The 107,503-nt window shown below is 69.5% G+C and carries 116 protein-coding genes and 1 tRNA gene (1 of these 117 cut by a window edge); 57 read left to right on the forward strand and 60 right to left on the reverse strand.

Annotated features, from left to right (window positions below):
* The 4 genes from ACLQ7T_RS07635 to ACLQ7T_RS07650 form a co-directional block, all read right to left on the reverse strand.
* Nucleotides 1–653 (reverse strand): MotE family protein (locus ACLQ7T_RS07635; protein ID WP_420478875.1); only part of this gene is annotated, 653 nt, incomplete at its 3' end.
* A 29-nt stretch (nt 654–682) separates the two neighbouring features.
* Nucleotides 683–1,249 (reverse strand): DUF6468 domain-containing protein, encoded by a 567-nt coding sequence (locus ACLQ7T_RS07640; RefSeq protein WP_420478876.1) that lies wholly within the window; start codon nt 1,247–1,249, stop codon nt 683–685.
* A complete protein-coding gene (fliM, locus tag ACLQ7T_RS07645; protein WP_420478877.1) occupies nt 1,246–2,307 on the reverse strand; it encodes a flagellar motor switch protein FliM in 1,062 nt (353 codons plus the stop codon). Before fliM ends, ACLQ7T_RS07640 begins: the two co-directional genes overlap by 4 nt.
* 3 nt (nt 2,308–2,310) lie before the next feature.
* Nucleotides 2,311–2,958 carry a flagellar basal body-associated FliL family protein gene (locus ACLQ7T_RS07650; protein WP_420478878.1) on the reverse strand — a complete coding sequence of 216 codons (648 nt, stop codon included), beginning with the start codon at nt 2,956–2,958 and terminating at the stop codon, nt 2,311–2,313.
* 179 nt (nt 2,959–3,137) lie between these two features.
* Between ACLQ7T_RS07650 and flgF the strand changes: the two genes are divergently transcribed.
* From flgF to ACLQ7T_RS07690, 8 genes are all read left to right on the forward strand, one after another.
* Nucleotides 3,138–3,875 carry a flagellar basal-body rod protein FlgF gene (gene flgF / locus ACLQ7T_RS07655; protein WP_420478879.1) on the forward strand — a complete coding sequence of 246 codons (738 nt, stop codon included), beginning with the start codon at nt 3,138–3,140 and terminating at the stop codon, nt 3,873–3,875.
* 14 nt (nt 3,876–3,889) lie between these two features.
* On the forward strand, nt 3,890–4,678 hold the full coding sequence (gene flgG, locus ACLQ7T_RS07660; RefSeq protein ID WP_420478880.1) for a flagellar basal-body rod protein FlgG: 789 nt from the start codon (nt 3,890–3,892) through the stop codon (nt 4,676–4,678).
* Entirely contained in the window at nt 4,675–5,283 is a 609-nt protein-coding gene (locus tag ACLQ7T_RS07665; RefSeq protein ID WP_420478881.1) for a flagella basal body P-ring formation protein FlgA, read from the forward strand. The genes flgG and ACLQ7T_RS07665 overlap by 4 nt, the downstream gene beginning before the upstream one ends.
* Before the next feature lie 11 nt (nt 5,284–5,294).
* Nucleotides 5,295–6,038: a flagellar basal body L-ring protein FlgH gene (gene flgH, locus ACLQ7T_RS07670; RefSeq protein WP_420478882.1), complete on the forward strand. Its 744-nt coding sequence runs from the start codon at nt 5,295–5,297 to the stop codon at nt 6,036–6,038.
* Between the two features lie 291 nt (nt 6,039–6,329).
* Entirely contained in the window at nt 6,330–6,794 is a 465-nt protein-coding gene (locus ACLQ7T_RS07675; protein ID WP_420478883.1) for a hypothetical protein, read from the forward strand.
* 42 nt (nt 6,795–6,836) lie between these two features.
* Nucleotides 6,837–7,280, forward strand: a complete 444-nt coding sequence (locus ACLQ7T_RS07680; RefSeq protein WP_420478884.1) for a hypothetical protein — start codon at nt 6,837–6,839, stop codon at nt 7,278–7,280.
* Between the two features lie 13 nt (nt 7,281–7,293).
* Nucleotides 7,294–7,791: a hypothetical protein gene (locus ACLQ7T_RS07685; protein ID WP_420478885.1), complete on the forward strand. Its 498-nt coding sequence runs from the start codon at nt 7,294–7,296 to the stop codon at nt 7,789–7,791.
* Nucleotides 7,792–7,843: 52 nt separating this feature from the next.
* Nucleotides 7,844–9,643, forward strand: coding sequence for a DUF885 domain-containing protein (locus ACLQ7T_RS07690; RefSeq protein WP_420478886.1), 1,800 nt, complete (start codon nt 7,844–7,846; stop codon nt 9,641–9,643).
* Between the two features lie 158 nt (nt 9,644–9,801).
* Here ACLQ7T_RS07690 and ACLQ7T_RS07695 read toward each other — a convergent pair whose 3' ends face one another.
* From ACLQ7T_RS07695 to msrA, 3 genes are all read right to left on the reverse strand, one after another.
* Entirely contained in the window at nt 9,802–10,320 is a 519-nt protein-coding gene (locus ACLQ7T_RS07695) for a cytochrome C (protein WP_420478887.1), read from the reverse strand.
* 80 nt (nt 10,321–10,400) lie between these two features.
* Nucleotides 10,401–10,745 (reverse strand): MmcQ/YjbR family DNA-binding protein, encoded by a 345-nt coding sequence (locus ACLQ7T_RS07700; RefSeq protein ID WP_420478888.1) that lies wholly within the window; start codon nt 10,743–10,745, stop codon nt 10,401–10,403.
* 15 nt (nt 10,746–10,760) lie between these two features.
* The gene (msrA, locus tag ACLQ7T_RS07705; RefSeq protein WP_420478889.1) at nt 10,761–11,408 is read right to left on the reverse strand and encodes a peptide-methionine (S)-S-oxide reductase MsrA; all 648 of its coding nucleotides are present in this window, start codon (nt 11,406–11,408) and stop codon (nt 10,761–10,763) included.
* Nucleotides 11,409–11,553: 145 nt separating this feature from the next.
* Between msrA and ACLQ7T_RS07710 the strand changes: the two genes are divergently transcribed.
* A tRNA-Ser gene (locus ACLQ7T_RS07710) sits at nt 11,554–11,643 on the forward strand.
* Between the two features lie 32 nt (nt 11,644–11,675).
* On the opposite strand, the gene ACLQ7T_RS07715 is transcribed toward ACLQ7T_RS07710, so the two are convergent.
* The 4 genes from ACLQ7T_RS07715 to ACLQ7T_RS07730 are packed head-to-tail and all read right to left on the reverse strand — an operon-like array spanning nt 11,676 to nt 13,735.
* Entirely contained in the window at nt 11,676–12,467 is a 792-nt protein-coding gene (locus tag ACLQ7T_RS07715; RefSeq protein WP_420478890.1) for a JAB domain-containing protein, read from the reverse strand.
* Entirely contained in the window at nt 12,464–12,889 is a 426-nt protein-coding gene (locus tag ACLQ7T_RS07720) for a hypothetical protein (RefSeq protein WP_420478891.1), read from the reverse strand. Before ACLQ7T_RS07720 ends, ACLQ7T_RS07715 begins: the two co-directional genes overlap by 4 nt.
* A 16-nt stretch (nt 12,890–12,905) precedes the next feature.
* Nucleotides 12,906–13,238, reverse strand: coding sequence for a hypothetical protein (locus ACLQ7T_RS07725; protein ID WP_420478892.1), 333 nt, complete (start codon nt 13,236–13,238; stop codon nt 12,906–12,908).
* Nucleotides 13,235–13,735, reverse strand: a complete 501-nt coding sequence (locus tag ACLQ7T_RS07730; protein ID WP_420478893.1) for a helix-turn-helix domain-containing protein — start codon at nt 13,733–13,735, stop codon at nt 13,235–13,237. Before ACLQ7T_RS07730 ends, ACLQ7T_RS07725 begins: the two co-directional genes overlap by 4 nt.
* A gap of 287 nt (nt 13,736–14,022) precedes the next feature.
* Here ACLQ7T_RS07730 and ACLQ7T_RS07735 point away from each other — a divergent pair, with 287 nt between their 5' ends.
* From ACLQ7T_RS07735 to ACLQ7T_RS07750, 4 genes are all read left to right on the forward strand, one after another.
* Nucleotides 14,023–16,515, forward strand: a complete 2,493-nt coding sequence (locus tag ACLQ7T_RS07735; protein WP_420478894.1) for a CHASE3 domain-containing protein — start codon at nt 14,023–14,025, stop codon at nt 16,513–16,515.
* Nucleotides 16,515–16,901, forward strand: coding sequence for a response regulator (locus tag ACLQ7T_RS07740; protein ID WP_420478895.1), 387 nt, complete (start codon nt 16,515–16,517; stop codon nt 16,899–16,901). Before ACLQ7T_RS07735 ends, ACLQ7T_RS07740 begins: the two co-directional genes overlap by 1 nt.
* A complete protein-coding gene (locus ACLQ7T_RS07745; RefSeq protein ID WP_420478896.1) occupies nt 16,898–17,167 on the forward strand; it encodes an Hpt domain-containing protein in 270 nt (89 codons plus the stop codon). The genes ACLQ7T_RS07740 and ACLQ7T_RS07745 overlap by 4 nt, the downstream gene beginning before the upstream one ends.
* Before the next feature lie 114 nt (nt 17,168–17,281).
* Nucleotides 17,282–17,923: a LuxR C-terminal-related transcriptional regulator gene (locus tag ACLQ7T_RS07750; protein WP_420478897.1), complete on the forward strand. Its 642-nt coding sequence runs from the start codon at nt 17,282–17,284 to the stop codon at nt 17,921–17,923.
* Here ACLQ7T_RS07750 and plsX read toward each other — a convergent pair.
* Nucleotides 17,908–18,969 (reverse strand): phosphate acyltransferase PlsX, encoded by a 1,062-nt coding sequence (gene plsX, locus ACLQ7T_RS07755; RefSeq protein ID WP_420478898.1) that lies wholly within the window; start codon nt 18,967–18,969, stop codon nt 17,908–17,910. The two genes, ACLQ7T_RS07750 and plsX, sit on opposite strands and share 16 nt — an antisense overlap.
* Nucleotides 18,970–19,049: 80 nt before the next feature.
* Nucleotides 19,050–19,514, reverse strand: coding sequence for an ApeP family dehydratase (locus ACLQ7T_RS07760; protein ID WP_420478899.1), 465 nt, complete (start codon nt 19,512–19,514; stop codon nt 19,050–19,052).
* A 75-nt stretch (nt 19,515–19,589) separates the two neighbouring features.
* Here ACLQ7T_RS07760 and ACLQ7T_RS07765 point away from each other — a divergent pair, with 75 nt between their 5' ends.
* From ACLQ7T_RS07765 to darH, 5 genes are all read left to right on the forward strand, one after another.
* Nucleotides 19,590–19,877 (forward strand): 3-hydroxyacyl-ACP dehydratase FabZ family protein, encoded by a 288-nt coding sequence (locus tag ACLQ7T_RS07765; RefSeq protein WP_420478900.1) that lies wholly within the window; start codon nt 19,590–19,592, stop codon nt 19,875–19,877.
* 93 nt (nt 19,878–19,970) lie between these two features.
* Entirely contained in the window at nt 19,971–20,921 is a 951-nt protein-coding gene (locus ACLQ7T_RS07770; protein WP_420478901.1) for a dialkylrecorsinol condensing enzyme, read from the forward strand.
* Nucleotides 20,918–22,063 carry a beta-ketoacyl-ACP synthase III gene (locus tag ACLQ7T_RS07775; protein WP_420478902.1) on the forward strand — a complete coding sequence of 382 codons (1,146 nt, stop codon included), beginning with the start codon at nt 20,918–20,920 and terminating at the stop codon, nt 22,061–22,063. Before ACLQ7T_RS07770 ends, ACLQ7T_RS07775 begins: the two co-directional genes overlap by 4 nt.
* A gap of 4 nt (nt 22,064–22,067) precedes the next feature.
* On the forward strand, nt 22,068–22,478 hold the full coding sequence (locus ACLQ7T_RS07780) for a DarG family dialkylresorcinol biosynthesis protein (RefSeq protein ID WP_420471491.1): 411 nt from the start codon (nt 22,068–22,070) through the stop codon (nt 22,476–22,478).
* Nucleotides 22,479–22,482: 4 nt separating this feature from the next.
* Nucleotides 22,483–23,469: a BtrH-related acyltransferase DarH gene (gene darH / locus ACLQ7T_RS07785; protein WP_420478903.1), complete on the forward strand. Its 987-nt coding sequence runs from the start codon at nt 22,483–22,485 to the stop codon at nt 23,467–23,469.
* Here the strand turns inward: darH and ACLQ7T_RS07790 are convergent.
* Genes ACLQ7T_RS07790 through ACLQ7T_RS07810 form a run of 5 tightly spaced genes read right to left on the reverse strand, consistent with a single transcriptional unit; the run spans nt 23,466 to nt 27,921 of the window.
* Entirely contained in the window at nt 23,466–24,350 is an 885-nt protein-coding gene (locus ACLQ7T_RS07790) for a beta-ketoacyl synthase N-terminal-like domain-containing protein (protein WP_420478904.1), read from the reverse strand. The genes darH and ACLQ7T_RS07790 overlap by 4 nt on opposite strands.
* Nucleotides 24,343–25,521 carry a beta-ketoacyl synthase N-terminal-like domain-containing protein gene (locus ACLQ7T_RS07795; RefSeq protein WP_420478905.1) on the reverse strand — a complete coding sequence of 393 codons (1,179 nt, stop codon included), beginning with the start codon at nt 25,519–25,521 and terminating at the stop codon, nt 24,343–24,345. Before ACLQ7T_RS07795 ends, ACLQ7T_RS07790 begins: the two co-directional genes overlap by 8 nt.
* The gene (locus ACLQ7T_RS07800) at nt 25,518–25,799 is read right to left on the reverse strand and encodes a phosphopantetheine-binding protein (RefSeq protein ID WP_420471495.1); all 282 of its coding nucleotides are present in this window, start codon (nt 25,797–25,799) and stop codon (nt 25,518–25,520) included. Before ACLQ7T_RS07800 ends, ACLQ7T_RS07795 begins: the two co-directional genes overlap by 4 nt.
* Nucleotides 25,800–25,804: 5 nt before the next feature.
* Nucleotides 25,805–27,004 carry an ABC transporter permease gene (locus ACLQ7T_RS07805; RefSeq protein WP_420478906.1) on the reverse strand — a complete coding sequence of 400 codons (1,200 nt, stop codon included), beginning with the start codon at nt 27,002–27,004 and terminating at the stop codon, nt 25,805–25,807.
* Nucleotides 27,001–27,921, reverse strand: a complete 921-nt coding sequence (locus ACLQ7T_RS07810; protein ID WP_420478907.1) for an ABC transporter ATP-binding protein — start codon at nt 27,919–27,921, stop codon at nt 27,001–27,003. The genes ACLQ7T_RS07805 and ACLQ7T_RS07810 overlap by 4 nt, the downstream gene beginning before the upstream one ends.
* A 231-nt stretch (nt 27,922–28,152) precedes the next feature.
* Here ACLQ7T_RS07810 and ACLQ7T_RS07815 point away from each other — a divergent pair, with 231 nt between their 5' ends.
* The 11 genes from ACLQ7T_RS07815 (at nt 28,153) to ACLQ7T_RS07865 (ending at nt 39,189) form a co-directional block, all read left to right on the forward strand.
* Nucleotides 28,153–29,112, forward strand: a complete 960-nt coding sequence (locus ACLQ7T_RS07815) for a lysophospholipid acyltransferase family protein (protein ID WP_420478908.1) — start codon at nt 28,153–28,155, stop codon at nt 29,110–29,112.
* A gap of 33 nt (nt 29,113–29,145) precedes the next feature.
* The gene (locus ACLQ7T_RS07820; RefSeq protein ID WP_420478909.1) at nt 29,146–30,657 is read left to right on the forward strand and encodes an HAL/PAL/TAL family ammonia-lyase; all 1,512 of its coding nucleotides are present in this window, start codon (nt 29,146–29,148) and stop codon (nt 30,655–30,657) included.
* Entirely contained in the window at nt 30,654–31,082 is a 429-nt protein-coding gene (locus tag ACLQ7T_RS07825) for an acyl-CoA thioesterase (protein ID WP_420471500.1), read from the forward strand. The genes ACLQ7T_RS07820 and ACLQ7T_RS07825 overlap by 4 nt, the downstream gene beginning before the upstream one ends.
* 71 nt (nt 31,083–31,153) lie before the next feature.
* Nucleotides 31,154–31,594 carry an outer membrane lipoprotein carrier protein LolA gene (locus tag ACLQ7T_RS07830; RefSeq protein ID WP_420478910.1) on the forward strand — a complete coding sequence of 147 codons (441 nt, stop codon included), beginning with the start codon at nt 31,154–31,156 and terminating at the stop codon, nt 31,592–31,594.
* A gap of 3 nt (nt 31,595–31,597) precedes the next feature.
* Nucleotides 31,598–33,808, forward strand: a complete 2,211-nt coding sequence (locus tag ACLQ7T_RS07835) for an MMPL family transporter (protein ID WP_420478911.1) — start codon at nt 31,598–31,600, stop codon at nt 33,806–33,808.
* 4 nt (nt 33,809–33,812) lie between these two features.
* Nucleotides 33,813–35,021, forward strand: a complete 1,209-nt coding sequence (locus ACLQ7T_RS07840) for an NAD(P)/FAD-dependent oxidoreductase (protein ID WP_420478912.1) — start codon at nt 33,813–33,815, stop codon at nt 35,019–35,021.
* Nucleotides 35,009–35,611, forward strand: a complete 603-nt coding sequence (locus ACLQ7T_RS07845; protein ID WP_420478913.1) for a DUF3261 domain-containing protein — start codon at nt 35,009–35,011, stop codon at nt 35,609–35,611. The genes ACLQ7T_RS07840 and ACLQ7T_RS07845 overlap by 13 nt, the downstream gene beginning before the upstream one ends.
* On the forward strand, nt 35,611–36,777 hold the full coding sequence (locus ACLQ7T_RS07850) for a beta-ketoacyl-ACP synthase (protein ID WP_420478914.1): 1,167 nt from the start codon (nt 35,611–35,613) through the stop codon (nt 36,775–36,777). The genes ACLQ7T_RS07845 and ACLQ7T_RS07850 overlap by 1 nt, the downstream gene beginning before the upstream one ends.
* Entirely contained in the window at nt 36,774–37,229 is a 456-nt protein-coding gene (locus ACLQ7T_RS07855) for a hotdog family protein (protein WP_420478915.1), read from the forward strand. Before ACLQ7T_RS07850 ends, ACLQ7T_RS07855 begins: the two co-directional genes overlap by 4 nt.
* Nucleotides 37,226–37,963, forward strand: coding sequence for a 3-ketoacyl-ACP reductase FabG2 (locus ACLQ7T_RS07860; protein ID WP_420478916.1), 738 nt, complete (start codon nt 37,226–37,228; stop codon nt 37,961–37,963). Before ACLQ7T_RS07855 ends, ACLQ7T_RS07860 begins: the two co-directional genes overlap by 4 nt.
* Nucleotides 37,960–39,189, forward strand: coding sequence for a beta-ketoacyl-ACP synthase (locus tag ACLQ7T_RS07865; RefSeq protein ID WP_420478917.1), 1,230 nt, complete (start codon nt 37,960–37,962; stop codon nt 39,187–39,189). Before ACLQ7T_RS07860 ends, ACLQ7T_RS07865 begins: the two co-directional genes overlap by 4 nt.
* A 36-nt stretch (nt 39,190–39,225) precedes the next feature.
* Here the strand turns inward: ACLQ7T_RS07865 and ACLQ7T_RS07870 are convergent, their stop codons facing one another.
* Genes ACLQ7T_RS07870 through ACLQ7T_RS07900 form a run of 7 tightly spaced genes read right to left on the reverse strand, consistent with a single transcriptional unit; the run spans nt 39,226 to nt 43,388 of the window.
* A complete protein-coding gene (locus ACLQ7T_RS07870; RefSeq protein WP_420478918.1) occupies nt 39,226–39,591 on the reverse strand; it encodes an ApeI family dehydratase in 366 nt (121 codons plus the stop codon).
* The gene (locus ACLQ7T_RS07875) at nt 39,588–40,904 is read right to left on the reverse strand and encodes a class I adenylate-forming enzyme family protein (RefSeq protein ID WP_420478919.1); all 1,317 of its coding nucleotides are present in this window, start codon (nt 40,902–40,904) and stop codon (nt 39,588–39,590) included. Before ACLQ7T_RS07875 ends, ACLQ7T_RS07870 begins: the two co-directional genes overlap by 4 nt.
* Nucleotides 40,901–41,470 (reverse strand): COG4648 family protein, encoded by a 570-nt coding sequence (locus ACLQ7T_RS07880; protein ID WP_420478920.1) that lies wholly within the window; start codon nt 41,468–41,470, stop codon nt 40,901–40,903. Before ACLQ7T_RS07880 ends, ACLQ7T_RS07875 begins: the two co-directional genes overlap by 4 nt.
* Nucleotides 41,457–41,717 carry an acyl carrier protein gene (locus ACLQ7T_RS07885; RefSeq protein WP_420478921.1) on the reverse strand — a complete coding sequence of 87 codons (261 nt, stop codon included), beginning with the start codon at nt 41,715–41,717 and terminating at the stop codon, nt 41,457–41,459. The genes ACLQ7T_RS07880 and ACLQ7T_RS07885 overlap by 14 nt, the downstream gene beginning before the upstream one ends.
* Nucleotides 41,714–41,986, reverse strand: a complete 273-nt coding sequence (locus ACLQ7T_RS07890; protein WP_420478922.1) for a phosphopantetheine-binding protein — start codon at nt 41,984–41,986, stop codon at nt 41,714–41,716. The genes ACLQ7T_RS07885 and ACLQ7T_RS07890 overlap by 4 nt, the downstream gene beginning before the upstream one ends.
* On the reverse strand, nt 41,983–42,744 hold the full coding sequence (locus ACLQ7T_RS07895; protein WP_420478923.1) for a lysophospholipid acyltransferase family protein: 762 nt from the start codon (nt 42,742–42,744) through the stop codon (nt 41,983–41,985). The genes ACLQ7T_RS07890 and ACLQ7T_RS07895 overlap by 4 nt, the downstream gene beginning before the upstream one ends.
* On the reverse strand, nt 42,741–43,388 hold the full coding sequence (locus ACLQ7T_RS07900; protein ID WP_420478924.1) for a beta-ketoacyl synthase chain length factor: 648 nt from the start codon (nt 43,386–43,388) through the stop codon (nt 42,741–42,743). Before ACLQ7T_RS07900 ends, ACLQ7T_RS07895 begins: the two co-directional genes overlap by 4 nt.
* 72 nt (nt 43,389–43,460) lie before the next feature.
* On the opposite strand from ACLQ7T_RS07900, the gene ACLQ7T_RS07905 reads away from it, so the two are divergent.
* Nucleotides 43,461–43,979, forward strand: a complete 519-nt coding sequence (locus ACLQ7T_RS07905; RefSeq protein ID WP_420478925.1) for a holo-ACP synthase — start codon at nt 43,461–43,463, stop codon at nt 43,977–43,979.
* Here ACLQ7T_RS07905 and ACLQ7T_RS07910 read toward each other — a convergent pair.
* On the reverse strand, nt 43,965–44,699 hold the full coding sequence (locus ACLQ7T_RS07910) for a glycosyltransferase family 2 protein (RefSeq protein WP_420478926.1): 735 nt from the start codon (nt 44,697–44,699) through the stop codon (nt 43,965–43,967). The two genes, ACLQ7T_RS07905 and ACLQ7T_RS07910, sit on opposite strands and share 15 nt — an antisense overlap.
* Nucleotides 44,700–44,721: 22 nt before the next feature.
* Nucleotides 44,722–45,177, reverse strand: a complete 456-nt coding sequence (locus ACLQ7T_RS07915; RefSeq protein ID WP_420478927.1) for a hypothetical protein — start codon at nt 45,175–45,177, stop codon at nt 44,722–44,724.
* A 248-nt stretch (nt 45,178–45,425) separates the two neighbouring features.
* On the opposite strand from ACLQ7T_RS07915, the gene ACLQ7T_RS07920 reads away from it, so the two are divergent.
* Nucleotides 45,426–46,004 carry an acyloxyacyl hydrolase gene (locus ACLQ7T_RS07920; protein ID WP_420478928.1) on the forward strand — a complete coding sequence of 193 codons (579 nt, stop codon included), beginning with the start codon at nt 45,426–45,428 and terminating at the stop codon, nt 46,002–46,004.
* 52 nt (nt 46,005–46,056) lie between these two features.
* Here ACLQ7T_RS07920 and ACLQ7T_RS07925 read toward each other — a convergent pair whose 3' ends face one another.
* The 5 genes from ACLQ7T_RS07925 to ACLQ7T_RS07945 all read right to left on the reverse strand — a co-directional run bounded on the left by ACLQ7T_RS07925 (nt 46,057) and on the right by ACLQ7T_RS07945 (nt 51,128).
* Complete coding sequence (locus tag ACLQ7T_RS07925) at nt 46,057–46,722, reverse strand: OmpW/AlkL family protein (RefSeq protein WP_420478929.1); 666 nt, start codon at nt 46,720–46,722, stop codon at nt 46,057–46,059.
* Between the two features lie 119 nt (nt 46,723–46,841).
* Nucleotides 46,842–48,218, reverse strand: a complete 1,377-nt coding sequence (hemN, locus tag ACLQ7T_RS07930) for an oxygen-independent coproporphyrinogen III oxidase (protein ID WP_420478930.1) — start codon at nt 48,216–48,218, stop codon at nt 46,842–46,844.
* A complete protein-coding gene (cydX, locus tag ACLQ7T_RS07935) occupies nt 48,205–48,354 on the reverse strand; it encodes a cytochrome bd-I oxidase subunit CydX (RefSeq protein ID WP_420471521.1) in 150 nt (49 codons plus the stop codon). The genes hemN and cydX overlap by 14 nt, the downstream gene beginning before the upstream one ends.
* A 20-nt stretch (nt 48,355–48,374) precedes the next feature.
* The gene (gene cydB, locus ACLQ7T_RS07940; protein WP_420478931.1) at nt 48,375–49,523 is read right to left on the reverse strand and encodes a cytochrome d ubiquinol oxidase subunit II; all 1,149 of its coding nucleotides are present in this window, start codon (nt 49,521–49,523) and stop codon (nt 48,375–48,377) included.
* Nucleotides 49,524–49,547: 24 nt separating this feature from the next.
* Nucleotides 49,548–51,128: a cytochrome ubiquinol oxidase subunit I gene (locus ACLQ7T_RS07945; RefSeq protein ID WP_420471583.1), complete on the reverse strand. Its 1,581-nt coding sequence runs from the start codon at nt 51,126–51,128 to the stop codon at nt 49,548–49,550.
* Nucleotides 51,129–51,324: 196 nt separating this feature from the next.
* Between ACLQ7T_RS07945 and cydD the strand changes: the two genes are divergently transcribed.
* Entirely contained in the window at nt 51,325–52,932 is a 1,608-nt protein-coding gene (gene cydD / locus ACLQ7T_RS07950) for a thiol reductant ABC exporter subunit CydD (protein WP_420478932.1), read from the forward strand.
* Complete coding sequence (locus ACLQ7T_RS07955; protein ID WP_420478933.1) at nt 52,929–54,575, forward strand: amino acid ABC transporter ATP-binding/permease protein; 1,647 nt, start codon at nt 52,929–52,931, stop codon at nt 54,573–54,575. The genes cydD and ACLQ7T_RS07955 overlap by 4 nt, the downstream gene beginning before the upstream one ends.
* On the opposite strand, the gene ACLQ7T_RS07960 is transcribed toward ACLQ7T_RS07955, so the two are convergent.
* A complete protein-coding gene (locus tag ACLQ7T_RS07960) occupies nt 54,572–55,309 on the reverse strand; it encodes a Crp/Fnr family transcriptional regulator (RefSeq protein WP_420471525.1) in 738 nt (245 codons plus the stop codon). The genes ACLQ7T_RS07955 and ACLQ7T_RS07960 overlap by 4 nt on opposite strands.
* A gap of 96 nt (nt 55,310–55,405) precedes the next feature.
* Between ACLQ7T_RS07960 and ACLQ7T_RS07965 the strand changes: the two genes are divergently transcribed.
* A complete protein-coding gene (locus ACLQ7T_RS07965) occupies nt 55,406–55,807 on the forward strand; it encodes a hypothetical protein (RefSeq protein ID WP_420478934.1) in 402 nt (133 codons plus the stop codon).
* An 8-nt stretch (nt 55,808–55,815) separates the two neighbouring features.
* Here ACLQ7T_RS07965 and ACLQ7T_RS07970 read toward each other — a convergent pair whose 3' ends face one another.
* A complete protein-coding gene (locus ACLQ7T_RS07970) occupies nt 55,816–57,132 on the reverse strand; it encodes a DUF6880 family protein (RefSeq protein ID WP_420478935.1) in 1,317 nt (438 codons plus the stop codon).
* 84 nt (nt 57,133–57,216) lie between these two features.
* Nucleotides 57,217–59,709 carry a glycoside hydrolase family 3 protein gene (locus ACLQ7T_RS07975; protein WP_420478936.1) on the reverse strand — a complete coding sequence of 831 codons (2,493 nt, stop codon included), beginning with the start codon at nt 59,707–59,709 and terminating at the stop codon, nt 57,217–57,219.
* Nucleotides 59,710–59,895: 186 nt separating this feature from the next.
* Here ACLQ7T_RS07975 and ACLQ7T_RS07980 point away from each other — a divergent pair, with 186 nt between their 5' ends.
* The 9 genes from ACLQ7T_RS07980 to ACLQ7T_RS08020 are packed head-to-tail and all read left to right on the forward strand — an operon-like array spanning nt 59,896 to nt 67,508.
* Nucleotides 59,896–60,180, forward strand: a complete 285-nt coding sequence (locus ACLQ7T_RS07980; RefSeq protein WP_420478937.1) for a YerC/YecD family TrpR-related protein — start codon at nt 59,896–59,898, stop codon at nt 60,178–60,180.
* 9 nt (nt 60,181–60,189) lie between these two features.
* On the forward strand, nt 60,190–61,071 hold the full coding sequence (gene hisG / locus ACLQ7T_RS07985; RefSeq protein WP_420478938.1) for an ATP phosphoribosyltransferase: 882 nt from the start codon (nt 60,190–60,192) through the stop codon (nt 61,069–61,071).
* Nucleotides 61,071–62,393, forward strand: a complete 1,323-nt coding sequence (gene hisD, locus ACLQ7T_RS07990) for a histidinol dehydrogenase (protein WP_420478939.1) — start codon at nt 61,071–61,073, stop codon at nt 62,391–62,393. The genes hisG and hisD overlap by 1 nt, the downstream gene beginning before the upstream one ends.
* The gene (hisB, locus tag ACLQ7T_RS07995; protein ID WP_420478940.1) at nt 62,390–63,820 is read left to right on the forward strand and encodes an imidazoleglycerol-phosphate dehydratase HisB; all 1,431 of its coding nucleotides are present in this window, start codon (nt 62,390–62,392) and stop codon (nt 63,818–63,820) included. Before hisD ends, hisB begins: the two co-directional genes overlap by 4 nt.
* Nucleotides 63,817–64,419, forward strand: coding sequence for an imidazole glycerol phosphate synthase subunit HisH (gene hisH, locus ACLQ7T_RS08000; protein WP_420478941.1), 603 nt, complete (start codon nt 63,817–63,819; stop codon nt 64,417–64,419). Before hisB ends, hisH begins: the two co-directional genes overlap by 4 nt.
* Complete coding sequence (gene hisA / locus ACLQ7T_RS08005; protein ID WP_420478942.1) at nt 64,416–65,150, forward strand: 1-(5-phosphoribosyl)-5-[(5-phosphoribosylamino)methylideneamino]imidazole-4-carboxamide isomerase; 735 nt, start codon at nt 64,416–64,418, stop codon at nt 65,148–65,150. Before hisH ends, hisA begins: the two co-directional genes overlap by 4 nt.
* Nucleotides 65,147–65,914 carry an imidazole glycerol phosphate synthase subunit HisF gene (hisF, locus tag ACLQ7T_RS08010; protein WP_420478943.1) on the forward strand — a complete coding sequence of 256 codons (768 nt, stop codon included), beginning with the start codon at nt 65,147–65,149 and terminating at the stop codon, nt 65,912–65,914. Before hisA ends, hisF begins: the two co-directional genes overlap by 4 nt.
* Entirely contained in the window at nt 65,911–66,522 is a 612-nt protein-coding gene (hisIE, locus tag ACLQ7T_RS08015; protein WP_420478944.1) for a bifunctional phosphoribosyl-AMP cyclohydrolase/phosphoribosyl-ATP diphosphatase HisIE, read from the forward strand. The genes hisF and hisIE overlap by 4 nt, the downstream gene beginning before the upstream one ends.
* Nucleotides 66,519–67,508, forward strand: a complete 990-nt coding sequence (locus ACLQ7T_RS08020) for an NAD-dependent epimerase/dehydratase family protein (RefSeq protein WP_420478945.1) — start codon at nt 66,519–66,521, stop codon at nt 67,506–67,508. Before hisIE ends, ACLQ7T_RS08020 begins: the two co-directional genes overlap by 4 nt.
* Here ACLQ7T_RS08020 and ACLQ7T_RS08025 read toward each other — a convergent pair.
* From ACLQ7T_RS08025 to ACLQ7T_RS08035, 3 genes are all read right to left on the reverse strand, one after another.
* Entirely contained in the window at nt 67,505–68,125 is a 621-nt protein-coding gene (locus ACLQ7T_RS08025; protein WP_420478946.1) for a glutathione S-transferase family protein, read from the reverse strand. The genes ACLQ7T_RS08020 and ACLQ7T_RS08025 overlap by 4 nt on opposite strands.
* Nucleotides 68,126–68,139: 14 nt before the next feature.
* A complete protein-coding gene (locus tag ACLQ7T_RS08030; RefSeq protein ID WP_420478947.1) occupies nt 68,140–69,405 on the reverse strand; it encodes a NupC/NupG family nucleoside CNT transporter in 1,266 nt (421 codons plus the stop codon).
* A 93-nt stretch (nt 69,406–69,498) separates the two neighbouring features.
* Nucleotides 69,499–70,377, reverse strand: coding sequence for a branched-chain amino acid aminotransferase (locus tag ACLQ7T_RS08035; RefSeq protein WP_420478948.1), 879 nt, complete (start codon nt 70,375–70,377; stop codon nt 69,499–69,501).
* Between the two features lie 88 nt (nt 70,378–70,465).
* On the opposite strand from ACLQ7T_RS08035, the gene ACLQ7T_RS08040 reads away from it, so the two are divergent.
* The 3 genes from ACLQ7T_RS08040 to ACLQ7T_RS08050 all read left to right on the forward strand — a co-directional run bounded on the left by ACLQ7T_RS08040 (nt 70,466) and on the right by ACLQ7T_RS08050 (nt 73,225).
* Nucleotides 70,466–71,197, forward strand: coding sequence for a response regulator (locus ACLQ7T_RS08040; protein WP_420478949.1), 732 nt, complete (start codon nt 70,466–70,468; stop codon nt 71,195–71,197).
* A gap of 130 nt (nt 71,198–71,327) precedes the next feature.
* The gene (locus ACLQ7T_RS08045) at nt 71,328–72,671 is read left to right on the forward strand and encodes an ATP-binding protein (protein WP_420478950.1); all 1,344 of its coding nucleotides are present in this window, start codon (nt 71,328–71,330) and stop codon (nt 72,669–72,671) included.
* A gap of 65 nt (nt 72,672–72,736) precedes the next feature.
* On the forward strand, nt 72,737–73,225 hold the full coding sequence (locus ACLQ7T_RS08050; RefSeq protein ID WP_420478951.1) for a hypothetical protein: 489 nt from the start codon (nt 72,737–72,739) through the stop codon (nt 73,223–73,225).
* Here the strand turns inward: ACLQ7T_RS08050 and ACLQ7T_RS08055 are convergent.
* The 3 genes from ACLQ7T_RS08055 to ACLQ7T_RS08065 all read right to left on the reverse strand — a co-directional run bounded on the left by ACLQ7T_RS08055 (nt 73,222) and on the right by ACLQ7T_RS08065 (nt 74,870).
* Nucleotides 73,222–74,022: a pyrroline-5-carboxylate reductase family protein gene (locus ACLQ7T_RS08055; RefSeq protein ID WP_420478952.1), complete on the reverse strand. Its 801-nt coding sequence runs from the start codon at nt 74,020–74,022 to the stop codon at nt 73,222–73,224. The two genes, ACLQ7T_RS08050 and ACLQ7T_RS08055, sit on opposite strands and share 4 nt — an antisense overlap.
* A gap of 4 nt (nt 74,023–74,026) precedes the next feature.
* The gene (locus ACLQ7T_RS08060; RefSeq protein WP_376862342.1) at nt 74,027–74,530 is read right to left on the reverse strand and encodes a type III secretion system chaperone family protein; all 504 of its coding nucleotides are present in this window, start codon (nt 74,528–74,530) and stop codon (nt 74,027–74,029) included.
* 64 nt (nt 74,531–74,594) lie between these two features.
* On the reverse strand, nt 74,595–74,870 hold the full coding sequence (locus ACLQ7T_RS08065; RefSeq protein WP_420471546.1) for an accessory factor UbiK family protein: 276 nt from the start codon (nt 74,868–74,870) through the stop codon (nt 74,595–74,597).
* Nucleotides 74,871–75,050: 180 nt separating this feature from the next.
* Here ACLQ7T_RS08065 and lgt point away from each other — a divergent pair, with 180 nt between their 5' ends.
* Genes lgt through pgeF form a run of 3 tightly spaced genes read left to right on the forward strand, consistent with a single transcriptional unit; the run spans nt 75,051 to nt 77,805 of the window.
* Nucleotides 75,051–75,962: a prolipoprotein diacylglyceryl transferase gene (lgt, locus tag ACLQ7T_RS08070; RefSeq protein WP_420478953.1), complete on the forward strand. Its 912-nt coding sequence runs from the start codon at nt 75,051–75,053 to the stop codon at nt 75,960–75,962.
* A complete protein-coding gene (locus ACLQ7T_RS08075) occupies nt 75,959–77,032 on the forward strand; it encodes a class I SAM-dependent methyltransferase (protein ID WP_420478954.1) in 1,074 nt (357 codons plus the stop codon). The genes lgt and ACLQ7T_RS08075 overlap by 4 nt, the downstream gene beginning before the upstream one ends.
* A 2-nt stretch (nt 77,033–77,034) precedes the next feature.
* Nucleotides 77,035–77,805 (forward strand): peptidoglycan editing factor PgeF, encoded by a 771-nt coding sequence (pgeF, locus tag ACLQ7T_RS08080; protein ID WP_420478955.1) that lies wholly within the window; start codon nt 77,035–77,037, stop codon nt 77,803–77,805.
* Nucleotides 77,806–77,818: 13 nt separating this feature from the next.
* Here the strand turns inward: pgeF and lpxC are convergent, their stop codons facing one another.
* The 14 genes from lpxC to ACLQ7T_RS08150 form a co-directional block, all read right to left on the reverse strand.
* Nucleotides 77,819–78,718, reverse strand: coding sequence for a UDP-3-O-acyl-N-acetylglucosamine deacetylase (lpxC, locus tag ACLQ7T_RS08085; RefSeq protein ID WP_420478956.1), 900 nt, complete (start codon nt 78,716–78,718; stop codon nt 77,819–77,821).
* 243 nt (nt 78,719–78,961) lie between these two features.
* Nucleotides 78,962–80,548, reverse strand: a complete 1,587-nt coding sequence (ftsZ, locus tag ACLQ7T_RS08090) for a cell division protein FtsZ (RefSeq protein WP_420471552.1) — start codon at nt 80,546–80,548, stop codon at nt 78,962–78,964.
* Nucleotides 80,549–80,738: 190 nt separating this feature from the next.
* Nucleotides 80,739–81,869 carry a cupin domain-containing protein gene (locus ACLQ7T_RS08095; RefSeq protein ID WP_420478957.1) on the reverse strand — a complete coding sequence of 377 codons (1,131 nt, stop codon included), beginning with the start codon at nt 81,867–81,869 and terminating at the stop codon, nt 80,739–80,741.
* A 104-nt stretch (nt 81,870–81,973) separates the two neighbouring features.
* Nucleotides 81,974–85,348 (reverse strand): TonB-dependent receptor domain-containing protein, encoded by a 3,375-nt coding sequence (locus tag ACLQ7T_RS08100; protein ID WP_420478958.1) that lies wholly within the window; start codon nt 85,346–85,348, stop codon nt 81,974–81,976.
* A 257-nt stretch (nt 85,349–85,605) separates the two neighbouring features.
* Nucleotides 85,606–86,931: a cell division protein FtsA gene (ftsA, locus tag ACLQ7T_RS08105; RefSeq protein WP_420478959.1), complete on the reverse strand. Its 1,326-nt coding sequence runs from the start codon at nt 86,929–86,931 to the stop codon at nt 85,606–85,608.
* An 11-nt stretch (nt 86,932–86,942) separates the two neighbouring features.
* Nucleotides 86,943–87,836, reverse strand: coding sequence for a cell division protein FtsQ/DivIB (locus ACLQ7T_RS08110; protein WP_420471556.1), 894 nt, complete (start codon nt 87,834–87,836; stop codon nt 86,943–86,945).
* Nucleotides 87,824–88,759 carry a D-alanine--D-alanine ligase gene (locus ACLQ7T_RS08115; protein WP_420478960.1) on the reverse strand — a complete coding sequence of 312 codons (936 nt, stop codon included), beginning with the start codon at nt 88,757–88,759 and terminating at the stop codon, nt 87,824–87,826. Before ACLQ7T_RS08115 ends, ACLQ7T_RS08110 begins: the two co-directional genes overlap by 13 nt.
* A gap of 107 nt (nt 88,760–88,866) precedes the next feature.
* Nucleotides 88,867–89,772: a UDP-N-acetylmuramate dehydrogenase gene (gene murB / locus ACLQ7T_RS08120; RefSeq protein ID WP_420478961.1), complete on the reverse strand. Its 906-nt coding sequence runs from the start codon at nt 89,770–89,772 to the stop codon at nt 88,867–88,869.
* Complete coding sequence (murC, locus tag ACLQ7T_RS08125) at nt 89,769–91,199, reverse strand: UDP-N-acetylmuramate--L-alanine ligase (protein ID WP_420478962.1); 1,431 nt, start codon at nt 91,197–91,199, stop codon at nt 89,769–89,771. Before murC ends, murB begins: the two co-directional genes overlap by 4 nt.
* A gap of 209 nt (nt 91,200–91,408) precedes the next feature.
* A complete protein-coding gene (gene scpB, locus ACLQ7T_RS08130; protein ID WP_420478963.1) occupies nt 91,409–92,074 on the reverse strand; it encodes an SMC-Scp complex subunit ScpB in 666 nt (221 codons plus the stop codon).
* Between the two features lie 4 nt (nt 92,075–92,078).
* On the reverse strand, nt 92,079–92,906 hold the full coding sequence (locus tag ACLQ7T_RS08135; RefSeq protein ID WP_420471561.1) for a segregation and condensation protein A: 828 nt from the start codon (nt 92,904–92,906) through the stop codon (nt 92,079–92,081).
* Between the two features lie 38 nt (nt 92,907–92,944).
* Entirely contained in the window at nt 92,945–93,991 is a 1,047-nt protein-coding gene (gene nagZ, locus ACLQ7T_RS08140) for a beta-N-acetylhexosaminidase (RefSeq protein WP_420478964.1), read from the reverse strand.
* Between the two features lie 7 nt (nt 93,992–93,998).
* Nucleotides 93,999–94,736 (reverse strand): SPOR domain-containing protein, encoded by a 738-nt coding sequence (locus tag ACLQ7T_RS08145; protein WP_420478965.1) that lies wholly within the window; start codon nt 94,734–94,736, stop codon nt 93,999–94,001.
* 75 nt (nt 94,737–94,811) lie between these two features.
* Nucleotides 94,812–95,987, reverse strand: coding sequence for a deoxyguanosinetriphosphate triphosphohydrolase (locus tag ACLQ7T_RS08150; protein WP_420478966.1), 1,176 nt, complete (start codon nt 95,985–95,987; stop codon nt 94,812–94,814).
* A 65-nt stretch (nt 95,988–96,052) separates the two neighbouring features.
* On the opposite strand from ACLQ7T_RS08150, the gene erpA reads away from it, so the two are divergent.
* Together erpA and ACLQ7T_RS08160 are read left to right on the forward strand one after the other, a co-directional pair.
* Nucleotides 96,053–96,430: an iron-sulfur cluster insertion protein ErpA gene (gene erpA / locus ACLQ7T_RS08155; RefSeq protein ID WP_420478967.1), complete on the forward strand. Its 378-nt coding sequence runs from the start codon at nt 96,053–96,055 to the stop codon at nt 96,428–96,430.
* A 115-nt stretch (nt 96,431–96,545) separates the two neighbouring features.
* The gene (locus tag ACLQ7T_RS08160; protein ID WP_420478968.1) at nt 96,546–98,369 is read left to right on the forward strand and encodes a methyl-accepting chemotaxis protein; all 1,824 of its coding nucleotides are present in this window, start codon (nt 96,546–96,548) and stop codon (nt 98,367–98,369) included.
* 93 nt (nt 98,370–98,462) lie between these two features.
* Here the strand turns inward: ACLQ7T_RS08160 and ACLQ7T_RS08165 are convergent, their stop codons facing one another.
* The 3 genes from ACLQ7T_RS08165 to ACLQ7T_RS08175 are packed head-to-tail and all read right to left on the reverse strand — an operon-like array spanning nt 98,463 to nt 101,556.
* Nucleotides 98,463–99,221: a 3-oxoacyl-ACP reductase gene (locus ACLQ7T_RS08165; RefSeq protein ID WP_420478969.1), complete on the reverse strand. Its 759-nt coding sequence runs from the start codon at nt 99,219–99,221 to the stop codon at nt 98,463–98,465.
* Entirely contained in the window at nt 99,221–100,546 is a 1,326-nt protein-coding gene (locus tag ACLQ7T_RS08170; RefSeq protein WP_420478970.1) for a dihydroorotase, read from the reverse strand. Before ACLQ7T_RS08170 ends, ACLQ7T_RS08165 begins: the two co-directional genes overlap by 1 nt.
* A 56-nt stretch (nt 100,547–100,602) precedes the next feature.
* The gene (locus ACLQ7T_RS08175; RefSeq protein WP_420478971.1) at nt 100,603–101,556 is read right to left on the reverse strand and encodes a glycosyltransferase family 9 protein; all 954 of its coding nucleotides are present in this window, start codon (nt 101,554–101,556) and stop codon (nt 100,603–100,605) included.
* Nucleotides 101,557–101,655: 99 nt separating this feature from the next.
* Here ACLQ7T_RS08175 and ACLQ7T_RS08180 point away from each other — a divergent pair, with 99 nt between their 5' ends.
* The 4 genes from ACLQ7T_RS08180 (at nt 101,656) to ACLQ7T_RS08195 (ending at nt 105,503) form a co-directional block, all read left to right on the forward strand.
* A complete protein-coding gene (locus ACLQ7T_RS08180; RefSeq protein WP_420478972.1) occupies nt 101,656–102,207 on the forward strand; it encodes a hypothetical protein in 552 nt (183 codons plus the stop codon).
* A gap of 22 nt (nt 102,208–102,229) precedes the next feature.
* Nucleotides 102,230–103,054, forward strand: a complete 825-nt coding sequence (ygfZ, locus tag ACLQ7T_RS08185) for a CAF17-like 4Fe-4S cluster assembly/insertion protein YgfZ (protein ID WP_420478973.1) — start codon at nt 102,230–102,232, stop codon at nt 103,052–103,054.
* 74 nt (nt 103,055–103,128) lie between these two features.
* On the forward strand, nt 103,129–104,319 hold the full coding sequence (locus tag ACLQ7T_RS08190) for a thiolase family protein (protein WP_420478974.1): 1,191 nt from the start codon (nt 103,129–103,131) through the stop codon (nt 104,317–104,319).
* A gap of 206 nt (nt 104,320–104,525) precedes the next feature.
* Entirely contained in the window at nt 104,526–105,503 is a 978-nt protein-coding gene (locus ACLQ7T_RS08195) for an alpha/beta hydrolase (RefSeq protein ID WP_420478975.1), read from the forward strand.
* 4 nt (nt 105,504–105,507) lie between these two features.
* Here the strand turns inward: ACLQ7T_RS08195 and ACLQ7T_RS08200 are convergent, their stop codons facing one another.
* Both ACLQ7T_RS08200 and ACLQ7T_RS08205 read right to left on the reverse strand, forming a co-directional pair.
* Nucleotides 105,508–105,744: a helix-turn-helix domain-containing protein gene (locus ACLQ7T_RS08200; protein WP_420478976.1), complete on the reverse strand. Its 237-nt coding sequence runs from the start codon at nt 105,742–105,744 to the stop codon at nt 105,508–105,510.
* A complete protein-coding gene (locus tag ACLQ7T_RS08205) occupies nt 105,744–106,244 on the reverse strand; it encodes a DUF2975 domain-containing protein (RefSeq protein ID WP_420478977.1) in 501 nt (166 codons plus the stop codon). The genes ACLQ7T_RS08200 and ACLQ7T_RS08205 overlap by 1 nt, the downstream gene beginning before the upstream one ends.
* Before the next feature lie 105 nt (nt 106,245–106,349).
* Between ACLQ7T_RS08205 and ACLQ7T_RS08210 the strand changes: the two genes are divergently transcribed.
* Both ACLQ7T_RS08210 and ACLQ7T_RS08215 read left to right on the forward strand, forming a co-directional pair.
* Complete coding sequence (locus tag ACLQ7T_RS08210; protein WP_420478978.1) at nt 106,350–107,282, forward strand: ABC transporter ATP-binding protein; 933 nt, start codon at nt 106,350–106,352, stop codon at nt 107,280–107,282.
* A protein-coding gene (locus tag ACLQ7T_RS08215) for an ABC transporter permease (RefSeq protein WP_420478979.1) crosses the window boundary here: on the forward strand, nt 107,282–107,503 show its 5' portion. 504 nt of this gene lie beyond the right edge of the window; 222 of the gene's 726 nt are visible here — the first part of the coding sequence; it begins with the start codon at nt 107,282–107,284; its stop codon lies beyond the right edge, outside the window. The genes ACLQ7T_RS08210 and ACLQ7T_RS08215 overlap by 1 nt, the downstream gene beginning before the upstream one ends.

The raw sequence follows: 107,503 nt of genomic DNA on the forward strand, positions 1-107,503 counted from the left end.
GGCGCTTCAGGCGCGGCGGCGCGGGCCGCGCGGGCGGCCAGCTCCTGCTGGGCGGCGAAACGGCGAGCCAGTTTCTCGGTCAGCTCGCGCGCGGCGGCCGGCTCCATCTGGGCCATGACGGCGGCCAGGGTGCGCGGACGCATCGCCGCGGCGACAGGCAGGCGGACATCATCGTCGAGGGTGGTGAAGACCCGGGCGGCCTCGCGCGGGCGCATCGCCGAATAGACGGCGACGAGACGGTCGGTCTCTTCCTTCTGCTTCTCGTCCACCTGCCCCAGCATGGCGGCGACCTCGGCCTTGACCGCTTCCAGCGCCTGGACGCGGGCGTCCAGCTTCTGCTCGGCGGCGGCCAGCAGGGGCAGCATGGAGGCCATGTCGGTGTCGCGGGCGTCCAGTTCGGCCCGACGGGCCGACAGGGACTGGATGATGCGCAGCTCGGCCGGGGAGATGCCCGCCTGCTGGGCCAGCTGTTCGGGCGTCAGGGCGCAGACGGCGGCGGCCGGGTGGCTGGGCGCGGCGGCGGTGGGAACGGCCTCCTCGGCCCAGGCCCTGGCGCCCTCGAACAGGCCGGGAGCGACGCCGACGGCGCGCACCAGCACCACGCCGCCGATGGCGACGGCGATCAGGGGCAGAAGGCGGGGAATCCTGGCCATGAGGGCTTACTCGGGTGCTTGGGAAGGGGTCAGGCGGCGAACAGGTCGTCGTCCAGATTGCGACGGGCCTGGTTGAGGCTTTGCTTCGCAGACTGGTTAGCGGCCCCGTGCTTGGTCAGGGCGCCGAGGATGGCGTGGACGTTGCCGGAGGCCGCCGAGGGGCGGGCCGGGGCGGCCAGACCCTGAATACGCTCGGCCAGGGCCTGCATGCGGGCGGCGCGGGCTTCGTCCTCATCCACGGCGGCGGCCGGGACCGCGACGGGCTTCGGCGCCGGCGCGGCGGCCCGGGCGACCGGTTCCGGCGCGCGAGCCGGCTTCAGCTCGCCGCCCCGGGCGATCAGGGTCTCCAGCTGGGCCTTGACCTCCCGCGCCTTGATGATGCGGTCGTGGAGCAGGTCCGTCTCCTGCCCGGAGGCGCGCAGGGAGGCCAGGGCGACCTCGGCGCGTCCGGCGGCCGTGTTCAGTTCGTTGACCGCCGAGGCGAAGGCCAGCTGGCCCGCGCGCAGGGCCGACAGCTTGCGCTCCAGCCGCACCCCGTAGCCGAGGGCCGCGACCAGCAGCAGCATCAGAACGCCGTCCAGAATCATGCCGGTCATCGACGTCTTCCCTTCACGAGGCTGGAGGCGGCTTCAACATTCACCGGGGCCTCGACCCGCACGGCGATGTGCTGGCCCTTGCGGCCCATGCGGCCGACGGTCAGCGGGATCGACCCGGCGCGCACGGACACCGGCGAGTCCGGATTTACGTTCAGCATCAGGGTGTCGCCGACCTTGAAGTCGAGCACCTTGGAGAGCGGCAGCTGCTGCTCGTCCAGCACGGCGCGGACCTCGGTCTCGGTGGTCCAGAGCTCGGTGGCCAGGTGGCCTTCCCAGATGTTGTCGCGCCCGAATTTCTCACCCATGAACTGCTGCAGCAGCATCTTCCGGATGGGCTCGAGGGTGGCGTAGGGCAGCAGCAGCTCGATGCGGCCGCCGCGGTCTTCCATGTCGATGCGCAGCTTGACCAAGATGGCGGCGTTGGCCGGACGGGCGATGGCGGCGAAGCGCGGGTTGGTCTCGAGCCGGTCGAGATTGAAGTGGACCGGGGTCAGCGGCTCGAAGGCGGCGCGGGCGTCGGCCAGCACGACCTCGACCATCCGCTGGACCAGCACCCGCTCGATGGTGGTGTAGGGCCGGCCCTCGATGCGCAGGGCGGCCGTGCCCCGGCGCCCGCCGAGCAGCACGTCGACGATCGAATAGATCAGGTTCGAGTCGACCGTCAGCATCCCGTAGTTGTCGAGCTCCTCGGCGCGGAAGACCGCGAGGATGGCCGGCAGGGGGATGGAGTTCAGATAGTCGCCGAAGCGGATCGAGGAGATGTTGTCGAGACTGACCTCGACGTTGTCCGAGGTGAAGTTGCGCAGCGAGGTGGTCATCAGCCGCACGAGGCGGTCGAAGACGATCTCGAGCATCGGCAGGCGCTCGTAGGAGACGAGGGCCGAGTTGATGATGGCGCGGATGCCGGAGCGCTCGTTGCCGTCGTCATCGCCGAGATCGAAGCCGAGCAGGCTGTCGATCTCATCCTGGTTCAGGACGCGTTCGGTCGCGATCGGACGGTCGTCGGCCAGCGGCTCGGCGAACGGATCGGCGTTGTCGGCGAAGGCGGCGTCCGACATGGGCTACTGCACCAGCATTTCTTCGATCAGCACGGCGTCGACCTTGCCGGGCGCGGCGATCAGGTTCACGCGGCGCAGGATTTCCGCGCGCAGCTGGAAGGTGCCCGACGAACCGGCCAGGTCTTCCGGACGCAGTTCGCGCAGGAAGCTCTGGAACATGTCGTTCAGGCGCGGCGTCTCCTCCTGCAGCTTGTAGGCCACCTCCGCGTCGTGCATCTCCAGGGTCAGTTTGAGCTTCATGTTCGCCGGCCGGCCGTTCTCGGCCTGGATGTTCACCAGCAGGTCCGGCAGGGTGTAGAAGGTGACGCCGTCGGGTCCCTCGGTGATGACGCCCAGCGCGGGGTTCGCCTCGCCTTCCGCGCCGCCGCCGTGGCCGCCGCCCTTCTTCTCGGCCTTCTTGCCGTGACCGCCCTCGGCCTTCTTCTCGGCCCCGTGGTCGCCGCCGCCGTCCTCGGCGGGCGCGGACTTGGGCTGCATCATCACGAAGGCGGCCGCGCCGCCGCCGCCCAGGACCAGCAGGGCCACGGGGATGATGATGAAGAGCAGCGGAATCTTCTTCTTGGCCGGCGCGCCGTCGCCCTCCCCGCCCTCACCGTCGGTGACGGCCGGCAGATTGGCGTCCGCGTCCTTCTTCTTGCCCAGTTTCAGCATGCGCCCCGCGCCCCGAGAATCTCAGGGGTCCAATTCAGCCGGGTTTGGTTAACGAGCCGTTTACGATCGGCAAATCCTGCCGGGCGCCGGATCAGGCTTTGCAGCTGAAACGCCCGCCACGACTGGATTCACCCTGTTGGCACGACCGTTGCGACGGTGGAGGGCGAAAGGAGCCGCCCGTGGAAAACGCCGCCTACGTTGGACTGTCACGCCAGATGACGCTGCGCCGCGAGCTGGATGTCGTGGCGAACAACATCGCCAATGCCGACACCAACGGCTTCAAGGTCGAGCAGCTGCTGGTCGGCGCCGAGGTGGGCGAACGCGCCCGCAACGCCTTCGTCCGCCCGGGCGTCAGCTTTGTTCTGGACAACGGCGTGGGTCGCGACTTCAGCCAGGGCGCCCTGTCCCAGACGGGCCGTCCGCTGGACTTCGCCATCGAGGGCGAAGGCGCCTTCTTCACCGTGCAGGACGGCGCCGGTCAGGCCTACACCCGGGACGGGGGCTTCACCCTTGACCCGACCGGCCGCCTGACGACCAAGCAGGGCGCGGCGGTCCTGGGCGACGGCGGCGAGATCATCCTGGACCCGACGCGAGGCGAAATCTCGGTCGGCGCCGACGGCACCATCACCCAGGACGAGGAAGTCGTCGGCCGCCTGTCGGTGGTCCGCTTCGACTCGCTGGGCGCCCTCGAGAAGGGCGGCGACGGCCTGTACCGCAACGCCTCCAACGCCGTCAGCACCGAGGCCACCGACGCCAGCGTCCGTCAGGGCATGCTGGAAGGCTCCAACGTCAATCCGATCCTCGAGATCACCAATCTGATCGAGATCCAGCGCGCCTACGAGAGCGTGTCCCGGATGATCGAGAACACCAACGACCTGTCCCGCCGCTCCGTCGAGCGCCTGGGCCGGGTGTCGTAAGGGAGGACTGAGACATGCGCGCGCTCAGAACCGCAGCCTCGGGCATGGCCGCCCAACAGCTGAACGTGGAGGTCATCTCCAACAACATCGCGAACATGAACACCGTCGGCTACAAGCGCCAACGGGCCGAGTTCCAGGACCTGCTGTACCAGAACGTCGAGCGGATGGGCGCGCAGTCGTCCACCCAGGGCACGGTGGTGCCGACCGGCATCCAGATCGGCGCGGGCGTGAAGGCCGGCGCGGTCTATCGCGTGACCGACCAGGGCACCCCCACCAACACCGGCGGCATGTACGACATGGCCATCGACGGACGCGGCTACTTCCAGGTGCTGATGCCCTCGGGCGAGACGGCCTACACCCGCGCCGGCAATTTCTCGATCAACGGCGAGGGCCAGCTGGTCACCGACGACGGCTATGCGGTGCAGCCGAACATCAACATCCCGCAGGACGCGGTCGATGTGCAGATCTCGAAGTCCGGCCAGGTGCAGGTCTTCACCGACGGCAACACCACCCCGCAGGTGGTCGGACAGATCGAACTGGCGTCGTTCTTCAACGAGGCCGGTCTGGAAGCCATCGGCGACAACCTGCTGCTGGAGACGGCGGCGTCGGGGCCGGCCAACGTCGGGGCCCCCGGCGAGATCGGCTACGGCGACATCCTGCACAAGTTCACCGAATCCTCGAACGTCGACGCGGTGTCGGAAATCTCGGCCCTGATCATCGCCCAGCGGGCCTATGAGATGAACTCCAAGGTCATCACCACCGCCGACCAGATGCTGTCGGTCAGCGCGCAGGTGAAATCGTGAAGTCCCTGATCCTCGCCGCCGTCGGCGCCCTGAGCCTCGCCCTCGCCGGCCCCGCCCTGGCCGGTCCGGTCAGCCTGAAAGCCAATCCGGTGGATCACGACGGCCAGGTCACCCTGGGCGACATCTTCGACGGCGCGGACGGCGCCGCCGGCGTGGTCGTCGGTCGCCGGGTCGGCCCCTCGATCGTCTTCGAAGCCTCGCAACTGCAGGCCATGGCCCGTCAGGCCGGGCTGGACTGGGCAAATCCGACCGGGTTGCGCCGGGTCGTGGTCCGCGACGCCGGCATGGCGCCGGGCGGAACGTCCGCCGCCCCGGCCGCCGGCGCCGAAGCCCCCTTCGCCGCCGCCGCGCCCGCGGCCGTGCGCGCCGCCCCGGGCCAGCGCGTGATCAGCCGCAACGACATGGTCCAGGTGATGTACGAGGCGGGCGGCGTCCGCCTGACCATCACCGGCCGCGCCGAAGGCAACGCCGCCGAGGGCCAGCCGCTGGCCGTCCGAAACCTGCAATCCAACCGCGTCATCGACACCGTGGCCGTCGGCCCCGGCCAGGCCATCGCCGGCCCGGCCGCCCAGTCCGTCCGCGCCCAACAGTTCGCCGCCCGATAGAGGGAAGTCCCATGCGTAACGCCATGCTCCTGACCGTCGCCGCCACCGCCGCCCTGTCCCTGGGCGCCTGCTCCACCGCCGTCGAGGCGGTGATGGGCCCCGAACTGGCGCCCATCGGCTATCCGGCCGCCCTGGTGCCGACCACCCAGGCCTATCTCCCCAGCCCCGAGGAGCAGGCCGCCCGGCGCTCGGCCAGCGCCAACAGCCTGTGGCGCACCGGCGCCCGGACCTTCTTCGGCGACCAGCGCGCCCGCCACGTCGGCGACATCCTGACGGTCAACATCGACATCGACGACCGCGCCCAGACCAACAACTCGACCCAGCGGGCCCGCAGCAATGACGCCTCCGCCGGACTGAGCAATTTCTTCGGCATGGAAAGCAGCCTGGGCCGACTGTTCCCCGGCGGCTTCGACGCCGCCAACATGGTCGGGCTGGAAGGCGAGTCGAACTCGGCCGGTTCGGGCTCGGTCAACCGCGCGGAGAAGGTCAGCCTGACCATCGCGGCGGTGGTCACCGGCGTGATGGCCAACGGCAATCTGATCATCCAGGGCCGTCAGGAAGTCCGCACCAACCGCGAGGTGCGCGAGCTGACCGTCGCCGGGATCGTGCGCCCGGAAGACGTCTCGGCCGCCAACACCATCAACCACACCCAGATCGCCGAAGCCCGGATCAGCTACGGCGGCCGCGGCGACATCAGCCGGGTCCAGAGCGCCCCGGCGGCCCAGTCGCTGGTGGAGCGGTTCTCGCCGTTCTGATCGCGGGGTCGGAGGGTGGCGGCCAACCGGCCCTGACGGCGGCCGGGTCGTGATGGGTGAGTGGTGGGCGCCGGCCGAACCGCCGGCTCACGTCCTGCCCCGGCCCGGGGCCGCATCGAACCACCAATCACCTTCCGGACTCCGCCCCACCCGCCCGGGCTTCGGCGCCGGATCAGCCTCCGGCCATCGCGGCATTTCCATCGCGCGGTGAATTTCGTCAGCCAGGGTTCAGCTTGGCCGTGAACTCTTAACGGACATCAACGTTTGCCCATCAGAGGTGAGTGTCTGTCCATGCTGAAGTTCGTTGTCCCCGCTGTCGCCGCCCTGGGCCTGATCGCGTTCGCCGCGCAGTCGCGCGCGACGGATGTGGAGACGGGCGTGCCGGGCATGGGCTGGCATCTGAGCCAGGAAGGCGCGTTGGCCAAGCTGGCGTATGGCGTCGAGAACTCCGACCAGCTGGCCCTGATGATGACCTGCGAGCCGGGACAGCGTCAGCTGGCCCTTTACGGCGACGTCCTGCCGGCCTCTCCCCGGCTGATCCAGGCGTCCAGCCGTGAGAGCGCGATCGATCCACTGAGCGGCGACCTGTCGGATGAGGCCGCGGTGTCGTTGCGCGATCCGACCCTGCGCGAAATGGCCCGGACGGGCCGCCTGACCGTCGAGGGCGAGGCGGGCCAATTCCAGCTGACCGCCAATGCGCAGGAGCGAGCCCTGATCGAGCGCTTCTTCGCCTATTGCGCAACCGAGCAGGTCTGACCAATTCTCCGGGTCGGAACTCTCAGCGGGGGCTGAACAGCCATGATCGCGATTCTGGCCGCCGTGGCGGTCCTGGCTCCCGGGCCGCAAAACGCCCCGGCGCCGTCCGAGGCCGCCTGGACCTGGACCCTCTACGGCGACGACACCCCCGTGGTGCTGGCCAATGAGGTGCCGGACACCGCCAGTCTTCGCACGACCCTGGAATGCGAGCCCGGCAGCAGCGTGGCGCGCCTGACCCTGTACGGGGGCGAGGGCGCGACCGGAATGGCGCGGGTGACCGCGGGCGAGGCCTCGGCGGTGTCGGAGGCCCGGACCGGACGGGGCGGCGTCCTGAAGCTGGCCCTGCGCACCGATCACCCGGTCTTCGCGGCCTTTGGCGTCAGCGGCCGGCTGGGCGTCACCGTCGGCGAGCAGCGCCGCGCGGTCGAGGTGCCCACGGCCCATCTTGCCAAGCTGCGCCGCTTCGCGGAACTTTGCTCCGGTTGATCCGGAGTCTGCCATGCGCCCCCCCGCCCTGCTGGTCCTGTCCGGCCTGACCCTGACCCTGGCGGCGTGCGGTACGACGCGGATGGACTTCGCCCCGGCTGTTTCCGGCGCGCCGGCCCCGATCGACCACTATGACTGGTTCCTGCATCAGGACGATGAGGAGGCGCGGCTCGCCTACGGCCTGGAGGAAAGCGATGACCTCCGCATCGGGCTGGACTGCCGGAAAAACTCGGGCCGTCTGGCGCTGAGCGCCCTGGCCCCGGAAGGCGCGCGGCCCGAGATCCATCTGGAGTCCGGCGGCGACACCGAGCGCTACCCCGCGGCGGCCGAGCGGTCCGAGCTCAACGACGGCCTGTTCCTGACCGCCGACGCGAAGGCGAGCGATCCGGTGTTCCAGCGCTTCCGCCGGGTGGGTTGGCTGGCGGTCTGGCAGGGCGACGAGCGGCAGGCCTACGCTCCGCATCCGGGCTCGGCGGACCGGGTCGAACGGTTCTTCGCCTTCTGCGGTTGACGGCGGAGGCCCGCTCCGCTGCAGTCCCGCCCGGATCCGGGAGGGAGCCCCAATGAAACAGATCGTCCTGACCGCCTCGCTGGCGGCCCTGCTGGCCGTCTGCGCCACGCCCGCCGTCGCCCGGACCCCGCCCGCCCCCGCCCAGACGGTGCGGCAGGCCGAGAACCCGGCGCTGGCGGCGATCCTGTCCGACTATGAGGCCTATCTGCGGTCCATCGACCCCATCACGGCGGGGATGGAGGGCGACCGGGCGGCGCAGGGCAGGCTGCCCGACGCCTCGCGCGCCTTCGAGGTGGCGCAGGAGCCGGTGCTGAAGGGATTCGCCGACCGGCTGGCGGCGCTGGACCCGGCGATGCTGACGCCGGACGACCGGCTCAACCACGCCTTCCTGTCCTGGGTGATCCGGCGCGCCCGGGAGCGGATTCCGCTGGATACCGGCCGGATCGACGCCTTCAATTCGGAGGGCGGACCGGGACAGACCGCGGGCTATCTGGCGGCGGTGACGCGGATCACCAACACGCAGGACGCCGAACTGTATATCGCCCGTCTGGAGGCCCTGCCCCGCTATTACAGCGATCAGCGGGCGGCGGCGCGGCGGGGGCTCGAGACCGGTCTGGTTCAGCCCCGCTCCATCGTCGAGAACGCCCTGGGCCTGATGGAGCCGGAGGCGGCGCTGACGCCCGAGACCGATCCGCTGCTCAAGCCCTTCGCCGCCCTGCCCGCCTCGATCCCCGCGGCGCAGCAGGCGGCCCTGACCGCCCGCGCCCGGGCCGTGGTGGCCGACCGCATCATGCCCGAGCGGCGCGAGTGGGTGCGGTTCCTGCGGCAGGACTATCTGCCCCGCGCGCCCGAGACGCTGGGGCTGGCGCACCGGCCCGGCGGACGCGCGCTCTACGCCTATCTGGTGCGCGGCTACACGACCACCGACATGACCCCGGATCAGGTGCACCAGCTGGGTCTGCGGGAAGTGGCGCGCACCCGGGCGCGGATGGAGACGGAGATGCGGGCCGCGGGCTGGGCCGGCGATTTCGCCGGCTTCCTGACCTTCCTGCGCACCGATCCGCAGTTCTACGCCACCAGCCGCGAGCAGTTGCTGGAGAAGGCGTCGGAGATGGCCAAGCGGTCGGACGACGGCCTGCCCGCCCTGTTCGGCACCCTGCCTCGCACCCCGTACGGCGTGCGTCCGGTGCCGGCCGAGATCGAGGCCAACTACACCACCGGCCGGTACTTCCCCGGTTCGATGGAGAACGGCATCGCCGGGGGTTACATGGTCAACACCAGCCGGCTGGACCAGCGCCCGCTGTACGAACTGCCGGCCCTGACCCTGCATGAGGCGGTCCCCGGCCACCACCTGCAGATCGCCCTGCAGCAGGAGGCGGAAGACGGCCCCTATTTCCGGCGCGGGGTGGATGTGACCGCCTTCGTCGAGGGCTGGGGCCTGTATTCCGAGTTCCTGGGCGAGGAGATGGGCTTCTACCGGACGCCCTATGAGCGGTTCGGGCGGCTGAGCTACGAGATGTGGCGCGCCTGCCGGCTGGTGGCGGACACCGGCATCCACTGGCTGGGCTGGGACATCGAACAGGCCCGCGCCTGCTTCCGCGACAACTCGGCCCTGGCCCCGCACAACATCGAGACCGAGCTGCAGCGCTACATCGGCTGGCCGGGACAGGCGACGGCCTACAAGGTCGGGGAAATCCGCCTGCGCGCGATCCGCACGCGAGCCGAGAGCGAACTGGGCGACCGGTTCGACGTGCGCCGCTTCCACGACGCGCTTCTGGTGGACGGCCCCCTGCCGATGGACCTGCTGGACCAGCGGATGGATCGGTGGATCGCGGAGGAACGGGCGCGCTGACCGTTCAACAAAACCGCTCATCCCGGCGAAAGCCGGGATCCAGTCCTGTCCAGCCTGACGACAGTTTCTCAGGATCAGCGAGCGAGCCGGACCGGTTTCGATCCATCACCCAAAGCGTTGGGTCCCGGCTTTCGCCGGGATGAGCGGACTGTGTGGCCCTACGCCCCCGCCCCGTGCGGCATCATGTTCTCATAGGGCGTGGTCGGGACCTGTCCGGGCGGAAGCGCCGCGGGAGCCGGGTCGCCGTCAAGCGGCAAGGACTTGATGTAGCGATAGACCGCCCGCTTGTCGGCCTCGGCCATGGCGCGGACGCTGGGCCAGGGCATGGGCGGCAGGGCCTCGCGGGTGTTCAGCATCTCGACCCAGTCATCCTCGCTCATCCCGGCCACGGTCCGGCGCAGGTTCTGCGGATAGCTGGTGCCCCACGGGCCGTAGAAGCCGGTTCCCGATCCCTTGAGCCAGTCGCTTTCGGGGATACGGCCGCCGCGTTGCGGATACCCCGGGGTGTGGCAGTCGTTGCAGCCGCCGGTCAGCACCAGATAGCGCCCGGCTTCGATGTCGCTGGCGGCGGCGACGTGGGGCTGATCGGTCGCCGCGCTGATCTTGACCTCGGGTTGCCGGCAGGCCCCGAGCGCGACCGCGCAGGCGCCGAGCAGGATCAGATGTCTGGCGATCATGATGGACCTCCCCCCAAGGGCATCAGGAGACCATCGGTTTTCGATTCAGACAAATTCCAAAAACCGGTGTTTTTGGAAAGTCAGGCCAGCCCCAGTTCGGCCCTCAGCTTGCGGGTCAGTTTGGCCGCGATGAGCGAATGGGCGATGGCGAAATGCGCGGCCAGTTCGTCAGCGGGCCAGGCGGACGGGTCGGGCAGGTTCACCCATTTCGCGCGGGCGAGGTAGGGGGCCGGACGCGCCCGGCCCTCTTCGGTCAGCACCTCCCAGGCGATGTCGGAGACCTTGAAGGAGACCCCGCCCTCGCCGCCGACGATGACGAACATCTTGCCGCCGACCCTGTAGGCGTCGTGGTCGTCGCCGAACGGGTGGTCCAGCGTGGCCCCGGGCAGGGCCAGACAGACCTTGCCGATCCCGGCCCTATCCACGGCGCCGGTCCATGATCAGGCCGACACGCCGATGCCGATCGGGCAGACCACGCCGGTGCCGCCGATGCCGCAGTAGCCGGCCGGGTTCTTGGCCAGATAGCCCTGGTGATAGTCCTCGGCGAAATAGTAGGGCCCGGCCTCGGTGATCTCGGTGGTGATCCGGCCCTGCCCCGCCTTGTCCAGCGCCGCCTGATAGGGGTCACGCGAGGCCTCGGCCTCGGCCTTCTGCGCCTCATTCAGATAATAGATGGCCGAGCGGTAGGTGGTGCCGATGTCATTGCCCTGACGCATGCCCTGGGTCGGATCGTGATTCTCCCAGAAGACCTTCAGCAGCTCGGCGTAGCTGATTTCCTTCGGGTTGAAGACGACCTTGACCACCTCGGCGTGGCCGGTGCGGCCGGTGCAGGTCTCTTCATAGGTCGGGTTCGGCGTGTAGCCGCCGGTGTAGCCGACCGAGGTCACCCAGACGCCCGGCAGCGACCAGAAGACGCGCTCGACGCCCCAGAAGCAGCCCATGCCGAAAATGGCGGTCTCGAACCCGTCCGGGTACGGGCCTTTCAGCGGGCGGCCGGTGACGAAATGGACCTCGTCGGTGTGCAGCGGCGCATCGCGGCCCGGCAGGGCGGCGTCGGGCGTCGGCATCGTGGTTTTCTGCTCGAGCATGGGAGAACTCCGGACAAATCGTTCCCCGCCCATATGGGGCCTAAAGAGGCGCTTGCCGAGGGGGGCCGACTGTTCTAATCAGCGCCCCTCGCCGGATCGACCGTCCGGCGGCTGCACGAAGGCCTTCGGGCGACGTCGTGGAAACGGACAGGTGGCGGAGTGGTCGATCGCGCACGCTTGGAAAGCGTGTGTACGTGAAAGCGTACCGAGGGTTCGAATCCCTCTCTGTCCGCCACCCCGCCGGGCCCCGGCCCTTTCCGGTTTCAATCAGTCACTGTGCACCGACGCCGAAGGCGACGGCGTATCCGCCGAAAGCGTCTTTCCGGCGGTCCGCCGGGGCCGGGGCGGCGCGGCCCTGTCGCGGGACGGGCGGGTCCCGGGCGCCGCGGCCAGCAGGCCGGCGTCGTGGAAGCTGAACACCCGCTTCCGTCCGACGACCAGATGATCGTGCACGGCGATTCCGAACACGGCGGCGCCCGCCATGATCTGGTCGGTGGTGTTCAGATCCTGGGCCGAGGGGGTCGGATCGCCGGACGGATGATTGTGCACCAGGATCAGGGCGCTGGCCGAGAGCTCCAGCGCCCGGCGGATGATCTCCCTCGGATAGACCGGCGCGTGGTCGCGGGTGCCCTCGCCGGCGATCTCCTCGCGGATGAGGCCATTGCGGCTGTCCAGATAGAGGACGCGAAACTGCTCCCTCGGCTCGGCGGACAGGGCGGTCGAGAGATAGCGTCTCAGGGCCGTGCGGCTGCCGAGGAGCGGGCGGGACAGGGCCTTGCGCCGGACCACGGTCAGGACAAGGGCGTGCAGGTCCGCCAGATGGGCGGCGCAGGCCTCGCCCCCGGCGCCGAGGGCGCGCGAGACCTCGTCCTTCGGTGCGACGATGCTGGCGCCGACGCCGCCGAAATGATCGATCAGGCCCCGGGCGAACCGGTTCGCGCTCGCCTCCCCGAAGGCGGACCCCAGAAGCCGGGCGAGGAGCGCCGCCTCGGCCTCCTGCCCCGTCTGCCGGACCGTACGCGGCTCGCCGGGGGCCAGGGCCGGAAACGTCATCGTCATGGCCGCACCGCCGGCCGGGCGTAGGGGGCGTGCCGCGCCTCGAACAGACCGAACAGGGCCAGGGCCATCAACTCCATCCAGACGATGATCCGGAAGGTGACCGCCGCCCAGATCTGGGCGTCCGGGTTCAGGAACTGATAGGCCCAGGAGGCCAGGGAGATGAGCTGGAATCCGGCCGCCGCCAGCAGCCACCAGCGCCGTCCGTACAGGGCGAGCGCGGTCAGGGCGGCGGCGAGCGCCAGGCTGACCGCCGCCACGCCGACCCGGACCCCGCCGAGCTGGAGATGGGCGACGAGGGGCGTCGCGGTCTGGGCGACGATCAGGGCCAGCCCCGCCAGACGCTCCGGCGTCCGCCCCTTCCAGAGCAGGACGACCAGGGTCGCATAGGTGACGAGGGTCAGCCCCCACTGAAGGATCGACATGGCGACGCGTGGCGGGTCAGGCGGCCACGACCGAGAGGCGGCCGATCGGCGGCTCGATCTTCGGCTCCATGGTGCCGTCCATCCGGTAGGGAATGCCGGCGGCGTCGGCGACGTCCTTGAGCGCGGCATGCCCCGCGATCACATCCCCGCGGACCTGGTTCAGCCGGACCAGTCCGTCCACGACGTGGGTGAGGGCCAGCTGGCCCGTCTGGGCCGCGACGCCGGCCTCGATACGGCCTTCCACCATGGTCTGGATCATGGCGCTCACGGCGATGATGGCGTGGTCGATGGCGTGTTCGCTCTCCTTGAGCTTGCGCGCAATGCGAACGCCGGTTCGGATATGGGTCATGGTCGGGTCCCCGCTGGGTTGTCTGAATCCAGCGCCCGGGCGGCGTCCGGCGGGGCGACCCGCGACAGAAGGGACATCCCCCCCGCCGCCAGTTGCACCAGACCGGCCGTGAGCACTCCTCCGATGGCGGCGAACGCGAGGATGATCGCCAGAAGCTGAAGCGGCCGGCGCGGCGGCGCGGGCAGGATCCAGTTCGAGGCGGTCCCCGGTTCGCGGCCGGCGGCGGAGAGCTCGCCGAGCGCCCCCTCAACGACCCCGGGGGACGGGGGCGGCGCCATGGGGGTAGGGGCGAAATGGGAGATATCCGGGTAGTCGCGAACGGCGATGGCCGCGGCGACCCGTCGATCGGAGGTCCCGAGCTTGGCGTAGGCGTTGGTCAGATGGTTCTCGACCGTGCTCGGCGCGATGCCGAGACGGGCCGCGATGTCCTTGTTGCCGAGCTCCTGCGCGGCCAGGCGCAGGCACTGAAGTTCGCGTCGACTCAGTCGGTTGGACATCGTGGTTAACCCCTCTGATCAGAGGTACAGCACGCGGCGACGGGTGCAAGACGCGTCTGCCGCAATGGTCGCCTTCCGCGCCGCCTCCCCCTCCGCCCCACGGGACAAATCGCCAATTTGACACGCAAGGCCCGGAGGGCGGTGATGAAGTCCAGCCCCTCTACGCCCCCTGCCCGCCCTGTGAGGCCGATGCAGTCTGCGAAATCCTCACGCGGGGGTTGAAGTGGTGGAAAAGGTCAGCACTCTCGGACTCGGCGCGACATCGCCGAACGTCGGAACAGGGATCGATGCCGGAACCGCTTCTCCTTTCCCGCCGCACCGCCACGTTGCTGGGCGTGGGGGTCGGACTGATCGTCCTGGCCGTCCTGGTCGGCATCGGCGCGTCCCTGACCAACGAGTTCCAGCGCGGAAACGCGGTCCGGGCCGAGGTCGAACGCTCCCACGAAACCCGCGCCCAGATCCTGAGCGTCTTCTCCCTGTTGCAGGACGCCGAGACCGGGCAGCGCGGCTATATCATCACCGGCGACCGGCGGTTCCTGGAGCCCTACGACGAGGCCGAGGAACGGCTGTCGGCGCAGATGCAGCGACTGGAGCGACTGTACGCCGGCGAGCCCGGTCATGCCGCGGAGATCAGCGCGCTCAAGGATCTGGTCGGCCGGAAGCAGTCGACCCTTTCCGAGGGCATCCGCCTTCGCCAGCAGCGCGGTCGGGACCCCGCGCTCGCCTATGTCGCGGAGGGCGCGGGCAAGGCGGCGATGGATGACATTCGCGCCGTCATCGACCGGATGGTCGATGCAGAAGCCGGCCGGCTGGACGCTCTGATCGGCCGGGCCACGGCGCGGGGCGTCGCGACCGAGCGACTGGTCGCCGGCCTGTTCGCCCTGTTTCTGGCCCTGGTCGCGGGCACGGTCTTCCTGGTCTGGCGCTACATCCGCACCCGCCGGGCTCTGCTGGCCGAGGTCCGGACCGTGGCCACCCGCCAGGCCGCCATCTTCGACAGCGCCATCGACGCCATTCTGACCCTTAACCCCAGCGGCAGCATCGAGACGATGAACGCCGCCGCCAGCCGGATGTTCGGGTGGTCCGGCCCGGAGCTGGTTCGACGGGACATCTCCGTCCTGCTGGACCTGGAGAACAAGGACGAGGTCGGCCGGAGCTTCCTGGCCCGCCTCGGCTTCCGCGACGGCGAGGTCGCCGGCGGGCTGGTGCGGGAACTCAACGCCCGGCGTCGGGATGGCGGGCTCTTCCCCGTCGACGTCGCGCTGAGCCCGATGCCCCTGCCGTCCGGCCTACACATGGTGGCGGTGGTGCGGGACATCTCGGAACGGAGGCGGGTCGAGGAGATGAAGCAGCAGTTCGTGTCGACGGTCAGTCACGAACTGCGCACCCCTCTGACCTCGATCGCCGGCTCGCTGGGCCTGCTGGCCGGCGGCGCGGCGGGCGCCATTCCCGACAAGGCCGGCCGCCTGATCAGCATCGCCCACTCCAACAGCCAGCGCCTGGTGCGGCTGATCAACGACATCCTCGACATCGAGAAGCTGGAGTCCGGCCAGATGACGGTGGACATGGCGTCGCTGGACCTGCGCGACATCGCCCTGCGGTCGATCGACAACGTCCAGGGTCTGGCGGACGATATGAGCGTCGCGGTGGATCTGGACGACGGCGCCGCCGCGCCGGTTCGCGGCGACGCCGACCGGCTCATCCAGGTCGTGGTCAACCTGCTGTCCAACGCCGTGAAATTCTCGCCGGCGGGCAGCGCGGTGCGGGTCTCGGTCCAGCCGGAAACGCGGATCGCCCGGCTCAGCGTCTCGGATGACGGCCCCGGCATTCCGGACGAGTTCCGCGCCCGCATCTTCTCCAAATTCGCCCAGGCCGATTCCTCGGACACCCGGGCCAAGGGCGGCACCGGCCTGGGCCTGGCCATCGCCCGGGAGATCGCGGAACGGCACGGCGGGCGTCTGTGGTTCGAGTCCGCGCCCGGGGAAGGGGCCACCTTCCATCTGGACCTGCCGCTTGAGCTGGCTCAACCGGAGGCGGGCGGCGGCGCGGGACCACATCTGCTGATCGTGGAGGACGATCTGGACGCGGCCGAGGTGCTGCGCACCATGCTGGCCCAGGACGGTTTCAGCGCCGACGTCGTCTCCACCGCGCGCGAAGCGCTGGGCGCGGTGCGGGGCGGCGGCCATGCGGCGGTTCTGGTCGACCTGCACCTGCCGGACGCCGACGGCGTGGGCCTGATCCGCGCCCTGCGGTCCGATCCCCGAACCCGCGACCTTCCGGTCGTGGTCGTCTCGGCCGATGTGGCCCGCGGCCGCGCCCGGGGACGATCGCTCGAGGTCATCGACTGGCTCGAGAAGCCGTTCGACCAGGCCCGCCTGCGCGGCGCCGTCGCGGGAATTCTGGAGCGGCTGGAGACGCGGCGCCCGACGGTCCTGCATGTCGATGACGATCCCGACATCCTGGCGGTCACCGCCTCGGCCCTGACCGGCGTCGCCGAGGTGACGCCCGTCCCGACCCTGTCCCGCGCCCGGGAGGCGCTGAAGGCCCGGACACCGGACCTGGTCATTCTCGACCTGGGCCTGCCCGATGGTTCGGGGCTGGACCTGCTGGCGGACCTCGACGACGGCGACGGCAACACCGTGCCGGTGATCGTCTACTCGGCGCAGGAAATGGACGCCGCCCTCGGCCATCGGGTCGAGGCGGTGCTGGTCAAGTCCCGCACCTCGCTGGCGGGGCTGGTCCGGACGGTGCGACGTCTGACAGGCAAGGGAGGCCACTGATGGGCACGCTCGCGATCCTTCACGTGGACGACGAACCGGACATCCGCGAAGTCGCGGCCTTCTCGCTGGAGCTGGACCCCGGCGTCACCCTGACGACGGCGGACTCCGGCGAGGCGGCGCTGGGACTGCTTGAGGCGGGGTTGAGGCCGGATGTCATCCTGCTGGACGTGATGATGCCCCGGCTCGACGGCCCCGGAACCCTCGCGCGCCTGCGCCGGTTGTCGGGACTGGAACAGACGCCGGTAATTTTCATGACCGCCCGGGTGCAGGCCAGTGAACGTGAGCGCTATCTGGAGCTGGGCGCCGTCGGCGTCATCACCAAGCCCTTCGATCCGATGACGCTGGCCGGGCAGGTGCGCGACATCCTTCTGGGCCGCCCCGCGTGAGCGACGACACGCTGGCGGCCATCCGGGCCCGCTTCCGCCTGCGCGCCCTGGCGGACGCGGACGCCCTCGCCGCAGCGCTGGATGCCGGCGATCCCGGGCAGATCGAAGCGCTCGTCCATGGCCTGGCCGGCGCCGCCGGCATCTTCGGTTTCACGGAAATCAGCGAACAGGCCAAGGCGGCGGACGGGGCGTTCGCCGGAGGCCGCGCCCCGACCCGGGCGGAGATCGAGACGCTGATCGCGCTGATCCTGCGGGAGATGGCCTGACCCCGGACCGGGCAACCGCGGGTTTCCCGACGCCTCGAGGGCCTGCTATACCGGAGGCGCAATCTTGCCGTGCAGTCAGGTCGGCAAGCGGACGCGGAGGTCCCGGGGTCTCAGGTGCGCTGGATCGTTCTGATCGTCGATGACCACCCGCTGGTGGGACAGGCCTTCGAGCTCTCCATCAAGGCCGCCTACCCGCATCTCGACGTCGGCCGGGTGACCAGCGCCGCCGAGGCCGACGCCTACGTCCGCCAGCACGGGGATCGGGTGAAGCTGGTGATGCTGGACCTGATGCTGCCGGACGCCGAGGGGTTCAGCGCCCTGCTGCGGCTGCAAAAGATCCTGCCGGACGGCCGGATCGCGATCGTCTCGGCCCGCACGGACAACCAGACGCTCACGCTCGCGAAGGCCCTGGGCGCCGTCGCCTATCTGTCCAAGTCCGAGGCGGTCGAGGTTCTGGTGGAGGCGGTCGGGGCCATCCTGCAGGGCGCGATCCTGTTTCCGGAACAGGGCGACCCGGACCCGCAGGTCCTTGACGCCCATCGCCGCATTTCGACCCTGTCCGCCGGCCAGCTGCGCATCATGCGGGCCCTCGTCGACGGCAAGCTGAACAAGCAGATCGCCGGCGACATGAACCTGACCGAGGGCACGGTGAAGCAGCATGTCTCGGCGATCCTGAAGAAGCTTCAGGTCAACAACCGCAGCCAGGCGATCCTGATCGCCGCGCCGGTTCTGCGGAACGATCAGGCGTCGTCCTGAGCCTCATCCCCGGCGGGCAGCAGGTCGCCCAGCCGGTCCAGGCCCGAAGCCACCTTGGCCAGATAGTCGCTGCGGGCCAGGTCGACCGCCACCCGGATCGCCGAGGCGAATCCGCGGGCGTTGGTTCCGCCATGGCTCTTCACCACGAGGCCGTTGAGGCCCAGCAGAGGCGCGCCGTTGTAACGGGCCGGATCTATACGCTGCGTCATCGCCTTGATCGCCGGCATCGCCAGGGCGGCGCCGATCTTGGCCGGCACGCTGGAGGTCATCGACTCCTTCAACAGCGTCAGCAGGAAGCGGATGGTCCCCTCCGTCGTCTTCAGGGCGATGTTGCCGGTGAAGCCGTCGGTGACGATGATGTCGACCGTCCCCCTGGCGATATCATCTCCCTCGACGAAGCCGCGATAGTCGAGGCCCTGCCCCCAGGCCTTGAGAATACGGTGCGCCTCGCGGACCTCGTCGTGCCCCTTGTTCTCCTCCGACCCGACATTGAGCAGGCCGATGGTCGGGCGGGTGGAGCCGTGGACCGCCGCATGGAAGGACTCGCCCATGATGGCGAACTCGACGAGCTGGCGGGCGCCGCACTCGATATTGGCCCCGACGTCGAGCACGACGCTGACGCCCCGGGCGGTGGGCCAGTTGGCGACGATGGCGGGCCGCTCGAGCCCGGGCGCCGCCATGCGCAGGATCAGGCGGGAGATCGCCATCATGGCCCCGGTGTTGCCCGCCGAGACGGCGGCGTCGGCCTGGCCGGAGCGGATGGCCTCGACCGCGTTCCACAGGCTGCTGCCGTGTCCCCGGCGCAGCGCCTGGGCCGGCTTCTCGCCCATCGGGACCACCTTGGCGGTGTGACGGATCTCCAGTCCGTCGCGCGGCAGCTTCAGCCGGTCGATCTCGGCATTGATGGCCGTCTCGTCGCCGTGCAGCAGGAAACGGAGGTTCGCGCCGTCATGGACCTTCAGATACTCGTGCACCCCCCCGATGATGGCGGGCGGTCCCTGATCGCCGCCCATGACGTCGAGCGAGAGTGTCGTAACGGCTGGCAAGGGCGGGAAACTCCGGGCGCCGGCGGGCGAGGGCCCGGACTGTCGGCGAAGGTATCGAGGTGGCGGGCGATTGGAAACGGTCAGGCCAGGGCGATCATCAGGACCCCGTCGATCAGCGACTCGTCCCCGACGGTCCGCACGGAGAAGGCGTACTGGAGAGCGGCGGCCGTCCGGGCCAGCTGTTCGGCGCGAACCCGGAGCGGCCCCGGGACATCGTCCAGACGATCCACCCGCCAGGTCACGTCGGTCAGCACGGCCAGGGTCCCGCCGCGCCCCGGCTCGCCCCCGCCGCCGACCAGCCCGGAGTGGATGGAGGCCGCCTGGGCGGCGTATTCGATCCCGGCGGTGATCGGCAGGCGATCGTGCGACCGCAGGGGATTGTCCGGCGCCGCGTGGGACTCCGCCTCGCAGAGAATGGCGTCGTCATCGAAGGACAGAACGCGTGCGAGCAGGCGCATGGCCCCGGCGTGCGGCACCAGCCGATGCAGGATCTCCCCCTCCAGCACCGCTGCGCCGGACGGCCCTGTCGTCGCCTCGATGGTCACGGCCTCCCCCTTTCTTGCCAAGCCCCGGACCGTTCCATAAACGGGAGGACCGTGATTGGCGAGCAGCGAGCAACGATGACACCGGCCCTGTTCGTCCCCGCGGATCACCCTGCCCTTCCGGGTCATTTTCCGGGAAATCCGCTGGTCCCCGGCGTCGTGATTCTCGACCTTCTGGCCGACGACTGGCGCGCGGCGAACCCCGACACGCCCCTGCGCGGCATCCGCAAGGCGAAATTCCAGCGGATGTTGAAATCCGGCGAGACGGTCAGCGTGACATGGACCGAGGTTCGTGACGACAAGGTCAGCTTTCGTGCCTTTGTCGGTGACGAAATTCTCGCTACAGGTCAGTTTGCACTGGCATAACGCGGATAACGCTCGCCGCGCGCGAACGTGACCGCGCCCGTTCACGGGCGCCGGCAAGGGACTGAACGTGACTCTCGGGGGAGAACACTGACGATGCGCAAGGTGCTGGTCGTCTACTATTCGCAGACCGGTCAGTTGGCGGACATCGTCGACGCGACCATCGCGCCCCTGAAGGCGAGCGGCGACATCAAGGTTACGGTCTCCGAGCTGCGGCCCAGCAAGCCCTGGCCGTTCCCCTGGCCCTTCTTCCGCTTCTTCAACACCTTCCCCGAGACGGTCTATGAGGACGTGGAGGCGGCCGAGGCGCCGGGCGTCGATCCGGACACGGACTATGACCTGGTGATCCTGGCCTATCAGGTCTGGTTCCTGTCGCCGTCCCTGCCGACCATCGCCTTCCTGAAGTCCGCGGGCGCCCGCCGGCTGCTGGCCGGCAAGCCGGTGGTGACCCTGATCGGCTGCCGCAACATGTGGCTGATGGCGCAGGAGCGGATGAAGACGCTCATCAGCGATCTGGGCGGCCGGCTGGTCGACAATATCGTGCTCACCGACAGCGCGCACAGCGCCTTCACCTTCGTCTCGACCCCGGTCTGGATGCTGACCGGCAAGAAGGGCCCCTTCCTGAACGGCCTGATCCCCGAGGCCGGGGTGTCGAAGGACGATGTCGCCGGCTGCGCCCGCTTCGGCCGCGCCATCGCCGCCGCCCTGCCGAACCGCAAGCGTGAGGACAGCAGCCCGATGCTGGGCGGCCTCGGCGCCGTCACGGTGCGCGAGGGACTGATCGAATCCGAGAAGACCGCCAAGCGCAGCTTCATGATCTGGGGTAAGCTGTTGCGCGCGACAGGGACGCCGGCCAGCCCCCTGCGTCAGCTGGTCATCGTGATCTATGTGCTGTTCCTGATCACCCTGATCCTGACGGTCGTCCCGCTACTGGCCGTCATCAAGGCGCTGCTGAAGCCCTTCCTGAAAGCCCATGTCGCCCGTCAGCGGGCCTATTTCTCCGCCCCCTCCGGGGAATCCATGCAACGGATGGAAAGCCCCACTTGACCCGCCCCGTCTACATTACGCGCACCGCCGCCTTCCTGCCGAACGCCCCGGTGGGCAATGACGACATGGAGCGGGTGCTCGGTCAGGTCGGCCCCCGTCCGTCGCGCGCGCGCCGCACCATCCTGCGGTCGAACGGGATCAAGAGCCGCCACTATGCGATTGACCCCGAAACGCTGCAGCCGACCCACACCAACGCCCAGCTGACGGCCGAGGCGGTGCGCGCGCTGGGCGCCGACCTGGCGACCGTGGAGTGCCTGGCCTGCGGCACCTCCAATCCCGACCAGATCATGCCGGGCCACGCCGCCATGGTGCAGGGCGAACTGGGGCTGGGCGATGTGCAGGCCGTGTCGACGGCGGGCGTCTGCATGAGCGGCATGGCCTCGCTGAAATACGCCTGGCTGTCCGTCGCGGCCGGCGACAGCGACACAGCGGTGGCCACCGGGTCCGAGACCGCCTCGGCGGTCATGTCCGCCGCCAATTTCACCCCCGAGATCGACGCCCGCGTCGATGCGCTGGAAGAAAATCCGGAGATCGCCTTCGAGAAGGACTTCCTGCGCTGGATGCTGTCCGACGCCGCCGGCGCCCTGCTGCTGGAGCCGGAGGCGCGCGCAGGGGTGCTGAACCTGCGCGTCGACTGGATCGACCTGCACTCCTTCTCGGGCGAGATGGACACCTGCATGTATATGGGCGGGGTCAAGAACGAGGACGGCAGCGTCACCGGCTGGGCCCGGTTCAGCGCCGACGACCGCGCCGCCCAGTCGGTGCTGACGGTCAAGCAGGACGTCCGGCTGCTGAACGACAACGTCCTGCGCTATACGCTGGAGAAGCCGCTGCCGGGCACCGCCGCGCGGCGCAAGCTGAAGCCGGAGGAGGTCGATTTCTTCCTGCCGCACTATTCGTCGGAGTTCTTCCGGGACCGCCTGCACCAGTCGATGCTCAACGTCGACTTCGACATTCCGCAGGAACGCTGGTTCACCAATCTGACGACGCGCGGCAACACTGGGTCGGCCTCGATCTATGTGATGATCGACGAACTGCTGGCGAGCGGGCGGCTGAAGGCGGGCGACCGCCTGCTGTGCTGGGTGCCGGAGAGCGGCCGCTTCTCGGGCAGCTTCATGCACCTGACCGCGGTGCAGGGCTGAGCCGATGAAGACCGATGAGGTCCCGCAAGACCCGTCCCTGACCCACGCCGGCCAGCGCAAGCTGTTCTACGCCGTCGACGACCGGGGCGACTACACGGAGGTGCAGTCGCTGGGCTGGGATGTGGAGTCCTACGCCACCCTGGCCGCGGTGGAGGTGCTGAACCGCCAGCGGGACGAGGCGTGGGAGCGGGCGAAGACGGGCCTGACCGCGCCGCTGGAGTACCACATGTACCGACGCCGCATGGACCGGGCCAGCTTCGCCTCGGCCACCGGCTTCTGGCGCTGGCGGACCTCGCGCCACTTCCGCCCGGCCGTATTCGCCCGACTGCCCGCGAAGATCCTGAACCGCTACGCCGAGGTGCTCGGGATGAGCGTCGAGGACCTGCGAAGCCTGCCTGCCGCACCGGACGCCTGATCCCATGAGCGACTTCCACCACCGCCAGTCTGCGCATTGCGAAAGCGGCGTGGTCGCCAACATGCTGACCCACCACGGCCTGGCGATGAGCGAGCCGATGGCGTTCGGCCTGTCGGCCTCCCTGACCTTCGCCTACATGCCGATCATCAAGCTGGCCGGCATGCCGCTGATCGCCTACCGCATGCTGCCGGGAAACATCATCAGGGGCGTCGAGAAGCGCGTCGGCCTCCGCTGGGAGCGCACCCGGTTCAGCGATCCGGCCGAAGCCGAACGGGCCCTGGACGCCGCCCTGGACGCCGGCAGGGCGGTCGGTCTGCAGACCTGCGTCTACTGGCTGCCCTATTTCCCGGAGCAGATGCGTTTCCATTTCAACGCCCACAATCTGGTGGTCTACGGGCGCGACGGGGACGACTATCTGGTCAGCGATCCGCTGTTCGAGACGACCGTCCGCTGCGACCGCGCCTCGATGCAGCGCGCCCGCTTCGCCAAGGGCGACATGGAGCCCAAGGGCCTCATGTACTATCCGACGGGGACGCCGGGCCAGGTCGACTATGCGGCCGAAATTCCGAAGGCGATCCGCTGGAACGCGAAGACCATGCAGGCGCCGGTGCCGATCGCCGGAATCAAGGGCATCCGCTTCCTGGGCCGCAACATCGTCAAGCTGTCGCGTGAAGCCAACCGTGACACCTACCTGCCGCTCTATCTGGGCCATATCGTGCGGATGCAGGAAGAGATCGGGACCGGCGGAGCCGGCTTCCGGTTCATCTACGCCTCCTTCCTGCAGGAGGCGAGCCGGCTGCTGGACCGCCCGGACTGGGCCGAGGCCGCCAGGGACCTGACGGCCGCGGGCGACGAATGGCGCCGCTTCGCCCTGCGCGCCAGCAAGATGTGCCGGGGGCGGGCGCAGATGGATGTGCAGGAGCTGGACGCCATCCTGAACGACATCGCCGACCGCGAGCTGGCGGTCTGGAAGCGGTTGCGGGCCGCCTAGCCCCGAGTCGCTTCCAGCAGGATGGCGGAATAGCCGCCGCTGTCGTTGGCGTTGACCTGAAGCAGCACCGCCGCCTCGCCCTCGCGGATGAAGTCGCCGAGGGCGGCGACGCTCTGGCTGTCGTAGTAGGCCCGACCTTCGGCGGCGTCTTTCACCTGCGTCAGCCCGGCCTCGCCCATGATCCCGGCGACCTGATCCGCGGGCAGGAACTGACCCCGGTTGAAGACGGTCCGCGCCGGGTCCAGCGCCTGACGCGCCAGCCACGCCGACAGGGCCGCGCGGTCAGCGAACATCTCGACCGAGCGCACCACGGACGCCCCCTGCCCGCCCGCGCGCAGCCACAGCCAGTGACTGGCCTCGGCGACCGGCGTCGCCTCGGCCAGGTCCAGACGACGGCGGTGAATCCCGATCGGAGGCGCAGCGATATCCACCGAACCCACCAGCGCGGAGGTCACCTGCCCGGTCTCGATGTCCAGCAGGGCCAGTTGCAAGGCCGTCTCGAAGCTGAAGTGGGTGTTGGAAATGAAGCAGCTTCGGCCGTGCAGTCCGAAATGCCGCGCGACATAGAAGCAGGCGGCGTTCGACACGGTGTTGATGAAGCTCAGCGGCTTGGGCGCCTCGCCGTATTTGAACAGCGGCTCCATCACCTCAAGGGTGACCTCCAGATCGCCCCGGCGGGAGGTCATGTAGACGGCGGTTCCCGCGGGCGGCGTCTCGCTCCCGACGCAGCGCACGGCGCCGATCAGGGCGGACTGGATGAATCGACCGATGCGGCGCACCGGCTTGCCCGTCTCGGCCGTGGTCAGGGCGCGCAGGTCCGGCAGGCTGTCCTCAACCGGCGCATGGTAGTCGCCCAGGGCGTGGATCGAGGGTTCAATCATCGACGTTCGCGATCACGAGCGAGGTGTTGTTTCCGCCGAAGCCGAAATAGTTGAGCATGAAGACGCCGGGATCGATCGGCTGCGGGGTCTGGAAGAAGCGGACGCCCAGCTCGCCCGGCTCGGCGCAGACGCCGGGAACGGCGGGGAAGAAGCCCCGCTCCGCCAGACCGCAGAACAGGATCAGCTCGTTCAGGCCGCAGGCGCCGAAGGTGTGGCCGATGAAGGGTTTGAGCGCGCACAGGGGCGGCACGCGTCCGAAGGCGCGCGCCATGCCGGCGGACTCGGCCTCGTCGTTCAACAGGCTGGCGGTGCCGTGGGTCTTGATCCCCGCGATCCGTTCCGCCCCCACGCCCGCCGAGGCCAGGGCTTGCTGGATCACCTCCAGCACGGTGCTGCCGTCGGGATTGGCGGCGGACATGCCGAAGATATCGCACAGATTGGCCGCGCCACGCAGGTGGAAGCCGGAGCGGGACAGGGCCCCGTCGGCGCCCTCGCGCCTGTCGCCGCTGATCACCAGGGCGCCGCAGCCTTCGCCGAGCACCAGTCCGCCCCGGGCGTCGTCGAACGGCTTCATCCCTCCGGTCCGCGACAGCAGGTTCAGGCCCTGGAAGCCCATTGCGGTGATGATGTTCAGGCTCTCGGAGCTGACCACCAGCGCATGTTTCGCCCGGCCGCTGCGGATCAGGGCGTCGCCGTAGATCAGGGCGTTGGCGCTGGCCGTGCAGGCCGTCGAGACGGTGTAGTCCGGCCCACCGAGGCCGAAGCGCCGGCGCAGGCGCTCGGCCAGCCGGCCCAGGCTGCTGTTGTGGGTCAGGGGATGGGCGTCCAGTCCCTCGGCCAGCTCGCGCTGGTAGATGGCCTCCGAGCGCGAGATATCGACGGAGGACGAGCCCAGCAGAAGGATGGTCCCGGCCCGCTCGTCCGCGGTCAGACCGGCGGCCTCCAGCGCCTCGGCGCAGACGGCCTCGAGCACCGGCTCCAGACGGGTCTCGATGTCGACGAGCGGGCGGTCCCTGAGCAGAAGCGCGGGGACGGCGTCGTTCAGCCCGCCCGCCGCGACCGGCGTGGCGACCGGCGCCGGCGGCGCGGCGAACAGGGCGTCGATATTGCTGGAGACATCCTGGCCGAGGCCGGTGTGCAGGCCCGCCCCGACGAAATAGCTTCGGCTCATGCGGGCGGCGCGGCCTTCGCGGCGATGATGAAGTCGGCCAGCGCATTGAGGCTGGCGAAGGCCTTGCGACCGTCCGGCCCGCCCTCGATGCGGACGCCGTACTGCTTCTGGAGCGCCAGGCTGACCTGAAGGGCGTCCAGGGAGTCGAGATCAAGCGAGCCGCCCATCAGGGGCTCGTCCACCGGCATGTCGGCGGGATCGACGTCCTTGTCGCACTCCTCGATGACCACCCGCTTGAGCGCCTCGACCAGATCGGAATGGTTCAGTTCGCTTGTCATCAGGCTCACTCGCGCAGTCGATACCGGAACAGGGCCAGCACCAGGGCGACCGCGCCGAAGGCGGTCAGTTTGAAGAGTTCGGGCAGAATGTCCACGACGCCGCCCCCGTCCAGGAGAAGCGTCAGGAAGCCGTCCACGCCCCACGACATGGGCGACAGCCCGGCGATGCGCTGCATGACCTCGGGCATGACGAATTTCGGCACCATCACCCCGCCGATCGCCGCCAGGACAATGCTGCCCAGACCGGCCAGCAGGGTGGCCTGCTCGGTGGTGCGGGCGCTGACCGCGATCAGCAGGGCCATGCCCAGGGCCGCCATGCTGAGCGCGGCCGAGAGCGCGACCAGCGCCGGGATCGATCCGTTGATTCTCAAGGCGTCGCCGCCGAGCGCAGGCACCAGCCAGACCCCGGCCGCCAGCATCAGGACCACCTGCAGCTGGTTGATGCCGAAATAGGGGATCAACTTGCCGAAGACCTGGGCCAGGGGGCCGATATTGGTGCTGCGCAGCCGCCGCTGGGCGCCCACCTGTCGCTCGCGGATGAAGCTGTTGGAGAAGGGCACCGCGACGAAGAACAGGGCGAACACCAGCCAGGCCGGAACACTCTGCTGGACCGAGCTGGGCGCCTTGCCCGCGCCGTCGTCGGCGTAGGCGTAGTTGACCGCGACCCGTCCGCCGCTCCCGGCCCGTTCCCCCTCGGGCACGGGGTAGCCGACCCGTTCGAGAATGCGCTCGCTGCGCTGACGGCCGACGGCCTCGTTCACGGCGGCGACGAAGATCTTCTCGATCTGCCGGTTGGTGTCGGCGGCGGCGGTGACGGTCACCAGAGGCGCGGGGTCGTCGGAGGTCAGCGCCGCGATGCGCGTCTCGTAGTCCGCGCCCACATCGAGCAGGAAGGCGGCGTCCTCGCGCCCCAGAAGCTCGCGGGCCGCGGCCGGCCCCGGGGCGACGGCGACCGTGCGCAGGACGAAGGCGTCATTGGTCCGGAGCCGGTCGATGAACGCCTGCGACTGGGTCTGCCCGTCGCGATTGACCACCAGGACGGCGACACCCGCGCCGCCGCGGGTCTCGAACATGTCCTGCAGGGCCAGGGACATGATCAGTATGAAGGTCAGCGGCAGGAGGAACAGCAGCGCCAGGCCATGGATGTCCCGCGACAGCAGGCGCAGCTCCTTGATGAAGGAGGCCGTCAGGGCCGAGCGCTTCATGCGGCCGCTCCCGACTCGAGAATATCCAGATAGGCCTTCTCGAGCCGCGCCACGCCCCAGGCCGCCTGGCCCACCCGGGCCCCGGCCCGGGCCAGCAGGGCGAAGACCTCCGCCGGGCCGTCTCCGGCGGAGGCCGGCAGGGCCAGGGTCAGGTCATCCGTCCAGATCGCCCCGTTTTCCGACAGGAGCGTCCGGCCCGTGTCCGCAAGGGGGGAAAGAAGCCGGACCTCAAGCGTCCCCAGCGCATAACGAGCCAGCACCGCCTCCATGGCGCCGAGCGCCAGAACCCGTCCCCGGTCGATGACCGCCAGGTGGTCACACAGCGCCTCGACCTCCTCCATGTAGTGGGAGGTGTAGATGACGGTGACGCCCTGCGCCTTCAGCTCGGCGATGGCGGCGATGATGGTCTGGCGTGACCGGGCGTCGATGCCCACGGTCGGCTCGTCCAGATACAGGACGCGCGGCGCGTTCAACAGGGCGATGGCCAGGTTCAGCCGGCGCTTCTCGCCGCCGGAGAAGGTCTCGGCGCGCCGGTCGAGCAGATCCTGGAGTCTGCAGGTCTCGATGGCGGCGGCGCTCTGCTCGCGCCACCCGGCTTTCGACAGCCGACAGGCGCCGGCGAAGAAGGACAGGTTCTCGCGGGCGGTCAGGTCCGGATAGAAGGCCAGATCCTGCGGCGCGAGGGCGCCGATGTCGCGCACCGCCTTCAGGTCGTGGCGCAGGGACAGGCCGTCGACCGTGATCTCGCCGCCCTGAAGCGGCAGGATTCCGGTCAGCAGGCTGAACAGGGTGCTCTTGCCGGCGCCGTTGGGGCCGAGCAGGCCGAAGCAACTGCCCTGGGCGACGGTGAAGGAGACGCCGGACAGGGCGTCGCGAGCCGCTCCGCGATGGCGGAAGCCGACGTCAGCCACGGTCATGAACGATGGACGGTCGACGGGCGGCGTCAGGCCCGCCAACGGCGCCGGGGGAGAGACTTCATCCTGAATGCCGGCACCCCGTCTTCCGCACGGCCAGCCCCCCGACCCGGTCCCGAGCTTTGAAGTCGAACATCGCGACCGTCAAGGCGCGAGCCAGCGGCGGATTGTCCGTCCAGATTGCCTGCGCGGCCCGGCGGTCGATATAAGGGCCGCCAGTATCCGGGAGGGGTTGTGGCGACTGAGGGGGACGGCGGGCGGCACTGGGCCGACATGAGGGAGCGTGGCGCCGCCTGGGGTCCGGCGCTGATGGGCTTCATCTACCGGCTGCTCGGTCGGACCGGGTGCCGGATCGTGGCCACCCCGGTGATCCTGTACTTCTACATCGCCGGACGCCGGCAGCGGCTGGCGTCGCTGGACTATCTGCGGCGCGTCTGGCGGTTTCAGGGACGTCCCGGGCGTCCGGGACACCGGCAGGCGATCCGCCACTTCCTGGCCTTCGGCGACTCCCTGATCGACAAGATGGAGGCCTGGATCGGCCGCATCGACCGGCTTCAGGTGGATGAGATCGAGGGCGAGGCGTTCGAGGCCATGCGCAACGACCGGCGCGGGACCCTGATCCTGTCCGCCCATGTCGGCGCCACCGAAATCGTCCGCGCGATCGCGTCACGCCACCAGAAGCGCCGGATCACCATCCTGATCCACTCGCCCCACGCCGCCCGCTACAACGCCCTGATCCAGCGGTACGCCCCGCAGAGCCAGGTTTCGCTGGTGCAGGTGTCCGCCTTCAACGTCGGCACGGCCGCCGCCCTGTCGGCCACGATCGAGCGCGGCGAATGGGTGGTGATCATGGCGGACCGCATGCCGCTGAAGGACACCGGGCGGGCCATCACCACCGATTTCCTGGGCGCTCCCGCGGCCTTTCCGGAGGGCCCGTTCGTGCTCGCGGCGGCCCTGCGCTGCCCGGTCTACACCCTGTTCTGCTACAAGCAGAACGGGCGCTATCGCAGCCAGGTGTCCCTGCTGACCGACGGGGTCGCCCTGCCCCGCGGGCAAAGGGCCGAAGGCCTGCGGCAGCTGGTCCGCAAATACGTCGCTGAGTTGCAGACTCTCGTTCTGTCCGCGCCCTACCAATGGTTCAATTTCTATGCTTATTGGACCCCCGACGGGGATGCGTCGGGGAACAAGCATTAAGTGACTAAAATCGTTGAATTTGGCGCCCGGGATTTGACCGTAGAACAGGTCTGGTCCCTCTCCCGGCGCGAAGCGGACGCGCGCCTGAGCGCGGCCGCGCTGGAGCGGGTCGCCCGCTCGTCGAACCACATCGACGCCCTGCTGGCGCGGGATGGCGAAATCTACGGCGTCACCACGGGCTACGGCGACAGCTGCACGACGCAGATTCCGGCCGAGCTGGTCGCCGCCCTGCCCCTGCACCTGACCCGGTTCCACGGCGTCGGCATGGGCCGGTTCCTCAATCCGGAGGAGACGCGCGCGGTCATGGCGGTGCGTCTGGCCGCCCTGCTGCGCGGCTGGTCCGGCATCTCGACCGATCTGGCCGGCCTGCTGACCGAGATGCTGCGCCACGACATCCTGCCGCTGATCCCGGCCGAGGGCTCGGTCGGCGCCAGCGGCGACCTGACCCCGCTCAGCTATATCGCCGGCGCCCTCGTGGGCGAACGCGACGTGCTGTTCAAGGGCCAGGTGATGACCGCGTCGGAGGCCTTCGCCCAGACCGGGCTGAAGCCGATCGTCCTGCGGCCCAAGGAGGGGCTGGCAGTGATGAACGGCACCTCGGTGATGACCGGTCTGGCCGCCCTCGCCCTGCATCGCGCCCAGGGTCTGGCCCGTCTTTCGGCCCGACTGACGGCCATGGCGACCATCGGCCTGCTGGGCAATCCGAAGCATTTCGACCCCCGCCTGTCGCAGGCCAAGCCGCACAGCGGCCAGGGCCGGTTCGCCGCCCGCGTGGCCGAGGACCTGGCCCCGTTCGCCCGGCTGCACGCGCCGACGCGGCTTCAGGATCGCTACTCGATCCGCTGCGCCCCCCACGTCGTCGGCGTGCTGGAGGACATGATCGAGCCCTTCCGCCAGATCATCGAGATCGAGATCAACAGCGCGAACGACAATCCGCTGTTCGACCCGGAGACCGGCGACGTCCTGCACGGCGGCCATTTCTACGGCGGCCACATCGCCTTCGCGATGGACAGCCTGAAGAACCTTGTGGCCAACGTCGCGGACCTGATGGACCGCCAGTTCGCCCTGCTGGCCGACGTGCGCAGCAACAACGGGCTGCCGCCCAACCTGTCGGGCGCGACCGGCACGCGCGCGGCGATCAACCATGGCCTGAAAGCCCTGCAGATCGGCGTCTCGGCCTGGACCGCCGAGGCGCTGAAGGGCACGATGCCCGCCAGCGTCTTCTCGCGCTCCACCGAATGTCACAACCAGGACAAGGTTTCGATGGGCACCATCGCCGCGCGCGACGCCCTGCGGGTGCTGGAACTGGCCGAACAGGTGGCTGCCGCCCACATGGTCGCCTGCGGCCAGGCCCTGAGGCTGCGACTGAAGTCGGGCGAGATCACCGAGGACATGATCGGGCCGGGCATGGCCGCCCTGGTCGAGGCCGTCCCCTTCATCGAGGAAGACACCCCCCTCGACCGCCGTCTGGTCGCCCTGACCGCACGGATCGCCCAACGGGACATCCCGATCGACTGGGCGGAGGACGCGGGGAACGCGGCGTGAAGACGATCGTCAGTGCATCGGCGTCGGCGGTCCCGCAGTTCTACGACCTCGATCCGATGAACATCGTCTGGCACGGCAACTACCCGCGGTTCCTTGAACTCGGTCGTGTTGCCGTGATGGAGCGCATTGGGTACAGCTATGAGGCGATGGTGGAGAGCGGGTTCGCTTGGCCAATCATCGACTTAAGGATGCGGTATATTCGGCCGATGCGGCTGAATCAGCCGGTGAAGATCACCGCAGGGATTGTCGAATGGGAGAGCATACTCCGGATCACCTATCTGGTTCAGAACGAGGAAACCGGAGAGCGGGTGATGCGAGCCAGTTCGTCCCAGGTCGCGCTGCGCATCAACACCCAGGAAATGCTCTGGGTTACGCCGCCCGTGTTGCGGGAGCGGCTGGCGCCCTTCTTGTCGCCGGCTGGCTGAGCCTGTCGCCGGCTTCCGCCGCCTGCGCCAATCCGGAGCGTCTGCCCGCCGAACGCGGCACGCTGAACTTCGTGCAGACCCGGCACCTGTCCGGCGTGCGCGCGCCGCTGGTGTCGCGCGGTCAGGCCCAGATCGCCGCCCAGCGCGTCGACTGGCATGTCACCGATCCGCTGGACGTGCGCACCGTCATCACCCCCTCGGGCGTGACCCAGTCCGTCGAGGGCGGCCCGGCGCAACGCATGGGCGCGCAAGGCGGCGAGGCCTTCCTGTCCACCGGCCTGCTGGATCTGCTGTCGGGCGACATCGCGGCCATGCGCCGCCACTACAATATCAGCCGCCGCCCGAACGGCGCGGGCGGGAGCTGGACCCTGCGTCTGACGCCCCGTGCCCCCGCCCTCGCCCGTCAGCTTTCGTCCATCGACATCGCCGGCTGTGAGCGGGTCAACTCGGTGGAGGTCCTGCAGGCCAACGGCGACCGAATGCAGATCGCGCTTACCCCGGCCCGGAGATAGGTCTTGTTCCGTATCGGGGCGGCGGTCCTCTGTGCGCTGTGGTGTCTGATCGCCTGCGTCGTCGTCGGCGTGCGGGTGCAGCAGCCCAACGCCTTCGACGTCGACATCCAGAACCTGCTGCCGCGCACCGCGCTTGAGCCCGTGATCCGCTCGGCGGTCGCCGACGCCGGGGCCACGGCCTCGCAGCGCGTCGCGGTCCTGGTGTCCGCCGAGGATCCGGTCCGCGCCCAGGACGCCGCCGCCGATCTGGAGCGCCGTTTCGTCGCCGCCGGCTTCGCGCCGGACCACGCCCAGGGCGAGGCGGTGGGACGCTGGATGTTCGCCAATCGCAACCAGCTGTCCTGCGCCGTCGATCCCGCCGGGTTCGACGCCGACGCCACCCTGCGGCGATCCCGGGTGCTGCTCTACTCCCCCCTCGCCCCGGTGTCGGGTGGTATGCTGGAGAAGGATCCCTTCCTGCTGACCCTGCAGTTGGCCGAATGCCTGTCGCCGCCCTCCGGCGGTCAGGTGGGCGACGCCGTCCTCGTGTCCGGGATGCTGACCGGTTCGGCCTACCGCATCGATGTGCAGGACACGATGGCGAAGGCCTTCGCCGGATGGCGGGCGCAATGGCCGGACGTCACCGCCTCCCGCGCCGGCGCGGTGTTCTTCGCCGAGGCCGCCGCCCGCCAGACCCGGGGTGAGATGACCCTGATCAGCGGCGTTTCGGCCCTCGTCATCCTGGCCCTGCTTCTGGCCTGCTTCCGTCGTCCACACGCCATCCTCGGCACCTTCGCCGTGACCGCCGCGGGCGCCGTGGGATCCCTGGCCGCGGCCTTCCTGCTGTTCCCCAGCGTGCACGTGATGGTGTTCGTGTTCGGCTCGGCCCTGATCGGCGTGACCTCCGACTACGCCCTCCATTATCTGGCGACGGGCCCCCAGACCGGCTGGGCCAGTCGGCGGGAGCGGCTGAAGGTCATCCGGCGGCCGCTGGCCGTGTGCGCCCTCAGCACCTCCCTGGGCTTCGCCGGCCTCGGCCTGTTCGGCGTCGAGGTGTTCAACCAGGTGGCGGTCTTCTCGGTCGCCGGCATCCTGACCGCCTGGTGGTTCACCATGACCCTGCTGCCCCTGCTCGATCCGCGGGCGAAGCAGGCCAACAAGCTGACCGCCTGGTGGAACCGTCTGGAGGCGCCGTTCCTCGCCTTCCGCTGGCGGCCCGCATGGTCGGTGATCGGCCTGCTGCTTGTGGCCGGCGCGGTGGTCGCCGGAGCCGCCCGCTTCGCTGTGCTGGACGATGTGCGCCAGTTCCAGCCCCGGTCGGCGGCCCTGTCCGCCGAGGAGGCCCGGGTGCGGGAGGCCGTGGGCTTCAGCGCCTCGCCCCAGTTCCTCCTGTCCTGGGGCGCCGACGCCCAGGAGGCCCGCCAGCGGGAAGAGACGCGGCTCGCCGGCTGGCCCGAGGCGGCCGCCCGCGATGTCCTGGCCGTCAGCCGTTTCGACCCGTCCGACGCCCGACGGGCCGCCAACGAGGCCGTCCTGCGCCGCGAACTGTTCGAACCGCATCTGACGGAGCGGACCCGCGATCTGGGACTGACGGCGGTCGATCCCTTCGCCGCCGCCACGCCCGCGCCCGCCCTGCCGCCGCTGATCGCCGATCTGGAAGGGACGGCGGGCGGCCTTCACTATCTGGTCGCCCCCCTGGGCGCCGTGGCCGCGGCCGGGCCGGACGCCGATCGGGACGGGTCGCGGATCATCGATCCGACCGCGCGCTACACCCAGGCCTTCGCGACGTTCCGGGGGCTGGCCGCCGCCGCAGTGCTGGCCACCTTCGCGGCCTGCGCCCTGCTGGTCCTGCTGCTGTACCGGACCTGGCGAGCCCTGCTGATCCTGGCGGCGCCGACCGTGGGGGTGGTGATGGCGGTGGCCCTGCCGACCGCCCTGGGCGTGCCGGTCTCCTTCTTCTCGGTCGCCGCCCTGTTCGTGGTCATCGGCGTGGGCATCGACCACTCGGTCTTCCTGTTCGAGGCCAAGGAAACCCAGGGGTCATCCAAGGAGCTGGTGGTCTTCCTTGCCGGCTTGACCACCATCCTTTCGATGGGCCTTCTGGGACTGAGCGGGACCTTCCCGGTCGCCAGCTTCGGGATCGCGGTCGCCGTGGGGGTGACCGCCGCCTACCTGTGTTCATTCGCGCCGTTCAATGTCTGGGGGAAGTCGGGGCATGCAAACAAGCAGGACTGATGTCTTGATCATCGGCGCGGGCCCCTCGGGCTCGCTCGCGGCCGCCTTGCTGGCGCGCAAGGGCCACTCGGTCGAGATGGTCGAGCGGACCCATTTCCCGCGGTTCTCGATCGGCGAAAGCCTGCTGGCCCAATCGCTGGAGTTCCTCGGCGACGCCGGCCTGCTGGAGGACATCGAGGCGCATGGCTTCCAGTTCAAGGACGGCGTCGTTTTCGAGCGGGACGGCGTCACCACGCCGATCTATTTCCCGGACAAGAGCGCGCCCGGCCGCTCGACCACCTTCCAGGTCATGCGCTCCGAGTTCGACGACCTGCTGGCCAAGGGCGCGGTCCGGCAGGGCGCGACGGCCAGCTTCGGCCAGGAAGTCATCGCCTTCGAAAGCCGCGACGACGGCGCCGTGGTCACCGTGCGGGACGAGACGGGCGAGACACGCCGGATCGAGGCGCGCTTCGTGCTTGACGCCAGCGGCTTCGGCCGGACGCTGAGCAAGCTGTGCGACCTGGAGACGCCGTCGGACTTCCCGACCCGGCGCGCGGTCTTCGGCCAGGTGAAGGACAACATCACCGCCCCGCATTTCGACCGGAACAAGATCCTGGTCACCATCCACCCCGAGAACCCGGTGATCTGGTACTGGCTGATCCCGCTGGCCAACGGCATCTCGTCGATCGGCGTGGTCGGACCGCAGGAGGATATCGAGAAGGCGGGCGCGAACGACCACGAGCGCCTCTGGAACCTGATCGCGGCCGTCCCGCACAAACAGGACATCCTGAAGGACGCCGAGGTCTATCGCCCGGCCGCGACCATCGTCGGCTACGCCTGCAACGTGAAGAGCCTGCACGGCCCGAGCTTCGCCCTGCTGGGCAATGCGGCCGAGTTCCTGGACCCGGTTTTCTCGTCCGGCGTGACGATCGCCTTCAAGTCCGCGACCCTCGCCGCCGATCTGGTGGACCGTCAGCTGAAGGGCGAGACCGTCGACTGGGAGGAGGCCTTCTCGAAGGAGCTCTACGTCGGCATCGACACGTTCCGGGAGTGCGTCGACGCCTGGTACACCGGCGCCCTGCAGACGATCATCTTCAATCGCCCGAAGGAGATGAACGACATCACCCGCCAGCTGACCTCGGTGCTGGCCGGCTATGCCTGGGATCGCAGCAACATCTTTGTCAAATCGCCCAAGCGGACGATGCGGACCGTGGAGCAGTGGTGCCTCGCCTGAGCCTCGCGACCGCCGTCGGCCTGACGCTGGTGCTGGCCGTCACGGGGTGCGCCACCGCGCCTCGCGAGCCGTCGCGCGCGACCGCTGGCGCGGCCCTGCAGGCGCGGATCGCGCCGGACATCGTCCTGACCCTCCCGACACCGCCCGCCTATCCGCAGACCCGGACCCTGATGCAGGCCGGTCAGATCCGGCACGGCAACCGTCAGGCCGCCTTTGAATCCATCCTGTCCCTGTCGCCGGAAGAGGTGGAGATCGTCATCACCATGGCCGGCGGCGGCCTGCGCCTGTCGACCATCCGCTGGACGACGGAGGGGGTCCTGGAGACCCGCTCCCCGATCGCGCCGGACAGCATTCCGGTGGCGAACATCCTGGCCGACATCTTCATCGCCCTGTGGCCGGCGGAGGCGATCAACGCCGCCCTGCCCGAGGGCGTGACCCTGACCGAGACCGCCGACGGCGGACGCCAGGTGCGACGCGGCGACGAACTGGTCTCCGAGATCACCCCGGACCCCGCCAATCCGGCGCGCCGAACGTCCCGGAATCTGGCCTTCGGCTATGAGGTCGCCATCGTCAGCCGGGCGCTGGACTGATGGCCGCGCCGATCCACATCGCCGACTATTCCGTCGCCTGCGCGCTTGGTCCCGACCGGGACGCGGTCGCGAGCGCCCTGTTCGCCGCCGCCCCCGCGCGCGTCTCGGGCGAGGCGACCCTGACCACGGGCCGGGTCGTGCCGGTCGGACGGCTGACCTTCGATCCCGAGGGCCCGGCCGGCGAGACCCGCACCAACCGGATCCTCGCCCATTGCCTCGCCCCGCTGCGCCACGCCGTCGAGGCGGCCAAGGCGCGCTTCGGCGCCGACCGGATCGGCGTGGTGATCGGCACCTCGACCTCCGGCATCGGCGAGGCGGGCGAGGCCGTGAAGATCAGGCTGGCGACGGACCGGTGGCCCGAGGGCTTCTCGATCCGGCCGCAGCAACTGGGCGACAGCGCCGCCTTCACCGCCGCGCTGGCCGGCGTCCAGGGTCCCTATTTCTCGGTCTCGACCGCCTGCACCTCGGGCGGGCGGGCGCTGGCCTCGGCGGCGCGGCTGATCCAGTCGGGCCTGTGCGACATGGTCATCTGCGGCGGCGCGGACTCCCTCTGCGAGCTGACCTTGAACGGCTTCTCGGCCCTCGGCTCCCTGTCCGGCGTCGTCTGCGCCCCGATGAGCGCCAACCGGGACGGACTGAACCTCGGCGAGGGCGGCGCCCTGTTCCTGCTGACCCGGGAGCCCGGCCCCTGCCGGCTGGCCGGCTGGGGCGGCAGCGTCGACGGACATCACATGTCGGCGCCCGATCCGTCGGGACGCGGGGCCGAAGCGGCGATGCGCGCGGCCCTGGCCATGGCGGGGCTGGACGATGAAGCAGGGCGCGCGGCGGTGGACTTCATCCACCTCCACGGCACGGCCACGCCGCTGAATGACAGGATGGAGGCGCAGGTGGTCGCCCGGGTCTTCGGTCTCGACACCCCGGCGGCCTCGACCAAGGCGCTGACCGGCCACACGCTCGGGGCCGCCGGCGCCATCCAGGCGGCGCTGTGCCTCCTGGCGATGGAGGCCGGCCGGCTGCCGCCCCACGTCTGGGACGGCGAGCGCGATCCGGAGCTGCCCGCCATCCGCCTGTCGCAGCCGGGCGAGACCGCGTCGCTGAAGACCATCCTGAGCGCCAGCTACGCCTTCGGCGGCAACAATGTCGCCCTGGTCCTGAGCGCCGCATGACCGGCTTCCCGCCCATCGAGGACCTGATCGTCCATCGGTCCGGCATGCTGCTGATCGACCGGGTGATCAGCCGCGAGGACGAGGTCGTGACCAGCGAGGTGGTGATCCGGTCCGACCAGTTGTTCTTCCAGCCCGGCCGCGGCGTGCCCGCCTATGTGGGCTTCGAGCTGATGGCCCAGACGATCAGCGCCTCCGACGGCCTGACCCGCCGCGAGATGGGCCTGGAGCCCGGCGTCGGCCTGCTGCTCGGCTGCCGGAAGTACGCCGTCGACTGCGCCTTCTTCAGCGAGGGCGAGCACCTGCGGATCGAAGCCACCCCCCTGCTGAGCGACGAGGGCATGACCGCCTTCCGGTGTCGCATCCTCGACGCCGCCGGCGGCGAGCGCGCGACCGCCACCATCAACGCCTACCGACCCGACGACCTGTCCGCCTTCCTGCGATCGCAACAATGACCCTTCAAGACAATCAGACGCGTCCCGTTCTCGTCACCGGCGCCAGCAAGGGCATAGGTCGCGGCGTGGCGATCAACCTCGCCAGGGCCGGCCACCCGGTGACCGTCCACTATGGCGGCGACCGGACCGGGGCCGAGGACGTGGTCCGGACGATCGTCGAGGCGGGCGGAACCGCCGACGTGCTGGGCTTCGATGTCCGTGACCGCGAGGCCACGCGCGAGGCTCTGGCGCAAAGGATCGGCGACGGCGGCTTCTGGGGCGTCGTCCTGAGCGCGGGGGTCACGCGGGACAACGCCTTCCCGGCCATCGAAGGCCCGGACTGGGACGTCGTCCTGCGCACCAATCTGGACGGGTTCTACAATGTGCTCCAGCCGCTCGTCATGCCGATGATCCGGCGCCGCGACGGTGGACGGATCGTCGCCATCGCCTCGGTCTCCGGCGTGATGGGCAACCGGGGGCAGGTGAACTACAGCGCCTCCAAGGCCGGACTGATCGGCGCCGCGAAGGCGCTGGCGGTCGAGCTGGCCAAGCGCAAGATCACCGTCAACTGCGTCGCCCCCGGCCTGGTCGAAACCGCCATGAGCGACGAAATTCCGAAAGAGATCGTGGATGCCGTCCCCATGCAGCGCATGGGCACCGTGCAGGAAGTCGCAGCGGCGGTCGGGTTTCTGTTTTCCCCTGACGCGGGCTATATCACCCGTCAGGTGCTGGGCGTGAACGGGGGGCTGATTTGACGCGTCGTGTCGTGGTGACCGGCATGGCCGGCGTCACCGCCCTGGGGGGCGAGTGGTCTGAAATCGAACGCCGCATGCGGGCCGGAGAAACCGGCACCCGGCGGATCGCGGAGTGGGAGCGCCTGGTCGACCTGACCTGCAAGGTCGGCGCGCCCGCCGACTGGTTTGTTCACGAGGGGCGCTATCACCGCCAGAAATCCCGTTCCATGGGCCGTGTCGGCATCATGGCGGTCGACTCGGTCGAACGCGCCCTGGCCCAGGCGGGGCTGACCGATGATCCGGTGCTGAAGAACGGACGCACGGGGGTGGCCTGCGGTTCGTCCTTCGGCTCGACCGGCCCGATCAAGGACTTCGTCCACTTCCTGGACACCGGCAAGGCCGGGGCCCTGAACGCCACCAGCTACATCCGGATGATGGCGCACACGGCGGCGGTGAACATCAGCGTCTTCTTCGGCCTGACGGGCCGGGTGATCACCACCTCCTCGGCCTGCACCTCCGGCTCGCAGGGGGTCGGCTACGGCTATGAGACCATCCTGCACAACCAGGCGGACATCATGATCGTGGGCGGGACCGAGGAGTTCTGCCCCAGCATGGCGATGGTCTTCGACCGTCTGTACGCCACCAGCTCCAACGGCAACGACACGCCGGACTCGGCCTGTCGCCCCTTCGAGGCCAGCCGCGACGGCATGGTCACCGGCGAGGGCGCGGGCTTCCTCATCCTTGAGGAGCGGGAGCACGCGCTGGCCCGGGGGGCGACGATCCTGGCCGAGGTGACCGGCTTCGCCACCAACGCCGACGGCGCCCACATTTCGCATCCGGCGCAGGAGACCCAGGAGCGGGTCATGCGGCAGGCGATGGAGATGGCCGGCATCGGCGTCAGCGACATCGCCTTCATCAGCGGGCACGGCACCGCCACCGTCGCGGGCGATGTGGTCGAGAGCCAGGCCACCCAGGCGGTCTACGGCAAGGCCGTGCCCTTCCACACCCTGAAGGGCCATTTCGGCCACTCGCTCGGCGCGTGCGGCGGCATCGAGGCCTGGCTGGGCGTCGAGATGCTGCGGACCGGCTGGATCTCGCCCATCGCCAACTTCCACGAACATGACCCGCGCTGCGCCGAGCTGGACTACGTCGGCGTGGGCGGACGGGTGATCCACGGGGACTATTTCGTGTCCAACAATTTCGCCTTCGGCGGCATCAACACCTCGCTGGTGTTCAAGCGGGCCTGAAACCCTTGCGACGGGGGCGAACCGCCCCCGGGCCAATCAGGCCAGGTCGCCGACGTCGCCCTGCGAGGCCGGCGCGCCGTCCAGTTTGAACACGAACGACAGCCCCCCGGTCGCCGGGTAGTGACGAAGCTCCAGCACCACGGCGTCGCCGGGGGCCAGCACGCGACGGAACTTCAACCGCGAGATGGTCGCGCTGGACGGCCAGCCGCCCCACACCCGCTCGGCCAGCAGGACGGCCAGATGGGCCTGCGATACGCCCGGCAGGATAGGCTGGCCGGGGAAGTGACCGTCGAAATAGATCAGCTCGGGAACGAGGGTGAAGGCGATCTCCGCCGTCGTCTCGCCGGTGCGCCGGATATCCAGATCAAGCACGTCCAGCGGGCTGGAACCCGTCACGGTCATGGGCGGCTCCCGTCGGGCGCGCCGAACAGGGCGCTGAGCGTGGACAGGATACGCTTGCCCTGGCTGTTGGTCTCGATCCGGTCGACGAAGCGCCAGTATTTGGGGCGCTCGGCGCTTTCCAGCAGGGGAGAGACGGCGGCGCGCAGCCGGCGGGACAGGCGGAAGGTCCCCTCCTCCGCCAGCAAGGCGTGGCCGGCGGGGGTCAGCTCAACCACCGCGCCCAGTGCGCCCTTGTGGTCCGGCAGGGACAGGGCCGCGACGGCGGCGATCTCCGGAAGTCGCCCCAGCATCTCCTCGACGCGGGCGAGCGACACCCGCTTGCCGTCGATCTTGACGATCCGGTCGCCGCGCGGCTTGAGCCGGAAGCGGCCGTCGGCCTGCCGGTCGATGACGTCGCCGGTCTGCTCGGGGCGGTCCTCCTGCAGATAGGGCGAGCGGACGATCAACGCCTGGTTTTCGTCAGCAGTGATCGAAACGTCCGGGAACGGGGTCCAGAGGGTGTCGGGTCCGGTCTGGCGACGCCAGGCGAGGCCGCCGGTCTCGGTCGACCCGAGCACTTCGGTGGCCGGGCGGTCGAAGACCGCGACGCAGCCGGTCGCCGCATCGGTCGGCAGCAGCTGGCCGGACGAAAAGACCAGCCCCGGCGTCGGCCGATACAGCGCCGCACGCGGCGACAGGCGGGTCAGGTGGGCCGGGCTGGAGACCAGCGTCGCCCCGCCGAACCGGCCTTCGAGGTTCTCCCAATAGACGGCGGGGGCGTCGTCGCTGATCCGGCCGGACATGATCGGCCAGACCACGCGGAACAGGAAGCCGTAGAAATGCTGGTGGGACACGGTGGAGATGACCGGGCCCGCCTCCGCGCCCCACAGGCTGTCGAGAGCGCGCGCCTCGATCTCAAGGCGGGACAGGTTCTTGCGGACCCGCTTGGGGACGCCGGACGAGCCCGAGGTGAAGAAGTCGATGACCGGGTCAGTGACGGCGTCGCCCGGCGCCGCGCCGCCGTCCGCCAGACCCTCGAAAAGATCGTCAGTGATCAGGGCTTCGGGCGGGCAGCCGATCTCGGCCAGATATTCAGGCTGGGCGTGGGCGGGCATGGCGATGATGCGCCCGACGGCGGCGGCGGCCAGAAGGCTGGCCGTCAGGTGCGCGGCGGACGCCACGCTGAGAAAGACGGTGTCGCCCGCGGCCTGCACGCGCGGCGCCAGGGCCGACGCCAGACGTCGCACCTCGCCCGCCGTCACGACCGCGCCGTCCCGCTGGAACAGCGGCAGGGCGGCGTCGGTCCGGATCAGGGTCTGGATAAGGCCGTTCATCGGGCTTCCATGGCGCGCCGGGCGAAGGGACGCACCAGCAGCTCGCCGACAATCAGAACGCCGATCAGCCCGTAGGCGACCCCGGCGTTGTAAAGGGTCCAGGTCTTCCAGTCGGCCCACAGGGCGGTCCAGACCGCGATCAGCCCGTTGACCGCGAAGAAGCCGGTCCAGACGAGGGTCACGATCCGCGTATAGACGACCCCGCTGGCGGGCAGGTCCGGATCGGTCAGGCGGGCGAAGCGCTCGATCATGCTGGGGCCGCGCAGCAAGGTCTGACCGAAGGCCAGGAACATCGCCGCGTTCATGAAGGCGGGATAGAGCCGGACGGACAGCTCGCGATCAAACAGGGCGACCAGCAGCAGACCGGCCGCCGCCGCCAGAAGTCCCCAGGTCAGGGCGCCGGGCGTGCGACGGGCCCGATCGGTCAGGGCGCGCAGCAGCAGAAAGACGAGAAGACCGCCGACCACCCATCCGGGGCCGACGGTCCGCACCGCGATGGCGGCGACAACAGGGTAGAGCACCGAGGTTCCGACAAGCAGAACCGCCGGCACATCAACCTTGGGCATGCTTCTTCTGGGCGAGGTTCAGCACGTCGTCGATCGTGCGGATGCTGCGGAACTCATCCGGCTCGATCTTGCGGCCGGTGATCTCCTTGAGCTGGACCATCAGGTCGATCGCATCGATCGAGTCGAGGTTCAGCTGCTCGACCAGGTCGGCGTCGGGCGTGATCAGGTCACGCGGCACATCGAAGGCCGAGACGAGGTAGTCCTTGATCTCGGCGTAGATCGTTTCCCGTTCCATGACAGCGCTCATTGCTTCAGGGCCTTCTGCTGGGCCACGAAGGCGATCAGGGCGTTGATCGTCTGGAAGTGGCTGTGCAGTTTCTTGTCATCGACGTCGATCTTGATGTCGAACTTCTTCTGCAGGGCGACGCCGATCTCGAGGGCGTCGATGGAGTCCAGGGCCAGCCCGCTGTTGCCGAACAGGTCCTCGTCCGAGCCGATGTCGTCCGGCGTGATGTCCTCGAGGTTCAGCACCTCGATGATCGCCGATTTCATCTCGAATTCCGTGGGTGTGGTCATGCGGCAAGCAGTTCTTCTATGCGGCGCTCGACCTGGGTGCACAGGTTGCGGGCGGCGATGGCGGATTGAATGGATTGGTCAGGAACGTCAATATGTTCGTGAACCTGGATGACCCAGTGGGCGCGCCGACTGGGGACTTTATACCACGGCTCGCCCTTGAGCAGGGTCGGCGGGGTGCAGGTGATGGTCACCAGGCGGACCGGCGCCTGTGACCGGTGCGCGATATAGGCGAAGCCGCGCTGGTATTTCGGCTTGACCCCGGGCGGGGTGCGCGAGCCCTCGGGGAAGATCACCAGGTTGTTGCCGGCCTGCAGGGCCGCGACGCAGTCCTCGATCAGCCGTTCCGGGTCGTTCTCGTTGGGGATGTAGTTGGCGGCGGTCACCACGCCCCGCATGAAGGGATTGCGCCAGACGCCCGCCTTCACGACGCACTGGGTGCGCTCCATCAGCGACATGATGAAGACGATGTCGAGCAGGGACGGATGGTTGGCGATCACCAAGGTGCCGCGGTCATTACGCAGAAGCGCCTCGCCATGCACCTCGTAGGAGACGGCGCCGAGGACCACCATGATCTTCACATAGGTGCGCCAGACCCGGTGAACGGTCTGCTGGGCGATCCGCGTACGGCGCTCGCGGTCGCGGACCAGAAGGTTGATCAGGGGGAAGACGACGATCGCCAGGAACAGGCCGCCCAGCCCGAACAGGGCGAAGGAGGTTCCCGTGGCGATCAGCAGCCAGAAACGGGCCAGGGCCTTCATGCCGCCAGCGCCTCGAGGCGCGGCGGAGAGAAGCTGATCCGGGCCTGACCGGCGGCCAGGGCGTTCACCAACGCCAGCGCGCCCGTTCGTCCAGGGACGGCCTGCACGACATCGCCCTCCCCTTCCAGCGTCAGGCCCAGGGCCATGAAGACCCCGGGTGTCGGCTCATCAAGGTCGCCGTACAGCGCGGGCAGCCGCTCCTCGGCGTGGACCAGGACGACGGAGGCGGCCTCGCCGGTGGCCAGCTGGGTCCAGGCTTCCAGCAGGCCGGCGGACAGGGTGGCGGCGTCGCCGCCGAGCGACACCTGGTCCCCCGGCCCCTCCAGTGACAGGCTGAGCGCGCCCAGCGGCGCGTTGTGCACCGACAGGCCGAAAAGGGACGGCGACAGAAGCTCGTTGCGCGCGATGTCGCTGAGCAGGGTGACCGTAGACTCCAGGTCGCCGTTGGGGCTGGACAGGACAACGCCCGTCCCCGGCCGGTCGCGCAGCAGCGGCAGGGCGCATTGAAGGACGTTACGGGTGAAGGCCGGCAGGCGACGCCGTTGCTGCGCGGGAATGGCCGAAGCCTCGTCCGCCACGCCAAACCGCTCCTCCGCCTCATCCGAGACGATGGCGGCCCAACCGCTCACACCCAAAACTGGCACCTTGTCACATCCCCCGACGCTCACGTTGTAATCTATATGTCTGACCCGATCAGTTCAATATAATCCGACCCCATGGCCGGAACCCTTCGAACCCTGACGGTGAGCTATGCCGTTCGATTTGCGGCGAAGTTTCCGCCGGACACCCGCCTGCCACGACAGATCCAGAGCGACGCCGCGAACCGGCTCGCGGCCGAGCTGACCGCGGCGACCGGCGGATCGGGAGACACGCTCTCCAAGGCCCACAGCCGCACCGGGGTGGCGGTGGCCGCCGCGCCCGCGGGACGGATCGGATGCGATCTGGAGCACAGGACGAAAGGCCGGCCGATCCGGGACATCGCCGATCTGCTGATGAACCGACGCCCCGACGACGACCAGACCGCCTATCGGGTGTTCACCTTCCACGAGGCCTATTTCAAGGCGTTCGGAGAGATGGCCGGCGCCGCCCGGCTGCGCGCCGTGGCGCTGGAGACGGCCGCCCGCTATCGCACGGCCGAGGGCCTGAATGTGCTGCACGAGGCGGTCGGCGACGACTTCCTGCTGACGATCGTGTGGGACGCCCCCGTCGAGGCGACGCGGCTAGCGGACGACTGACATCCACAGCTTGCCGATCAGGCGGAACGGGGCCTGCAGGGCCAGCCGCGTATGCATTTTCGAGATGCGCACATTGTCGGCCAGCATCTCGAAATTGGAGACATTGTCCGGCGGGTAGATCACCTTCGTCGGCAGGTTGACCGCCGGCACGCCCCGCCAGTGCATGTGCACCGCCATCTCGGTGTCGAAATCCATGCGCGACCCGATCCGGGTGCGGGCGATCACCCGGGCGACCGGCGTCAGCGGATAAAGACGGAAGCCGCACATCGAGTCGGCGATGTCGAGCGAGGCCGTTTCGATCCAGACCCAGACGTGGGTGATCCAGCGGCCGATCTTCCGGGCCTTCGGAACGCTTTCGTCATAGACCGCCTGCCCGCAGATCAGGGCGTCCGGCCGGGCGAGCGCGGCGGCGATGAAGCGCGGCACGTCCTCGACGTCATGCTGGCCGTCGGCGTCGATCTGCAGGGCGTGGGTGAAGCCGCGCGCTATGGCCTCCCGGAAGCCGGTCAGCACCGCCACGCCCTTGCCCGCGTTGGCGTCCAGCCTCAGGACCTCGACGCGGCCGGCCGGATCATGCAGGGCGGCGAGCGCGGAACGCGCCGGCTCCGCATTGCCGTCGTCCACGATCAGGACAAGGTCGCAAAGCTCGACCAGCCGCCGCGACAGACGCGGCAGCTGGCTCACATGACGGTACGAGGGGACAACGGCGCACAGGCGCATTCCGGTTTGCGCCGTCCCGAGATCAGCGAAGGCTGACCATGTCGCCCTTCAGGGCGACGCCGGCCATGAGGAATCCGGCCGAGCATTTGTACTGGGTCCGGCTGGACCACTCGACATTGTCCCAGTTGGACTTGAGGTTGATGACCGCATTACCGCCGTTGGCGAGGGTCTGGTCCTTCAGACGGATCAGGGCCGACAGCATGACCCACTGGCAGGACTCCTCGGGCGAGCGGCCGAAGCGGCGGCTGCGCTGGGAGGTGGTCACGTCCGCCTCGATGCGGCGGCTGACGCCCGGATGCGGCGCGTCGCCGAAGTAGAACCGAACGCCCTCGAGCTGCGCCGCATACTCCGGGCGCTCCAGCACATTGGCCAGTTCGTGGATGGTGACCACGTCGGCGGCCGCCGTCGTCGGCGTGGCGGGCGCGGCCAGGAGGGCTGCGGAAAGGACAACGCCAGTCACAAGGATACCGGGCTTCATCAGGTCTCTCCTGTTCGGAAGGCCAAATCGTCCGCGACGTTCTGGCACGGCGAAGCTGCATCGGCAACCGGATCATCTGCAGCCCCGGCGTGTATGTCGCGGCGCGCCGGACACCCCTTGCAAGCCCCCGATTCTCGAATAGGCTCCGGCCTTTCCGGATCACGGACGGCGTTCGCCGAACCCGCACGATCTCCGTCCACATCCTCGACAGGGCGGAGCCCGGTCCGGGGCCACAAAAGGTCATACCCATGCACGTCCGCGCTTGCGCCCTGCTGACCGGCGCCGTCGCCGTCCTCGCCTGTGCCGGCGAGGCCCGGGCCCAGGATTTCCGGCTGGTCGATGAGGTGCGTTTCGCGGTGCTGCAGCACGACACCGGCGTGATCGGCGAGCATCGCGAGGACGGCGTCGACCTGGGCGTCGAGGTCCTTTCCACCCCGATCCATGCGCTGGAGCTTGTCGGTTCGCCCCGCTTCGTGGCGGGAACCCTGATCAACACCGACGGCTACACCAACCAGGTCTACGCCGGTCTGCAGGCCGAGCGTCCGCTGGCGCGGGGCGTTCTGAACCCCGACGACACCCTGTATGTGGAAGGCATGGTCGGCGTCGCCTGGCACGACGGCAAGCTGGACGTCACGGGCACGCCGCTGGAAGACGAGTGGAAGTCGCACGGCAGCCGGCTGGTGTTCCGCACCGGCTTCGGCGTCGGCTATCGCTTCAATGAAAAGTGGTCGCTGACGGCCACCTTCCATCACATCTCGAACGCCGACACCTCCCTGCCGAACGAAGGGTCGAACGACATCGGCCTGCGACTGGGCATGAAGCTCTGATCGCAGACGGGGCCGCATCGCCCTTGCGGCGATGCGCCCCCCCTGCCCGCGCCTAGAACTTCCGGCTCACGCCGACCGACACGACCCACGGATCGAGATCGACATCGCTGCGCAGCGCGCCGTTGTTCACGTCCGCGTCGGTGTTGAACCAGACCTTCTTGACGTCGACGTTCACGCTCCAGGGGCCCTGGATGCCGATGTCCGCCCCGGCCTGCAGGGCGTAGCCGAAGCCGTCGTCCAGATCGACAGTGAAGCCGTTCTTGTCGTCGCCGCTGTAGAACAGCATGTAGTTGATGCCCGCGCCGACATAGGGGCTGACGCGGCCGCCGCTCAGCGGACGGTATTGCAGGGTGACCACCGGCGGCAGGACCCAGGTCTCGTGCACGGCGACGTCCGTTCCGGCCCCCTGGGCGCGGATTTCATGCCGGGTCGTTCCGAGAATGGCCTCGACGGCGAAGTGGTCGGTCAGGAAGTAGGTGAAGCCGAGGGTCGGCATGACGCTGTCGCCGACATCGACGTGCAGACCGCTGTCGGCGCCCGCGGCGGTCACGATGGCGTTGTCTGCGCCCGAGAAGACGTCGGTCACGCGACCGGTGACCAGCCAGTCGCCCTTGCGGGGCGCTTCCCAGGTGTTGGCGGTCTGGGCCATGGCCGGGGCGGCGAAGGCCGTCGCAGCGGCGGCGGCGAGGATCAGGGTCCTGAATTTCATCTCTGTCATCCCCGACGCCCGGGGTCGCCTCATGCGGCCGTTGGCGGGCGTCTTGGAAGCGTGATGCGCCTGAGCGGGACGAGAAGCCTTGATCCAGCGCAAACCTGAGCCGTGAAGGGTATTTTTATTCAGACGACCCGAGCGTGGCGCTGCTGGATTCGCGCCGCGTCCGGATCGAACGTCGCGCAGACCGCGCGGACGAACGGACGGCCGAGCGGGGTCACCGCGACCCGACCGCTCTCGATTGCGACCAGCCCGTCCTCACCGAACCGGCGCAGCAGGGGCCAGGCGCCGGCGACCTCGGTCATATCGCGCCCATGCCGGAGCGCCAGCGCGGGCACATCGACGGCGAAGTCGCACATCAGGCGCTCGATGATCTCGCCGATGAAGGCGTCGCGCGCGGTCAGGGCCACGCCCCGCGCCACGGGCAGCTCGCCCCGTTGGACCGCCGCGCGCCAGTCACGTTCGACGGTATGGTTCTGGGCGAACCCGCCGGGCGCATGGCTGATGGCCGAGGCGCCCAGACCGATCAGGAGCTCGGCCTCGTCGGTCGTATAGCCCTGGAAGTTGCGATGCAGCCGGCCGGCGCGGTCAGCCGCCGCAAGCGAATCGTGCGGCAGGGCGAAATGGTCCAGGCCGATCGCCCGCCAGCCCTTCATGGCAAGGTAGCGGCTCGCCGCCTGGCTCTGGGCGAAGCGGACCTCGGCGCCGGGCAGATCCGCGTCATGGATCAGCTTCTGGTGCGGCTTCATCCACGGCACGTGGGCGTAGCCGAACAGGGCGATCCGTTCGGGCTTGAGGGTCGTCACCAGACCCAGGGTGGTGACCACATGCTCGATGGTCTGCAGCGGCAGGCCGTACATGAGATCGAGATTGATCGAGGTCACCCCCTGCTCGCGCAGGGCCGTCACCGCCCACTGGATGGTCTCGAACCGCTCGGGGCGGTTCACGGCCGCCTGCACCTCGGGCGACAGGTCCTGAACGCCCAGGCTGGCGCGGCTGAGCCCGATCCGGCCCGCGGCCTCGACCCAATCCGGCGTCAGCACCTCGGGGTCCAGTTCGGCGGCGATCTCGAAGCAGTCCGTCAGGTCAAAACGGGCCGCCAGACCGGCGTGCAGCCGCTCCAGCTCCGCCGGCGGCAACATGTTCGGCGTGCCGCCGCCGAAATGGATTGAGCCGACCCGGGGGCGGCGCCCCATCCGCGCGACGACCAGGTCGGCCTCTCGCAGCAGCAGGTCGACGTAGCTGGTGATCACGCTTTCGCGGTTCACCGCGCGGGTGTTGCAGCCGCAGTACCAGCACAGCCGCTTGCAGAAGGGGATGTGGAGATAGAGGGAGACCGCGCGATCGGGATCGGCGGCCTCCAGCCAGCGTCCCCAGTCCTCCGCGCCGACGGCGGGCGTGAACTGCGCCGCCGTCGGGTAGGAGGTGTAACGCGGGGCGTGGGCGTCGTAGCGCTCGATCAGCGCCCGCGTCGTCAGGCCCTTGGGACTAGAGGGGAACATCGCCCTCTTCCGACGCGTCAGGGGTGGACAGGCCGGCGTCACCGTCATTGAACAGGGCGAACTCGTGCCACAGTCCGTTCAGGACGCCGAAGGCCACCGCCAGTCCGAGGCCGAGGATCCAGGCAAAATACCACATGGGTCAGAACTCCTTCGGTCTCAGTACAGGTCAGGGTTGGTCTTGAGGGCCGAGGTCGAGCTGCGGCCCCAGAGGACCTTGTAGACCCAGGCCGTGTAGGCCAGCACGATCGGCAGGAAGATCAGCGTGCAGATCAGCATGATGAACAGCGTCAGATGGCTGGACGAGGCGTTCCAGACCGTCAGGCTGGACTGCGGATTGATCGAGCTCGGCAGGATGAAGGGGAACATCGACAGGCCGACCGTCGAGATGATCCCCACCGCCGAGGCCGAGGAGCCGCCGAACGCCAGGGGCGCGGACCGGCGCCACATGCCGGCCAGGCCGGCCAGGGCGCCGACGAAGCCCAGCACCGGGGCGATGATCATCCACGGATAGCGGCTGTAGTTGTCCAGCCAGGCGCCCGGCGCGGCCTCGACCGTCGTCCGCAGCGGGTTGGAGAAGCCGTTGGGGTCCAGTGCGCCGGTGACCCGGAAGCCCATGTCGCCGAAGGCGATGAACAGGCCGCCGACCGCGAACAGGACCAGGGCCAGCACGCCGGCGATGGTGCCGTACAGGCGGGCGCGTTCCAGAACCGGTCCCTGCTCGGCCTTCACGGACAGCCAGGCGGCCCCGTGGAGAACCAGCATGCAGACGGACAGCAGGCCGGCGATCAGGCTGAACGGGGTGAACAGGCCGAGAAGATTGCCGTCGTAGAAGCTGCGCAGATCGGCGTCGAGGTGGAAGGGCGCGCCCAGCAGGACGTTGCCGACCGCCACACCGAAGACCAGCGAGGGCACGAAGCCGCCGATGAACAGGCCCCAGTCCCAGATCGTGCGCCAGGTCTTCGACGCCCGCTTGGAGCGGTATTTGAACGACACCGGCCGCAGGATCAGGGCGGACAACACCAGGAACATGGCCAGGTAGAAGCCCGAGAAGCTGACGGCGTAGACGAAGGGCCAGGCCGCGAAGATCGCGCCCCCGCCGAGGATGAACCACACCTGATTGCCTTCCCAGGTGGCGCCGACGGTGTTGATCACCATGCGGCGCTCTTCATCGGTCTTTGCGACGAAGGGCAGGAGGGCGCCGACGCCGAGATCGAACCCGTCCGTCAGGGCGAAGGCGATCAGCAGCACGCCCAGCAGTCCCCACCAGATCAGGCGGAGCGTGGCGAAGTCGATAGGAAGTTCCATGATCGGATGTCCTGAAGGTCTGGATCAGGCCACGGCCGGCGCGGGGGCGCGCTCGCCGGGCTGCTCGGGGTCGGTTTCGCCGAACGTTTCCTGCTCGTGGAACGGCCCCTTCTTGATGGCGTGGAGCATCAGCTTCACCTCGACGACCGCGAGCGTGCCGTACAGCAGGGTGAAGCCGACGATGGTGGCCCACAGCTGGGGCACGGTCAGGCTGGAGGCGCCGAGGAAGGTCGGCAGGACCCCTTCAACCGCCCACGGCTGGCGACCGAACTCGGCCAGGATCCAGCCGAATTCGATGGCGATCCACGGCAGGGGGATGGCCAGGACGGCGATGCGCAGGAACCACTTCGTCTGGTGCTTGCGCAGGGTGCACAGCACGAAGGCGGTGGCGAACAGGGCGATGAGGAACATCCCGACCCCGGCCATGACGCGGAAGCTCCAGAACAGGACCGGCACGTTCGGCACCGTCTCCCAGGCCGTCTGACGGATCAGTTCGGGCGTCGCCTGGCGCGGGTCCGCGACGTGGCGCTTCAGCAGCAGGCCGTAGCCCAGGTCGCGACGGTGGGTCTCGAAGACGCCGCGGGCGGCCATGTCCTGCGGATCGGCCTTGACCTTCTGCAGGGCGTCATAGGCGATAACCCCGGACTCGATCCGCGTTTCGGCCGTGGCGACCAGTTCGAAGATGCCCTCCACCGGCTTGTCGATGGTGCGGGTGGCGATCAGGCCCATGACCCACGGCACATGCACGCCGTAGTGGGTGGTGCGGTCCTCCATGCTGGGGATGCCGACCAGGGTCAGGCCGGCCGGGGCCGGCTCGGTCCGCCACATGGCCTCAAGCGCGGCCAGCTTCATTTTCTGGTTGTCGGTCAGGGCGTAGCCGGACTGGTCGCCCAGCACGACGACGGACAGGGCCGAGGCCAGGCCGAAGGCGGCGGCGACGGTCATCGAGCGCTTGGCGAAGCCGACGTGCTTGTTGCGGAGCAGGTAGAAGGCCGACACGCCGAGCACGAAGACGGAGGCGCAGACATAGCCGGCGCTGACGGTGTGCACGAACTTGGCCTGGGCGACCGGGTTGAACAGCACCGCCATGAAGTCGGTGACCTCCATCCGCATGGTGTCCGGGTTGAAGGCGGCGCCGACCGGGTTCTGCATCCAGCCGTTGGCGATCAGGATCCACAGGGCCGACAGGTTGGTGCCCAGCGCCACCATGAAGGTGACGAACAGGTGGGCGTGCGGCTTCAGCTTGTCCCAGCCGAAGAACATCAACCCGACGAAGGTGGCCTCAAGGAAGAAGGCCATCAGCCCTTCGATGGCCAGCGGGGCCCCGAAGATGTCGCCGACGTAGTGGCTGTAATAGCTCCAGTTCATGCCGAACTGGAACTCCATGGTGATGCCGGTGGCGACGCCGAGGACGAAGTTGATGCCGAACAGCACGCCCCAGAAGCGGGTAATGGTCCGCCAGATCGGCCGGCGGGTCATCACATAGATCGACTCCATGATGACCAGCATGAACGACAGGCCCAGCGTCAGGGGCACGAACAGGAAGTGATAGAGGGCTGTCAGTGCGAACTGCAGCCGGGAGAGGTCGACGACCGCCAGGTCGATCATGGCAATGCTCCAAGGCGCCGGGCACGACGACCGGCGTTTAACTGTGCCCTAGAATCGTGACGGGGCACCCGCCTTGATTTCGATCAAAGCTCCCGTACAGCCGTGAATTTAATGGGACGCATTGTCTCGGTCGGGCGTCGGGCGGCGCTTTGTCCGGTGGCGTCCCGTCGCCAAAGAGCGTTGGAGTAGTGTGATGACCGCCGCGCCGATCCCGTCCGATTCGCCGGCCGCCTGGCTGAAGCGCGCCGGGCGACCGCACCGCCGACTGGCCGCCGTCGCGGCCCTGCTGGCCGTGGCCGACGTCCTTCCCGCCATCGGCTTCGCCGCCGGTCTGTCGCTCGCCATCGTCAACGCCGTTCCCTCGATCGTCGACGCCCTGCCGTGGCTCGGCCTGGCGGTCGCCAGCCTGCTGCTGCGCGGACTGATCGGGCAGGCCGCGGTGATCGTCGGCGCCCGCACCGGTCGGGCGGTGAAGATCGACGCGCGGACGCGGCTGCTGTCCGACCTGTTCAACCGGGGCCGGCGCTCCACCCAACGACTGACCGCCATCGTCGAGGGCGTCGAGGGCCTGGACGGCTACTTCTCCCGCTTCGCCCCGCTGCGGATGGCCGCGGCCCTTTCGCCGCTGCTGATCATCGCCGCCGCCGCCGTCGCCAGCCCGGTGTCGGCCGGGGTCCTGATCTTCACCCTGTTCCCCTTCATCTGCGGGATGATCCTGGCCGGCACCGCCGCCGCCCGGGAAAGCCGACGCCAGTTCGAGGCGCTTGAGCGACTGGGCGGCCTGTTCCTCGACCGGGTGCGCGCCCTGCCCGCCGTGCTGGCGTTCGGGGCCGGACCGGCCACCACCGCCGAGATCGCGCGCGGCGCGGACGAACTGGAGAAGCGCACCAGCCGCGTGCTGCGCATCGCCTTCATCTCGTCCGGCGTGCTGGAGTTCTTCTCGGCCCTCGCCGTGGCCCTGATCGCGGTCTACTGCGGCTTCAACCTGCTGGGCCTGCTGCCCTTCCCGGTTCCGGAAAAGCTGGACCTCGCGCGGGCCTTCTTCGTCCTGGCCCTGGCGCCGGAAGTGTACCAGCCGCTGCGGCGCCTGGCCGCCGCCTACCATGACCGCCAGGCCGCCGAGGCCGCCGTTCCGGCCCTGATCACGCCGGAGCCGGTCGCCCTGCCCGCCCCGCCGACCGGCGAGGCGGCTCCGGCGATCCTGTTCGAGAACGTCGCCATCGCCTACGCCGCGGACCGGCCGCCTGTTCTGAACGCCTTCACCCTGAGCGTCGCGCCGGGGGAAACCGTCGCCCTGCTGGGCGCCAGCGGGGTCGGCAAGTCCAGCCTGCTGCACCTGTTGCTGGGCATGGCGCCGTTGAGCGACGGCGAGGTCCGGATCGACGATATCCCGCTGAGCCGGAGCGCCGGCCTGGCCGGACAGGTGGCCTGGGCGGGGCAGGCCCCCGTCGTGGTCCCCGGCACGCTCGCGCAGAACATCGCCGTCGCGGACCCGTCCGCCTGCCCGGGACGTCTGGAGATGGCCGCGCGCGCCGCGGGACTGACCGCGGATCTCGATCGCCCCATCGACGAGCGGGGGGGCGGTCTGTCCGGAGGCGAACGCCGTCGCCTCGGCCTCGCCCGGGCGATCCTGAAGCGGGCGCCGATCCTTCTGCTGGACGAGCCCACCGCCAATCTGGACCCTGGATCCGAGCAGGCGATGCTGGCGGTCATCCGCACCGCCGCGCAGGGGCGCACCACGCTGATCGCCACCCATTCGGACGCCGTGGCCGGCCTCGCGGACCGGGTGGTGCGCCTGTGAAGCCGCACGCCCACATCCGCGATCTGGTCCTCGAACAGCGCCGGGTTCAGCGCGACCGGCTGCGTCTGGCCGCGGCGGCCGGGGCCCTGGTCTCGATCGCCGCCGTCGGCCTGCTGGGCCTGTCGGGCTGGTTCCTGACCGGAGCCGCGCTGGCCGGCGCCGCCGGCGCCGCGGCCGCCCAGGCGTTCAACTACATGATGCCGAGCGCCATCATCCGCCTGCTCGCCATCCTGCGCACCGGAGCCCGCTATATCGAGCGGGTGGCGGGCCATGAGGCGGCCCTGAAGGCGCTCGCCCGCCTGCGGCCCCAGCTGTTCGACGCCCTCGCCGCCGGCCCGGTCCGGCAGACCCTGACCCTGTCTTCGGGAGAGCTGTCCGCGCGTCTGGTGCAGGACATCGACGCCATCCAGACGGTCTTCATCCGCCGGTCGGCGACCTGGAGCCTCGGCGCCGGTCTCGCGACCGCCGCGGTGTTGGCGACGATCGCCAGTCCTCTGGCCGGGGTCGCGCTCGTGGCGGGCGTCGCGGTGACCGGCGTGGGCGGCCTGATCCTCGCGCGAGCCGTCTCGGCGCCCGCGGGCCGGGCGGCGCAGACCGCTGTCGGGGCGCTGAAGTCCCGCCTGTCCGCCCTGGAGGCCGCGTCGCCGGAGCTCAAGGCCTACGGACTGGACGACTGGGCCGTCCAGGAAGTCGCCGGGGCGGCGGCGGCGTCCGATCGCGCCCAGATCGCTCTCGCCCGCGCCGGAGGCTGGATGGCGGCCTGGCAGGCGGCGGCGACCGCCCTGACCCTGACCGGCGTGGTCCTCGCGGCGCGCAGCGCGGAGCAGCCGATGATCGCCCTCGCCGCCCTCGCCGCCGTCATGGGGATCGAGTCCGCCGCCGGCCTGACCGGGGCCCTGCATCTGAATGGACGCGCCGAGGAAGCGCTGGACAGGCTGGACGCCGCCCTGCCCGCCGCCTCCATCCAGCACGGCCGCGCCCCCGACGGAGCGGACCTTGTCCTGAACACGCTGGATCAGCGGCTGACGCCGCCGGCCCGCATCGGCCTGTACGGTCCGTCCGGCGCCGGAAAGACCAGCCTGATCGAGCGGCTGTGCGGTCTGCGCGACGCCCTCCCGGATGAGGCTGCGCTGGGCGGAGTCGACCTGGCGGAAATCACCCCGGACCTGCGACGCCCCCTGTTCGCCTATGCGGCCCAGGACGTCCGGCTGCTGGACGACAGCTGGCGGCGCAATCTGCTGCTGGCCGGTCCGGCGGACGAGGCGGCGCTCTGGGCCGCCCTGGAGGACGCCCAGCTGGCCGACCGGGTGCGCGCCGAGCCGCAGGGCCTCGATGCCCCCGTCGGCCCGAACGGCGAACGGCTGTCCGGCGGCGAACGGCGACGGCTGGGACTGGCCCGCGCCTTCCTGAGGACCGCGCCCTGGCTGGTGCTGGATGAACCGACCGAAGGACTGGACGCCGAAACGGAAGCGCGGGTGCTGGCGGCGTTGGATCGACGTCTCGCCGCCGGCGGACAGGGGCTGATTCTGGTGAGCCACCGTCTGGCCCCGATGCGGTTGTGCCCGCTGCAGGTCCGGGTTGAGGGGCTTGAGCCGGACGGTCGCGTGCGGATGACGCCGGACCGCCTGTCGAGCGTGGCCTAGTCCAGGCCTTCCGCGAGGTCTCTCAGCCGATCCGGCTGAAGAACGAGCAGCTCGTTCAGAGACAGCAGGCGCACCACGCCGGCGGTCTTCAGCTTGCTCAGCTCACGGCTGACGGTCTCGATCGTCAGACCGAGATAGTCGGCGATCTCGGACCGGGTCATGGGCAGGTGGATATGCCCCTCGGTCCGCGGGCGGATCGGGTCACGCGCGGGCAGGTCCAGCAGGAAGGAAGCGATCCGCTCCTGCGCCCGCTTGCGTCCCAGCAGCAGCATCTGGTTCTGCGCCGCGGCGAGCTCATGGGTGGCGCGGTCCAGCAGGGCCTCTTCCAGCGCCGGAAGCTCCCGGATCAGCGCCCGGTATTCAGTCTTCCGGAACCGGCAGAGGGTCACGTCCTCGATCGCCTCGGCGGCGAAGGCGTAGTCCGAGCCGCTGGCCAGACCGACGAAGTCCCCGGCGAAAAGGAAGCCGGTGATCTGGCGCCGGCCGTCCGGCAGCAGCTTGTACACCCGCACCGAGCCCGAGGTGATGTTGAACACATGCGTCGCCGGATCGCCCTCGCGGGTCAGACTGTCGCCGGCCTTGAGCGCAGTCCGCTCAACGATGGCGTCCAGCCGCGCGAGGTCCGTCGGCTGCAGGCTGCCGCAGACGCTGAACGCCCGCGCACCGCAGCCGGCGCAGGCCGCTTCGTTTCGCCGTTTGGCGCAGTCGGTAGGGAGGGTGCGCAGTTCAAGCATGGGAGACGCACAGCTTACGACCGGCGGGTCGTTCAAATCAAACCGGGATTGACCGAAATCAAGGCATGCGACGTTCCGACCGTGCAGAGGTCGGGCATGCTTCTGGACGTGCGCATGCTGACACCGGACGACGCCCTGCCGACCTTTGCGTTGGCGCGGCTGTACGATCCGTCCCTGACCCTGCCGGACTGGACCCGCCAGCTGACCCGGCCGGACACCGAGGAAGGCACCTTCGCCGCCTTCCGCGGGACGACGGCGCGGGCCCTGCTGCGTTACATGATCACCCGGTCGGCGGACGGCGCCGAGGTGGCGGTGATCCGCTGGGTGACCGCCTTCGACCTGATCGACCCGGAGAGCGTCGCCGAACAGCTGGTCGCAGCCGTGCGGGAACGGGAAGCGGCCGACAGCCGGCTCACCGCCTGGGCGCCGAGGGAGGGTTGCGGGGCCCGGTTCGAGAGCGCCGTGGCCGGCGAGGCGGTCCTGCACTCCGTCCTCTGACCGGACGGTCAGCGGCGAAGCAGGCGCCCCGTCCCCACATCCCTGCGCAGGCCGGAGACGAAGGCGGCGTGACCGTCGTCGCCGGTCAGCGTCGCCAGACTTTCAGCCTCATGGATCAGGCCCACGACCTCCTCGTCCAGATCGCCGCCCAGACGCACCAGCGTCCGCGCCCGCGCCCGCAGAAGGATCAGCGCCGCCCGGGGATGGCGCGCGGACAGGCGCGCGGCCCACAGGGCGGTGTCCTCATGCCCGCCGCGCAGCTCCGCCGCCCGCGTCTCGATCATGTCCGCCGCCTCACGCAGGGCGGGCCAGTTCATCAGGAAGGCCAGTCCCTTCACCGGATCGAAATAGCCGGCGGCATGGGCGAAGGCCCGGTCCAGCGCGACCACATCCTCGAAGTCCGGCAGGCGGGCGACGGCGGCGCGCAGGGCGTCTGGCGACAGGGTGCGCTCGAACAGCATCCAGCGCGCCTCATCGGCTTCCGTCGCACGCCCCTCTGCCTCCAGCACCGCGATCTCGGCGTTCAGCCAGCGTTCCTCGGGCGTCGGCGTCCGGGACGCCTCCAGCGCCGCCCTCGCGGCCCCCGGCCGACCGGCGGCGGCCAGACGCAGGGCCATCACCGACCCGACCTCGGGTCGGGTGCGATCATCATCCGGAATGGCGCTGATCCAGGCGTCCAGATCGCCGCTGCGCTCGGCCAGCTTGCGGACCACCAGGGCCAGCCGCCCGATCGGGCGCGGCTTGTCCGTCGTCAGCGCCGCCAGCACGGCGGCGGCCACGGCCGGGCTCAGGTCGCCGACGCCCCGCCCGATCCAGGAAGCCCACTCCGAAAGTCGGGTCGCGAGCGCGTCCGACAGCACCGGAGCCGCCCCCTCGGGCCCCAGCGCGGACGCCAGCGCCGCCAGTTCGCCGGTCGCGCCGTCAAACAGCAGCCCCAGTTCGCCCTTGGGATCCTTCACCCGGGCGGTCAGGCCCGGATAGAGATCGAACCAGCTCACCATGCGGTCGAAGGCCAGACGGGCGTCGAGCGGGGCCAGACGGTCCACGATCATCCGACGCAGGCTCTGCAGGTCGCGGATCAGCTCGGGCCGCTTGCGCCACGAGACGCGGACCCGGCTGTCGCCGAGCGACGTCAGCCGCTTGTCCAGCTCCAGCGCCAGATCGGCGGCGCCGACCTCTCCCGCCAGCTCCATCCGCAGCCGCCGCTTCCACAGGGCGTCCCCGCCGGCCACCTCCATCAACAACCCCGCCAGCCGGTCGGCGCCGAGGGCGGCCAGATTGGGCGCGGTCAGGGTTTTCTTCGGGCCGGAGGGACGTTTCGCCATACCGTCTTCTAGGCCGCGTCGGCCGGACGGCAAAAGGGGCGGCTGCAGCGCAACCGCCCCTTGAGGACAGTCCGGAAGCCGCCCCTAGCGGGCGGGACAGACCGTGTCGTTCTCGTTCGACGCCAACCGCACCTCCGAGACGGAGACCGTGAAGGCGCCGGCTGTGGCGAGCTGGAACGGCGTCTCGACATTGCCGAGGTTGGCCCCGGCCTCGCCGAAGCAGGACAGGCGGATCTTCACCGACTGCCACTCCCCGATCGGGGCGCTGTTGAAGATCGAGGTCATGTCGACCGCACCGCCCTGGAGGTTCAGGGACACGGACGAGGCCGGACGGGCGTCGACGCGGTAGCGGAAGCTCAGCGCCATCTCGCCGTTGGACTGACGCGTCAGGTCGACCGCGCTGCCCCAGATCTGGGCGTCGCCGCGGCCCGAGCCGTTCCAGCGGAACTGACGGGCGCTTTCCTGCGCCCGGTCATCCACCACAAAGGCCTCGATCGCGCCGCGCGGGCTGACCCCGCCCTGTCCGAGGGTCGGCTTGGCCTGACCGCCGGCGTCGTTCAGCAACAGCGACCAGGGCGAGACGAACTGGCCCGAGACGAAGTAGCGGTCGACCACGGAGGTTTCGCCGCTGACGCCGGAGTCCTCGGACAGGACCGGCACGGCGCCGCCCCGCGCGTAGGTCAGGCCGTAGCCGTAGGCGAACTGGGGATCGTAGTCAGCCTGCCCACGGTTCAGCGGAACGCCCGCGGCGTTCCGGGGCCAGGAGAAGGACAGGGTCCCGCGGAAGTCGTGGCGGGCCTTGCCGTCGCGGTCGCCGATCAGGACGTCGGCGACGCCCCCGCCCTCGGTCCCCGGCAGCCAGGCGGCCACGAAGGCGTCCGACTGGTTCAGCTCCGGGTTCACCCACATCGGACGGCCCGACAGGAAGACGGCGACGGTCGGGATGCCCGCGGCCTTCAGGCGACGCAGGGTCTCCAGCGGCTCGGTCGGGACGAAGTCGAGGGTGTCCACATCGCCCTGGAACTCGGCATAGGGCGTCTCGCCGAAGACGACGATGGCCACGTCCGGCTTCCGGGTGAAGGAGCCGTCGGCGCTCAGGGTCGCCGAGCCGCCGCCTTCGGTGACGGCTTCACTGATGCCGCTCCAGATCGACTGGCCGTTGGGGAAATCGGCATTGGTGTTGCCCGTACCCTGCCAGGTCAGGGTCCACCCGCCGGACGCCTGACCGATGTCGTCGGCTGCGGTTCCGGCCACCAGCACATGGGCGCCCGCGCGGATCGGCAGCACGGAACCCTCGTTCTTCAGCAGCACCAGCGACTCGCGCACGGCCTCGCGGGCCAGGGCGCGGTGGGCGGGCGAGCCGAGATGCTCGAAGCGGCCCTCGACCTCATAGGCCGAGCCGAACAGGCCGGCCTTGACCTTGGCGCGCAGGATACGGGTCACGGCCTCATCGAGACGGGCCATGCTGATCTCGCCCGAGCGAACCTGGGCCAGGGTGTTCTCGTACAACGGCTTCCAGCTGTCCGGCGCCATGAACATGTCGATGCCGGCGTTGAAGGCGGCGGCGCAGCTTTCGTTCGAACAGCCCGGCAGCTGGCCGTGGGCGTTCCAGTCCGAGACCACGAAGCCGTCGAAGCCCAGCGGCCCGTGCAGGACGTCGCGCAGGATGGTCGAATTGCCCGAATGCTTGAACCCGTTCCAGCTGGAGAAGCTGGCCATGACCGACAGGACGCCCGCGTCGATCGCCTGGACGTAGCCGCCCAGATGGATGTCGATCAGCTCCTGTTCGGAGCCGATGAAGTCGCCCTGGTCCTTGCCGTTGTGCGTGCCGCCGTCGGCGAGGAAATGCTTGGCCGAGCCGGCGATCCGGCCGGGGGCCAGGGGGTGGTCCGGGGACAGTTCGCCCTGAAGCCCCAGGGTCATGGGACCGGCGTAGCTGCGCTGGACCTCGGGGTCCTCGGCATAGCCTTCGTAGGACCGGCCCCAGCGATCATCGCGCGGCACGGCCAGGGTCGGGCCGAACGTCCAGTCGGCGCCGGTGACGGCGACTTCCAGCGCGGTCGCTTCGCCGATGCGGCTGATCAGGTCGGGATCGCGCGCGGCGCCCAGGCCGATGTTGTGCGGGAAGATGGTCGCGCCGACGACGTTGTTGTGCCCATGCACGGCGTCGATGCCGTAGATCAGCGGCACGCGGGCGCCCGGGCGGGCGGCGGCGGCGGCGCGGAAGGCGCGGGCCAGATCGACCCAGGCCTGCGGCGACGCGCGCTCATCCCCGCCGGGCGAGGAATTGCCGCCCGCAAGAATGGAGCCCAGCGGATAGGTCAGCAGGTCCTCGGGCTTGATCGAGGCGATGTCGGCCTGGATGGTCTGGCCGACCTTCTCCTCGACCGTCATGCGGGCCAGCAGGTCGGCGACGAAGGCCTCGGTCCGGGCGTCGCTCATGGCGTCGGGCGACGACGCCTGCGGCCAGTTCGCCGGATGGGCGCGGGACGCCTCCGGCACGGGCGGCGGCGTCTGGGCGAAGGCCGGCTGAGCGATGGCGAGCGTCAGCGCGAGAACGGAAACGGTACGCAGCATTGGGTTCCCCCCGGGAGATTTTCTTGTTCTGCGCGGCCGGTCTGGCCGCGCCTTCCGTCCCGTTGGCGGGCGGATGTTAGCGCTAACTATCGGCGACATACCGCGCGTTTGGCAAGTCATGGTGTCGCCCGACGCCGCTACAGAATGCGCTTGCGCGTTCTACTGTTACAGCATATTGGAACGCGCATGCCGACACCGACCGCCCGCGACGCCCTTCACGACGCCCTCCTGACGCTGGAAACGCGTGAGGAGGTGGACGCGTTTCTGGCCGACCTCTGCACCCCCGCAGAGCTGCGCGCCTTCACCGAGCGTTGGGCGGTCGCCCGCCTGCTGGACGCCGGAGGCAAGTCGTATCGCGAGATCGCCGCCGAGGCGGAGGCCAGCCCCACCACCGTCGTGCGCGTCGCGCGCTTCCTCAAAGAAATGCCGCATCAGGGCTACCGCCTGGTGCTGGACCGACTGAAAGCCTGAGTTGAGACCATGAGTACTGTTGAAGGCCGGCTGCGCATCGCCGTCCAGAAATCCGGTCGCCTGTCCGAGCGCAGCCTTGATCTGGTGCGTGACGCCGGATTGCGCGTGGTGAAGGGCAACAACGACCTGCTCTATCGCGTCGAGAACTATCCGATCGACCTGCTGCGGGTGCGGGATGACGACATTCCCACCTTCGTCGCCGACGGCGTCTGCGACCTGGGCATCGTCGGAGAGAATGTGCTCGAGGAAGGCCGCAACGGCGGGCCGACCGCGCAGGTGATCATGCCGCTGGGCTTCGGTCGCTGCACCCTGAAGATCGCCGTCCCGCCCACGCTCGACTATGCGGGCCCGGCCTCGCTGGACGGCAAGCGGATCGCCACCTCCTATCCCCGGATCCTGCGTCGCTACCTGGAGGCTCAGGGCGTCAGCGCCGACATCGTCACCATGCGCGGCGCGGTCGAGGTCGCCCCCCGGCTCAAGCTGGCCCACGCCATCTGCGACCTCGTCTCGACGGGAGCGACGATCGAGGCCAACGGCCTGTCGGCCCGTGACACGGTGCTGGAATCGCAGGCCGTCCTGATCCGCTCGCCGGTCTCGCCCGAGCCCCGGCTGGCGGAGCTGCTGGACAGCATCATCGAACGGATGAGCGGCGTGGTCGCCTCGCAGGGCGCCAAATACGTCATGCTCAACGCCCCGCGCGCCGCCCTGGACCGGATCACCGCCATCCTGCCCGGCGCCGGCGCGCCGACGGTCATGCCCCTGTCCGGCCGGGACGACGCCGTCGCCGTGCACGCCGTCTGCCAGGAAGCCGTCTTCTGGGAGACACTCGAAAAGCTGAAGGAGGCCGGCGCCTCGGCCATCCTGGTTCTCCCGATCGAGAAGATGATGTGATGACCCGGCTGCTTGGAGACATCCTCGACTGGAACGCCCTCGACGCGGACGGCCGTCGCGCCGCCCTCGCGCGTCCGACGCGGCGGACCGAGACCACGGTCACGGACGGCGTGCGCGCCATCCTGGACGACGTCCGGACGCGGGGCGGCGCCGCCGTGACGGACTGGAGCCTGAAGCTGGACGGCGCCGCGCCACGCCGCATCGCCATCACCCCGGCGCTGGAGGCCGAGGCCCGCGCGGCCCTGCCGCCCGCGGCGACCCGGGCGCTGAAGATCGCCGCCGAGAATATTCGCATCTTCCACCAGGCCACCCGGCCCGATGACGGCGACTGGGTCGAGACCCGGCCGGGTGTTCGCTCGCGCATCGCCTGGCGCCCGCTGGAGTCCGCCGGCCTCTATGTGCCGGGCGGAACCGCGCCCCTGTTCTCCTCCCTGCTGATGCTGGCCATCCCCGCGCAGGTGGCGGGCGTCCGACGTCGCGTCGCCGTGACGCCGCCCTCCCGGGACGGGCAGCCGCACCCGGCCATGATCGTCGCCGCCGCCGAGGCGGGACTGGAGGACCTGTGGCTGATCGGCGGGGCCCAGGCCATCGCCGCCCTGACCTTCGGGGCGACCTTCGACGACGGCGAGATCGAGCCCGTGGCCAAGCTGTTCGGGCCGGGCAACGCCTGGGTGGCGGAGGCGAAGAAGCAGGCCTCCGCCCTGCCCGGCGGCCCGTCCGTCGACATGCCGGCGGGACCGTCCGAACTTCTGGTCATCGCCGACCGTGACGCGGACGCCGTGGTCGCCGCCGCCGACCTGCTGAGCCAGGCCGAGCACGACCCGGACGCCCAGGTGCTGCTGGTCTCTGACAGCCGCGGCCTGATCGAGGCCGTCCAGCAGGAGCTGGAGCTTCAGCTGGAAACCCTGCCCCGGGCGGACATCGCCCGCGCCGCCCTGGCCGAAGGCCGGGTCATCCGGGTGAAGGACGTCGCCCAGGCCTGCGAGGTCTCCAACCTCTACGGCCCGGAACACCTCGCCATCCAGACGCTCGACGCCGAGCAGTGGGCCGAGCGGATCACCGCCGCGGGGGCGGTTTTCGTCGGCCCGAACGCCGCCGAGACCCTGGGCGACTACGCCGCCGGCCCCAGCCACGTCCTGCCGACCGACGGCGGGGCGCGGACCATGGGCGGCGTCACCACCGCCAGCTTCATGACGTCGATGTCGATCCAGTCCGTGTCCGCGGCCGGCGCCGCGGCGCTCGCGCCGATCGCGGCGCAGCTGGCGCGGATGGAAGGACTGGAGGCGCACGCCCGCGCCGCCGACCTGAGGTCGAGCCAATGAAAAATCTCCCCGCGCCCTTCGCCCCGCTCGTGGCCGGCGGCGATGGACTGGATCGCTATCCCGCCGCGCCGGGAGCCCTCGCCGCCCGCATGGCCGAAATCTACGCCGTCCCCGCCGGACAGGTGCTGCCGGTGCGCGGCCTGACCCACGGGCTGGAACTGGTGTACCGGCTGGCCGCCCGCGACGGGCTGCAGGTCGAGGCGCCGGACGCCGAGCCCTATCGCTCGCTCGCCGCCTTGTACCGGCCCGGAACCGGCGCGACCGGCGCCGTCATCCTGCGCGCGCTCGGCTCGCCCGAGGCGGTCGCCGAAATGGCCGCCCGCGTCGCCCCGGCCCTGCTGGTCGTCGACGAGGGCATGGCCGAGTACGCCGACGCCGCCTCGGCGGTGGAGGCCGTGGCTGACCAGCCGAACCTGATCGTCCTGCGCAGCCTCTCCATGGCCTACGGTCTGGCCGGGGCGCGGGTCGGCGCGGCGATCGGACAGCCGGCGACGCTCGAGCGGCTGGCCGCGGTGCTGGAGCCCTATGCCCTGCCGGAAGTGTCGGTGCGTCTGGCGCTCCAGGCCCTTGATCCCTCGCGCCTGATCGAGACGAAGGCGCGTCTGGAGGCCGTGCGCGGCGAGCGCGAGCGGATGATCCGGGCCCTGTCGCGTGAAATGACGGTCGAGCCCGGCTTCGGACCGGTCCTGATGACGCGACCGGCGAATCCCGAGGCCGTTCTGGCCACCCTGACCCGCTTCGGGGTCGCGGCGGAGCTCGCGGGCGATCGCCTGCGTCTGCCGGTGTCGGCCCGGGCCGGGATCAACGACCGTCTGCTGATCGCCCTGGACCTCGCCCCCGCGAAGGCCCGCCCGAACCGCACCGGCCAGGCCGTCCGGGACACCAGGGAAACCCGTATCGTCTGCGCCGTCGACCTGGACGCCGCGGCGCCGGTGACCATCGCGACCGGGGTCGGCTTCTTCGACCATATGCTGGAGCAGATCGCGGCGCACGGCGGCTTCTCCCTCAGCCTGTCCTGCGAGGGCGACCTGCACACCGATCCGCACCACACGATAGAGGACAGCGCCATCGCCCTGGGTCAGGCGCTGAAGCAGGCGCTGGGCGAGCGGCGCGGCATCGCCCGTTACGGCTTCGTCCTGCCCATGGATGAGGCGGAGGCGCAGGTGTCGATCGACCTGTCGGGGCGCCCCTACCCGGTGTTCGAAGGAACCTTCGACACCCCCTTCATCGGCGACTACCGCACGGACCTGACAGCCCACGTCTTCCGTTCGCTGGCGGAGCATCTGGGCGCGGCGATCCACGTCTCGGTCAAGGGCGAGGACGACCACCACAAGACGGAGGCCGCCTACAAGGCCTTCGGCCGCGCCCTGCGGCAGGCGATCCGGATCGAGGGCGAAGCCGTGCCCAGCACCAAGGGGGTGCTGTGAAATCCGTCACCATCCTGACGTACGGCGCCGGCAACGTCGCCTCGGTGCAGTTCGCGCTGGAGCGGCTGGGCGCGGCGGTGCGCCTGACCAGCGACCCGGTCGACCTGTCCGAGGCGGAACGGTTGATCCTGCCCGGCGTCGGACAGGCCGGCTACGCCATGAGCCGGCTGGACCAACTGGGTCTGACCGAAGCCATCCGGTCCTTCTCCCGCCCCCTGCTCGGCGTCTGTCTGGGCCAGCAACTGCTCTTCACCGACAGCGACGAGGGCGGCGGCACGCCCCTGCTCGGCCTGATCCCGGGGCGGGTCCGCAGGCTGGAGCCGGGGCCGTCGCGGCCGGTGCCGCACATGGGCTGGTCCCGACTGGAGGTCGTACAGACCGATCCGCTGCTCGACGGCGTCGGTGACGACGACTGGGCCTATTTCGTGCACGGCTTCGTCTGTCCCGACGGCCCCGCCACCCTGGCCCGCGCGGACTACGGCGGCGTGGTGCCCGCGGTCGTCCGGCAAGGCAACCGGTGGGGCTGCCAGTTCCACCCCGAGCGTTCGGCCAAGGCCGGCGCCCGCATCCTGAAAAACTTCCTGGAGCTGGACGCATGATCGTCTATCCGGCCATCGACCTGCGCGACGGACAATGCGTGCGCCTGATGCACGGCATGTTCGACCAGGTGACCCACTATGACGACGCCCCGGCCAAGCGGCTGGCGGCCTTCCGGGCTGCGGGCGCGACCTGGGCCCATATCGTCGATCTGGACGGGGCCGAGGCGGGCCGCGCGGTCCAGCACGCCCTGATCGGCGAACTGGCGACCGCCATCGATATCCGCGTCCAGTGCGGCGGCGGCGTGCGCAGCGTCGATGACGTGGCGCGACTTCTGGACGCCGGTGTCAGCCGGGTTGTCGTCGGCTCGCTGGCGGTCAGCCGGCCCGATAAGGTGCTGGCCTGGATCGCCCGGTTCGGCGCCGACCGCATCACCCTGGCCATCGACGTCAAGGCTGACGGCGACCGCTATGTGCCGGCCCTGAAGGGCTGGACCGAGGCCGCCGACGTCGACCTGTGGACCGCGCTGGACCGCTATCCGGTCGGGACGGCGAAACACCTTCTGGTCACCGACGTGGGCCGGGACGGCGCCCTGACCGGGCCGAATCTTGACCTGCTGGCCGAGATCCACCTGCGCCGCCCGGATCTGTGGCTCCAGGCCTCGGGCGGAATCGCAGAGCTCAACGACCTGACCGGCGCGCGTTCGGTCGGAGCGTCCGGCGCGATCATCGGACGCGCGCTCTACGAGGGCCGGTTCACCGTCGAACAGGCGCTGGAGACCGCCCGCGCATGACCGCCCGCCGGATTATCCCCTGCCTCGACGTGAAGGACGGGCGGGTCGTGAAGGGCGTCCGCTTCGAGGGCCACCGCGACATGGGCGACGCCGCCGAACTGGCCGCCCGCTATCGCGACCAGGGCGCGGACGAGCTGGTCTTCTACGACATCACCGCCAGCCCGCAGGGCCGGACGCTGGACTACGGCTGGGTGCGCGACATCGCCCGCTTGCTCGATATCCCGTTCTGCGTCGCCGGCGGCATCCGCACGGTCGAACAGGCGGCGCTGTGCCTCGACCACGGGGCGGACAAGGTCTCGATCAACTCCCCCGCCCTGGAACGCCCCGAGCTGATCGCCGAAATGGCCGACCGGCTGGGCTCGCAGTGCGTGGTGGTCGGCGTGGACTCCAAACGCGCCGGCGAGGACTGGGTCGTGCACCAGTACACCGGCGACGCCGCCGCCAGCCGCGGCTCGGGCCGCCGGACCCTGGAGTGGATCGTCGAGGCGCAACGGCTCGGCGCCGGCGAGATCGTGCTGAACTGCATGGATGAGGACGGCGTCCGCAAGGGCTATGACGTGGCTCAGCTGGCCGAGGCCCGCGCGCGCCTGACCATACCGCTGGTCGCCTCGGGCGGGGCGGGATCGGCCGAGCATTTCCGCGACGTGTTCGAGCAGGCCGACGTCTCCGGCGCCCTGGCCGCCAGCGTCTTCCACACCGGGACCCTGCCCATTCCCGAGCTGAAAGCCTTCCTGATCCGATCCGGCATCGAGGTGAGACCATGATCGATCCGAACACCCTCGACTTCGCCAAGGGCGACGGCCTGATCCCGGTCGTGGTGCAGGATGCCGCGACCCTGCAGGTGCTGACCCTCGCCTACATGGATCGCGCCGCCTTCGACGAGACGATCGAGAGCGGAGAGGCGACCTTCTTCTCGCGGTCGCGCGGCGGGCGCTGGCGCAAGGGCGAGACGTCGGGCGACCGGCTGCACGTCGTCTCGATCACGCCGGACTGCGACAGCGACGCCCTGGTGCTGAAGGTCCGCCCGGTCGGCAACGCCTGCCACCTGAACCGTGTCAGCTGTTTCGGCGACGAGGATGCGCCGGGCGTCGGTCGCCTTGCCCGGCTGGAACAGACCATCGCCATCCGCGCCGCCGCCGATCCGACCGAAAGCTGGACCGCCCGTCTGCTGGCCCAGGGCCCGAAGCGGGTGGCCCAGAAAGTCGGCGAGGAGGGGGTCGAAACCGCACTGGCCGGCGCCGCCGGACCGGACGAGGAGCTGGCGTCCGAGGCCGCCGACCTGGTCTACCACCTGCTGGTCCTCCTGCACGCGCGCGGCCTGAAGCTGCAGGATGTGCTGGATGTGCTGGCGGCGCGGGCGACGAAGCCGTGACGCGACGGGCGCTGGTCACCGGGGCCACCGGAGGCCTCGGCCTGTCGCTGGTCCGGGCCCTGCTGGACGCCGGCTACGCCGTGCGCGGCTCCGGCCGGAAGCCGGAGACGCTGGCCCGACTCAAGGCCATGGGCGCGGAGCCGTTCGGCGGCGACCTGCTGGAGCAGACCGAAGACGCCTGCCGCGACATTGACGTGGTCTTCCACGCCGCGGGCCTGTCCAGCCCCTGGGGGCCCGAGGCCGAGTTCGACCGCGCCAATGTCGAGCTGACCCGCCGCCTGCTGGACGCCGCCCGACGCGGCGGGGCGGACGGCTTCATCTTCGTCTCCTCGCCCTCGATCTTCGCCCGCTGGGGCGACCAGACGAACCTCACCGAGGCGAGCGCACCCAACCCGCGCCCGTTGAACGCCTACGCCCGCACCAAGGGCGAGGCGGAACGGCTGGTGCGGGCCGCCGACGCACCGGGCTTCCGCACGGTCTCCCTGCGTCCGCGCGCCATCGTCGGGCCGGACGATGCGGTCCTGCTGCCCCGCCTGCTGCGACTCGTGAAGCAGGGGCGCTTCCCCCTGTTCCGCAACGGCCGGGCGCTGGTCGAGATGACCGACCACCGCGACGCGTCGCGCGCCTTCCTGCTGGCCGACGCGCGACGCGAGGATGCAGGCGGTCAGGTGGTCAACGTCACCTCCGGCCGGGCCATCCCGCTGAACGAACTGGTGCGAAAGTTGGCCGAAACCCTCGGGACCGAGGTGAAGATCGTCCCCCTGCCCCTCATCCTCGGCCAGACCCTGTCCGTCGTGTCGGAGAACCTGAACCGCCTGCTGCCGGGACGGCCCGAGCCTGTGCTGACGCCCTATACCCTGGCGACCCTCGCCTGGTCGCAGACCTTCGACCTGGCCGGCGCGAAACGGCTGATCGGCTATGAACCCGAGTACGACGCGGTGCAGACGGCGCTGGAGGTCGCGCCGTTGCTGGCGGCGCGCGGCTAGACCCCCGCCTTCGCCGCCGGGCGACTGCGCACCGCCTCCATCCAGCGGGCGAGATGCGCGAACTCCTCGGGCGGCCGGTATTTGATCAGGCGCGCGAAATCGAGCCCGACCATCGCCACGATGTCGGCGATGGTGAAGCGGTCGGCGGCGATGAACTCGTGGTCAGCCAGACGACGATCCAGCGTCTTCATGAATTTCTCGGCCGAGACCTTGTTGTACTCGGCCACTTGCGGGAGCTGGGTCGCCTCCAGCGCGGCGAGGGCCGGGTGCGAGTGGCGCACGTTCAGCATGATCGGATTGGCCAGATAGAATTCGCAGCGGCGGGTCCACATCTCGATCACCGCCTGCTCGGCCGCGTCGCGTCCGAACAGGTTCGGTTCGGGGTAGACCGACTCCAGATAGCGGCAGATGGCGATGGATTCCGAGATGGTCGTGCCGTCATCCAGTTCCAGCGCCGGCACGTGCGGCACCCCGACCTTGGCCCTGTACTCGGGCGTCCGGTGCTCGCCGACCATAATGTCCAGCTCGACCAGTTCGACGTCCTCGACGCCCTTCTCGGCCAGAACCCAGCGGACCCGACGGGGATTGGGCGCGCGGTGCGACGTATAGAGCTTCATCAGAGGTCTCCGGTTCAGCCGAATATGGAGCCGGGCATGACGCCGACAATGGCCGCGCTCATCAGGGTCGCCAGGAATCCCGCCAGAAGCGCCTTCCAGACCATGCCCAGAACCTCTTCCCGACGTTCGGGCATCAGAACAGACAGGCCGGTGACGGTGATGCCCACCGACCCGATGTTGGCGAAACCGCACAGGGCATAGGTCAGCAGCATGCGGGTGCGCTCGGTCATCTCGGCCGCCGGGACCGCGCCCAGGTCCATGAAGGCCTTGAACTCGGTCTGGGTCAGCTTGACGCCCAGCAGCAGGCCCGCCTGACGTGCGTCCGCCCACTCCACGCCGGTCAGCCAGGCCACCGGGGCGAAGATCCAGCTCAGCAGCCATTCAACGCTGATGCCCGGGAAGATCGCCCCGACCATGATGTTCACCAGCGCCACCAGGGCGACGAAGACGATCAGCACCGCCGAGATGTTCAGAACCACCATCAGGCCGTCCGAAGTGCCCTTCACGATGGCGTCGATGGCGCTGTCGTACTTCAGCGGCGAGTCATATTCGGCGTAGGCGCCGCCCTCGCCGGGCTTCTCGGGCACCATGATCCGGGCGAGCAGGATGCCCGCCGGCGCCGATATGATCGAGGCCACCAGAACGTGGCCCGCCGCATTGGTCAGGGTCTCCTCCAGCATCAGGGCGTAGGCGACCATGGTCGAGCCGGCGACCGTGGCCAGACCGACCACCATCATCAGGAACAGCTCCGACCGGGTCAGCTTGTCCAGATAGGCGCGGATCACGATCGGGCTTTCGATCATGCCCAGGAAGATGTTGGCCGCCACGGCCAGGGCCGAGGCGCCGCCCAGCCCCATGGTCTTCTGGAACAGGATGCCGAAGCCGTAGGTGATCCATTTCAGGATCTTCCAGTGCCAGAGCAGGGCCGACAGGGCCGAGATCACCAGGATCAGCGGCAGGACCTGGAAGGCGAAGGTGAACAGGGCGCCGGGCTCCTGTACCGAATAGGGTTGCTGGAAGTCCGCGCCGGCCAGGTAGCCGAAGACGAAATTGGTGCCGACGCTGGTCGCCTTGGCCAGCCCGTCGACGGCGCCGTTGATCGCCCCCAGCACCGGATGCGACGCCGGATTGAACAGCACCAGCACCAGCACGGCCTGCACCAGGATCGCGCCGATGGTCAGCTTCCAGGGGAAGGCGCGCCGGTTCTCGGACAGGGCCCAGCAGACGCCGACAATGACGACGAGCCCCAGCAGGCTCTGCAGATTCAACAGGCTGAACATCAACACGTCCCCGACCGGCGCAATGCCGACGCTTTCAGCCCTTGAACGACAGGTTGTCGCATCTGGCAAGCGGCGCCGGATGCGACCGCCGGATCAGAGCTGGCCGCGGACCAGCTTGCCGTAGTCTTCCATCAGGCCGAGGCTGAGCGCGCCGGGGGTGAAGCGGTATTCGCCGATCTCGCTGACCGGGGTCACCTCGGCGGCCGTGCCGGTCAGGAAGCATTCGCTGAACGTCGACAGCTCTTCCGGACGGATGTGACGCACGACCACCTCGATGCCCCTGGCCTTCGCCATCTCGATCACGGTCTGGCGGGTGATGCCGTCCAAGATCGCGTCGATGGGCGGGGTGTGCAGAACGCCGTCCTGCACGAAGAAGACGTTGGCGCCGGTCGCCTCGGCGACATAGCCGCGCCAGTCCAGCATCATCGCATCCGAGAAGCCGCGCTTCTCGGCGGCGGTCTTGGACATGGTGCAGATCATGTACAGGCCTGCCGCCTTGGCCGCCGACGGGGCGGTGGCCGGGTCCGGACGGCGCCATTTGGCCCACTCCAGGCGAATCCCCTTCGCCTTGGTCTCCGGATCGAAATAGCTGGGCCAGTCCCACACGGCGATGGCGACGTGCGCCTTCGAGTTCTTCGCGGTCACGCTGACCTGTTCCGCGCCCAGATAGGCCACCGGCCGCACATAGCAGTCGGAAAGCCCCATCTTTTCGCAGGTTTCCTTGCAGGCGGCGTCGATCTCGGCCACGCTGTAGGGAAGATCAAAATCAAGAAGGTTGGCGGAGCGCTTCAGACGCTCCGAATGCGGCGTCAGCTTGAAGATTTCGCCGCCATACATACGCTCACCCTCGAACACCGACGAGCCGTAGTGGAGGGCATGGGTCAAAACGTGCGTTTTCGCGTCCCGCCAGGGCACGAAATGCCCGTCCATCCAGATCCAGCCGTCACGATCGTCGAAAGGAATGAAGGCCATTGAATAACGTCTCCCGCGAAACCTACCGGTTTAGACCCGCCGGAATCGCTCAGGTCAACGTCTGTCGCGCGCGCGGGGCCGTATCGGCATGACCGACACCCGTTCCCATGGCCGTTCGGGCCCCATCGCCGGACCCGGCGCGGGCCGCCATCTGCTGGTCGTTGATGACGACGACCGCATCCGCGAGCTGCTGAAGGAATTCCTGACCCGCGAAGGCTATCGCGTCACCGGCGCCGCCCACGCGGCGGCCGCCAAACGCCTGGTCGAACTGATCGAGTTCGATCTGATCGTGCTGGACGTCATGATGCCCGGCGAAAGCGGTTTCGACCTGACCACCTGGATCCGCTCCAAGGCCGAGACCTCCAGGACGCCGGTGCTGCTGCTGACGGCAAAGGGCGATCCGGACGACCGCATCGAGGGTCTGTCCCGCGGCGCCGATGACTATATGTCGAAGCCGTTCGACCCGCGCGAACTGGCGCTCCGCATCGACGCCATCCTGCGCCGCACCGGCGGCAAGCCCCTGACCCCGCGCGAAATCAAGCTGGGGCCGGCGGTGTTCGACATGGAGCGGCTGGAACTCCTCAAGGACGGCAAGCCACAACGCCTGACCGAGGCCGAGGCCCAGTTGCTGAAGACCCTGGCCATCCACGCCCACGCCCCGGTAGAGCGCATGAGCCTGTCGCCCGACACCGCCGACATCACCGGCCGCGCCGTGGATGTCCAGGTCACCCGCCTGCGCCGCAAGCTGGAGGCCGACCCCAAGAACCCGCGCTATCTCCAGACGGTGCGCGGCATCGGCTACATGCTGGCTCCGGACTGATGCACCGCCTTCCTCCCCCCTCGGGGGAGGGGGACCGCGGAGCGATGGAGGGGCGCCGGCCCCGCGCTCGCTTCAACACCCCTCCACCATCCTGCGGATGGTCCCCCTTCCCCAAGGGGGAGGAACGGGCATGAGACTGCTCCCCGCGCCCCTCTGGCCGCGCTTCCTGAAGCGGCGTCTGCCGACCTCGCTGTGGGGCCGGTCGCTGCTGATCATCGTCCTGCCGGTCCTGGTCATGCAGGTGGCCGTCACCTGGGCCTTCTTCGACATGCACTGGCAGACCGTGACCGCCCGCCTGTCCGACGGTCTGGCGGGGGACATCGCCTGGGCGGTCGAAAGCTATGCGGACGATCCGACCCCGCGAAACCTCGACGTCATCGCCGAACGGGCCGAGCGGTCCATGTCCCTGTCCATCGCCCTGCAGGAGGGAGAAACCCTGCCGCGCGAGACCCGGCGCGGGACGCTCGGCGTCGTGGACCGGACGCTGGAGGCGGCCCTTCGCAACCGGATCGACCAGCCGGTCTGGTTCGACACCACCCGCTACCCCGCCTATGTCGACATCCGGGTGCAACAGCCGCAGGGCGTGCTGCGCATCATCGCCCCGCGCGAGCGGGCGGTCGCGACCCAGGCCCACATCTTCGTCCTGTGGCTGCTGATCGCCACCGTCCTGCTCATGGGGGTGGCCATCCTGTTCATCCGCAACCAGGTCCGCGCGATCGAACGACTGGCCGAGGCGGCCGAAGCCTTCGGCCGGGGGGAGCCGCGGGAGCGGTTCAAGCCCTCCGGCGCGCGCGAGGTCCGCGCCGCGGCCCGGGCCTTCATGGACATGCGCGACCGCATCCAGCGCCACATCGACCAGCGCACCGCCCTTCTGGCCTCCGTCAGCCACGACCTGCGCACGCCCCTGACCCGCCTGCGGCTGGAACTGGCCCTCGCCCCCCCGTTCAAGCGCGCCGAGGCCATGCGCGGCGACATGGACGAGATGGAGCATATGATCGACGAATATCTGGCCTTCGCCCGGGGCGAGGCCGGGGAGACGCCGCAGGAAATCTCCATCCCCGATCTGCTGACGGTCGCCGCCGAGGATGCGCGCCGGGCCGGCGCCGAGGTCGAGGTCGTCGCGCCCGCCGCCCTGCCTGCCCTGGTCCGTCCCCTCGCCTTCAAGCGGGCGGTGATCAATCTGGCCGGCAACGCCGCCGCCCACGGCGAGCACGTCCGCCTGTCCGCCCGCGCCCTGCCGTCGGGCGGGTTCGAGGTGGCGATCGAGGATGACGGCCCCGGCATTCCGGAAGAGATGCACGAAGAGGCCTTCCGTCCCTTTTCCCGGCTGGACGAAAGCCGCAACCAGAACCGCAAGGGAGTCGGCCTGGGCCTCGCCATCGCCCGCGACGTGGCGCGCGGCCACGGCGGCGACATCACCCTGGAGCGCAGCGATCTCGGCGGACTGCGGGCTCTGATCCGCATGCCGGGCTAGCCGTTGCCAAGCCGGGCGTTCGCGCCCATGTTGAACCCAGGATCGGGGGCGCTCTGGAGACCGCCATGCGTAATCTCGCCTTCTTCGTACCGTTCGCCGTCGCTGCGACCCTCGCCGGGGCGGCGGCCGCGCAACCCGTCGTCACCGTCACCCTGTCGCCGGAACTGCAGCGCGATGTCCGGGACCTGGGTCAGCGCGAGGTGCAGGAGCAGGTCGATCGCCTGACCGCGGTCGTGTCCCGGGCGGTCGCCGACACGCCGGCGCTCGCGGGCGCAAGGATTGATCTGGTTTTGACGGACCTGAGGCCGAACCGCCCAACGTTCCAGCAGATCGCGGAACGGCCGGGTCTGGATCCGATCCGCAGCCTGTCCATCGGCGGCGCCGAGATCGAGGGCGCCATCACCCTGTCGGACGGCACGGAACAGCCTGTCCGCTATCGCTGGTTCTCGCACAATGTGACGGACGTCCGGGGCTTCGCGGTCTGGCAGGACGCGGACCGCGCCTATCAGCGACTGGGCGCGAACCTCGCGGCCGGGCGCTACGTCAGCCGCTAGAAGCTTTTCGCCCGCTCGACCGCCGCCCTGACGGCGGTTTCGGCCGCGCGCGCCAGGTCGCCGCCTTCGGCCATGGCGTCCAGTCCGGCGCGGGTCGTGCCGCCGGGCGAGGCGATGCGCGCGACCAGGGCGTCCAGCCCCTCCCCCGTCTCCAGTCCCGCGCCCGCTGATCTCAGCGCCCCCCGCGCCAGCCGCGCGGCGGCGTCGGGGGACAGTCCCTGCGCCTCACCGGCCGCCGCCAGCGCCTGCACGAAGGCATAGATAAAGGCGGGGGCCGATCCGGCCACGGCGGTCGCCGCATCCATCAGCCCCTCATCCTCCAGCGGCGCAACATCGGCCACGGACGTGAACAGCGCCTGCGCCGCCGTCAGGGCGCGCGCATCCTGAGACCAGATCGCCGCCACGCCCCGCGCCTGCGCCACCGCCGTGGTCGGCATGACCCGCGCGACAGGAAGGCCGGCGACGGCGGCGATGTCCGCCGCCCTGACCCCCGCCATCACGGACACCAGCACGGCTTCGGGATTCAGATGAGAGACCAGCGCCCCAAGGGCGCCACGCCACATCGCCGGCTTGACCGCCAGCACCACGGTCTTCGCCTCGCCCAGCGCCTTAAGCGGCGGATTGATCCGTGCGCCCTTCGACCCGGCCTTGTTCGCGACGGGCTTGTCGGACGGGGTCAGAATGATCAGGTCGCGCGCCGCGACCGCGCCGGTCGCCAGCCAGCCTTCCAGCATGGCCGAACCCAGACGGCCGCAGCCCACCAGGACCACGCCGTCACGGGAAACATCGGAGGTCATGGGATCAGGCGGTGCCGACCGTCTCGAACAGGCAGGCGTCGATCGCCTCCTGCGGCTTTTTCGATCCGCGGATCATGAAGTCGAAGGCGGGATAATAGCGGTCGGCGGCCTCCACGGCGGCGTCGATCATCGAGGCCGCCTGGGCCAGGGTCGGACGCTCGCCCAGCGGCAGGGCCAGGGAGTGGCGGAAGACGATCTCGCCGTCCTCGGCCCAGACCTCGAAATGGCCCATCCAGGTGCGCTGGTTGATCAGGCCGACCAGTTCATAGGCCGCGGCCCGGCGGGCCTTGGACGCCTGAAGATCGAGGGCGCAGCACAGCTGCAGGCAGTCGCCCTCGGGACGCCAGGCGAACCACAGCTCATAGTCCTTCCAGTCGCCGGCCAGCGAGAAGGCCAGATCGCCCTCATCCGTGCGGTCAAACGGCAGGTTTTCCGCCACCAGCACATGCTCGACCACGTCCAGCGGATCGAAGGGCGTGTCGATTTCTTCGGGCCGAACGGCGTCCATCAAGTCTTCCTTGGGCGCGACTCACGCCCTGTTAAGGAACCGTAGGCGGGTTCGCAGATTCGGCTCAACCGGCTGCGTCCTTGGGGGGAACAGTCGCTGTGGACGTTCCCTTGCGAGGCGTCTTGGCGGCCTTCAGAGCCGCAATTTCCTCACGCAAAGCCGTGACTTCCGCCTTCAGCGCATCGAATTCGTCGCGCCGCACCAGGTCCATTTCGGCGACGAAGCGATCCGCCTGCGCACGCATGGCCGTCTTCGCTTCTTCCCCCGCCGTCTGGGCCAGGCCCATGGCGCCGGTGGCCAGTTTCGAGAACTCGTCGAGGAAGGGATTGCGGCTCTGCATGGTCTTCAGGGGCTCCGACTCGCACCGGCGAGCATCGTTAACGAAGGTTGACCCGATATGGTGAACGAAACCTTGTCACCCATGCGGCGAAAGCGCCGCCGCGGCGTTACGGAAATTTCGGGGACGTGACCGGCGACGCTTGCTACACCACGCCCCGAGGAACCGCCTTCAGGAGCGCCCGTGCAATTTCCCGAGTTCGATCCGGTTTGGTTCAGCATCGGCCCGCTGGACATCCGCTGGTATGCCCTCGCCTATGTGGCGGGCATTGTTCTGGGCTGGTGGTACGCCGCCCGGATCATCAGGACAGAGCGTCTGTGGGCGCCGGGCAAGCCGCCCATCAGCACCCAGCAACTGGACGATCTGGTCCTTTGGATCACCCTCGGCATCATCCTGGGCGGCCGTCTGGGCTTCGCCCTCTTCTATCAGCCGCATCTCTACGGCGCCCTGTTCACCGGCGCGAACTGGGGTGAGCGACTGGCCCTGTTCCGGCTCTGGGACGGCGGCATGTCCTTCCATGGCGGCCTGCTGGGCTGCACCCTCGCGGTGGTTCTGTTCGCCCTGCGCGCCCGGGTCCGCATCCTGACCATCGGCGACATCGCCCTGGCCGCCGCCCCGCTGGGCCTGATGTTCGGCCGCCTGGCCAACTTCATCAACGGCGAGCTCTGGGGCCGCGAGACGACCGTCCCCTGGGGCGTCAACTTCTGCAACCAGCGCGCCCGCGACCTGTACGGCGCGACCTGCGAATACCTCGGACAGGGACCGGGCGACATCGTCCGCCATCCCAGCCAGCTTTACGAGGCGGGGCTGGAAGGCGTCTTCCTGTTCGGCCTGCTGGCCTTCGCGGTGTGGAAATGCGGGCTGCTGCGCAAGCCCGGCTATGTCACCGGTCTGTTCCTGCTGGGCTACGGCCTGATCCGCGCCCTGCTGGAGACGGTGCGCCAGCCGGACGTGGGCCTGGACCACCTGCCCTTCGGCCTGACCATGGGCATGATCCTGTCCACGCCCATGATGATCATCGGCGTCTGGCTGATCTGGCGCGCCTGGAGCCGTCCGCCGGTTGACCGGGGCCCCGACACGCCCGCGGCCTCATGAGCCTGAGGGACCGCCTGGCGCGGGAGATCGCGCTGACGGGACCGATGACGGTCGCCGACTTCATGACCCGCTGCCTGCACGATCCGCAGGACGGCTACTACGCCACCCGGCCGGCCCTCGGCGCGACCGGCGACTTCATCACCGCGCCGATGATCAGCCAGATGTTCGGCGAGTTGATCGGGCTGTGGGCCATCGAGCTGTGGCATCGGCTGGGCGCGCCCGAGCGGGTGCGGCTGGTCGAGGTCGGCCCCGGCGACGGCACCCTGATGGCCGACGCCCTGCGCGCCGCCCGTCTGGCCCCCGACTTTCTGCAGGCGGTTGATCTGATCCTGATCGAGCCCAGCGCCCCGCTGCGCGAGGCCCAGGCCCGCATGCTGGCCGACAGCGACGTCCACCCGCGCTGGGTCTCGGCGCTGGACCAGATCGAGACCGACGCCCCGGTGATCCTGATCGCCAATGAGGTGCTGGACTGCCTGCCCGCCCGCCAGTTCGTGCGCACCGAGGACGGCTGGGCCGAGCGCCGCGTCGGCGTCACCGATGAGGGCGAGCTCCAGTTCGGTCTGGTGAAGATCACCGGCGGCTTCAAACGCCCGGCGTTCGACGTCGAACCGGGCCAGACCGTCGAGATCTCGGAACAGCAGGCCGCCTTCGGCCGCGATCTGGCCACCCTGATCAAGGTCGCCTCGGGCGCCGCCCTGCTGATCGACTATGGTCGGGCCAGGGCGGAGGCGGGCGATACGCTTCAAGCCCTGAAGCGGCACCGGAAGGTCGATCCCCTCGCTGATCCCGGCGAGGCCGACCTGACCCAGTGGGCCGACTTCCCCACCGTGCTGGAGGCCGCCGTGCATACGGGCGCCGATGTCACCGGCTGTCTGGGCCAGGGCGAGTTCCTGCGCCTGCTGGGGATCGAGGCCCGCGCCGACCGGCTCAAGTCGGGCCGCCCGGACGCCGCGCCCGTCATCGACCGCCAGCTGGCCCGTCTGACCGACGACGACCAGATGGGAACCCTGTTCAAGGCCTGCGCGATCTTCTCTCCGCATACGCTGGTCGTGCCGGGCTTCGAGGACTGACAATGTCGCTGGAACCGATCACCCATCCCCTGCTGGAGCGCGCGGGCGTCCGCCACGGCTTCTTCACCCGTCGCGGCGGCGTGTCGGGCGGCATCTATGACAGCCTGAACACCGGCCTGGGCTCGACCGACGATCCCGCCGCCGTGGCCGAGAACCGCCGCCGCATCGCCGCGCACATGGGCGGGACGCCCGATGACATCGCCGCCTGCTACCAGATTCACTCCGCCGTCTGTCGCGTCGCCGAGGCCGGCTGGAAAGGCGAACGGCCCGAGGGCGACGCCGTCGCCACTGCCGCGCCCGGCGTGATCTGCGGCGTCCTGACCGCCGACTGCGCCCCGGTCCTGCTGGCCGATCCCGACGCCGGCATCGTCGGCGCGGCCCACGCGGGCTGGAAGGGCGCCTTGGGCGGGGTAATCCACTCCACCGTCGCGTCCATGCAGGCGCTGGGCGCCGCGCCGTCGCGCATCGTCGCCGTGGTCGGCCCCTGTATCGCGCAAGCGTCCTATGAGGTCGGTTCCGATTTCGAGGAGCGGTTCGCCCACCACGATCCGGGCAGCGAGCGCTTCTTCATTCCGGGCTCCGCCCCGGACAAACGCCTGTTCGACCTGCCCGGCTTCGTCCTGTGGCGCCTGGAACAGGCGGGCGTGGGTCAGGCGGCCTGGACCGGCCACGACACCCGCGCGGACGAAGTGCAGTTCTTCTCGAACCGCCGGGCCTATCTGAACGGGGAGCCGGACTTCGGCCGGCTGATGAGCGCGATCAGCCTGGGCTGATCGGGCGGGCGTTTCACCCCGCCATCGCCATTTCCGGCACGCGGGTGACTTCGCGCCAGGCGTGCGGGTTGGCCAGCAGTTCGCGGACCAGCAGGTTGTTGATCGCGTGACCGGCCTTCACGCCTTCGTAGCGGCCCAGCAGGGGCGCGCCGAGGACGTACAGGTCGCCGATGGCGTCCAGCGCCTTGTGCTTCACGAACTCGCGCTCCATGCGCAGTCCGCCCGGGTTCAGGATCTGGTCGCCGTCGATGACCACGGCGTTCTCCAACGAGCCGCCACGGGCCAGACCGGCCTTACGCAGGGCCTCGACCTCATGGGCGAAGCCGAAGGTGCGGGCGGCCATGATCTCGTCGCGGAAGGTCTGCTCGTCGACCACGAAGTCCACGACCTGATTGCCGATGACCGGGGTGGCGAAGTCGATCTCGAACCGCATCTCATAGCGGTCGCAGGGCAGCAGGACGGCGCTCTTGTCGCCCTCCTGAACCCGGATCGGCTCCAGAATCTCGATGTAGCGGACCGGGGCTTCCTGTTTGCGGAAGCCGGCGCGGTCCAGCAGCTGGACGAACTGAAGGGCCGAACCGTCCAGGATCGGCAGCTCGGGGCCGTCGACCTCGACCACGGCGTTCGACACGCCGAGCGCGGCGAAGGCGGCCATCAGGTGCTCGATCGTCGACAGGCGCACGCCCGCGGCGTTCTCGATCATGGTGTTCAGGCGCGCGTCGACCACGGCCTCGCCCGAGACGGGGATGCGGTTGTCGCGGTCGGTGATGTCGGTGCGGACGAAGACGATGCCCGTGCCGGCCGGCGCCGGGCGCACGGCCAGACGCACACGGTCGCCCGTGTGCACGCCCACGCCGGCGATGATCGCGGGCGCGACGGTCGTCTTCTGAAGATGGTCGTTACGGACCGACAAACTCAAACTCTCTTCATTCTGCGTTCCGCCTCTGCGTGCGGAGTTCGCCCCGCACCTTGGTTAGCGGGCTCTTCGCAAGCGCGAAATGAAAGTCGGGTTTCGGATTGTTTCGGTCTGAAACAGAGAAGGGATCAGAGACTAGGGACCAGGGATTAGCCCCCCTGCCCTCCCTCTGCTCCAGCAGGCACGAAAAAGGGCGGCCCCTGCGGACCGCCCTAATCCCTAGTCCCTAGTCCCTGATCCCTAGTTCGCCAGTCGGCGCAGGAAGGAGGGGATTTCCAGATCGTCCTCGGCCTGGCCCAGCTCGGGCTCGACGGTCGGCTGGACCTGGCTGGTGTGACGCATTTCCGTCTGGCGGCCCCCGGCGGGCGGATAGGTGGGCTGCTGGCGCTTCTTGCCGAACAGGCTCCAGCCGCTCTTGCGGTGATCGCGGTCGTCGTAGCCGTCGTCATAGGCCGGCTCGGCACGCGGCTCGGCGCGAGGCGCGGGCTCCGGCGCGGCGGCGGCCGGACGGTCCATGTACAGGTCGCCCTGGGTCTGCGGCGCCTTCTCGGCGGCCGGACGCGGAGCGCTTTCGTACTCCTCGACCCACGGATCGACGATCGGCTCGAGCTTGCGCTCCTCGGCGACGTGGATCACCGGCTCGGGCTTGGGCTCGGGGGCCTGGGCTACCGCGCCGTACGCCGGCTGGGCGGGCTGAAAGGAGGGGACGATCGGGGCCTCTTCCATCCGGGCGCGCACCGGCTCGGCGGTGCGGACGGGCTCGGCGCGAACCGGCTCCGAGGCGCGCGGCGCGAAGGCCGGGGCCGGACGGCGGGTGTCGAAGCCCTGCGACCCGGAGGACGGCGGAGCCTTGACCGCGGACATGTCCTCCATGCCGGTGGCCACGACCGAGACGCGGATCTTGCCTTCCAGCTGCGGGTCGAAGGCCGCGCCGAAGATGATGTTGGCGTCGGAGTCGACCTCGCCGGCGATGGCGTTGGCGGCTTCGTCGACTTCCAGCAGCGTCATGTCCATGCCGCCGGTGATGTTCACCAGCACGGCCTTGGCGCCCTTGAGCGAGGTCTCGTCCAGCAGCGGGTTGGCGATGGCGTTCTGGGCCGCCATCAGGGCGCGGTCGTCGCCCGAGGCCTCGCCCGTGCCCATCATCGCCTTGCCCATCTCGCTCATCACGGCGCGGACGTCGGCGAAGTCGAGGTTGATCAGGCCCGGCAGGATCATCAGGTCGGTGATCGAGCGCACGCCCGAGTGCAGGACCTGGTCCGCCATGCCGAAGGCGTCGGCGAAGGTCGTGCGCTCGTTGGCGACGCGGAACAGGTTCTGGTTCGGAATGACGATCAGGGTGTCGACGTAGCGCTGCAGCTCGGCGATGCCGGCCTCGGCCAGACGCATGCGGTGACGGCCTTCAAAGGTGAAGGGCTTGGTCACGACGCCGACGGTCAGGATGCCGCGGTCCCGCGCGCATTTGGCGATGACCGGGGCCGCGCCGGTACCGGTGCCGCCGCCCATGCCGCAGGTGATGAAGACCATGTGGGCGCCGTCCAGGTGGCCGAAGATCTCCTCGGCCGACTCCTCGGCGGCGTTCATGCCGACCTCGGGGTGGGCGCCCGCGCCCAGACCCTGGGTGATGGTCTCGCCCAGCTGGATGCGCCGGTCGGTCTTGGCGAACGACAGATGCTGGGCATCGGTGTTGGCGACGACGAACTCGACCCCTTCAAGGCCGGCGTCGATCATGTTGTTGACGGCGTTTCCGCCCGCCCCGCCGACGCCGAAGACGACGATACGGGGTTTCAGTTCCGTGGTTTGCGGACGCACCAGCGAGAGAGACATTTTTCCGACCCTAATTCCGACCCTGCCCCAGCAGTCCCGATGCGAGAACCCCGCCCGAATCGCATTGGTTATGAGCGCGTTAAGGAAGCGCCCAAACTGCTTAAGAGAGTGTTACCGGATAGGGTGAGTCGGAGCCCCCGCCACCATCCAGATTAACCTTCACCAGAGGAAAACACGGCGAAAACGCCGGTCAGGCGTCGGCCAGGGCGCCGGCGGCCCGGGCGGCGTCAAGGGCGGCCCCCAGACGGTCCGGTTCGACGAAATCGAACTGGGCGAGCGCATCCTCCCGGCTGAACCGCGCCTGCCCGGCGCACCAGTCGTAGACCACCCCGAGCGCGGCGTCTCCCGGCGGGAACGGCCGCCCGGTCGCCTTCAGCCAGGTGAGGGCCGGTCGTTGCGGCAGGGCGAAGTCGACGGGACGGGGGATCAGGCTGTCCTGGGACATCCGGATTTCGTCCCGGAAGGCCGGACTGGACACCAGACTGGCCAGAAGTTGGCCCAGGTTGCGCAGATGGGACTCCAGCGCCCGCCCTCCATCCTCGGTCGCGGGCGGGAAATAGGCCCTGAACTCCGGCAGCTGCATCGCCGCATTGTCGAGCAGGGAGAAGAGGATGCGGCCGTACAGGGGCGTGACAGAGAAGGTCACGTGCAGCGACGCCGTGTCCGTCGCCAGGGCGTCGTGGAAACGGCCGCGCGGGAGATAGAGCACGTCGCCGGGACGCATCACCAGCTCCTGCACCACCTTGCCCCTCGCCTGCTGCAACCATTGCCGGGTTTCCGGGCCGTCGGGCGGCAGATCGACCGGCATGTCGAGCTGGGTTTCGTAAATCCGCCAGAGCTTCTCGCCCTCGGTCTGGACCGCGAAGACATCGTGGTTGTCGAAATGGCTGTTGAAGGCCTGCACGTCCTGGAACGAGCAGTAGACATTGGCGCCCACCTGGGCCGCGAAGGTGCGGCTGAGCATGCGGGCGACGTCCATGATCGGACCGTGCAGGGTCTGGACCTCATTGGCGACGACGCTGGCCCCTTCGGCGATCAGCACCTCGACCTTGCGCGACGACGGCCGCCATACCTGCCCGCCGGGCCCGGGCTGCAGCTTGCAATAGGCCTCGACCGGCGTGGCCGTGCCGTTGTGCACCAGCCGCAGGGTCTGGTCCGTCCAGACGCCGGACCGGGACAGAAGGTCATTGAAGGCCCGCCAGTCCAGCAAGGCGCGTTTGCGCGTCTCCGTCGCCGGGATGTGCAGCGGCGTCCGGCCCAGGCAGGCGCTCCGGAACTCCTGGGGGTCGACGGGCGCCAGCAGGTCTTCAAGGGTCAGCATGGGCGAAGGCTATCGCGGCGCTTCGCAGGTGTCGATTGACGCGAACATAAAGAAAGGGCCCCGCCGTCGCCGGCGGGGCCCCTCTTTCAGTCAGACCGTTCGGATCAGAACGGACGGTAGTTCAGGCCGACGAAGAAGCGCGTGCCCCACGGGTCGAAGTTCGAGGTGAGCGTCGAACCCAGGTAGCGCGGCTGCTCGGCGTCGAAGGCGTTCACGACACCGAAGCGCACCGACAGGTCGTCACGGGCGTTCCAGCGCACCGTGAAGTCGTGACGGGCGAAGGCGCCGGTCCGCATGTCGTTCGGATCACGGGCGTCGAGGTTACCCGACAGCACGTAGTCACGATAGGTGCTGGCGTTGTCTTGCGACGCCTGCCAGTCCATCGTCCAGTTGAAGCTCCAGGTGTCGTTCGGCGTGTAGTTCAGCGACGAGGTCAGACGAACACGCGGGTAGTAGATGTCGCCATCCGACTGCGTGAAGTTCGACAGGTTGGTGATGTCGTTGAAGTTCTTCTGCTCGAGCAGCCAGGTGCCCGCGACGCGGTAGTCCAGGCGACCCCAGTTGTGGCCGAAGGCCTCTTCCAGGTCCAGCGAGTAGCGCGCGGTGAAGTCGAGGCCGCGGCTGGTGCGCTTGGCGTAGTTGATCGAACCCTGGATGAAGCCGCCGATCGGGTCACCGGTCGGACGACCGATCAGGAACGGACGGCTGGGATCGTCACGGAAGATGGTGGCGCAGACAGCGGTGTTCAGGGTCGAACCGTTGACGCACTGCTCAGCCGCCGTGACGGCCGAAACCGAGGCGATCACGTTGTCGATCTGGATTTCATAGTAGTCCAGAACCAGGCTGAAGTCCGGGAACATGCGGGGCTGGATCACCGTCGAGAAGGTGAACGAGTCCGAGGTTTCCGGCTGCAGGAACGGGTTACCGCCCGCGACACCGGCGGTGCCGCCCGTGCCGTAGGCCGACGGATCGAAGTCATCCGCCGTGTTGCCCGGGGTGGCGTTCGCGAAGTCGAACGTCAGGGCGGTGCCGTGGGCCGCATTGTACTGGTTCAGCAGCGCCTGGCAGTTGGCCAGACGGTTGGTGCGGTACTGGGCGTTGGCGGCCGCGTTGATGTTCGCGGTCGAGCAGGGATCCGAGAACGCGAAGTTGGCGAAGGTCTGGCCGTACGGCGAGAAGTTTTCGGCCAGGTTCGGCGCGCGGAACGAGGTGTTGAAGCTCGTCTTGAACGCGATGTCGCGGATCGGACGGTAGACGAAGTTGACGCCGTACACGTCGCCGGTGCCGGCGGTCGTGTAGTCGAAGTAGCGGTACGAACCGCTCAGTTCGGCGTACTCACCCAGCCAGCTGTCGCGGAACAGCGGGATCGAGACTTCGGCGAAGACTTCTTCCGATTCGTACTCCACCGCCGGCTGGTCCGGGCTGGTGTTCAGGAAGAGCAGGCGATCGCCCACTTCACCTTCACGGCCGGTGCCTTCGGTGAACTCACGACGGTACTCGACACCCAGGGCGACGCCGATCTTGCCGGCGCCGAAGATGTCGAACATCTCGCCCGAAACGGCCGCGACGGCCTGTTCCTGCTCGTTGTGATCGGTGAAGCCGACTTCGGCATAGATGTAGTCGAGGGCTTCCTGCGACTGGTTGCCCTTGCCGAAGACGTTCAGCGGCACGCACTCGTTGATGGCGGCGCGGCCGGCGGCGCTGTCACGCACGTCGGCGCCGGCGCGGAAGACTTCGTCCAGCACGATCGCCGGGTTGGTCTCGCCACGCTTGGCGGCCAGTTGGACGCGGCAGACGATCTCGCCCGGGCGGCCGTTCACTTCACCGGCGGTGTCGACCACGGCGTCCGAAGCGAAGGCCATGCGCTCGACGTCCACGCCGCGTTCGCGGTTCGAAACGTCCACTTCACCGTAGGTGTAGCTCAGGTCCCAACGGATGTTGTCGACGAACAGCAGGCGGTCGATGTTGCCTTCCAGCGAGGCCACGTAGCGGTTCAGCTCGCGGTTGTTCAGCTGGCTGCGGTCCGGACCACGCAGGGCGTTACGGGCGTAAGGCGCGCTGGTCAGGGTCGCGGTCGGCTGGCTCGGCGTGGTCGCGGTCGGCGCCGTGTAGGTGCGGATCTGGTTGCCCAGGATCGCCGAACGCAGGTTCGCCGGAATGAAGGCGTTGTCGCTCAGACGGATGGTGTAGGCCGAGGTGGCGCGGATCTGCGTCACCTGGTTCACGCCACGGTCGTCGTTGATGAAGATGTCGAAGAAGGTCGGCTGGCCTTCATCGAAGGTTTCTTCCTCGATGTGCTTGGCCTCGAAGCGGAACATGATGTCCGGGGTCAGCGCGAAGTTGGCGCCGGCCGCGAAACGCTTGTTCTCGCCTTCCGGGAAGAAGGTGTACTGGCCGTACTCCGACGCCGGCTCACCGTCGCCACCCACGTTCAGGGTGCGCGAGATGCCGGTGCCGATGCGGGTGCCGAAATCAGCCAGACGGGCGGTCGTGCCCTCGAACACCCAGGTGTAGCCCGGGTTCATCTGCATACAGTTGACCGCGTAGTGGTTGGCCGCGGTGTTGGTGCAGTTGTTGTAGGGGATGTCCGGGTCGGACGTCGGCGAGGCCGGCTGGTTGTTGGCGATGTTCACCACACCCCAGCGCAGGCGCTGCATGGTGTTCACGTGGCTGAACACGCGGGCGTCGATGATGCCGTCGTTCGGCGAGGCGGTCGGATCGACGTCCACACCCACCAGGGCGTAGGAGTCGCGCAGCCAGTCGACGTCCATGGCGCGCAGTTCGTCGAGTTGCTCGTACTCGCCGAAGGCCCACAGGTTCAGGCGATCGTTCAGCAGGTTCACGCCCATCAGCGCGGACACGCGCTTGTTGGCTTCACCGCCCTGGTTGATCATGCCGTAGTTGGCGTCGATCTCGACGCCTTCGAAGTCCTTGCGCAGGACGAAGTTCAGAACGCCCGAGACGGCGTCAGCGCCGTAAACCGACGACGCGCCGCCGGTGACGATCTCGATGTTCTCGATCAGCAGACGCGGGATGGCGTCGACGTCGACCGACAGCGAACCGCCGCTCGAACCGACGTGACGCTTGCCGTCCACCAGGGTCAGCGTGCGGCCGGTGCCCAGCGAGCGCAGGTTGGCGAACGACAGACCGCCGTCGCCCAGGCCCGAACCGGTGGTGTCCGACGGAACCAGCGAGTTCGACAGGGCCGGGATGGTGGCCAGGTAATCGATGACGGTCGACTGACCGGTGGTGAGCAGTTGCTCACGGTCCACCGTGATCAGCGGGGTCGGCGAGTTGGTCGGGTCGCGACGGATACGCGAACCGGTGACGACCACTTCCTCGATCTGGGTGGCGTCCTGGTCGGACTGGCCCTGAACGGTCACGCCCGGGAGCTGGCTCTGGGCGAAGGCCGGAGCCGCCACAGCCATGACCCCGGCCAGGATCGTAGTGCCAAAGAGATACTTGCGCTTGATTAGCATGTGTTGGGCCCCAACCGATAAAGGATGCAAGACGCAGCACGCCGACCGAAGTCGGCACACTGCTTCGGAGGACACGCTAGCAGCAAAGATGGCGTCCACAAGAGATTGTGGCGGCTTGGCGACCACTCCGGACCCGCGTTGTTACAATCCGGACACAGTCTCGCCATCCGGGCGAGAAAAACGGCCCTATGCGGCGGCATAACGGCGTAAGCCTCGCCACATTGCCGCGACCGCCTGCCGGCGGGCGTTTCGCCGCCCTAAAGGTTCTCGCGCAGCCAGCCCGCCGCCCGGGCGACGAGACCGCCGGCATGGGCGCGCGGAGCGTCGGCTGCGGTAATCTGACGCGACATCAGTTTCCGCGCGGACACAGCTTCCCGCGGGCCGTAGGCCGCTCGCAGCAGGACGCCGGCCGCCGAGCAGAAAGCCGGACCGGAGGCGGCGTCGGCCAGGTGGGGCGCGCGCTGGGGCTTGCCGAGGCGCACCGGGCGGTCAAACACCCGCACCGCCATCTCGCACACGCCGTTCAGCTGGCTGGCGCCGCCGGTCAGGACAATGCCCGCGCCCGGCTCCAAGCCGACGCCGGCCGCCCGCAGGCGGTCGCGCAGCAGTTCGAGCGTCTCCTCGACCCGCGGGGCGATGACGGTCTTCAGCATGGCGCGCGGCACCACGACCGGGCTGGCCGACGGATCCTCGCCGCGCGGCGGGGCCTCCAGCATCTCGCGGTCCTCATTGGCCGAGGCCATGGCCGAGCCGTGCAGGGTCTTCAGCCGCTCGGCCCCGGCGCGCGAGGTGGACAGGCCGCGGGCGATGTCCGCCGTCACATGGTCCCCGCCGACGTTCAGCGACTCGATATGCAGCAGGCTCCGCCCGCCCCAGACCGCCGCCGAGGTGGCGCCGCCGCCCATGTCGATGCAGACGCAGCCGAGATCCATCTCATCGTCTTCCAGCGCGGCCAGCGAGGAGGCGACCGGCGCGGCGACCACGCCCTGCAGGTCCAGATGGGCCAGCTCCAGGCAGTGGCTCAGGGCGGTGAAGGCGCTTTCGGCCATCGAAACGACCAGCAGGTCCAGGCCCAGCGAATGCCCGCGCATGGAGCGCGGGTCGCGTACGCCGCGCGCGCCGTCGACCGACCAGGCGATCGGCAGGACGTGGATCGGCCGGCGGCTGGGCAGACGGATCTGGGCCAGGGCCATGGCGATGGCCCGCGCCAGATCACCGTCGCCGACCGGATTCTGGCCGAGAGAGACGCGCGACTGCACCCGGTGGCTGGCCATCTGGCCGATCGCGGTGGTCACCACGACGCCCGCGACGGGGGCCCCCGCGGCCCGTTCGGCCCGCTCGACGGCGTGGCCGATGGCCTGGGCCGCCTCATCCATGCTGATGATCCCGCCGCCACGGATGCCGCGCGACTGGACGTGCCCGGCGCCCGCGACCCGGATCGTCCGGTCCGCATGCCGCACACCCTCGGGCTTCATGATGAAGCAGCCGACCTTCGACTGGCCCAGATCGAGCGCAGCCACCACCGGGGCGCGTCCCGACGCGCCACGACCATCAACAGACTTGTCCACAGACCGCCCGGCCATCCCCTGCCCTCTTAAGCTCTACCGTTGTCGGACGAGGGCCGGACGGCGACCTCTTCCGGCGTTCTCAGATCAATGCGGGCGAAGCCCAGCTCCAGCAGCCGGCGGCGCTGGTCCATCTCGTCCAGCTGGATCAGGGCCGCGTCCTGGTTCAGCGCCGGCAGCTGGATCAGACTGCCGTCCTTCAGGCGCAGGTCCCAGCGGCGCTCATCCACGCGGACGAGGGCTTCCAGACGGTTCATCAGACGCGGACGCTGGGCGACCAGCGGCAGGATTTCGGCGGCCGCCTGTTCGGCCCCGACCCCGACGACCAGCGGCAGGTTCGGATAGCGGCCGGCGTCGGCGCCCGGGATGACCCGGCCCTTGCCGTCGATCACCTGGTTGCGCCCTGCGACCTGCCAGACCGCCATCCGGTCGTGCTCGACCACGTCCACGATCAGGGTGTTGGGCAGCAGGCGCACGACGCGCGCCGACTTGACCCAGCCCACGGCCTCGACCCGTTCGCGGACGGCGTCCAGGTCGATGGAGGTCATGGGCAGGCCGGGCTGAAGCTGCACCGCCTGCTGGATCGCCGCCGTGGCCTCGGGGCTCTCGCCCTCGATGAAGACCTTCTCGAGCTTCAGCCCCATGCCGATGACGACGCCGTCGACACCCCGACCGATCGAGGCGCCGATCCGGTCGGCGCGCGCGCCGGTGGCCAGAACCCCGGCCAGCAGGACCACGCCCGCCGCAATCGAGATGACCACCGCGCGAGGGGACAGGTCCAGACGACCGATGGCCGCCACCTTCCCGGGGATGGGAGAAGCGTTCCGGGGCGCGCGACCGCGCCCTCCGTTCCGGGGCGCCGCGCCGCGTTTTGCGGTCTGGCTCGAATTCTGTCGCCGACCGCCGCGAACTACCGCGGGCATGAGGCGTCCTCCACCATCCACCGAACAAGGTCTTTGTATTCCAGCCCGCAGTACGCGGCCTGCTCGGGAACGAGGGAGGTCGGCGTCATGCCGGGCTGGGTATTGACCTCCAAGAGGACCAGATCGTCCTTAATATCGTCATAACGGAAGTCGGATCGGCTAACGCCCCGGCAACCAAGCGCGCTGTGCGCCCGTTCGGCCTCGCGCAGCGCCCGTTCGAAGACGGCGGGCGGCAGGTCCGCGGGCAGCTTGTGGACCGACCCGCCCGGCGCATATTTGGCCTCATAGTCGTAGAAGCCCTTCACCGGCGTGATGTCGGTGACGGTCAGGGCGCGCGGACCGGAGGCCTCGCCGATCACGGTGACGCACAGCTCCTTGCCGGCGATATAGGGCTCGACCATCACCTCCTCGCCATAGGTCCAGTCGGGCGCGCCCACCTCCGCCTGGGGCTCTGCACCCTCCGGCACCAGATAGACCCCGACGGATGAGCCTTCGGCGTTGGGCTTGATCACATAGGGCGGCGGGATGACGTGGCCGCGGGCCACCGCGCGCCGGTCGAACAGGCCGCCGCCCGGCACCACGACACCCGCGGCGCGCAGCACGGCCTTGGTCTTGTCCTTGTCCATGGTCAGGGCCGAGGCCAGCAGGCCGGAGTGGGTGTAGGGGATCTGCAGCGTCTCCAGGATGCCCTGGACGCAGCCGTCCTCGCCCCATTCGCCGTGCAGGGCGTTCAGCACCACGTCCGGCTTCAGCGCGGCCAGCACCTGGGCCAGATCACGGCCCGCATCGACGCGACTGACCTTGGCCACCTGCCCCTCAAGGGCGTCCGCGCAACCCTTGCCGGAACTCAGCGACACCTCGCGCTCGGACGACAGCCCGCCCATCAGGACGGCGACGTGAAGCTCGGCTAGGGGACGGGTCATGATCGGCTCCGGGCATCGTCTTCGCCCCTCAACCGATTGCCGTGGGGACGGTTAAGAAGCCTTAACCAGAACCCCGCCCGCGCGAGATAAATTGGGGGTGAACGGGATCAGCCCGCGCGACCGATCCGCTTGATCTCCCAGTCCAGCTGGACGCCGGTCCTGGCCTTCACATCGGCGCGGACGGCTTCGCCCAGCCCCTCGATGTCCGCCGCGGTCGCCTCGCCGGGGTTGATCATGAAGTTGGAGTGGAGCTCGCTGAACATGGCCCCGCCGCCGTTCACCACGTGCAGCTTGCCGCGCCAACCCGCCTCATCGACCAGCTTCCAGGAGGAATGGCCTTCCGGGTTCTTGAAGGTCGAGCCGCCGGTCTTTTCGCGGATCGGCTGGGTGGTCTCGCGGCGACTGGTGATATCGTTGATCCTGGCCGTAACCGTCTCCGGATCGGCGGACGTGCCGCGATAGACGGCCTCGACCCAGATGATCTCATTCTCAGGCACGACCGAATGGCGGTAGGTGTAGCCGAAGTCGGCCAGCGTATAGTCCACCCGCTCTCCCGACCGGGTCAGCCCCCAGGCCGAGACCAGGACGTCCTTCGTCTCCGCGCCGTAGCAACCCGCATTCATGGTCAGGGCGCCGCCGATAGTGCCCGGAATGCCCGCATAGAACTCCAGCCCGCCGATGCCCGCTTTCGCGCTGGCCTTGGCGACCATGCTGTCCAGCGCGCCCGCGCCGGCCGTGATGGTGTCGCCCTCGGTCGTGATCTGGGCCCACGGGCGCCCCGCCAGCCGGATCACCACCCCCTCGACCCCGCCGTCGCGCACGATGACGTTCGAGCCGACGCCCAGCACGGTCACCGGCACAGCCGGATCCAGCGCCTTCAGGAAGTCGGCCAGATCATCGGCGTCCGCCGGAATGAACAGCGCATCCGCCGCCCCGCCCACCCGGAACCAGGTGTACGGCCCCAGCGGCTCGTTCAGCAGCAGCTTGCCGCGGACTTCGGGCCAGTCGCTCAAGACAGCGCCTCCAGCTGCGCCGGCAGGGCGTAGGCCCAGCTGGTGATGTCGCCGGCGCCGAGCAGGACGACCAGATCGCCCGGCTTCGCCTCTTCCTTGATCGCGCGCGGCAGGACGGCGGCGTTCTCCAGCGGCTGGACGTGACGATGGCCGAAGCGGCGGATGCCGTCGACCAGCGCATGCTTGTCCACGCCCTCGATGGGGCTTTCGCCCGCCGGATAGACGTCGGCCACGATCACGGCGTCGGCGTCCGAGAAGCAGGTGGAGAACTCCTCCATCAGGTCGCGCAGGCGGGTGTAGCGGTGCGGCTGGACCACGGCGATCACCCGCCCCTCGGCCACCTGACGGGCGGCCTTCAGAACGGCGGCGATCTCAACCGGGTGATGGCCGTAGTCGTCGATGACGCGCACGCCGTTGGCCACGCCCGTGGTGGTGAAGCGGCGTTTCACGCCTCCGAACCCGGCCAGACCGGCCTTGATCGCCTCGTCCGAGACGTCCAGCTCGCGCGCCACGGCGATGGCGGCCAAGGCGTTGGAGACGTTGTGCCAGCCGGCCATCGGCAGATGCAGGCCCGTGATGCGGATCGGCTCGTCCAGCATGGCCAAGCCCTGCTGTTGGATGACGACGTCAAAGCGGGCGCCGTCGGGGCCCATGTCGCAGTTCTCGGCGCGGACCATGGCCTGCGGGTTCAGGCCGTAGGTGACCAGACGCCGGTTATCGATGGAAGCCACGAGGCGCTGGACCTCGGGATGGTCCAGACAAACCGCCGCGAAGCCGTAGAAGGGGATGTTCTCGACGAAGTCCACGAAGGCCTTCCGCACCCCGTCGAAGTCGCCGTAGTGATCCAGATGCTCCGGGTCGATGTTGGTGACGATGGCCACCGTCGACTTCAGGCGCAGGAAGCTGCCGTCGCTCTCGTCGGCCTCGACCACGATCCAGTCGCCGTCGCCGACCTTGGCGTTGGTGCCGTAGGCGTTGATGATCCCGCCGTTGACCACCGTCGGGTCCAGACCGGCGGCGTCCAGCAGGGCCGCGACCATCGAGGTCGTCGTCGTCTTGCCGTGGGTGCCGCCCACGGCGATCGAGAACTGCAGCCGCATCAGCTCGGCCAGCATCTCGGCGCGGCGGACCAGCGGAATGCGGCGCTCGCGGGCGGCGACCATCTCGGGGTTCGAGGCCTTGACCGCGGTCGAATAGACCACCGCCGACACGCCCTCGCCCACATGGGCGGCGTCATGGCCGATGAAGATCTTCGCGCCCAGCTTCTCCAGCCGTTCGGTATTGGCCGAGGCCTTGGCGTCCGAGCCCTGCACCGAATAGCCGATCTTGAGCATGATCTCGGCGATGCCGCTCATGCCGATGCCGCCGATGCCGACGAAGTGGACGGGACCGAGGTCGAACGGAACGGGGCGAAGGCGAGCGATCATGCCTGCGGGTTAGCAGGGGTTTGGGCGGAATGCATCACCTTCGGGCAGCGAGCCCGGAAAGTGGCTAGTGGATAGTGATTAGTGGATGGCGGCGTTGCGGGCGGGTGTGGTCCTGCGCGACCGGTGGCGGCATCGAACCACCAATCACCAACCACTAATCACTTGGCAGCCCCGGCATCGCACATCCGGGCGCCACCGCCACCCAGCCCTCAGTCCTCCGACACGAAGTCCTGCGCGAACTCCGGCGAGTCTTCCTCGCCCGGCAGCAGGGGCGTTTCGTCGGCGTCGTCGCCCGAGCGGGTCGGGTCGGGCACCTCGAAGCCGACCGGGATGGAGAGGTCCAGCAGGCCGGCGGCCTTCATCTCCTGCACGCCCGGCAGGTCGTAGAGACTGGCGAGGCTGAAGTGTTCGAGGAATTTGTCCGCCGTCGCATAGGTCACCGGGCGACCGGGCGTACGGCGACGGCCCTTCAGCTTCACGAAACCCATCTCCAGCAGCAGGTCCAGCGTCCCCTTGGACAGGGAGACGCCGCGCACGCTCTCGATCTCGGCGCGGGTGCAGGGCTGGTGGTAGGCGATGATGGCCAGGGTCTCGAGCGCGGCCTTCGACAGGCGGCGCGGCTCCTCCCGCTCCTCGGTCATCATGAAGGACAGGTCGGCGGCGGTGCGGAAGCGCCAGCGGTCGGCCACGCATTCCAGCTCCACGCCCCGGTTCTGGTATCGCTCGCGCAGGGCCGAGATGGCCCCGCCCACGTCCGCCCCCTCGGGCAGGCGTCGCGCGATCTCGGCCGCCGACAGCGGTCCGGCGGCGGCGAACAGCAGCGCCTCGACGCGGCGTTCGATCTCCAGATCGTCAGGGGCGAATTGAATGCTCATCGGATCAGTTCGGGGTCAGTTCCAGCGGCAATCCCTTGCCGCGGCGCTTGAGGAAGATCTCGGCGAAGGCCTCGGCCTGTTTCACGTCCATGGCTCCCTCCTTCACCAGCTCCAGACTGGCGGACAGGGTCGAGGCTGTATAGCTGGCCTGCGTCGGCCCCTCCTCGTCCTCGTACTTCTCCGGGGCGACCCGTTTGAGCGGGGTCCACTCCTCCATGCGCGGCAGGATTTCGCGCAGCCAGTCGCGCGCGGCCTCCAGCTGGAAGGCCTCGACCCGCTGGCCGGGATTGTAGCGCCGCAGCTCCTCGCGCCGCCGCTGGGTCACATAGGCGGCCATCAGCTCATACAGGCTGGCGTCGATGCGGTCGGACGGGATGATGACCGTGGCCTCGGGGTCGCCGCGGGTGAAGACGTCGCGCTTCAGCTGCGGCCGTGACTGGATCGCCTCGACCGCCCGGCGCATGGCCTCCAGCTTCTGCAGGCGGAACGCCAGCGCGGCCGCCATCTCCTCGGCCGGGACCTCGTCCGCCTTGCCTTTCTCGTTGCGGGGCAGCAGCAGGCGCGACTTCAGATAGGCCAACCAGGACGCCATCACGAGATAGTCGGCGGCCAGCGAGAAGTTGCGGCGTCGCGCCTCGTGCACGAAGGCCAGATACTGTTCGGCCAGCCGGGTGATGGACAGCTTGAGCAGGTCCACCTTCTGGGTCCGCGCCAGCGCCAGCAACACGTGCAGCGGGCCTTCATAGCCTTCCAGATCGACCACGAAGGCGTCGCGGGTGTCGACCTGCTCGGCCGCCGCGAAATCCAGGTTGGGCTGGAAAGCGTCCGTCATGTCTTTGACCTGACGCGCCTTGCGCTGCTTGAGGTCATCTAGGCCTCCGCCACATCCGGCCCCCTGGCCGCATCGAGCCGGCCGGCGAGGACCGCATCAAAGCGATCCCGGGCCTCGCGGTAGTCCAGCGGCTCGGGTGTATCGACGATCCGGGCCAGCGCCGCCTCGGCGCGGCGTTTGGCGCCGCCCTTCAGCTTGCCGGTCCCCTCGGCCACCTGACGCATCTCCTCCAGCACGCCGTTCCAGTGGATCACCAGATCGCATCCGGCCTTCAGGGACTTCTCGGCCCGTTCCTTCAGGGTGCCGGACAGGGCGTTCATGACCAGATCATCGGACAGCAGCAGGCCGTTGAAGCCCAGCCGCTCGCGAATCATCCGGATCGCCTTCTTCGACTGGGTCGCCGGATGCTTCCGGTCGATCGCCGTGAAGACGATGTGGGCCGTCATGCCGATCGGCATGTCCGACAGGGCCTTGAACGGGGCGAAGTCCCAGCCGTCCAGCGTGTCCAGATCGGCGTGGACGGTCGGCAGTTCCTTGTGGGTGTCGGCGAAGGCCCGACCGTGCCCCGGCATGTGCTTGATCACCGGCAGCACCCCGCCGGCCAGCAGGCCCTCGGCCACCGCGCGGCCCAGCAGGGCCACCGTCTCCGGATCGCGGGCATAGGCGCGGTCGCCGATAATGTCGTGGGCGCCCGGCACCGGGACGTCGAGAACGGGGGCGCAGTCGACGTTGATCCCCACCGCCTTCAGCTCGTGCGCCATCAGACGCCCACCCAGCCGGGCCAGTTCGCGGGCCGCCGACGGGTCGTTGGTCGCCTTCAGGAAGGCGTCGCCCGGCGGATATTTCGGCCAGTGCGGCGGCCCCATCCGCTGCACGCGCCCGCCCTCCTGGTCGATCAGGACAGGCGTCCGCTCATCGCCGGCGATGCAGTCGCGCAGCTCGTCGGTCAGGGCCCGAAGCTGGTCCGGGCTGTCCACATTGCGGCGGAACAGGATGAAGCCCCACGGCCGGGCGTCGGAGAAGAAGGCGCGCTCCTCCTCCGTCAGCCGATGTCCGGCGCAGCCGTAGATCGCCGCCGAGGTCACCGGGCGATCAACGCACGATGCAGTCGCCGCCGTCGGCCTTGATGGCGCTGCACAGGGCGGTCGCCTGCTCGCGGCTCAGGCCGGTGACGGTGGTGCGATAGAGGGTCGAGCCGGACGACGAGGTCACTTCCTGCACCCGGCGGCTGGCGCCGCGGGTCAGGGCGCCGTAGCGCCCGACCACCTGGCCGTACTCGCGCTCGGCGATGGCAGGGGTCGAGAAGGCGCCGATCTGGACGCCCGACGTCCCGCCGGTGGTGGCCGGAGCCGCGGGCTCGGCCTTGGTCGGGGCCGGCGCGGGACGGGTGACGGGCGGCGCGGGCTCGGCGCGGGGCTCCGGCCGCGGCTGGACGGCCTCGGGCGGGGGCACGAAGGTCGGCGGCGTGGTCGTCGGCTCGCCGGCGGAATAGACGTCGATGCCCGCTTCCGGATCGACCGGCTGGGCGTCGACCGGCGGGTCGACCTTGATCTCGCCGACCGGCGTGCCGACGGCGGGCGGGGCCTTGTCCGGGCTGGCGGACTCCCACGGCTTCATCACCAGCACCGCGAGAATGATCGCCACCAGCACCACGACGCTGATGATCAGGGTCAGGGGCGGGGTGCGGCCGCCGCCGACGGGACCTCCGGCGCCGCCGCCGCGACGGGGATCATAGCCGCCGCGATCAAACGGCAGGTCATCCTCGGTCGGCGGGGTATAGGCGCCGCGGTCGCGACCCGGGTTCGGACGATAGGGATCTTCGTGGGACATGACCGCGCCTCTTCAGCCGGGCGCGAATCGCTCGCGCCGGCCCATTACTCTACCCGCCCCGGCCCGGCTTACGAATCACAGATCGAGGGCGAGGTCGAGGCTGAACAGCTTCTTGTGTTCCTCGATCGCATAGCGGTCGGTCATCCCCGCGATGTAGTCGCAGACGGCGCGGGCGCGCCGCGTCTCGTCGCCGTCTCGGGCGGGCCTGGACCATTCCGGCGGCATGGTTTCCGGCTCCGCCATGAACAGCTGGAACATCTCCGACAGGATACGTCGCGCCTGACTGCGGGTGCGGTTGACGCGATAGTGGCGGTACATCCGCTCGAACAGGAATTTCCGGAGCACGCCGAGATCGGCCAGCATGGCCGGCGAGAAGGCGACGAGGGTCCGCGAGGCGGTGCGCACGTGCTCGGTCGAACGGATGTCGTCGGCCTCCAGCCGCCGTCCGGTCTCGGCCAGCACGTCCTCGACCATGACTCCGATCATCCGGCGCACGGCCTCGATCCGCACCATGCGCGCATCGATATCGGGCCAGTCGGCGCGGACCCCGTGCAGCACCGGCCCGATCAGGGGCACGTCCATCAGATCGTCGAGGGTGAACAGGCCCGCCTGAACCCCGTCGTCGACGTCGTGGTTATTGTAGGCGATGTCGTCGGCGATGGCGGCGGCCTGCGCCTCCAGCGAGGCGAAGCTGTCCAGCCGCAGGTCCCAGCCCGGCGCATAGTCGGCGATGGCCTTCCAGGCCGGCTCGTCCAGCCGATGGCTGACGGGACCGTTGTGCTTGACCACGCCCTCGACGGTCTCCCAGCTCAGGTTCAGCCCGTCGAACTGTGGATACCGCTCCTCCAGCTTGGTGACGACGCGGAAGGTCTGAACGTTGTGGTCGAACCCGCCCCACTGCGCCATGCAGGCCTGAAGTTCGTCCTCGCCCGCGTGACCGAACGGCGGGTGCCCCAGATCGTGGGCCAGGGCCACCGTCTCGGCGAGGTCGGTGTCCAGCCGCAGGGCGTGCGCCAGCGACCGGGCGATCTGCGCCACCTCCAGACTGTGGGTCAGCCGGGTGCGGTAGTGATCGCCCTCGTGCGCCACGAAGACCTGGGTTTTCTCCTTCAGCCGCCGGAAGGCCGTCGCATGGATGATCCGGTCGCGGTCGCGGGCGAAGGCGTTGCGGGTGCGACTGATGGGCTCGGGCGACAGCCGTCCGCGGCTGTGCTCGGGGTATTCGGCGTAGGGCGCGCGGTCAGGGATCAAGTTCGGCTGCTCATTCGCGAGGACGGGCCTTTGCGAACGCCCGTGCGCGCCTCATATAGGCCCTTGTGAGCACCGTCCAATCCGCCCCCGCCTTCACCATCTCCGCCCCCACCGGCGGTCATGGCCTGACCCTGTCCGACAGCGCCGCCCGGCGTCTGGCGAAACTGGGCGAGATCGAGGGCCGCCCGGTCCTGCTGCGCGTGGCCGTGGACGGTGGCGGCTGCTCGGGCTTCCAGTATCGCTTCGAGCTGATCGAGGCGGGCGACGCCGACGACATCCGCATTGAAACCGCCGGGCAGTCGGCCGTGGTCGACCCCGTCTCCCTGCCCTTCCTCAAGGGCTCGGAGATCGCCTTCGTCGACGACCTCGCCGGCGCCCAGTTCGTCGTCAGGAATCCGAACGCTGCCTCAAGCTGTGGTTGCGGCGTCAGCTTTTCCATCTGATTTCAGCCGATTGCGACAGATCACCGCGTTACGGGATTTACCGTAAACGTCCGTGAACCTGCTGATCAGGGTTCCTGTGCTTGAGGGAGAGCCAGGCCCCGCGTTTCCGGCGTCCATGATCAGGTCAGACATGAAGCGCAGCTCCCTCTCGTTGTCCGCAAAGACAGCCCTCATGGTGGTCGTCGCTCTCGGCGTCCTGACAGTCTCCCTGATCAGCGTGGCCTCGGTCCTGTTGTCACGCGACGCGGCGGAACGCGCGGCCGAGCGGCAGGAAACCAATATGCGCGTCGCCTGGGACGTCCTGGCGGACTATGGCGACGGCTTCGCCGTACAGGGCGAGACCCTGATGGTCGGCGAGACGCCGCTGAACGACTTCGTCGAACCGGTCGACCGCATCAAGGCGCTGGTCGGCGGCACCGCCACGGTCTTCCGCGGCGACATGCGGGTGACGACCAATGTCGTCAAGGACGACGGATCGCGGGCGGTGGGCACCACGCTCAAGGCCGGCCCGGTCTATGACGCCGTCCTTCGCGAAGGGAAGCCGTATCGCGGCAGCGCCGACATTCTCGGCAAGCCCTATTTCGTCGCCTACGACCCGATCAAGAACGCCGCCGGTCAGACCGTGGGCGTGCTCTACGTCGGCGTGCCGAAGGCGGACTTCCTCGCCTCCGTGAACCACGTCATGCTGGCGCTGTTCATCTGCGGCTCGGTGGTCGCCCTGCTGGTGCTGGGCGTCTGCCTGTGGCTGTCGCGCCGGATGTTCTCGCCGCTGAAGGCCCTGTGCGATCGCATGGAGCGCCTGCGTCAGGGCGACACCGATTTCGAGGCCCCCTGGGCCGCGCGCGGCGACGACATCGGCCACATCGCCCGCGCGGTCCTGGCGTTCCGTGACGCCGCCGTCCGTCAGCGCGAGGTCGAGGGTGAGGCTGAAGGCATGCGCGAGACCGCCCGCCAGTCCCGCATCGCCTCGGAAGCCGAGCGCGCCCGGCTGGCCGAAGAGGACGCCATTGTCGTGGAAGCCCTGGGCAAGGGGCTGTCGGCGCTGGCGCAGGGAGACCTGACCCACCGCATCGACGCGACCTTCGCCGCCCGCAGCCGACAACTGAAGGAAGACTACAACGCCGCCATGGACGCCCTGTCGACGACCATGGGCGAGATCATCGTCCTGACCGGCGCCATGCGCTCGGGCACGGCCGAGGTCAGCACCGCCACCGACGACCTGTCGCGCCGCACCGAGCGTCAGGCCGCCGCGCTGGAGGAGACCGCCGCCGCCCTGGACGAGATCACCGTCACCGTGAAGAAGACCGCCGAGGGCGCCCGCGCCGCCGCCAACATCACCGACGAGGCCCAGAAGGGCGGCGCCGAGCGTGAGCGGATCATCGCCGACACCACGGCCGCCATGGAGCAGATCGAAAGCACCTCGGGCCGGATCGGCGAGATCATCGGGGTCATCGACGAGATCGCCTTCCAGACCAATCTGCTGGCCCTGAACGCCGGGGTCGAGGCCGCTCGCGCCGGCGAGGCCGGTCGCGGCTTCGCGGTCGTGGCCTCTGAAGTGCGGGCCCTGGCCCAGCGCTCGGCCGACGCGGCCAGGGAGATCAAGGAGCTGATCGCCGCCTCCAGCGCCAGCGTCGGCGAGGGTGCGCGCCTGGTTTCCCGGACCGGCGGCGCCCTGACCGCCCTGATCGGCCAGGTGGCCCGGATCAATGAACTGGCCGGCGAGATCGCCGCCTCCGCCAATGAGCAGGCCGTGGGGCTGGTCGAGGTCAACACCGCCGTCAACCAGATGGACCAGACCACCCAGCAGAACGCCGCCATGGTCGAGCAGACCACCGCCGCAAACCAGGCCCTGAGCCATGAGGCCGAGCAGCTGGCCGCCCTGATCCAGCGCTTCCGCATCGCCGGGGGCGGCGCGCAGTCAATGGCGCGGGCGGCGTAAACCGGGCCACGGAAATCAGCCCGGGATTTCCGGAAACATAGCAAGCGAGCCGCGGCCCGGATGACTGTTGCCCCAGTCTCCGGGCCGTTTTCGTCAGTCCCTGACCAGCCCGCCGTCCACGACGAGGTTCTGGCCCGTCACCGCGCGGCTCCAGGGCGAGGCGAAGAATAGGACGGCGTCCGCGAACTCTTCCGGCGTCGTGACCGAGCGCAGCGGGGTCATGCCGGCGATCAGGTCGAAGACGGCGTCCGGGGTCGCGCGGCTGGCGTCGGTGGTGCGCAGCAGACCGCCCGAAACCATGTTGACCGTGATCCCCTGCGGGCCGAGGTCGGCCGCCGCCGTGCGGGTCAGGCTGAGCAGGGCGGCCTTGGCGGCGGTGTAGTCGTGGTAGGGCACGACCGGGTTCTGGAACAGGTTGGTGCCGATGTTGACCACCCGGCCGAAGCCGTTGGCGGCCATGGCCGGCGTGGCCGCCTGGATGACGTTCAGCGCCCCGCGCACGACGGTGGTGAACTGATCGTCGATCTCGGACCAGTCCAGGTCCTCGAACTTGGACCGGGCGTCGCCGTTGAAGCTGTAGTCCAGCGCATTGTTGACCACGGTGGTGACCGGGGCGCCGAAGACGTCCTCGGCCATGGCGACCATTTCGTACACCGCCTCGCGGTCGGTGACGTCGGCGCGGAAAGCGACGGCCTGCTCCGGGAACTCGTCAACGAGCTCGCGGGCGGCGTCCTCGCTGGCGCGGAAATTGATGACCACGCGCGCGCCTTCACGGGCGAAGGCGCGGATCACGGCGGCGCCGACGCCGCGCGCCCCGCCGGTGACGAGGACGATCTGTTCCGAGAGTTGCATCAGGCGAGGGTCTCCTGGAAGCGGACGGGGCGGCCGTGGGCGGTTCCCTGCAGTTCGCCGTCGCGCATGACGATGCGGCCGCGCACGATGGTGGCCATGGCCTTGCCGGTGGCCTCGAAGCCGTCGAACGGAGTCCAGCCCGAGCGGGTGGCCATGTCCTCGTGCTTCAGCACGTGCTTCTTCTTGAGGTCGACGATGGTCAGGTCGCCGTCGTAGCCCTCGGCCATCCGGCCCTTGCCGGCGATGCCGAAGACGCGATTGGCGCCGTGACTGGTCAGGTCGATGAAGCGGTCCAGCGTCAGGCGGCCGTTGGCGACGTGGGTCAGCATGACCGGCACCAGCGTCTGCACCCCCGGCATGCCCGACGGCGAGGCCGGATACGGACGGGCCTTCTCCTCCAGCGTATGCGGGGCGTGGTCCGAGCCCAGCACGTCGGCGACGCCCTGCTCCACCCCGCGCCACAGGCCGGCGATGTGATAGTTGTTGCGGATCGGCGGGTTCATCTGGGCCAGACCCTTCAGGCGGTCATAGGCCTCGTCCCCGTCCAGCGTCAGGTGCTGGGGCGTGACCTCGACGGTGGCCACGTCCTTGTGCCCGGCCAGGAACTCGATCTCCTCCGCCGTGGTGACGTGCAGCACGTGGATGCGGGCGCCGGTCTCCTTCGCCAGCCCGACCAGGCGGCGGGTCGACATGATGGCGCTCTCGGGGTCGCGAACCTCCGGGTGGCTGGTCCAGTCGCCGGTGCGGGCCAGCGGGCGACGCTCGACCAGGCGGTATTCATCCTCGGAGTGGAAGGTGGCGCGACGCTTCACATGGCGCAGCACCTCGCGCACGCCGTCGTCATCGGCCACCAGAAGGGTGCCGGTCGAGGCGCCCATGAAGACCTTGACCCCACAGCAGCCCGGCAGGCGCTCCAGCTCGCCGAGGAAGCGGGCGTTCTCGTGGGTGCCGCCGATGTAGAAGGCGTGGTCGGTCCACATGCGGTCGCGGGCGCGGGCCAGCTTGTCTTCCAGCGTGACCGGATCGGTGGTGTTCGGCTCGGTGTTCGGCATTTCGAACACGGCGGTGACGCCGCCCAGAGCGGCCGCGCGCGATCCGGTCTCCAGATCTTCCTTCCACTCCAGACCCGGCTCGCGGAAATGGACCTGGGTGTCGATGACGCCGGGCAGGACCGTCAGCCCCGTGGCGTCGAACACCTCGCCCGCCGAGGCCTGCGACAGGTCTCCGATGAAGGCGATCTTGCCGTCGATGATGCCGACGTCGGCGAGGCCGCGTCCGGCGTGATTGGCGACTTCGCCGCCGCGAACGATCAGGTCGTAGGTCATGGCCGGTCTGAATAGTCGGAAACGGGGCCGATGGCAGGGGGCGGGCGGGAAAAAAGCTAGCCCGCCCGCCCGACCAGCAGCTTCTTTGCGGCCTTCAGCACGCGGTCGGCGGGGACCTCGTTCATGTGCAGGATGGCCTGGTTGAGGGCGGGGTCTATCTTGCGGAACTCGTCGACCGAGCGGGGGCCGCGCACGACGACGCCGCCCCACGGGCCGCGCACCGTCTCGTCCGAAGGGCCGTAGGCGGCCACGACCGGCGCGCCCGCGGCCACGGCCAGCTGGGTCCACAGGGAGTCGCCGCCCAGATAGAGCTTCGCCCGCTCCAGCACCGCCAGCGCCTGCAACGGCGTCAGCCGGCCCGGCAGTTCGGTGGTGCGGTGGCGCGGCATGGCCAGGCGGATGGTGTGGCCCGCGTCCTTGTCCTTTTCCTCGCCCAGCACCACGACGCGGCCGCCGGCCAGCGGGCCGTCATTGGTCAGGGTCGAAGCGAGGGTCGCATAGCGTTCCGACGGCCACTCCCGGCCCACCCAGGCGGCGCCCGGCGCGATGACCAGCAGGGGCGCGTCGTCCTGCGGCAGCAGGGCGTCGACCGAGGCGCGGGTGGCGTCCGAGACGAACAGTTTCGGCGGCGGAACCTCATCCAGCTGCAGCACGCGGGCGGCCAGCTCGACCTTGTGGACGCCCGGCTCGTCCTTGCCGCGCACGGCCCGCTTCTGGCGGCTGAGCTTGCCCGAGAAGGTGGTGCCGCGCATGTCGACGACCAGCCCCCACTTGATCGCCCGCACCTGGTTCCACAGGCCCAGCCAGTCGAGGCGGCCCTCCTTCTCCAGCACGATCAGCTTGTCGAGCCGGGGCGTGTCCGCGAACAGGGGCGCGCTCTGCGGCGAGCCGACCACGGTGAAGCTCGCCTGCGGCATGGCCTCGACCAGATAGGCCAGGACGCCCGACGACATCACGGCGTCTTCCGCGCCGGCCTCGGCGATGTAGAGAATGGGGAAACGGCCCGCCATGACGCGGTTGTATACGGATTCTCGTCCCGTCATCGGGACATGACGCGGCGGACGCAGCAAGCTGTGGACGGACGAAGGTTTTCCGGCGAGGAGGTCCGCATGACCCTTCCCCTTCTGCCCGGCCGCGAGTGCGGCGGCTGCGTCGAGTGCTGCCGGGTGATCCCGCTGGACCTGCCTGAACTGGCCAAACCGACGGGCGAGCTGTGCGGCTATTGCGTCAACGGGGCGGGCTGTTCGGTGCACGCCATCCGCCCGCAGACCTGCCGGGTGTGGTTCTGCCTGTGGCGGGTGATCGAACTGGGCGACGACTGGCGACCGGACCGCAGCGGGATCATCGTCAGGCCGGACGGCATCGATGAGGGGGTGATCACCCTGTTCGTCATCCGCCGCAGCGACTTCCTGGGGTCGGAGGACTTCTTCGCGGTGGTCGCCGGCTGGCTGGCCGAGGGAATCGAGGTGGCGCTGAGCGTGCCGGGGCCGGTCGGGACCTATCCGGCGCGCGCGGTGGTGACGGAGTGGCTGCGCCCGGCGGTCGAGGCCGGCGATCCAGCGGCCTTCGTGGACCGCGTCGTTCGCTCACTGGACAAGCTGGAGCAGCACGACTGGCAAGCTGACGGGATCACGGCGCGGTATGCGGTGGGGGAGCAGTAGCCCTCTCCCATCAGGAGAGGGGATGACCTATCTACCGGCCATGACCACCCGTATCGCCCGCCTGACCTCCCGCGCCCTGATCCGGGTCGGCGGGCCTGATGCCCGGCCCTTCCTGCACAATCTGCTGACGCAGGATGTGGAGACGCTGGCGGAGGGCGAGTTGCGGTTCGGCGCCCTGCTGTCCCCGCCCGGGCGGCTGCTGTTCGACCTGTTCCTCTTCGGCGAGGCGGACGGCGTGCTGCTGGACGTGGCGGCGGAGCGGCGGGAGGCGCTGATCCAGCGACTGTCGATGTACAAGCTCCGTTCAGCAGTCACCGTCGAGGCCGACGGGCGCCCCATCTTCGTCGGCTGGAACGGCGCGGTCGAGGGCTTCGCCGTCGATCCGCGCGAGCCGGCGCTGGGCGGGCGGCGCTATGGCGGCGAGGTCGGGGTCAACGCCACCGAGGACGACTGGCAGGCCCACCGGCTGAGCGTCGGCGCGCCTGATCCGACGGCGGATGCGCCCGCCGACAAGACCTATCCGATCGAGGCTAATTTCGACCTGCTGAACGGCATCGACTTCCGGAAGGGATGCTTCATCGGCCAAGAGACGACCTCGCGCATGAAGCGGCGGGGCACGATCAAGAACCGGATGATGCCGCTGGAATTCGATGGCCCGACTCCGGCCTTCGGCGCGGAAATCCTGAACGGAGACCTGCGCGCCGGAGAGGTGCTGAGCGGGCGCGACGGGATCGCGATGGCGCTGGTGCGGGTCGACCGGCTGGACGGCCAGCTGACCGTGGACGGACGCCCGGTGAGCGTGCGCCGCCCCGGCTGGATTCCGGAACTCGCCCCCACGGCAGAGTGATCTGCGATCACCATCAAGCCGCTTGCGTCGGACGACGAAAGCGACGATTGGGCCGCCAAACGTTTTTATAAAGGATGCTCTCGATGTCCGATCCGGTCGTCATCTGTTCCTTCGCCCGCACCCCCATGGGCGGCTTCCAGGGCGCGCTGTCCGGCGTGAAGGCGACCGAGCTGGGCGCCGTCGCGGTCAAGGCCGCCGTCGAGCGCGCGGGCGTCGCGCCCGAGAAGGTCGAGCAGATCTACATGGGCTGCGTCCTGCCCGCCGGTCTGGGTCAGGCCCCGGCCCGTCAGGCGGCGCTGGGCGCGGGCCTCGGCCAGCACGTCGAGGCGACGACCGTGAACAAGATGTGCGGCTCGGGCCTGCAGGCGGTGATGATGGCCGCCGACGCCATCAAGGCCGGGTCGGCCGACATCATCGTGGCGGGCGGCATGGAGTCGATGACCGGCGCCCCCTATCTGATGAACAAGCACCGCGGCGGCGCCCGCATCGGCCATGACGTCATCGTCGACTCGATGATGATGGACGGCCTGGAGGACGCCTATCAGCCCGGCAAGCCGATGGGCTCCTTCGCCCAGGACACGGCCAATGAGTACCAGTTCACCCGCGAGGATCAGGACGCCTACGCCATCGAGAGCCTGAACCGCGCCAATGCGGCGGTCACGGGCGGCGCCTTCGGCGGCGAGGTGGTTCCGGTCGAGGTGCAGTCGCGCAAGGGGCCGGTCACGGTCAGCGAGGACGAACAGCCCGCCAAGGCCGATCCGTCCAAGATCCCCAACCTGAAACCCGCCTTTGCCAAGGACGGCACCATCACCGCCGCCTCCTCGGCCTCGATCTCGGACGGCGCCGCCGCCCTGGTCGTGACCCGCGAGAGCGTCGCCCGCGCCCTCGGTATGCCGGTGCTCGCCCGCATCGTCGGCCAGGCCGCCCACGCCCATGAGCCGGCCAAATTCACCACCGCCCCGGTCCCCGCCATGCAGAAGGCGCTGGCCAAGGCCGGCTGGTCGGTCGAGGACGTGGATCTGTGGGAGGTCAACGAGGCCTTCGCCGTGGTGCCGATGATCGCCATGCGCGAGCTGGGCATTTCGCACGACAAGCTGAATGTGAATGGCGGCGCGACGGCGCTGGGCCATCCCATCGGCGCCTCGGGCGCGCGAGTGCTGGCCACCCTGCTGGCGGCGCTGCAGGCGCGTGGCGGGACCAAGGGCGTGGCCAGCCTGTGCATCGGCGGCGGCGAAGCCGTGGCGATGGCGGTGGAGCTGGCTTGAGTTTCCTTCTCCCCTCGAGGGAGAAGGTGGCTCGCGAAGCGAGACGGACGAGGGGGAAGTCGGCGACGGCTTCCCTCTTTCCAATTCAGGCGCGGATAGAGCCCCCTCATCCGGCCCTCCGGGCCACCTTCTCCCTCGAGGGGAGAAGGAAGCGCGCTTGCTGATCCAGCCATCTTCGCCCTAGCCTCCCCTTCGGAGGCATCCCCATGATCACCACCCGCAGAGGCGCGCTCGGCCTGGCCGCAGCCGCCGCGACGCCCCTCCCGGCGCTCGCCATGACACCGGTGTCGCAGACGCTCGCGCCGCCCGACCCGACCGAGACGATCCGCCTGTGGCCCGGCGCGGCGCCCGGCCGCGAGCGGGTCACGGTCACGCCGGTGGTCACCGAGCGCTCGACAGACCCAAGCTTCCATGACCGCTTCGCCCGCTACACCACCGATCCGATCCTGACCGTCCTGCGGCCGGAGCGGCCGAACGGGGCCAGCCTGCTGCTGATCCCCGGCGGGGGCTACAAATGGGCGGTGGTGGACAAGGAGGGGCTGGACTGCGCGCGGGTGTTCGCGGCCGCCGGGATCACCTGTTTCGTCCTGCGCTATCGCCTGCCCGGCGACGGCTGGGCGGCGGGACCGGACGCGCCCTTGCAGGATGCCCAGCGCGCCTTGCGGATCGTCCGCGCCCGGGCCGCCGCAGACGGTCTGGACCCGGCGCGGGTGGCGGTGCTGGGCGCCTCCGCGGGCGGGCATCTGGCCGGGATGCTGACGGCGCGGACGGATGACACCTATGCACCGGTCGACGGCATCGACGCCGTCTCGATGCGGCCCGACCTGTCGATCCTGCTCTATCCGGTCGCGACCATGAGCGATCCGCACGTCCACGCGGGCTCACGCAAGGAGATGCTGGGCGAGACGCCGTCGGCGGAGGCGATCACGCGCTATTCGCTGGAGCGGATGGACTGGACCGGCCGCCCGCCGGTCTTCCTGCTGCACGCCATGGATGACGAGGCCGTGCCGGTCGAGAACAGCCTGTCGCTGCTGCCGGCGATCCGCGCCGCGGGCGTGCCGGTCGAGGCGCACCTGTTCCAGGAGGGCGGCCACGGGTTCGGCATCCGGCTGATCGCGGGCAAGCCGGCGGCGGTCTGGCCGGAACTGGTGCTGCGGTGGGGGCAGAGGCTGGGGTGGGTCTAGCGCCCTACTCCTCCTCATCCCCCAGCAGGTCCGCCGCGTCGAACTCGTAGTCCAGCAGGTCGCCCGGCCTGCAGTCCAGCGCGGCGCACAGCTTCGCCAGCGTCCGGAAGCGGATGCCCTTCACCTTGCCGGAGCGGAACAGGGACAGCTGGGTCTCGCTGAGGCCGACCTGTTGCGCCAGGTCGCGGGCCTTCAGGCCCTTGCTCACAATAAGCTGGTCGAGAGTGACGCGAATGGGCATCAGATCATTTCATCGAGTTCGGCCTGGACGCGGCCCGCCTGTTCGATCACCCGACCGAGCAGGAACAGGGCGCCGCCGATCATGCCGAGCGTCATGCCCGAGACGTCGAAATAGGCCCATCCGCCGGCCCCGCCCTTGATCAGGCGCAAAAGGTTGGTGATCCCGAACACGCTCAACAGACCGCCGAAGCCGAGGGCCAGGCCGACCCGGCGCAGGGCGCCGGCCAGCACCGGCTGGATCAGCCGGCCCTTCGCCAACTGGCCCATGGCCGACCCGATCGACCACACCGCGAACAGATAGAAGAGCTGCGGCAACGCCCGGATCACCTCGGCCAGCCAGAGGTCGGTGAAGGCCGACGGTCCGCCCCGTGTCAGGAACACCACCGGCGACACGACGAACATCAGGGCCAGCAGGGCCCCGACACTACAGACCATGAAGATCGCCAGCCAGTTGAACTGGCGGCACATCAGGCGAAAGCGGTCGGTCTCGGTCTGGCTCACGGGTCGCTCCGGCGGGGGTGGAAACCTGTCCTGTCTTTAATCTTGACTTAAAGACGCGTGCTTCGCAACTTTAAATCCGACTTAAACGAAATCGAGAGCGCCGACATGGCCGCCGCCATCCAGACCCACGGACTCACACGCCGCTTCGGACGAACTCCGGCGGTCGACGGCGTGTCGATGATGGTGCCTGACAAGGCCGTCTACGGCTTTCTGGGCCGCAACGGCGCGGGCAAGACGACGACGCTGAAGATGCTGCTGGGTCTGATCGCCCCGACATCGGGACAGGCGCTGATCGACGGGATCGACGTGGCGCGCGACCGCCAGGGCGCGGCGCGGCGGGTCGGGGCGCTGCTGGAGGCGCACGGCTTCTACGGCAATCTGTCGGGGCGGGAGAACCTGGACCTGACCCGCACCCTGCTGGGCTTGCCGAAGACCGAGATCGACCGGGTGCTGGAGGTGGTCGAGATGACTGCCGATGCGAACCGCCGGGTCAGCGACTACTCCCTGGGCATGCGGCAGCGGCTGGGCCTGGCCCGCGCCATGCTGGGCGCGCCGCCGGTGCTGATCCTTGACGAGCCGACCAATGGACTGGACCCGGACGGCATCGCCGACATGCGCCGCTTCCTGCGCGCCCTGCCCGAGCGGACCGGCGCCACGGTCCTGCTGTCCAGCCACCTGCTGGGCGAAATCGAACAGACCGCCACCCACGTCGGCATCCTGAGCCAGGGCCGGCTGGTGCTGGAGGGTGCGCTCGGCCGGCTGAGGGCCGATCTGGCCCCCGAGATCGCCTTCCAGACCGATGACCAGACCCGCGCGGCGGCCCTGGCGACCGCGCGCGGCTTCACCCTCGACCGTACGGAGGACGAGGCCGTGGCCCGGCTGAAGCCCGGCGAGGACGCCCGCGCCGCCGCGGCCGCCCTGAACCGCGCCCTGATCGAGGCCGGACTGAACGTCTTCGCCATCGGACCCCGCGCCCGCTCGCTGGAAGGCATCTACCGCGACGTGTCCCCACCCAAGCCTGAGCCGGAGGCCGCCTGATGCTGACCGTTCTTTCCGTCGAGGCCCGCAAGCTGAACCGCTCGCTGGCCGCCCTGCTGGCCGTCGCCGCCCCGTCGCTGATCGCGATCTTCCAGTTCTTCAACGTCATGCGCGGCAAGGCGCCCATGCCCTGGGAGATGTGGATGGCCGGCTCGGGCGCCATCTGGGCCTTCTTCATGCTGCCCATGAGCGTGACCGCCCTGACCGCCCTGGTGGCGCAC

The sequence above is a fragment of the Brevundimonas sediminis genome (assembly GCF_048799765.1).
Lineage (GTDB): Bacteria > Pseudomonadota > Alphaproteobacteria > Caulobacterales > Caulobacteraceae > Brevundimonas.

What these genes read in the sequence shown, in the direction of transcription:
- ACLQ7T_RS07640 (WP_420478876.1), bottom strand. Translation starts at nt 1,249, where the DNA reads ATGACCGGCATGATTCTGGACGGCGTTCTGATGCTGCTGCTGGTCGCG.
- fliM (WP_420478877.1), bottom strand. Translation starts at nt 2,307, where the DNA reads ATGTCGGACGCCGCCTTCGCCGACAACGCCGATCCGTTCGCCGAGCCG.
- ACLQ7T_RS07650 (WP_420478878.1), bottom strand. Translation starts at nt 2,958, where the DNA reads ATGCTGAAACTGGGCAAGAAGAAGGACGCGGACGCCAATCTGCCGGCC.
- flgG (WP_420478880.1), top strand. Translation starts at nt 3,890, where the DNA reads ATGCGCGCGCTCAGAACCGCAGCCTCGGGCATGGCCGCCCAACAGCTG.
- flgH (WP_420478882.1), top strand. Translation starts at nt 5,295, where the DNA reads ATGCGTAACGCCATGCTCCTGACCGTCGCCGCCACCGCCGCCCTGTCC.
- ACLQ7T_RS07675 (WP_420478883.1), top strand. Translation starts at nt 6,330, where the DNA reads ATGCTGAAGTTCGTTGTCCCCGCTGTCGCCGCCCTGGGCCTGATCGCG.
- ACLQ7T_RS07680 (WP_420478884.1), top strand. Translation starts at nt 6,837, where the DNA reads ATGATCGCGATTCTGGCCGCCGTGGCGGTCCTGGCTCCCGGGCCGCAA.
- ACLQ7T_RS07685 (WP_420478885.1), top strand. Translation starts at nt 7,294, where the DNA reads ATGCGCCCCCCCGCCCTGCTGGTCCTGTCCGGCCTGACCCTGACCCTG.
- ACLQ7T_RS07690 (WP_420478886.1), top strand. Translation starts at nt 7,844, where the DNA reads ATGAAACAGATCGTCCTGACCGCCTCGCTGGCGGCCCTGCTGGCCGTC.
- ACLQ7T_RS07695 (WP_420478887.1), bottom strand. Translation starts at nt 10,320, where the DNA reads ATGATCGCCAGACATCTGATCCTGCTCGGCGCCTGCGCGGTCGCGCTC.
- msrA (WP_420478889.1), bottom strand. Translation starts at nt 11,408, where the DNA reads ATGCTCGAGCAGAAAACCACGATGCCGACGCCCGACGCCGCCCTGCCG.
- ACLQ7T_RS07715 (WP_420478890.1), bottom strand. Translation starts at nt 12,467, where the DNA reads ATGACGATGACGTTTCCGGCCCTGGCCCCCGGCGAGCCGCGTACGGTC.
- ACLQ7T_RS07720 (WP_420478891.1), bottom strand. Translation starts at nt 12,889, where the DNA reads ATGTCGATCCTTCAGTGGGGGCTGACCCTCGTCACCTATGCGACCCTG.
- ACLQ7T_RS07725 (WP_420478892.1), bottom strand. Translation starts at nt 13,238, where the DNA reads ATGACCCATATCCGAACCGGCGTTCGCATTGCGCGCAAGCTCAAGGAG.
- ACLQ7T_RS07730 (WP_420478893.1), bottom strand. Translation starts at nt 13,735, where the DNA reads ATGTCCAACCGACTGAGTCGACGCGAACTTCAGTGCCTGCGCCTGGCC.
- ACLQ7T_RS07735 (WP_420478894.1), top strand. Translation starts at nt 14,023, where the DNA reads ATGCCGGAACCGCTTCTCCTTTCCCGCCGCACCGCCACGTTGCTGGGC.
- ACLQ7T_RS07740 (WP_420478895.1), top strand. Translation starts at nt 16,515, where the DNA reads ATGGGCACGCTCGCGATCCTTCACGTGGACGACGAACCGGACATCCGC.
- ACLQ7T_RS07765 (WP_420478900.1), top strand. Translation starts at nt 19,590, where the DNA reads ATGACACCGGCCCTGTTCGTCCCCGCGGATCACCCTGCCCTTCCGGGT.
- ACLQ7T_RS07770 (WP_420478901.1), top strand. Translation starts at nt 19,971, where the DNA reads ATGCGCAAGGTGCTGGTCGTCTACTATTCGCAGACCGGTCAGTTGGCG.
- ACLQ7T_RS07780 (WP_420471491.1), top strand. Translation starts at nt 22,068, where the DNA reads ATGAAGACCGATGAGGTCCCGCAAGACCCGTCCCTGACCCACGCCGGC.
- darH (WP_420478903.1), top strand. Translation starts at nt 22,483, where the DNA reads ATGAGCGACTTCCACCACCGCCAGTCTGCGCATTGCGAAAGCGGCGTG.
- ACLQ7T_RS07790 (WP_420478904.1), bottom strand. Translation starts at nt 24,350, where the DNA reads ATGATTGAACCCTCGATCCACGCCCTGGGCGACTACCATGCGCCGGTT.
- ACLQ7T_RS07795 (WP_420478905.1), bottom strand. Translation starts at nt 25,521, where the DNA reads ATGAGCCGAAGCTATTTCGTCGGGGCGGGCCTGCACACCGGCCTCGGC.
- ACLQ7T_RS07800 (WP_420471495.1), bottom strand. Translation starts at nt 25,799, where the DNA reads ATGACAAGCGAACTGAACCATTCCGATCTGGTCGAGGCGCTCAAGCGG.
- ACLQ7T_RS07805 (WP_420478906.1), bottom strand. Translation starts at nt 27,004, where the DNA reads ATGAAGCGCTCGGCCCTGACGGCCTCCTTCATCAAGGAGCTGCGCCTG.
- ACLQ7T_RS07810 (WP_420478907.1), bottom strand. Translation starts at nt 27,921, where the DNA reads ATGACCGTGGCTGACGTCGGCTTCCGCCATCGCGGAGCGGCTCGCGAC.
- ACLQ7T_RS07850 (WP_420478914.1), top strand. Translation starts at nt 35,611, where the DNA reads ATGGCCGCGCCGATCCACATCGCCGACTATTCCGTCGCCTGCGCGCTT.
- ACLQ7T_RS07855 (WP_420478915.1), top strand. Translation starts at nt 36,774, where the DNA reads ATGACCGGCTTCCCGCCCATCGAGGACCTGATCGTCCATCGGTCCGGC.
- ACLQ7T_RS07860 (WP_420478916.1), top strand. Translation starts at nt 37,226, where the DNA reads ATGACCCTTCAAGACAATCAGACGCGTCCCGTTCTCGTCACCGGCGCC.
- ACLQ7T_RS07870 (WP_420478918.1), bottom strand. Translation starts at nt 39,591, where the DNA reads ATGACCGTGACGGGTTCCAGCCCGCTGGACGTGCTTGATCTGGATATC.
- ACLQ7T_RS07875 (WP_420478919.1), bottom strand. Translation starts at nt 40,904, where the DNA reads ATGAACGGCCTTATCCAGACCCTGATCCGGACCGACGCCGCCCTGCCG.
- ACLQ7T_RS07880 (WP_420478920.1), bottom strand. Translation starts at nt 41,470, where the DNA reads ATGCCCAAGGTTGATGTGCCGGCGGTTCTGCTTGTCGGAACCTCGGTG.
- ACLQ7T_RS07885 (WP_420478921.1), bottom strand. Translation starts at nt 41,717, where the DNA reads ATGAGCGCTGTCATGGAACGGGAAACGATCTACGCCGAGATCAAGGAC.
- ACLQ7T_RS07890 (WP_420478922.1), bottom strand. Translation starts at nt 41,986, where the DNA reads ATGACCACACCCACGGAATTCGAGATGAAATCGGCGATCATCGAGGTG.
- ACLQ7T_RS07895 (WP_420478923.1), bottom strand. Translation starts at nt 42,744, where the DNA reads ATGAAGGCCCTGGCCCGTTTCTGGCTGCTGATCGCCACGGGAACCTCC.
- ACLQ7T_RS07905 (WP_420478925.1), top strand. Translation starts at nt 43,461, where the DNA reads ATGGCCGGAACCCTTCGAACCCTGACGGTGAGCTATGCCGTTCGATTT.
- ACLQ7T_RS07910 (WP_420478926.1), bottom strand. Translation starts at nt 44,699, where the DNA reads ATGCGCCTGTGCGCCGTTGTCCCCTCGTACCGTCATGTGAGCCAGCTG.
- ACLQ7T_RS07915 (WP_420478927.1), bottom strand. Translation starts at nt 45,177, where the DNA reads ATGAAGCCCGGTATCCTTGTGACTGGCGTTGTCCTTTCCGCAGCCCTC.
- ACLQ7T_RS07920 (WP_420478928.1), top strand. Translation starts at nt 45,426, where the DNA reads ATGCACGTCCGCGCTTGCGCCCTGCTGACCGGCGCCGTCGCCGTCCTC.
- ACLQ7T_RS07925 (WP_420478929.1), bottom strand. Translation starts at nt 46,722, where the DNA reads ATGACAGAGATGAAATTCAGGACCCTGATCCTCGCCGCCGCCGCTGCG.
- hemN (WP_420478930.1), bottom strand. Translation starts at nt 48,218, where the DNA reads ATGTTCCCCTCTAGTCCCAAGGGCCTGACGACGCGGGCGCTGATCGAG.
- cydX (WP_420471521.1), bottom strand. Translation starts at nt 48,354, where the DNA reads ATGTGGTATTTTGCCTGGATCCTCGGCCTCGGACTGGCGGTGGCCTTC.
- cydB (WP_420478931.1), bottom strand. Translation starts at nt 49,523, where the DNA reads ATGGAACTTCCTATCGACTTCGCCACGCTCCGCCTGATCTGGTGGGGA.
- cydD (WP_420478932.1), top strand. Translation starts at nt 51,325, where the DNA reads ATGACCGCCGCGCCGATCCCGTCCGATTCGCCGGCCGCCTGGCTGAAG.
- ACLQ7T_RS07960 (WP_420471525.1), bottom strand. Translation starts at nt 55,309, where the DNA reads ATGCTTGAACTGCGCACCCTCCCTACCGACTGCGCCAAACGGCGAAAC.
- ACLQ7T_RS07965 (WP_420478934.1), top strand. Translation starts at nt 55,406, where the DNA reads ATGCTTCTGGACGTGCGCATGCTGACACCGGACGACGCCCTGCCGACC.
- ACLQ7T_RS07970 (WP_420478935.1), bottom strand. Translation starts at nt 57,132, where the DNA reads ATGGCGAAACGTCCCTCCGGCCCGAAGAAAACCCTGACCGCGCCCAAT.
- ACLQ7T_RS07975 (WP_420478936.1), bottom strand. Translation starts at nt 59,709, where the DNA reads ATGCTGCGTACCGTTTCCGTTCTCGCGCTGACGCTCGCCATCGCTCAG.
- ACLQ7T_RS07980 (WP_420478937.1), top strand. Translation starts at nt 59,896, where the DNA reads ATGCCGACACCGACCGCCCGCGACGCCCTTCACGACGCCCTCCTGACG.
- hisG (WP_420478938.1), top strand. Translation starts at nt 60,190, where the DNA reads ATGAGTACTGTTGAAGGCCGGCTGCGCATCGCCGTCCAGAAATCCGGT.
- hisD (WP_420478939.1), top strand. Translation starts at nt 61,071, where the DNA reads ATGACCCGGCTGCTTGGAGACATCCTCGACTGGAACGCCCTCGACGCG.
- hisB (WP_420478940.1), top strand. Translation starts at nt 62,390, where the DNA reads ATGAAAAATCTCCCCGCGCCCTTCGCCCCGCTCGTGGCCGGCGGCGAT.
- hisA (WP_420478942.1), top strand. Translation starts at nt 64,416, where the DNA reads ATGATCGTCTATCCGGCCATCGACCTGCGCGACGGACAATGCGTGCGC.
- hisF (WP_420478943.1), top strand. Translation starts at nt 65,147, where the DNA reads ATGACCGCCCGCCGGATTATCCCCTGCCTCGACGTGAAGGACGGGCGG.
- hisIE (WP_420478944.1), top strand. Translation starts at nt 65,911, where the DNA reads ATGATCGATCCGAACACCCTCGACTTCGCCAAGGGCGACGGCCTGATC.
- ACLQ7T_RS08025 (WP_420478946.1), bottom strand. Translation starts at nt 68,125, where the DNA reads ATGAAGCTCTATACGTCGCACCGCGCGCCCAATCCCCGTCGGGTCCGC.
- ACLQ7T_RS08030 (WP_420478947.1), bottom strand. Translation starts at nt 69,405, where the DNA reads ATGTTCAGCCTGTTGAATCTGCAGAGCCTGCTGGGGCTCGTCGTCATT.
- ACLQ7T_RS08035 (WP_420478948.1), bottom strand. Translation starts at nt 70,377, where the DNA reads ATGGCCTTCATTCCTTTCGACGATCGTGACGGCTGGATCTGGATGGAC.
- ACLQ7T_RS08040 (WP_420478949.1), top strand. Translation starts at nt 70,466, where the DNA reads ATGACCGACACCCGTTCCCATGGCCGTTCGGGCCCCATCGCCGGACCC.
- ACLQ7T_RS08045 (WP_420478950.1), top strand. Translation starts at nt 71,328, where the DNA reads ATGAGACTGCTCCCCGCGCCCCTCTGGCCGCGCTTCCTGAAGCGGCGT.
- ACLQ7T_RS08050 (WP_420478951.1), top strand. Translation starts at nt 72,737, where the DNA reads ATGCGTAATCTCGCCTTCTTCGTACCGTTCGCCGTCGCTGCGACCCTC.
- ACLQ7T_RS08055 (WP_420478952.1), bottom strand. Translation starts at nt 74,022, where the DNA reads ATGACCTCCGATGTTTCCCGTGACGGCGTGGTCCTGGTGGGCTGCGGC.
- ACLQ7T_RS08060 (WP_376862342.1), bottom strand. Translation starts at nt 74,530, where the DNA reads ATGGACGCCGTTCGGCCCGAAGAAATCGACACGCCCTTCGATCCGCTG.
- ACLQ7T_RS08065 (WP_420471546.1), bottom strand. Translation starts at nt 74,870, where the DNA reads ATGCAGAGCCGCAATCCCTTCCTCGACGAGTTCTCGAAACTGGCCACC.
- ACLQ7T_RS08075 (WP_420478954.1), top strand. Translation starts at nt 75,959, where the DNA reads ATGAGCCTGAGGGACCGCCTGGCGCGGGAGATCGCGCTGACGGGACCG.
- pgeF (WP_420478955.1), top strand. Translation starts at nt 77,035, where the DNA reads ATGTCGCTGGAACCGATCACCCATCCCCTGCTGGAGCGCGCGGGCGTC.
- ftsZ (WP_420471552.1), bottom strand. Translation starts at nt 80,548, where the DNA reads ATGTCTCTCTCGCTGGTGCGTCCGCAAACCACGGAACTGAAACCCCGT.
- ACLQ7T_RS08095 (WP_420478957.1), bottom strand. Translation starts at nt 81,869, where the DNA reads ATGCTGACCCTTGAAGACCTGCTGGCGCCCGTCGACCCCCAGGAGTTC.
- ACLQ7T_RS08100 (WP_420478958.1), bottom strand. Translation starts at nt 85,348, where the DNA reads ATGCTAATCAAGCGCAAGTATCTCTTTGGCACTACGATCCTGGCCGGG.
- ftsA (WP_420478959.1), bottom strand. Translation starts at nt 86,931, where the DNA reads ATGGCCGGGCGGTCTGTGGACAAGTCTGTTGATGGTCGTGGCGCGTCG.
- ACLQ7T_RS08110 (WP_420471556.1), bottom strand. Translation starts at nt 87,836, where the DNA reads ATGCCCGCGGTAGTTCGCGGCGGTCGGCGACAGAATTCGAGCCAGACC.
- ACLQ7T_RS08115 (WP_420478960.1), bottom strand. Translation starts at nt 88,759, where the DNA reads ATGACCCGTCCCCTAGCCGAGCTTCACGTCGCCGTCCTGATGGGCGGG.
- murC (WP_420478962.1), bottom strand. Translation starts at nt 91,199, where the DNA reads ATGATCGCTCGCCTTCGCCCCGTTCCGTTCGACCTCGGTCCCGTCCAC.
- scpB (WP_420478963.1), bottom strand. Translation starts at nt 92,074, where the DNA reads ATGAGCATTCAATTCGCCCCTGACGATCTGGAGATCGAACGCCGCGTC.
- ACLQ7T_RS08135 (WP_420471561.1), bottom strand. Translation starts at nt 92,906, where the DNA reads ATGACGGACGCTTTCCAGCCCAACCTGGATTTCGCGGCGGCCGAGCAG.
- ACLQ7T_RS08145 (WP_420478965.1), bottom strand. Translation starts at nt 94,736, where the DNA reads ATGTCCCACGAAGATCCCTATCGTCCGAACCCGGGTCGCGACCGCGGC.
- ACLQ7T_RS08160 (WP_420478968.1), top strand. Translation starts at nt 96,546, where the DNA reads ATGATCAGGTCAGACATGAAGCGCAGCTCCCTCTCGTTGTCCGCAAAG.
- ACLQ7T_RS08165 (WP_420478969.1), bottom strand. Translation starts at nt 99,221, where the DNA reads ATGCAACTCTCGGAACAGATCGTCCTCGTCACCGGCGGGGCGCGCGGC.
- ACLQ7T_RS08170 (WP_420478970.1), bottom strand. Translation starts at nt 100,546, where the DNA reads ATGACCTACGACCTGATCGTTCGCGGCGGCGAAGTCGCCAATCACGCC.
- ACLQ7T_RS08175 (WP_420478971.1), bottom strand. Translation starts at nt 101,556, where the DNA reads ATGGCGGGCCGTTTCCCCATTCTCTACATCGCCGAGGCCGGCGCGGAA.
- ACLQ7T_RS08180 (WP_420478972.1), top strand. Translation starts at nt 101,656, where the DNA reads ATGACCCTTCCCCTTCTGCCCGGCCGCGAGTGCGGCGGCTGCGTCGAG.
- ygfZ (WP_420478973.1), top strand. Translation starts at nt 102,230, where the DNA reads ATGACCTATCTACCGGCCATGACCACCCGTATCGCCCGCCTGACCTCC.
- ACLQ7T_RS08190 (WP_420478974.1), top strand. Translation starts at nt 103,129, where the DNA reads ATGCTCTCGATGTCCGATCCGGTCGTCATCTGTTCCTTCGCCCGCACC.
- ACLQ7T_RS08195 (WP_420478975.1), top strand. Translation starts at nt 104,526, where the DNA reads ATGATCACCACCCGCAGAGGCGCGCTCGGCCTGGCCGCAGCCGCCGCG.
- ACLQ7T_RS08200 (WP_420478976.1), bottom strand. Translation starts at nt 105,744, where the DNA reads ATGCCCATTCGCGTCACTCTCGACCAGCTTATTGTGAGCAAGGGCCTG.
- ACLQ7T_RS08210 (WP_420478978.1), top strand. Translation starts at nt 106,350, where the DNA reads ATGGCCGCCGCCATCCAGACCCACGGACTCACACGCCGCTTCGGACGA.